Here is a 112,927-nt window from a genome sequence, read left to right as displayed (position 1 = left end):
CTCCGTCGAGACCGGCAAGCTCGCCGACCTTGTGCTGTGGGAGCCCGCGTTCTTCGGGGTCAAGCCGCACCTCGTCATCAAGGGCGGACAGATCGCGTACGCGCAGATGGGCGACGCCAACGCGTCCATCCCGACGCCGCAGCCGATCCTGCCCCGGCCGATGTTCGGTGCGATCGGACGGGCGCCCGCCTCGAACTCGTTCAACTTCGTGGCGCCGCTCGCCATCGAGGACGGGCTGCCGGAGCGGCTCTCGCTGGGGAAGAAGTTCGTGGCGATCGACTCGACCCGGGCGGTGACCAAGGCCGACATGCGGGAGAACGACGCCCGGCCGCGCGTGCGGGTCGATCCCGACAGTTTCGCCGTGCACATCGACGGGGAGCTGGTCGAGGCCACACCGGCCGCCGAACTGCCCATGGCCCAGCGCTACTTCCTCTTCTGATGTCCCGCGCAGCACTGCTCGTCCTGGCCGACGGCCGCTTCCCCGCCGGAGGGCACGCCCACTCCGGCGGGGCCGAGGCGGCCGTCAAGGCCGGGCGGATCAGCGGGGCGGCGAGCCTGGAGGACTTCTGCCGGGGGCGGCTGCACACGACGGGGCTGGTGTCGGCCGCCCTGGCCGCGGCGGCCGCGCTCGGAGTCGATCCCGTGACGCTGGACTCGGCCGCGGACGCGCGTACTCCGTCGCCCGCCCTGCGGGTCGCCGCGCGGCGCCTCGGGCGGCAGTTGATGCGGGCGGCTCGGGCGACCTGGCCGTCCGGGGAACTCGACGCGCTGGCACGGGCGTTTCCCAAGGGAGCGCATCAGCCGGTCGTACTGGGGCTGGCGGCGCGGGCTGCCGGGCTCGGGCCGGAGGACGCCGCGTACTGCTCCGCGTACGAGAGCGTCAGTGGGCCGGCGACCGCGACCGTGCGGTTGCTGAGCCTTGATCCGTTCGATGCCACGGGGGCGCTGGCGCGGCTGGCGCCGGAGCTGGATCTTGTGGCTCACCAGGCCGCCGATGCGGCTCGGCGTGCCGTCGAGGACGGGGCCGACACGTTGCCTGCGGCGTCCGCTCCGCTGTTGGAGATCGGGGCGGAGGCGCATGCCGCTTGGGCTGTACGGCTCTTCGCGTCGTAGACCCCCCCCGGCGGAGCCGCTGATGGATGCAGCGCCCCCGCCGCCCCACCCGTCCCATCCCTGGGGGCTCCGCCCCCAGACCCCCGTATCGGCCTGAACGGCCTCGTCCTCGAACGCCGGACGGGCTGGGGGTGCCTGACCGGGCTGAAAGAACAATTGGAGCCGTACCGTGCATCTTGACCACTCCCACGACGGGCCCTCAGCCGTCAGCGCCGACGCTCATCGGCCCGACGGCTCCCGGCGAGCTCTGCGTATCGGGCTCGGTGGGCCCGTCGGGTCCGGGAAGACCGCGACCGTGGCCGCGCTGTGTCGCGCCCTGCGCGACGAACTGTCGCTCGCGGTCGTCACGAACGACATCTATACGCGGGAGGACGCCGAGTTCCTGTTGCGGGAGGCCGTGCTGCCGCCGGAGCGGATCACCGCCGTGGAGACGGGGGCTTGCCCGCACACCGCGATCCGGGACGACATCTCCGCGAACCTCGAAGCCGTGGAGGATCTGGAGGACGAGGTGGGGCCGTTGGACCTCGTACTCGTGGAGTCCGGAGGTGACAACCTCACCGCCACCTTCTCCAAGGGGCTGGTCGACGCGCAGATCTTCGTGATCGACGTGGCGGGCGGGGACGACATTCCGCGCAAGGGTGGGCCCGGTGTCACCACCGCCGACCTGCTTGTCGTCAACAAGACCGACCTCGCGCCGTACGTGGGGTCCGATCTGGGGCGGATGGCCGCGGACGCCAAGGCGCAGCGGGCCGAACTGCCCGTCGTCTTCCAGTCGCTGCGGACCGAGGGCGGGGTCACGGCCGTCGCCGACTGGGTGCGGGAACGGCTCGCCGCGTGGACGGCATGACCACAGCGGGAGTGCGGGCCACCGCGCGGATCGGGGCACGGGCCGACGGGCGGGGGGGTACCGCGCTGCCCGTGCTGGAGGGTGAGGGGCCGATCGCTCTGCGCCGCACCCGGGCGAGCGGCGACGAGGCGCGGGTCATGCTCGTCGGGGCGATGAGCGGTCCGCTCGGCGGCGACCGGTTCGCGGTGGAGGCGGAGGTCGCCGAGGGGGCCCGGCTACACGTCGGGTCGGCCGCCGCGACCATCGCCCTGCCGGGTCAGGCCAAGGGCGAGGCCCGCTACGACGTACGGCTGAGCGTTGCCGACGGCGGTGAACTGCGCTGGCTGCCCGAGCAGTTGATCTCCGCCCAGGGGAGTGACCTGTATGTGTCGTCGCGTGTCGAGCTCCGGGGAGGCGCTCGGCTCGTCTTCCGGGAGGAGCAGGTGCTCGGGCGCGTCGGCGAGCAACCCGGACGGCTCACCAGTCGTCTTACCGTACGGCTCGACGAACGGCCGTTGCTGGACCAGGAGTTGTCCTGCGGTCCCGGGGCGCCGGGTGGCTGGGACGGGCCGGCGGTTCTTGGGGGGCATCGCGCGCTGGGACAACTCGTCGTCATACGGCCGGAGTTCGCGCGGGAGCTGCCCCAGGCGCGGCTGCTGGGGGAGTACGCGGCCCTCGCGCCGCTTGCCGGTCCCGCGGTTCTGGTGAGCGCGCTGGCGCCGGACGCGCTGCGGCTGCGGCGGGTGTTGGACGAGGCCTTGCGCCTACTGGGCTGAGAACTGCTCTCCGCTCAACGGGACTTCGTACTCCGGTTATCGGAATAGTAAAGAAGCCCGGTCACCCCTGTTCTCAGGGACCTCACAGCCGAAAGGATCCCCGTACCAATCGCAACGATGTACGGGGAGGTCCCACTTGAGGGCTAAGAGACCGAGGAGACGCGTGACCGCGTTCGGTTCGGCCGGAGCGCTCGTCACGGCGACCCTGATTGCCGGAGCTGTCGCGGCGCCGTCGGCCACCGCCGACTCGCGCCACGGTCAGGACCGTGAGGCCCGCGGTGCGGCGATCGCCGCAGTCCGGGCCGAGAAGGCCGGGATCGACTGGCAGGACTGTCCCGCCGACTGGGGCTTCGAGAAGCCGATCCAGTGCGGCTGGGTCTCCGTCCCGCTCGACTACGCCCACCCGTACGGCAAGCAGATCAAGCTCGCCGTCGACCGCATCGGGAACACCGGGACCAAGGAGGAGCGCCAGGGCGCGCTCGTCTACAACCCGGGCGGTCCCGGTGGTTCGGGCATGCGCTTCCCGCGCCGCGTCACCACCAAGAACCCCCTCTGGGTGAACACCTCGAAGGCGTACGACTTCGTGGGCTTCGACCCGCGCGGTGTCGGCCACTCGGCTCCGATCTCCTGCATTGACCCTCAGGAGTTCGTGAAGGCCCCCAAGGCCGACCCGGTTCCGGACACGGAGGCGGACAAGCGCGCCCAGCGCAAGCTCGCCGCCGAGTACGCGGACGGCTGCGCCGAGCGCAGCGGCAAGGCGATGCTGGCGAAGATGACCACGCCCAACACCGCCCGCGACCTCGACGTCATCCGGGCCGCGCTCGGCGAGAAGAAGCTCAACTACCTGGGTGTCTCGTACGGCACGTACCTCGGCGCCGTCTACGGCACCCTGTTCCCGGGCCATGTCCGTCGCATGGTCGTCGACAGTGTCGTCAACCCGGCGAAGGAGAACATCTGGTACCAGGCCAACCTGGAGCAGGACATCGCCTTCGAGGGCCGCTGGAAGGACTGGGAGGACTGGGTCGCCAAGAACGACGCCGCCTTCCACCTCGGCGACACCCGCGCCAAGGTCCAGGACCAGTGGCTGAAGCTGCGCGCCACCGCGAAGAAGAGCCCGCTCGGTGGGGTCGTCGGCCCCGCCGAACTGATCTCCTTCTTCCAGAGCGCCCCGTACTACGACTCGTCGTGGGTGCCGGTCGCGACGGCGTTCAGCAAGTACGTCGCCGGTGACACCCAGGCGCTCGTCGCCGCCGCCGCCCCCGACATGTCCGACACCGCGGGGAACATCACCTCGGAGAACGGCAACGCCGTCTACACGGCCGTCGAGTGCACCGACGCCAAGTGGCCCACCAGCTGGTCGAAGTGGGACAAGGACAACACGCGGCTCAACAAGGACTACCCGTTCATGACCTGGGCCAACGCGTGGATGAACCTGCCCTGCGCGACCTGGCCGGTCAAGCAGCAGACCCCGGTGAACGTCAAGACCGGCAAGGGTCTGCCGGCCGTCCTGATCGTGCAGTCCACGCGTGACGCCGCCACCCCGTACCCCGGCGCCGTCGAACTGCACAAGCGCTTCAAGGGCTCCCGTCTCATCACCGAGAACGGCGCGGGCTCGCACGGAGTGACCGGCCTGGTCAACCCGTGCATCAACACGCGGGTGGACACCTACCTGCTCACCGGCAAGACGGACACGGCCGACGTGACGTGCACCCCGCACGCCACGCCCGTACCGTAACTCGTCCTGCGGGGAGGGGCGGCCGGACATCCGGCCGCCCCTCCCTCATGTCGCGAGCCAGGCGCCGCCGACCACGGGGCGGTAGCCCAACTCCCGTTCCGCCGCGGTCATGTCGCGGATCACGGGCAGCGGAGCCGACCAGGGCGATCGGGCCACGGCGGGGGCGGTGGAGGGCCCGTCCAGCGGCACGTTCCCCCTCTCGCCCCCCATCACCACGGCCGGGCCGACGCGATCGGCCGGGCCGGTCGGCCGACGCCCGTGCCCCCGCCGCGCGAGGCGGCCGTCACCTCCCAGCCGTCCCGTTGGTCAACTCAGCGGCATCCGCGGGAACTTACGGGCGTTCGCGGCCCTCTGGGCGGCCTCCTCGGCCTTGGCGTCGGCCGCGTACCGGTCGACGTACTCCTGCTCGGAGAGGGTGAGGATGGCGTACATGATCTCGTCGGTGACGGCACGCAGAATGGCCTTCTCGTTCTCCATCCCGGCGAAGCGGGAGAAGTCGAGCGGCTTGCCGAAGCGGATCGCCACGGGGTGGATGTTCGGGATCTTCTGGCCCGGCGGCTGTGCCTCGAAGGTACCGATCATCGCGCAGGGGATGACCGGGACCTGGGCCTTCAGGGCCATGACCGCGACGCCGACCTTGCCCTTGTAGAGGCGGCCGTCGTGCGAGCGGGTGCCCTCCGGGTAGATGCCGAGGAGTTCGTTCCTGCGCAGGACGCCCAGGCCCTCGCGGATCGCGGCCTGGCCCGCGTCCTTGCCGGAGCGGTCCACCGGGATCTGCCCGGCGCTGCGGAAGAACGCGGCCGTCAGTCGGCCCTTGATACCGGGGCCCGTGAAGTACTCGGCCTTCGCGAGGAAGGTGATCCGCCGCTTGAGGATCGCGGGCATCAGGAAGTGGTCCGCGAACGACAGATGGTTGCCGGCCACGATGGCCGGGCCCGACGACGGTACGTGCTCAAGGCCCTCGATCCGGGGTCGGAACATCAGCCGCAACAGCGGGCCCAGAAGCACATATTTGAGCACGTAATAGAACATGGGGTCGCTCCTCACTCTTGCGGATCGGCTCAACCGCCGCGTTCTAGCAGGTCAGCGGGTATGCGGTGGGGTGTCAGTGTAGGTCCAGGCGTGGTCCGCCGGAACCGTGTGCGATCGTGCGGGTGAGCCGTACCATCTTTTGCGAAGATTCGCAAGAAATGTGAAGATTGAGGAGGTGGGTGAACCAGTAGGAGAAACAAGTGACATCAGGGCAAGGTGACGCGCCCGAGGAGGAGTTCGTGGAGGCCTTGGCCGAGTTGCGGGCCGACGCATCCGTCCATGACTTGGCCGCGTGGTGCTCGCGTCACGGTATCGACGTGGTGCCCATGGTCGCCGGAACGCTCGTCACCGGATCGGGCCGGCAGTTCACCGAGGCATTCGGCGTGCGTCTGCAGAAGCGCTCAAGGCCCCAGACACTGCCAGTTCCGCACGATCTGAAGGACACCGTGCGGTCCGTCACTGTGCTCCCCACCCCGACGCTCGGCGCTCGTGACCGGATCCCGTGACGTAGGCGCCCGGGCGGTTGCCTCTGGAGGACAGATGACACTCCCGACAGCGCCCAGGCATGGGCAACAGGTACCGGACACCGTATTCGGCTATGTCTCCGCCCGGTCGCAGGGCGAGGTGCCGATGCACGAGGCGGCCGGTTTCGAGTCGGCCAGGCCGTTCCAGGCCGATGGCGACACCCGGGACCGTGCCAAGGAGTACGCGCGGGCCGCGGGGCTGAGTGTGACGGCCGAGAGCCGCCTTGGATTCACCGTGAGCGGTACACCGACGGCGTACGAACAGCTGACCGGCGGACGGGTCGAGACCTACGAAGAGCGTCAGCGGGTCGAGATGAACCAGGTGCGCTCCGTCACGCACCTGGACATCGTGGGCGAGCGACAGCCGGATACCCGCGGGCTGGGCGCCGTGCCGGGCGAGGACGCCATCGAAGCCGTCGCACTGGAACAGCCGCGCATCCCCACGCGCGTTCTCCCGGTGGCCGCCACGCCACCGCGGGTCGACCGATTCCATCTCGCGGTGCCGGACGACGTGGCCAGGCTGCTGGGTGCCACCAAAGCGCACGACCACCGGGAGACGGGGCGGGGCGTCCAGGTGGCCATGGTGGACACGGGTCAGTTCCAGCATCCCTTCTTCGCCGCGAACTCCTGCCGCATCGCCCCGACCGTGGTGCTCGTGCCGGGGACCGACCCCAGGGAAGACCCCGTCGGGCACGGTACCGGCGAATCGGCGAACATCTTCGCCGTGGCGCCCGGCGCGACGCTGCACCCGTACCGGGCGAGCGATCAGCAGGGCCACCTGACCGCTGCCGTGGCGGCTTTCGTCCGCGCGAAGTCGGACCACCCGCAGGTGCTGACGAACTCGTGGAGCGGGGACATCGGGCAGTTCCCTCCGGTGGGACCACCCGCTCAGATCGACGCGATGTGGGCGATGGAGATCCTGGACGCGGTGGAGCAGGGCATCGTCGTCGTCTTCTCCGCGGGCAACGGCCAGTTCTCGATCGAGCCGCAGGTCCCGGGTGTGATCTCGGCCGGCGGCGTCTTCGCGGGACCGGACGGGAAGCTGCAGGCCTCGAACTACGCGAGCGGCTACATCAGCCCCTGGATCCGCGATGTCGTCGTGCCCAAGGTCTGCGGCCTGGTCGGCATGCTGCCCCGGGCGCAGTACCTCCTGCTGCCGGTGCCGCCCGGCTGCGAGATCGACGTCGCGGAGAGCCGGCCGTCCCCCGACGACACGGAGACCGACAGCACGGTGGACAACGACGGCTGGGCCATGTTCTCGGGCACGTCGGCGGCGGCACCACAGCTTGCCGGAGCGGTGGCCGTACTGCTCGGAGCCCGTCCGGGGCTCACCCCGGCCCAGGTGACCGAAGCCTTCACCAGGACGGCGACCGACATCACCACCGGGACGTGTCACCCGAGATTCGGGAACCAGGCCCGTCCCGGCCCCGATGAGGCCACCGGGGCCGGACTGGTGAATGTCAGTGCCGCGCTGGACTTCGTCCTCACGCAGTTCCCGTAGGCGGCGCGGCGTCTGCCCCGGAATCCCGGGGCAGACGCCGGTCGGCGGTGGAGCCGGTCGGCAGGGGCACGACGTGCCTACGCCGATGCGTGCCGGCCCTGGCAGCGGCCGCCGGTGGCGTCGCCGAGGCGTGACCGGGCCCCTGAGGCGCCGCCGTGTGTCAGAACCCGTGTGGCAGAACCCGGGCGTCGGGCCCCGTGCGTCAGACCCCTTGCGTCAGAACCTTCTCCAAGGCACCCAGCGCGGACTGGAGTTCCTCGCCGGTGATGGTCAGTGGCGGGGCCAGTCGGATGGTCGATCCGTGGGTGTCCTTGACCAGGATTCCCTCGCGCATCAGGCCCTCGCTGATCTCGCGCCCCGTGCCGATGGCCGGGTCGATGTCGACGCCCGCCCACAGTCCCCGCGCGCGGAAGCCCTCCACGCCCCGGCCCACGAGCGCCGTCAGGCCGTCCCGCAGGACCGCACCCAACTCGGCCGCCCTGCGCTGGAATTCACCGGTCTCCAGCAGTCCGACGACCGCCGAACCGACCGCCGCGGCGAGCGGGTTGCCGCCGAACGTGGAACCGTGCTCGCCGGGCCGCAGCACTTCGAGCACATCGCGGCGCGCGACCACCGCGGAGACGGGGACGATGCCTCCGCCGAGGGCTTTGCCGAGGAGCAGCATGTCCGGGACGACACCCTCGTGGTCGACGGCGAGGGTGGTACCCGTGCGGCCCAGGCCCGACTGGATCTCGTCCGCGATGAACAGACAGCCGGTGCGCCGGGTCAGTTCGCGGATGCCGGCCAGGTAGCCGTCGTCCGGGATGACCACGCCCGCCTCGCCCTGGATGGGCTCGATCAGCACGGCCGCGGTCGTCTCGTCGACGGCGGCTTCGAGGGCGGCGAGGTCGTTGTACGGGACGACGCGGAAGCCCGGGGTGAAGGGGCCGAAGCCGGCGCGGGCCGTCTCGTCCGTGGAGAAGCTGACGATCGTCGTCGTACGGCCGTGGAAGTTGTCCGCGGCCACGACGATCGTCGCCCGGTCCGGGGCTACGCCCTTCACCTCGTACGCCCATTTGCGGGCCACCTTGATGGCGCTCTCCACCGCCTCCGCACCCGTGTTCATCGGCAGGACCATGTCCAGGCCGGTCAACTCGGCCAGGGATTCCGCGAACTGGGCCAGGCGGTCGTTGTGGAAGGCGCGGGAGGTCAGGGTCAGCTGGTCGAGCTGACGGTGGGCCACGTCGATCAGCACCGGGTTGCGGTGGCCGAAGTTGAGGGCCGAGTAGCCCGCCAGCATGTCGAGGTAGCGGCGCCCCTCGACGTCCTCGACCCAGGTTCCCTCGGCGCGGGCGACGACCACGGGCAGCGGGTGGTAGTTGTGCGCGAGGACCGGCGCCTCGGCGCGGATCAGCTCGGCGGAGGTGCGCGTACCGGCGGTGGAGGACGGGCGGGCGGCGGAGGACGTACGCGTACGGGCGGGAGCGGTCATGAGCGGATCTCCTGGGTGCAGCACTTGATGCCGCCGCCGGCCTTGTGGAACTCGGAGAGGTCGACGGGGACGGGGACGTAGCCGTGGCCTGCGAGCCGGTCGGCCAGGGCCTCGGCGCGAGGCGCGATGAAGACGTGGCGGCCGTCGCAGACGGAGTTCAGGCCGAAGGCGTGCGCATCCTCACGGGTCGCGAGCACCGCGTCCGGGAAGATACGGGCCAGGACCTCGCGGCTGCCGGGGGAGAAGGCCTCCGGGTAGTACGCGATGTTCGCTTCGTGCCTGTCGTCCAGGACGAACAGCGCCGTGTCCAGGTGGTAGAAGTGCGGGTCCACCAGCTGGAGGCTGATCACCGGGACGCCGAAGAACTCCTGCACCTCGCGGTGCGCCTCGGGGGTCGTGCGGAAGCCGGTGCCGGCCAGTACATACCGGCCCACCGGGACGAGATCGCCCTCGCCCTCGCAGATGGTTTCGGGACGGTAGACGTCGAAACCGGCCGTCTTGAACCAGGTCTCGTACGCGGTGGACTCGGGGCGGCGCTGCGGGGCGTGGAAGTACGAGCCGAAGACCCGGCCCGCCAGGACCAGCGCGGAGTTCGCGGCGAACACCATGTCCGGGAGATCCGCGACCGGTTCCACGGTGTCCACGGTGTGGCCGTGGGCGCGATAGGCGCTGATCAGCGCCTTCCACTGGCCGTGGGCCAGATCGACGTCCACTTGGGTGTCGGGACGCATCCAGGGGTTGATCGCGTACTGCACGGCGAAGTGTCTGGGTTCGCAGACGAGAAAGCGCCGAGGTCGCGAAACACGGCTGTCGGGCACAGAGAGGTTCCTCCGCTTCGTGCGGTGTCGACCGGGGATGCCTCCAAGGTAGGAAACGGGGGATACAGGCGACAAGCGACGAGAGCTGCGCGTGTGCGCAGCATCGCTGCGCAATTAAGGAGGTCAGCGCACGGTTGATGCGTCATCCGGGGCGGGGTGGGTCGCACCGGCCTCCGGAGCCTCCGGCAGCAGATGGGACAGCACCAGGTAGCTGATCGTCTTCCGGATGAACGGCTCGGCGCGGATGCGCTCCAGCACCTCCTCGAAGTGCTCCACGTCCGTGGCGCGCACATGGAGCAGCGCGTCCGCGCCGCCGGTCACGGTCATGGCCGCGGTGATCTCCGGATGGTTGCGGACCACCTCGGCGAGCCGTCGGGGCGGCGCCGCGCCCTCGCAGTACACCTCTACGTACGCTTCCGTGCGCCAGCCGAGCGCCGTCGGCTTCACCGTGGCCGTGAACCCGGTGATCACCCCGGTCTCGCGGAGCCGGTCGACGCGGCGCTTGACCGCGGTGGCGGACAGCCCGATCGCCGTGCCGATCTCGGCGAAGCTCGTCCGGGCATTGGCCATCAGGGCCGTGATGATCTTGCGGTCGAGTTCGTCGAACATCGCGGACTTGCTGTTCATGGCGGCACTGTATCCAGCGACAACGTCCACGCAACCAGCGACGATGCCCGCGCATCCAGCGACAACGTCCACGTCCCGCACATGTCCAGGCATACGAATCGCTCTTACACTCCACTCTCATGCTGCGCGCGCTCGCCGTCGACGACGAACAACCGTCCCTCGAGGAACTCCTCTACCTCCTGAATGCCGATCCCCGGATCTCCAGTGCCGAGGGCGCGAGCGACGCGACCGAGGCGCTGCGCCGGATCAACCGGGCCCTGGAGTCCGGACCCGACGGGCCCGAGGCGATCGACGTCGTCTTCCTAGACATCCACATGCCCGGACTCGACGGACTCGACCTGGCCCGGCTGCTCACCGGTTTCGCCACGCCGCCGCTCGTCGTGTTCGTGACCGCCCACGAGGGTTTCGCCGTCCAGGCCTTCGACCTCAAGGCTGTCGACTACGTCCTTAAACCCGTGCGGCGGGAGCGGCTCGCCGAGGCGGTCCGGCGGGCCGCCCAACTCCGGAAAACCGCAGCGCGGATACCCGTCCACGAACCCGACCCGGACCACATGTCCGTCGAGCTCGGCGGGGTCACCCGCTTCGTGGCCGTCGAGGACATCACCCACGTCGAGGCACACGGCGACTACGCGCGCCTGCACACCGCCCAGGGCAGTCACCTCGTCCGCATCCCGCTCTCCACCCTGGAGGAACGCTGGCGCTCGCGCGGCTTCGTCCGCATCCACCGGCGCCATCTCGTCGCGCTGCGCCACATCGGCGAACTCCGCCTGGACGCCGGCACGGTGAGCGTCCTCGTCGACTCCGTCGAACTCCAGGTCAGCCGTCGGCACGCCCGCGAACTGCGCGATCTGCTGATGCGCCGGACCACGAGCTGAGGAGGGAGGACGGCGTGCCACAGGATCCGACCGAACGCCGGGTGGTCGTCACCGGAGTGCCCCGGCGCACCCGCCGGACGTCCGGCTACTACCGGCCCAGGACCGAGATCGACGAACAGACCACGCTCGGCCACACCTACGTCCGCTCCCTGATGCGCAGTCAACTCCGCACTGCGCTGGTGGTGTTAGCCGTCCTCGTACTGCTCGTCGGCCCGCTGCCCCTGGTCTTCGCCGCGATGCCGGACGGCGCGGGCCTGGAGTGGGCCGTGCTCGGCTTCTGCGTCTACCCGCCGCTGGTGCTGCTCGCCCGCTGGTACGTGCGGCGCGCGGAGCGCAACGAGAGGGACTTCGTGCGCCTGGTCGAGGACCGCTGAGCCGTGAACGAGGACCGCCGAGTCATGAACGAGGACCGCCGAGTCATGAACGAGGACCGCTGAACCGTGAATCAGAACTACGCCGTCCCCGCGGTCGCCCTCGTCGTCGTGGCGACCGTGCTGGTCGGCGCGTTCGGCCTGCGCGTCTCCCGGACCACCTCCGACTTCTACGTCGCCTCGCGCACCGTGGGGCCCCGGCTCAACGCGGCCGCGATCAGCGGCGAGTACCTCTCCGCCGCCTCCTTCCTCGGTATCGCCGGCCTCGTCCTCGTCCAGGGCCCCGACATGCTCTGGTACCCGGTCGGGTACACGGCGGGCTATCTCGTGCTGCTCCTCTTCGTCGCGGCCCCGTTGCGCCGCTCCGGCGCGTACACCCTGCCCGACTTCGCCGAGGCGAGGCTCGGCTCGCAGCCGGTGCGGCGCCTCGCCGGTGCCTTCGTCGTCGGGGTCGGCTGGCTGTATCTGCTGCCCCAACTGCAGGGCGCGGGGCTGACGTTGGCCGTGCTGACCGACGCACCCGAGTGGTTCGGCGGAGTGCTCGTCGCGGTCGTCGTGGTCGCCACCGTCGCCGCCGGAGGCATGCGCAGCATCACCTTCGTGCAGGCCTTCCAGTACTGGCTCAAGCTCACCGCCCTGCTGGTGCCCGCGCTCTTCCTGGTCCTCGCCTGGCAGGCCGACGGTGCCGCGCGGGGCGCCTTCGACGAGCCCGCGACCTTCCGCGAGCAGCGGACCGTGCGCGTCGACGACAGCCTCGACCTGAAGCTCTCGGACCCGCTCGGTGTCACCGCGACGGGCACGGTCGACGGCCACCGCTACGACGGCGCGCGGATCCAACTCCCCGCAGGCGTCCACCACATCGAGCGCGGCACCCGGCTGACCTTCACCAAGGGCGACCCGGTTCCGGCCGCCGACCGCGGCAGCAACGGCGGCATGTCGACCTCGCCGGCGGCCGGCCGTGAGGAACGCCCGCTGTACGCCACGTACGGACTGATCCTCGCCACCTTCCTCGGCACGATGGGACTGCCGCACGTGGTCGTCCGCTTCTACACCAGCCCGCATGGCGTCGCGGCTCGCCGCACCACGGTCGCCGTCCTCGGCCTGATCGGCGCCTTCTACCTCCTCCCGCCCGTCTACGGGGCGCTCGGCCGGCTGTACGCCCCCGAGCTGAGCCTGACCGGGAACGCGGACGCGGCCGTCCTGCTGCTTCCGGACCGGGTGATCGGCGGGCTCGGCGCGGATCTGCTGGGCGCGCTGGTGGCGGGCGGGGCCTTCGCGGCGTTCCTGTCGACCGCGTCCGGACTGACCATGGCGGTGGCCGGGGTGCTCACCCAGGACGTACTGCCCTCGCGCGGGGTACGGCACTTCCGGCTCGGCACGCTGCTCGCCATGGCGGTGCCGCTCGCGGCGAGCGTGATCGTCGGCGGGCTGCCGGTCGCCGACGCCGTCGGGCTCGCCTTCGCCGTGTCCGCGTCCTCCTTCTGCCCGCTGCTCGTCCTCGGCATCTGGTGGCGACGGCTGACCCCGCCGGGCGCGGCCGCCGGGATGCTGGTCGGCGGCGGCGCGGCCTTCGTCGCGGTCGCCGCGACCATGGCGGGCTACCCGGGCTCGGGTTCGCTGCACGCCCTCCTCGCCTGGCCCGCGCTCTGGTCGGTGCCGCTCGGGTTCCTCACGATGGTTCTGGTGTCGCTGGTCACGGCCGGGAGGGTGCCGGCAGGGACGGCGGCGATCCTGGCCCGGTTCCATCTGCCGGAGGAGCTGGCCGGGGGAGAGGTACGGGCAGAGACGCGAGGAGACGTACGAGGGGATATACGGGAAGACGTACGGGAAGACACGCGTGGGGAGGCCACGGCATGAACGGGCTCGACTCCCGGGCGGGGCGGTGACGACGTGAGCGGCTTCCTCGCGGGCCTCTGTGTCGCCGTACTCCCGTTGCTCGCGGCCGGATTCTGGCTCGGCCGGCGCACCGCGCGGCCCGAGAGCCTCGGCGGGCTCGGCACCCCCGTCGAGCATGCCACCTTCGAGACCCTGCACACCGCCTCGCTCGCCGCGCCCCCGTTGCGCGCCGGCCTCACCGAGGAGACCGCCCGCAAGTCCGCCCGCAGACTGCGAACCCTGCTCGGCACCGACGCGCTCTGCCTCACCGATCAGGACACGGTCCTCGCCTGGGACGGCGCGGGGGATCACCATCGCACCGAGATCATGGGACGGCTCGGCGGCCCCCTGGAGACCGGCCGCGGCGAGGCCTTCCGGCTCCGGTGCGACGAGCCGGACTGCTCCCTGCGCTGGGCCGTCGTCGCACCGCTCACCGTCGACGACCGCGTGCACGGCGCGCTCGTCGCCTGCGCGCCCCGCGAGTCCGCCGTGCTCGTCCGGGCCGCGGGCGAGGTCGCCCGCTGGGTCTCGGTGCAACTGGAGCTCGCCGACCTCGACCAGTCCCGCACCCGTTTGATCGAGGCCGAGATCAAGGCCCTGCGCGCCCAGATCTCCCCGCACTTCATCTTCAACTCGCTCGCGGTGATCGCCTCGTTCGTCCGCACCGACCCCGAACGCGCCCGCGAACTGCTCCTGGAATTCGCCGACTTCACCCGCTACTCGTTCCGCCGGCACGGCGACTTCACCACCCTCGCCGACGAACTGCACGCCATCGACCACTATCTGGCGCTGGTCAGGGCCCGCTTCGGCGACCGTCTCTCGGTCACCCTGCAGATCGCCCCCGAGGTACTGCCCGTCGCACTGCCCTTCCTCTGTCTGCAGCCCCTGGTGGAGAACGCCGTCAAACACGGCCTGGAGGGCAAGGCGGACAAGTCGAACAAGAGCCACATCAGCATCACCGCGCAGGACGCGGGCGCCGAGGCGCTGGTCGTCATCGAGGACAACGGCACCGGAATGGACCCCGACCGGCTGCGCCGCATCCTCGCCGGGGAGGTCAGCCCCTCGGACGGTATCGGCCTGTCCAACGTCGACGACCGGCTCCGCCAGGTGTACGGGGAGGACTACGGCCTCGTCATCGAGACCGCGGTGGGGGCGGGCATGAAGATCACCGCCCGGCTGCCGAAGTACCAGCCGGGCGTGCACTCGGCGGGACGGCTGCCCAGAGAGTGAGTCCGGAGAGTCCGGAGAGTCCGGAGAGCGAGTTCGGAGAGTGAAAATCCAGTGAGCGAGTGCGGTGCGGGTCAGGTGCCGTGCGAGGCCACCATTCCGATCGTGAGCAGGACGAGCACCACCCAGCCGAACCACAGCCAGCCGTTGCTGCCGAGCGCCACCGTATAGGCCGTCACCGCGATGAGCCCACCGACGGTGAGCACCCCCATCGTCTTCGTCGAACCGGGCATCGCAGCACACCCTTCTCCCGGCGGGGTCCGCGACGCGGGCCGTGACCTGCGCCCATTTTCACCCGACAGGACGCGGTTCGCCAGGGTCGGGAGGGCTACTCGCCCCCGTTCATGAGCGTCTTGTCCATGTGCTCGATGCTGCAGACCACCAGGTAGTACCCCTTCTCCCACAGCCCTTTGCTGCGCAAGCCGTGACTCAGATAGTTGCCGGAGTCGTAGCCGAAGGCCTCCGGCGGTGCGTCGGCCTTGCACTGGGCGTCCGCCGCGGCATCGGCGTCCTTGCGGGGCGCGAGGCTGGTGAGGTGCGTGATCCGCATGACCTTCCCCCCGTGGCGCCGGTCGCAGGCGACGAGCTCGTAGTGGGTGTAGGCGCGCCCGTCCCCGTCGGCATGGCCGAGGCAGTCGCCCAGCTGTATCTGGGCCGCGTCCGCGAACGTCATCCCGTACGGGCGCAGGGCCCCGAGCCTGCCGTACACCGGCCCGTGCTTCCCGACCAGCAGGCAGGCCACGGTGCCGCCGGTCGCTTCGAAGCCCTCACGAATGGGCACCACGGCCAGGCTCTGCACATGCCACGCGAGTTTGCCCGCGATGTCCTTCGTCCGCTCCGCGCACTGGTCCGCCCCGTCGCTGCTCGCGTCCTCGAAGGAGCGGGCCTTGTACAGCTCCATCACCTGCCCGTCCGGGCGCAGGGCTCCGCAGCTCGGATCCAGCTGCAGACGCGGGGTGCCTGTCGCGGGTGCGGGAGACGGGTCGCTGATCACGCAGTCGCCCTTCTTGAGCGGTGCGGAGAGCCCGACCATGGCGCCGTACGGCGGTACGGTCTTGCGTGCCATCGCGTACCAGACCCCGCCTGCGGTCAGCGCCAGCGCGAGGAGCAGCGCCGCGGCGGCTTGGAGCAGGAGCGGGCGCTTGCGGCGCCGCCTGCCGGGACCCCGGGCGGGCGTGGCCGGCCCTCCGTACCACGGCGGCCCGAATCCCGGTGGCGGACCGAAGCCCGGTGCCGGCCGGGGGGCGTACGTGGCCGGGGCGCCGGGGGCCTGCGCCGTAGGCGTATACACCGCCTGGGGCGCGGGCGCGGGCGCGTGCGAGGCGTGCGCCGCGGGGGTGTACGAGCCCGGCGCGGCGAAGCCCTGGTCCCGTGCGGGGGCGGCCAGACCCTGGTCCTGGGCGGCGGACAGGCTCTGATGTGGTGCTGGTGCCGCGTAGCCGTGGTCCTGGGCCTGGCCGCCGGTGCTCCGGCCCGGGGGCGCCGGACCCCCGGGCCCGTCCGAGGTGACGAGCCCCGCCCACGGCGGTTGCGAGCCGGTGTCGACCTGGGTCGGCGGATGGAGCTCGGGCAGGATGATCCGGGCCAGCGCCGCCGCCGTCTCCTCCGCGGAGACCCGCCGACCGGGGTCCTTGACCAGCAGCGCTTCGATGATCGGCCCCAGTGCGCCGGCCCGCAGGGAGGGCGGCGCCTCCTCCGCGACCACCGCGGCGAGCGCCCCGATATGGCTGTCGCGGTCGAAGGGACCGCGGCCCTCCACACCGAAATACAGGGTGCAGCCCAGTGAGAACAGGTCGGCCGCCGGGGTCGGCTGCCCGCCCTGGGCCCGCTCCGGTGCCAGATAGCCGGCCGTGCCGACCACGACGGACGTCCGGGTCCAGCGGGTCTCGGGGGAGTCCGGCTGGACCGAGACGCCGTAGTCGGTGAGCAGGATGCGGGAGCCCGGGGCGCCCGTGCGGTCCGGGGCGAGCAGGATGTTGGCGGGTTTGACGTCCCGGTGCATGATGCCGCGCTCGTGCCCGGCGGTCAGCGCGTCGAGCACCGCGAGGCCGATGCGGGCGCACTCGTCGGGGGCCAGTGGGCCGCGCCGGGCGAGCCGGGCCCGCAGGTCCTCCGCGCCCGCCACGTACTCCATCACGATCCACGGCAGTCCCTCGTGCTCCAGGACGTCGTGCACGGTCACCACGTGCGGGTGGCCGCGCAGCACCGCGGCGTGCCGGGCCTCGGCGCGGGCGCGCGCGATGCGCGACTCGTGCTCCTCGCCGCCCTCCGGGGCATTGCGGAACCTGATCTCCTTGAGTGCGACGTCGCAGTCGAGCCGCTGGTCGTGGGCGAGCCAGACGTGGCCCATCCCGCCGGAGCCGACCTGTTTCAGGAGCAGATACCGGCCGCCGATGATCCGGCCCACTCCTCCCGTCTGCGCTGTTCCTGCTGCCATCCGGTTGCTCCCCGGGTTCTGCGTGGCGTCGTACACGGGTCAGGCCGTGCTCTCGGTGGGCCCACCGGAGACGCTCGCGGGGGGATCACCGGGCGGGGAGTCGCTTGTGCCGGGGTCGACCGGGGCGGGGTCGCTCGACACGGGTCTACTCGCCGGCGGCGCGCTGCTGACGGTGGGTTTGGTCGAGCTCGGCTCCGTCGTCGGCTTGGTAGAGCTCGGCTTGGGCGGCGGCTCGGTCGAGACGGAGGCCGAGGGGGTGATCAGGTCGGTGCTGGTCGGAGAAGCGTGCGACGGGGTTGATGAGCTCGTACCGCCGTCCGTTCCGCCGCTCGTGTCCGTAGGTGTACTCGGCTCCGTAGACGTATGCGAAGGCGTGCTCGACCCGGTGCCGCCGTCGGAGGACGAGGTGCCGCCCGTTGACGTATTGCTGGACGAGGGGCCCGACGAATCGCCGGACGTTCCGGTGGACGGTGTCGACGGAGTCGTCGCAGGTGGCGCAGTTGGCGGAGTCGTCCCGGGACCCGCACTCGTGCCGCCGGAATCCGAAGGCGTCGCCTGGCCACCGCCGGCGTCGGACGGGCTGTCGGACCGTACGGACAGGACCACCGACGTGCCCCATGCGACCTCGCTGCCCTCGGCAGGCTGGGACGCGGTCACCCGGGCGTCGTCGGCAGGCAGGGCGTCGCCGGTGTACGTCATTCCCAGCCCCGCGTCGGTCAGCCGCCGGATCGCCTCGGCGAACGTCAGGCCGGAGACGGCCGGCACGGCGTGTTTCTGCTGTGTGCTGAACGACGTGTCCTGGTTGCCGTCGCTCCCCACCGGGCGGGCGATCCCACGGTCGGGGTGGTGGACGTCGACGAGCTGGAGCTTGAGGATCTCGTGCTCCCCGGGCGGCGGCTTGACCACCACGACGCGGTCCTGCCGGTAGTCGGCCCACTTCTTGTTGCCGTTCTTGAACTGCACGTCGGTCTTCGAGGCCTTTCCCTCGAAGGGGCGCAGTGGATTGCCGCAGGAGCACTTCACCGCGGGCAGGCCGTCCTTGTCGACCATAATCGCGATTCCGGCCTGGAGCAGGGCGGCGTATGGAACTGCCTTGCCGTGCTTGTAGTCGTGATTCGTCACGAGAGTGTCGTGACGCAGTACGACGGGTGTGAGTTGATCGATATAACTCGGTATCTGATCGGTGCTTATCTCCAGCACCCGTGCCCATTCCTGGGCCTTCGCCGAGTTCTTGCGGTCGGTGAGGAATTTCTTCAACTTCGCCACGGCGCAGGTTCCGGGTTGTGTCGAGCCGCCGAAGATGCCGGTGCCGGGTGCCGGCGAGCCGCTGCCGTTGCTGCCGTTCGGGGCGCCGCCGTACAGCCCCGGGCTGTTGCTGGCCTGTACGCCACCGCTCGGCCGGGCTTCGCGTAGATGGATGTCCGTGCCGAGTTGGCCGTCCTCCTTGAAGAAGGGGGAGACCGAGGAAACCTCCGCCGCCACGGCCCGCACTACGAACAACTGATCGGATTTGCTGCACCCGCTGACTATCAGTACCGAAACCAGCAGTAGTGCGAGCCTTCGGGCGGCGGAAATCCCAGCCCTTTGCATGGATACGCCAATTGACATGACCGCTCCCCCTGCGGTTTCCCCCGTTGCCCCCCCATGCTACTGAATGGAAAAGCCTTTCACGCAAGGTGAATTGCAAAGTTAATTCAGCGGCTGCGTGCGTTGAGTGAGGCCAGATAGGCGTTGTAAGCCTCGAGTTCCTTGTCGCCGTCGCGGTCGGCGGCCCGGTCCGTGCGGCGGGCCTGCCGCTTCTCGGAGGCGTACCACTGGAAGAGCAGCGCGATCAGCACGAGGACGGAGGGGATCTCGCTGAACGCCCAGGCGATACCGCCCGCGGCGTTCTGGTCGGCGAGTGCGTCGATACCGAGCGAGGCGGGCGGGTTCTTGTACGTGTCGACCATCGGCGAGGACGCCATCATCAGCGCGATGCCGAAGAACGCGTGGAACGGCATGCCCGCGAACAGTTCCAGCATCCGCATCAGATAGCCCGGCCGGTGCGGACCGGGGTCCACGCCCATGATCGGCCAGAAGAAGACCAGGCCCACGGCGAGGAAGTGGCACATCATCGCGATGTGCCCGGTCCGGGAGCCCATCAGGAAGTCGAAGATCGGGGAGAAGTACAGCGCGTACAGGCTCGCGATGAACAGCGGGATCGTGAACGCCGGATGCGTGATGACGCGCATGTAGCGGCTGTGCAGGAACATCAGCAGCAGTTCACGCGGCCCCCTGTTGCCCCGCGTGGCGGCCACCGGCAGCGCGCGCAGGGCCAGTGTGATCGGCGCCCCGAGCAGGATCAGGATCGGCGACAGCATGCTGATCACCATGTGCTGCACCATGTGCACGCTGAACATGACCATGCCGTAGTCGTTCAGCCTGGTGCACATCATCAGCATCACGGTCAGCACGCCGAGCACGAAGGCGATGGTCCGGCCGACCGACCACTTGTCACCGCGCCGCGCGAGCCGCACGACCCCCCAGCCGTACAGGCCGAGCCCCACCAGGCAGGCGACGAGGAAGAACGGGTCCGCGGACCACTCCAGCCCCCGTCCCAGCGTGAACGGCGGCAGATCCATGGTCATGCCGTGCCCGCTGTGATCCATCCGCCGGCTCCTGATTCGTACTGGTTGTGCGCTGTCTGTCCGAACCAGAGTAGAACTGCCCCCGGCCACTGTTATGACCGGGGTCAGCATCAGCGCCCCTGAAAGGGGCGCGGGGAACTGCGCGACAAGCCACGACGAACCCGCGGCCGAACGGACTCCCCTAAAGCACGCACTCCGCTTCGGCGTACCGCTCCTCAGGAACCGTCTTCAGGTTCTCCACTGCCTCCGCGAGCGACACCATGACGATGTCGGTCCCCCGCAGCGCGGTCATCTTCCCGAAGTCGCCGCGATGCGCGGCCTCCACCGCGTGCCAGCCGAACCTCGTCGCCAGCACCCGGTCGTACGCCGTGGGCGTCCCCCCGCGCTGGACGTGCCCGAGGATCACCGGCCGGGCCTCCTTGCCGAGGCGCTCCTCCAGCTCCAGGGAGAGCTGCCGGGCGATGCCCGCGAACCGCTCGTGGCCGTAGACGTCCTTGCCGCCCTCGTCGAAATTCATGGTGCCCGGGCGAGGCTTCGCCCCCTCCGCGGCGACGACGATCGCGAACCGCTTGCCCGCCTCGAAGCGCTCGCCGACCTTCGCGGCCAACTCCTCGATGTCGAAGGGGCGTTCGGGGACGACGATGGCGTGCGCGCCCGCCGCCATTCCGGAGTGCAGCGCGATCCAGCCGGTGTGGCGGCCCATGACCTCCACGATCAGCACCCGCTGGTGGGACTCGGCGGTGGTCTTCAGCCGGTCCAGGGCCTCGGTCGCGACGCCGACGGCCGTGTCGAAGCCGAAGGTCACATCCGTGACGGCGATGTCGTTGTCGATGGTCTTCGGCACGCCGACGATCGGCAGGCCGCTGTCCGAGAGCAGCCGGGCCGCCTTCAGCGTGCCCTCGCCGCCGATCGGGATGATCACGTCGATGCCGAGCTCCTCGACATGGCCCCTGGCCCGCTCCACGCCGTCACGCAGATGCGCGGGCTGGACCCGGGAGGAGCCGAGCATGGTGCCGCCGCGAGCCAGGATGCCGCTCACCGCGTCGAGGTCGAGCTTCAGGTAGTCGCACTCCAGAAGCCCTTTCCAGCCGTCACGGAAGCCGATGACCTCGTCGCCGTGGTCGACGACGGCGCGGTGCACGACGGACCGGATGACGGCGTTCAGGCCGGGGCAGTCGCCGCCGGACGTGAGGACACCAATGCGCATAGCCCGAAATACCTTCTCAACGTGGGCCGGGGACCGGACCACGCTGTCCGGCTGGAATCCCGGTCACCCTACCGGCGGGATGGGGTGGTGCCGTAGCAGGCGTCCGCCTGGTGGACTCGGCCGCACAAGTGAGCGGGCAGGCCGTCAGTCGGGGCCCCTGTGCACATCGTGCCGAAAACGCCTTGGGCGCGCCTGAGGTATCCCTCAAGCGCGCCCTGTGGCTGTCCCGCGCGGGGTGAGCGGCCCGTCGGCGGGTGTTCAGGCGGGCTGCTGGGCCGCGGTGATGCGCTCGCCGCGAAGGGCCTCGTACCAGCGGTCGTCGATCGGCGGCAGCGCGTTCACGTCGAGCGCCAGCTTGAGCAGCAGGTCCGCGATCTGCGGGTTGCGTGCGAGCACGGGCCCGTGCATGTACGTGCCGAAGACCGTGTCGTTGTACGCGCCCTCGGTGCCGTCGCCCGTGCCGTTGCCCTTGCCGAGCCGCACCTGCGCGAACGGGCGCGCGGTGGGGCCGAGATGGGTGACGCCCTGATGGTTCTCGAAGCCGGTCAGCTGCGGCAGGCCCAGGCGCGGGTCGATGTCCGCGAGTACGTCGCCGACGCACCGCTCGCCCTCGCCGCGCACCGAGACCACGTCGAGCAGGCCGAGGCCGGGCTCGCGCTGCCCGAGGTCGTTGATGAACTCGTGGCCGAGGATCTGGTAACCGGCGCAGACCGAGAACACGATCGCGCCGTTGCCCACCGCGCGGTGCAGACCGCCGTCGCGGCGCAGCCGCTCCGCGGCGAGCCGCTGTGGCCTGTCCTCGCCGCCGCCGATCAGATAGATGTCGCCGGAGGTCGGGATCGGCTGGTCGCTGCGTACGTCGAGACGGGCGACATCGAGACCGCGCTGGCGGGCCCGGCGCTCCACGACGAGGGCGTTGCCCTGATCGCCGTAGGTGCTCAGCAGGTCCGGGTAGATCCACACCAGACGCAGGCTGTTGTCGCTCATTCTCTTGGTCCTCCGTGGCTGCTCAGTTGCCGACACGACGCCTCAAATCCTGGAAAGCGGTGTAGTTCGCGATGACCTCGATGCGACCGGGCGGCGCGAGCTGCACCGCCTGGTCGAGGTTCTCGCAGACCTGGAAGGACTGGTTGGCGACCTCGAGACGAACCGCGAGGTCGAGCTTGCGATCTCCGAGCACGAAGATCGGGTGCCCGGTCAGGCGGGTGTAGTCGACGTCCCACAGCCAGGAGGTGTCGGTGCCGTCGGCGCCACGCGCGTTCACGGAGAGGATGACCGGGGTCGGCGGAGGGTCGATCAGGGAGAACGTCTCCAGCCAGCCCGCGGGGTTCTTGGCGAGCAGCAGCCGCAGGTCGCGCTGCATGAACTGCACCACGTCGTAGCGTCCGGCGACCGCCTGCACCTGGTACATGCGCTCCAGGGCGACCTGCGGAGGCACCCCGAAGACCGCGGCGACGGCGGCCGACGAGGCGGCGTTCGCCTTGTTGGCCCGGCCCGGCAGCTGCAGGTGGATCGGCCACGCGGAGCCGTGCGGGTCGAGGACGTGGTCCCCGGACAGCGCCCAGGTCGGCGTCGGACGGCGGAAGCCGCAGTCGCCGCAGAACCAGTCGTCGCCGGGGCGCTGCATCACGCCGCCGCAGGACGGGCAGGACCAGGCGTCGTCCTTCCACATCTGACCGGCCGCCACCCACATGACGTTCGGCGAGGAGGAAGCGGCCCACACGACGAGCGGGTCGTCGGCGTTGGCGACCACGACGGCCTTGGAACCAGCCAGGCCCTCCCGCCAGTGCTCGGCCATCATCCGGGTCTCGGCGGCCCGGTCGAGCTGGTCGCGGGAGAGGTTGAGCAGGGCGATGCACTTCGGGTCGGTGTCGCGGGCGACACCCGCGAGGTACTTCTCGTCGACCTCGATGACCGCGTACTTCGCGTCCGAACCCCCGGCGAGCGCCGAGGTGATACCGGCCGGCATGTTGGCGCCGAGCGCGTTGGACACGACCGGACCCGCGGCGCGCAGCGCCTCCGCGATCAGCCGGGTGGTCGTGGTCTTGCCGTTGGTCGCCGACACCAGGATCACGTCCAGGTGTGTGGCCAGCCGGGCCAGCAGGTCGGGGTCGAGCTTGAGTGCCACCCGGCCGCCGATCACCGATCCGCTGCCGCGTCCGGCGGCCCGCGAGACGGCCGCCGCCGCCTTGCCCGCCGTCACGGCCAGCTTGGCCCGCGGCGTCAGCGGGTCCGAGTTGCCTGACATCGTTTCTCGATCCTCCTTGCGTACGCGCCGCGCCTCTGCCCCCGGCACCGTGTGGGTCTCAGCCTATCGAGATCCACTCACGTGCCCGAATCGCGGCACCTCCACGGTGCCCGCGCGACATTCGCGCGCCCATGAGGACCGTACCCTTGCCGCCATGCGACACGGCTCCATCCCCGGCACCCGAGGGCGCGTCCGGCCGGTGACTCTGCTCGGCGACCCCGTTCTGCACACACCGTGTGAAGACGTCACGGACTTCGGTCCCGAACTCGCCCGCCTCGTCGAGGACATGTTCGCGACGATGTACGCCGCCCAGGGCGTCGGCCTCGCCGCGAACCAGGTCGGCGTACCGCTGCGGGTCTTCGTGTACGACTGCCCGGACGACGAGGAGGTCCGCCATCTGGGACACGTGGTGAACCCGCGTCTCGTCGAGGCGGACGGCGTTGTCCTGCGCGGCCCGGAGGGCTGCCTGTCCCTGCCGGGCCTGGAAGCGGGCACGGAGCGGTACGACCACGCCGTCGTCGAGGGTTTCACGGTGGACGGGGAGCCGGTGACCGTGCATGGGACCGGCTGGTTCGCCCGGTGCCTGCAGCACGAGTGCGACCATCTCGACGGCGGGGTCTATGTGGACCGGCTGAGCGGGTGGCGCCGCCGCCGGGTGATGAGGCAGGCGGCGCGGGCGTCTTGGGGGCGCTGAGCTTGTCGGTCGGCTGCGGGTTGTTCGTGGCTGAGCGCGCAGTTCCCCGCGCCCCTGAAGGGGCGCCGACCTGAGCGCCCTGCAAGGGGCGCGGGGCTGTGCCACCATGCGGCTTTGCCGCGTGGGCGCGACCAGCCACAGACCGCCCGCAGCCGACATGCGACCTCAGAACCCAGGACCCCCGACACGATCCCCCGCCGCGGCCAGCCGACCCCACAGCAGGTCGGCCAGGCTCCGTACCAACTCGGCCCGGGAGCACGGCCGCTCACCCAGCCACCAGTCCCCGGCGGCATGCATCATGCCGACGATCCCGTGCCCCCACACCCGCGCCAGCTGCTGACTTCCGGGTCCGAGATCGACCCGCTCCTCGATGACCTCGGCCAGTTCCTCGCCCATGCGGCGCAGCAACGGCGCGGAGTGCTTGCCCACGTCGAAGCCCTGGTCGCCGGACGAGCCGCCCTCCGTGGGGTGCATCAGGAATCGGTAGACCTGAGGATGCGCCTCGATGGCCGCGAGATACGTGTCGAGCGTCGCCTCGACCCGCTCCCGGCGCTCGGCGGGTGCGTCCAGCGCGGCCCGCAGCGCTCCGAGGAGGGCGTCCGTGTGCCGCTTGGCGAGCGCGGCGTAGAGTCCGCCCTTGTCGCCGAAGTGGCGGTAGAGGATCGGCTTGGTGATGCCCGCCTCGGCGGCGATGGCGTTCATCGAGGCCCCGGGGCCGTCGCGGAGCACCACTCTGTCGGCGGCCTCCAGCAGCTCGCGCCGTCGGCGGTCGGCGGACCTCTGCTGATCGGTCCGCTGTGTGGTGTCCATGATCTCTCCCCACCCGTGGTGATTCGGTGACGCCTGCGCAAACTAACACTGATCGGCGAATGCGTATCGAACGGGCTACCGAGCGAAACGCGGGAGTTGACTTTCACTACTGGTCAGTAACAGACTCCAGTTACCGCAGGTAACACTTTAGTGCAGTGCTGGAGGGGACATGGCCGAGTTCACCATGGAGCTCAATGACGAACAGAAGGAGGTCCGCGACTGGCTCCACGGATTCGCCGCCGATGTGATCCGCCCCGCGGCCGCCGAATGGGACGAGCGCGAAGAGACTCCTTGGCCGGTCATCCAGGAGGCCGCGAAGGTCGGCATCTATTCCCTGGACTTCTATGCCCAGCAGTACTTCGACCCCACCGGGCTCGGCATACCGATGGCGATGGAGGAGCTGTTCTGGGGTGACGCGGGCATCGCCCTGTCGATCGTCGGCACCGGCCTCGCCGCCGTGGGCGTCCTCGCCAACGGCACCGAGGAGCAGATCGGCACCTGGATTCCCCAGATGTACGGTGACGCGAGCGATGTCAAGGTCGCGGCCTTCTGTTCCTCCGAGCCCGACGCCGGCTCCGACGTCGCCTCCATGCGCACGCGTGCCGTCTACGACGAGGCCAAGGACGAATGGGTCCTCAACGGCACCAAGACCTGGGCGACCAACGGCGGCATCGCAGGCGTCCACGTCGTCGTCGCGGTCGTCGACGCCGAACTGGGCTCCAAGGGCCACGCCTCCTTCATCGTGCCGCCGAACACGCCGGGCCTGTCCCAGGGCCAGAAGTTCAAGAAGCACGGCATCCGTGCCTCGCACACCGCCGAGGTCGTACTCGAAAACGTCCGCATCCCCGGCTCCTGCCTGCTCGGCGGCAAGGAGAAGCTGGACGAGCGCCTTGCCCGTGCGCGGGAGCGTGCGAAGGCGGGCGGCGGTGAGCGGGTGAAGAACGCGGCGATGGCGACGTTCGAGGCGTCGCGTCCGGCCGTCGGGGCCATGGCGGTGGGCACGGCCCGGGCCGCGTACGAGGTTGCCCTCGACTATGCGATGACGCGCGAGCAGTTCGGGCGGCCGATCATCGACAACCAGGGTGTCGCGTTCCAGCTCGCCGACATGCGTACGTCGATCGATGCCGCGCGTCTGCTGGTGTGGCGTGCGTCGTGGATGGCCGTCAGCGGGAAGCCGTTCACCGCGGCCGAGGGCTCTATGTCCAAGTTGTTCGCGAGTGAGACGGCGAAGAAGGTCAGCGGCCAGGCGATTCAGATCCTGGGCGGAAATGGATACACCCGTGAGTATCCGGTGGAGCGGATGCACCGGGATGCGGCCATTTACACCATTTTTGAGGGTACGAGCGAGATTCAGCGACTGGTGATTGCGCGGACGCTCTCCGGGATGCCGATTCGGTAGCGGTGCGGGTGCGGTGCGGTGCGGTGCGGTGGGATGCGGGGCGCGGGCCGTATCGGGCTGGCCGCGCCCACGCGGTGGAGCCGCACAATGTCGGGGCCCCGCGCCCCTGGAAGGGACACTCCGGCTCAGCGGTGTTTCAGGGGTGTGAGTTGTTCGATGTCGTATCTCGCCCTCAGTTCCTCGATCGCCGCGATGTCCGGCGGGCCCCCTGCCCCCAAGATCTCCAGCAGCTCCTCGAAGTAACGCTCGTGGTCCGGGGGCGGTGAGGCCTGGAAGAACATCTTTGCCGGTGTCTCCGTCGGGTTGGAGAAGGCGTGCGGGCAGCCCGGGGGTACGGCGATGACCGTGCCCGGTGTCGCCCGTACCGCCCGGCTGCCCGAACTCGACTCCCACTTCTGCCAGTTGTCGGGAGTACGGATCCGGGGCTCGAAGGCGAGCACGTCCAGTTCGCCTTCGAGCACATAGAACAGCTCCTCGCTGCGCGCGTGCACATGGGCGCCCACGTCGAAGCCGGGCGGTACCAGCACCTCGAAGGTGGACGTCGTGCGCGAGTGCGTGCCGGTCACCTTGAACGTCACGTGCTGGGCGGGTGTCTCCACGACCCGGCCGTGACCCGGTGGCACGAGGAGCCCTTCGGTCGTGGTCATCGGTCGTTCACCACGTCACGGGAAGGGCCTCGGGGCCGCGGATCAACGCGCCCTTCCTGAAGGGGACTTGGTCCGGCGGTACGGCGAGCCGCAGGCCGGGCATGCGGTTCAGGAGCACGTCGACCAGGAGCTCCGACTCCAGCCTGGCCAGCATCCCGCCCGGGCAGTAGTGCGGGCCGAAGCCGAACGCCACATGCGGATTGGGGCAGCGGGAGAAGTCGATCCGTTCCGGGTCGGGGAAGACGTCCGGGTCACGGTTGGCGGCGAGGTACGACACGTAGACCGGGTCGCCCGCGCGGATCCGTACGCCTCTGATGTCCACGTCCTGCAGCGCGATCCGCGACAGGCCGACCGCGCTGCGGTGCGGGATGTAGCGCAGCAGCTCGTCGACGGCCTGGGGGCGGATCTCCGGGTCGGACCGCAGCCGTTCGGCCAGGTCGGGGCGGGTCATGAGCAGGTAGAACATCTGCCCGCTGTTGTTCGTGACCGCCTCGCCGCCGATCTGGAGGAGCACGGCGAGGCCGACGGCCTCCTCCAGTACGATCTCGTCCCGGCTCACGGCGGCGCCCAGCAGCGAGGTGACGTCCTCGTCGGTGCTGCCGTTGCGGGCGCCGATGAGTTTCCTGAAGTACGCGCCCATCTCGTCCTTGGCCTTCTCGCTGACCTCGGCGCCGCGCGAGGAGGACAGGATGAGCTGTGTCCAGGTGTGCATGCCCTGCCGGTCGACGGCCGGGACGCCCATCAGCTCGCAGATCACCGCGATCGGGAAGGGGCTGAGGACCGTCTCGGTGAGGTCGGTGGGCGGACCGTCCTGGATCAGCTCGTCGACGAGTTCGTCCAGCATGCGGCGGGACTTCTCGCGGACCCGCTCCACGCCGCGTGCCGTGAAGGCGGCGGCCACCGAGCGGCGCAGCCGGGTGTGGTTGGGTGGGTCCAGGAAGCCGACCGCGCCGCGGGCCGGGATGAAGTGCGGGGCGAGCCGGGTGACCCGCTGGTCCATGACCGCCTCACGGCCGAACCGGGGGTCGTTGGTGACCATGCGCACATCGTCGTGGCGGGTCACCAGCCACGCCCAGCCCTCGCCGTTGGACAGTTGGATCCGGGTGACCGGGCCCTCGCGCATCAGCTCGGTCAGGACCGGGTCGAAGTCCACGCCCTTCAGGTCGAGGGCCGGCCAGTGCCGGACGGGTGGCATGGGCCCGGCGATCGTCTTCTGCGTCATCGCGGTCACACCTTCCCCTCGTTCTTGTTCTGCCAGCGGCCCAGCGCCATTTCCGCGGTGATGCCGGGGCCGAAGCCCGCGAGCAGTCCGCGCGCGGACTGCTCGGCGCCGCCCTCGTCGAACAGCCGGCGAGCGGCGTCCAGGACGACGGCGCTGGCGATGTTGCCGTACTCGGTGAGGGTGGCCCGGCTGAACCGGAAGGCCTCCGGCGGGACCTGGAGGAACTTGCTGAGGTCGTCGAGGATCCTCGGGCCGCCCGCGTGGATGATGTAGAAGTCCAGCTCGGAGGCGTTCCAGCCGTGCTGCTTCGCCAGCGCCTGGAGCGCCGGGGCGAGCGGTTCCATCGTGGCCGGCACCCGCTTGTCCAGCAGGAAGTGGAAGCCGGTGGCCCGGACGTCGTACATGATCCACTCTTCGGTCTTGGGGATCAGGTACGAGCCGTTGCGTTCCAGCTTGATGCCCGTGCCGCCCTTTCCGCGGACGACGGCGGCGGCGATGCCGTCCCCGAACAGACCGTTGCAGAGCAGCGAGCCGACGCCGAGGTCGGTCGGCTGGTAGCAGAGCGAGCAGAACTCGCAGGCCACGATGAGTGCGTTGGCGTCCGGGTAGGCGGAGCAGAAGTCGTGCGCCCGGTTGATCGCGGCGCCGCCGGCCGCACAGCCCAGCTGGGCTATGGGTATCTGCCGGGTGTCGCTGTTGAAGTCCATCGAGTTGATCAGCCAGGCCGTGAGCGAGGGCATCATGAACCCGGTGCACGACACGTAGATGATCACGTCGATGTCGGTGGTGAGCAGCCCGGCGTCGTCCAGCGCACGCTGTACGACGGCGGGGACGCGGGCCTTGGCCTCACTTTCGTAGACCTTGTTGCGTTCCTCGAAGCCCGGGTGCTTCAGCGTCTCTGCGATGGGCTGCACGATGTGCCGGGTTTGGACGCCGGTGTTCTCGATCAGTCGGAGTGCCAACGGCAGCTGGGGGTGGTCCTCGTGACGGGAGCGAGCCAGCTCCAGCGTCTCCTCCATCGTGATCACGTATTCCGGCACGGAGACCGAAGGTCTGCACAAAGTCGCCATGACGCGCGCCTTCTTTCGCCTTCCGGGGAACTCTCGTCCCCCGGCGGAAGGGTGGTTCACCCACAGGAGTGGTTCACCCTCGGGGGTGGTCCACCCACGATCACCCGGAAGCGTGGGGATATCTCGTCGGGCTACTCCATTCCGGCGAATCCGGTGAGGGCGCGGGACCCTCGGGGAAGGGGCCCCGGGGCAGCCGAACCGAAGGAGTACGCAATGACGTAGACGGCCTGGGAGCTGCGGGAACGCACTATCGGGAAGCTCGCCCCGGACCTCCGTGCGGGCCGGCTGCTGCCCCTGATCGCCCGGGGCGCGGCACAGCGCTCCACGCTCGCCGCCCTTGCCCTCGAACAGCGCCATGTGATCGCCGCGGACCGCCGCGCGTACCTGCATCTGGCCGAGCGGCCGGACATCGCGCCGGAGAGCGCCGCCTTCTTCGCCATGCTCGCGGAGGGTGAGGCCCTGGCCCGGACCGGCTGGGTGCGTAGGCCGCGGCCTACGGGGTGCACGAGCCACGAGCGGCGGCGTACGAGCCGCTGCCGGCGGACTGTCGAACGGTTGTTCGGCGCTCAAGCCTTCGGTGGGGAGAGGCGGGGCATCCTGGCCCGGTGGCCCGGTGGCCCGGTGGCCCGGTGAGGGGTGGTGTCGCTGCTGACGTCGGCTTGTCCGACAATGGAGGTGTCGGGCCTACCGCCGGGCCGGCGGTAGGTGACGCCTGTGGAGGCACCTGTAAGACCAGCTCCCGCAAGGGAGAGGGCGAGGGCGTCAAGAGGCGAAGTGCCGGCAGCCGCACTCGGAACTCGACGACCGACCAGGGGCGGTCGGACTGATGGGGGACCGGCCCTAGTCGGTGGACGCCCCACTGCTGTGCGCGATGCAGGCCACGTCGATGCGGTCGGCGAGCTTGGCGAGTTCGATGGTCAGCGTCGCCACCGTGTCCTCGTCGAGCCCGTCCTGGCCGGCCTCCACCAGATGCAGCCACCGGCCGCCCACCGTGCGCAGCAGCTTGCTGACCTCGGCGGCCGCCACCTGCAACGTGCCTCGGTCGTCGACGATCAGAGGCAGGGTCACTTCGCGGTTCACAGGGGGATCGTAGCTGTGGAACGCTTACGCCCCCTGCCATACCGTGGTGATGTTGCAGAACTCGCGGATTCCGTGCCCGGACAGCTCACGCCCGTAGCCGGACCGCTTGACCCCGCCGAACGGGAACGCGGGGTGGGACGCCGTCATCCCGTTGACGTACACGCCACCCACCTCCAGGTCGCGTACGAACCGGTCCACCTCGGCCTCGTCGCGCGTCCAGACATTCGAACTCAGCCCGAACGGCGTGTCGTTCGCGAGGGCCACCGCCTCGTCCAGATCGGCGGCGCGATAAAGCGTGGCGACCGGCCCGAAGGTCTCCTCCTGGTGGATGCGCATCTCGGGGGTGATGCCGGTGAGGACGGTCGGCGCGTAGTACCAGCCGCGCTCCGTGAAACCTTCGGGGCGCTCGCCGCCGCACAGCACGGTCGCGCCGTTCTCCACCGCGTCGTCGACGAGTTCTTCCAGGTCACCGCGGCCCCGCTCGCTGGAGAGCGGGCCGACGTCGGTGTCCTCGTCCAGCGGGTCGCCGACCTTCAGCGCCTTCATGCCCGCCGTGAAGCGTTCGGCGAAGGCGTCGAACACGTCCGTGTGCACGATGAACCGCTTGGACGCGATGCACGACTGTCCGTTGTTCTGTACGCGCGCCGTCACGGCGATCTTCGCGGCCCGGTCGAGGTCGGCGGACGGCATCACGACGTACGGGTCGCTGCCGCCCAGCTCCAGCACCGTCTTCTTGACCTCGTCCCCGGCGACCGACGCCACGGCGCGCCCCGCCGGTTCACTCCCGGTCAGCGTCGCGGCCTTGACCCGGGGGTCGCGCAGGATGTCCTCGACGGCGCCCGAGCCGATCAGCAGCGTCTGGAAGCAGCCCGCGGGGAAGCCCGCCCGGCGGAACAGGTCCTCCAGGTAGAGGGCGGTCCCCGGCACGTTCGACGCGTGCTTGAGCAGGCCGACATTGCCCGCCATCAGCGCGGGCGCGGCGAACCGGACCACCTGCCAGAGCGGGAAGTTCCACGGCATGACGGCGAGCACCGGGCCCAGCGGCCGGTAGCGCACCAGCACCCGGGAGGCGCCGGAGTCCTTCACGTCGGAGGCGGCGGGTTCCTCGTCGGCGAGCAGTTCTTCGGCATGGTCGGCGTACCAGCGCATCGACTTCGCGCATTTGGCGGCCTCCGCACGGGCCTGCTTGACCGGCTTGCCCATCTCCGTGGTCATCACCCGGCCGATGTCGTCCCGCTCCTCGTCGAGGAGGTCGGCGGCCTTGTGCAGCAGCCGGGCCCGCTCGGCGAAGGACGTGGTGCGATAGACGCGGAACGTGCTCTCGGCCGTGGCGAGCCTGCGTTCGATCTCCTCGGCGCCGAGCGCGTCGTACGTCTTGAGCGTCTCGCCGTTCGCCGGGTTCACCGTGGCGATGGGCATGGCCGACCTCCTGAAGCGGGCGGTTCTCCTGAAACGGACTGTCCTCTTAAAACAGACTGTCCTCTTGAAGTGGGCTGTTTCTCGACCCTCCCGCGCGGCGCGGTGCGGCGCAACGCGGCGCGTTCCTCAGGCCGAGTGCTCCGCCAACCGGTCCAGAAACGCCGCCTGCGCCGGTACGACGACCGCCCGCGCCCGGTCCAGGCCGAACCACTTCACCCGGTCCAGCTCGGGGAACTCCTGCCGTCGCCCCGACTTCGGCGGCCACTCCATCTCGAAGGTGCCCGGGACCACGGTCGCCGGGTCGAGGTCCGCCTCGATCGCCCAGGCCGTGACGACCTTGCCGCCCGTCTGTGTGACCTCGCCGAGCGGGACGGCCTCCCCGTCGGGCGGCGCCAGCCCCAGCTCCTCCCGGAACTCGCGGCGCGCCGCGTCCCAGGCGGGCTCGTCGGGCTCGTACTCGCCCTTGGGCATGGTCCACGCCCCGGCGTCCCGCCGCGCGAAGAACGGGCCGCCCATGTGGCCGAGCAACACCTCCAGGCCGCCGTCGGTGCGCCGGTACAGCAGCAGTCCGGCGCTGCGCTTCCCGCTCATGGGGCCACCTCCGGGTGCGCGGCGCGCAGTGTCTCGACCGTGTCGGCCTCGGCGGGGGACTTGTCGTCTCGGTAGCGCACCACGCGGGCGAAGCGGAGGGTGACGCCGGCCGGGTAACGGGTGGACTTCTGCAGACCGTCGTACGCGATCTCCACGACGAGTTCGGGCCGTACGGTCACCATGTGGCCGTCGTCCTCGACGGCCAGCTCCCGCAGACGCTCGGTCTGCCAGGCCAGCATCGTGTCCGTCATGCCCTTGAAGGTCTTGCCGAGCATCGCGAAGGACCCGTCCGCGGTGCGCGCCCCGAGGTGCAGGTTGGAGAGCTTTCCGGTGCGCCGCCCGTGGCCCCACTCGGCCGCGAGGACCACCAGGTCGAGGGTGTGCACGGGTTTCACCTTCAGCCACGCCGCCCCGCGCCGCCCCGCGCTGTAGGGGGCGTCGAGGGCTTTGACCACGACGCCTTCGTGGCCGCGCCGGAGGGTGTCGGCGAGGAACCGTTCCGCTTCGGGGATGTCCTCGGGGCCGCGGACAAGGGTGCGACGCACCCGCATCGGGTCGGGCACCAGCCGCGCCAGCTCCGCGTGCCGCTCGGCGAACGGCAGATCCAGCAGGTCCCGCCCGTCGACGGACAGCGCGTCGAAGAAGACGGGGGAGACCGGCACGCTCCGTGCGGCCGTGGCCACGTCCACCCGCGAGCCCACCCGTCCGGCTGTCTCCTGGAAGGAACGTGGCCGCCCGTCCTCGTCCAGCGCGATCACCTCGCCGTCCAGGATGAACCGGGTGTCCTTCACCTCCACCGCGGCGGAGGTGAGTTCCGGCAGCCGGTCGGTGATGTCGTCGAGGGTGCGGGTGTAGATCCGTACGTCGTCGCCGTCGCGGTGCAGCTGTACGCGAATGCCGTCGAGCTTCTCCTCGACGGCACACGCGCCCAGCTTCTCGACGGCCTCGGAGACCGACGCGGCGCTGTGCGCCAGCATGGGCAGCACCGGGCGGCCGACGGTGAGCCGGAAGCCGTCCAGGGCCGCCGGGCCGTCGCTGAGCAGCGCCTGCGCCACCGTCTGCAGCGACCCGGCGAGCATCACCGCCCGCCGCACGTCCGCGGAGGGCGCGCCGGTCGCCTCGGCGAGCCCCTCGACGGCCACCGCGTCCAGCGCGCCCTGCCGCACCTCGCCGGTGAGCAGCCCGAACAGGAACCGCTGCTCGTCCTCGGTGGCCGCCGTCCGCACCTCGTCCATCAACCGCTTGCGCTGCGCCTGCGAGCCGGTGCCCGTGACCGTGCCGATCTCCGTCAACCGGGCGTCCACTTCCCGCACCGTGAGCGAGGGCTCGGGCGCGGGCGGGACCGGCCCGCTGAGCAGTTTCCAGCCGATGCCGAGCCGCCCCTGCGGGAGGCGGCCCGCCAGATACGGGATGACGATCGGCACGTCGTCCGCCTCGGCGTCCCGGAACAGCTCGGCGAGCAGGGCGATCTTCCGGGAGCGCGCCGAGGTGGCGGCGACCTCCTGGGACACACGGGCGAGCCGGGCGAACAGCATGGAGCCATGGTGCTACGGAGGGGCGCGGTCCACACCCGGGCGGTTCAGCGCGGGCTTGCGGCGGCGTCCAGGTCGGCGAAGAGCAGTTCCCCGTTGAGGGTGGCCGCCGCGCGATAGCCCGCGCCCGCGGCGTTCACGATCTGCTCGGCGAAGCCGACCGCGTTGCCCGCCGCCCAGACGCCGGGCACCACCTCCATGGAGACGGTCACCCGACCAGTGCCACATTGACAAATGGCATTGCTGAATCTGCAATGTGAGCATGAGCGAGGACGCGCAGACGGACGAGGTGGATGAGGTACTGGCCGAAGTCGGGCCACGGCTGCGACGGATCCGCAAGGAGCGGGGCGCGACGCTCGCCGGGCTGTCCGAGGCGACCGGCATCTCCGTGAGCACGCTGTCGCGCCTGGAGTCGGGGCTGCGTAAGCCCAGCCTGGAGTTGCTGCTGCCGATCGCCCGGGCCCACGAGGTGCCGCTGGACGAGTTGGTCGGCGCGCCGCCGGTGCGCGACCCGCGCGTACGTGCCCGGCCGATCGTGCGCGGCGGCCGCACGCACTGGCCGCTCACCCGCCAGCCCGGCGGACTGCAGGCGTACAAGGTGCTCGAACCGCAGCGCAAGCTCGACCCGGACCCCCGGACCCACGAGGGCTATGAGTGGCTGTACGTGATGTCGGGGCGGCTTCGGCTGGTGCTGGCCGACCACGACGTGGTGCTGGGGCCGGGGGAAGCAGCGGAGTTCGACACGCGCGTACCGCACTGGTTCGGGTCGACGGGGGAGGGGCCCGTGGAGTTCCTGAGCCTGTTCGGGCCACAGGGGGAACGGATGCATGTCAGGGCGCGTCCGGCCCGCTCGTGAGGGGTCTTGGGGCTTCCGGGCGCGCCTCGACTCCTCCGTGACGTACGCGACTGTTCCCTGATCGGCAAGCGACCGCTTAGTATGCGATCGACCCCGGTCAGACAGAGCAGTCCCGTGGAGGCCCCGCATGCAGGCATGGCAAGTGCACCAGCTCGGCGAACCGAGCGAGGTGATGCAGCTCCAGGACGTGGAGCGTCCGGTGCCCGGTGAGGGTCAGGTCCTGCTCAAGGTGCGCGCCGCGAACATCAACTTCCCCGACGCGCTGATGTGCCGCGGGCACTACCAGGTCAGGCCGCCGCTGCCGTTCACGCCCGGCGTGGAGATCTGCGGCGAGACCGAGGACGGGCGCCGGGTGCTCGCGAACCCCGCGCTGCCGTACGGCGGTTTCGCCGAGTACGCCGTCGCGGACGCCGCAGCCCTGCTGCCCGCGCCGGACGCCCTGGACGACGCCGAGGCGGCCGCCCTGCACATCGGCTACCAGACGGGGTGGTTCGGCCTGCACCGCCGGGCTCGTCTCGAAGCAGGCGAGACGCTGCTCGTGCACGCGGCCGCCGGAGGCGTCGGCAGCGCCGCCGTACAGCTCGGCAAGGCGGCCGGGGCCACTGTCATCGGGGTCGTCGGCGGGGCCGACAAGGCCGCCGTGGCACGGGAGCTGGGCTGCGACGTCGTCATCGACCGGCGTACGCAGGACGTCATCGCCGCCGTGAAGGAAGCCACCGGCGGCCGGGGCGCCGATGTGATCTACGACCCGGTGGGCGGTGAGGCCTACGCCCAGTCCGCCAAGGTCGTCGCCTTCGAGGGCCGGATCGTCGTCGTGGGCTTCGCCAGCGGGTCGATCCCCAGCCCGGCCCTGAATCACGCCCTCGTGAAGAACTACGCGATCCTCGGCCTGCACTGGGGCCTGTACGGCACCAAGAACCCCAAGCTGATCCAGCACTGCCACGAGCAGCTCACCGAGCTGGCCGCGCGCGGGGCCATCAAGCCGCTCGTGAGTGAGCGCGTGCCCCTGGGCGGCGCCGCTGCCGCCGTGCAGCGGGTCGCCGACGGTGTCACCACCGGCCGGGTCGCCGTGGTGCCCTCTCTGGAGAATGGAGCCGCCGCATGACCGACGCAGCCGAACTGCGCGACCGTACAAGGGAGTTGCTGGCGGCTCATCCGCCCGCGACCACGGGTCGGGTGGACTTCCTCAAGGCCCGCTTCGACGCCGGACTCGCCTGGGTGCACTACCCCGAGGGCCTCGGTGGCCTCGGTGCCCCGCGCACCCTCCAGGCCGTCGTGGATGCCGAGCTGGAGGCAGCGGGCGCACCCGACAACGACCCGCGGCGCATCGGCATCGGCCTCGGCATGGCCGCGCCGACGATCCTCGGCTTCGGCACGGAGGAGCAGAAGCGGCGCTTCCTCAGGCCCCTGTGGGTCGGCGAGGAGGTCTGGTGCCAGCTCTTCAGCGAGCCGGGCGCCGGGTCCGACCTGGCCGCGCTCGGCACGCGGGCGGTCCGCGAGGGCGACAACTGGGTGGTCAACGGGCAGAAGGTGTGGACCTCCAGCGCCCACCTCGCCCGCTGGGCCATCCTCATCGCCCGCACCGACCCGGACGTGCCCAAGCACCGCGGCATCACGTACTTCATCTGCGACATGACCGACCCGGGCGTCGAGGTGCGGCCGCTGCGCCAGATCACCGGCGAGGCCGAGTTCAACGAGGTCTTCCTCACCGACGTCCGCATCTCCGACGCGCACCGGCTCGGGGAGATCGGCGACGGCTGGCGGGTCGCGCAGACCACGCTCATGAACGAGCGCGTGTCCATCGGCGGTATGCGCATTCCACGCGAGGGCGGCATGATCGGCCCGGTCTCCAAGACCTGGCGTGAGCGTCCCGAACTGCGCACCCACGATCTGCACCAGCGGCTCCTGAAGCTGTGGGTCGAGGCCGAGGTCGCCCGGCTCTCCGGCGAGCGGCTGCGCCAGCAGCTCGTGGCGGGCCAGCCCGGTCACGAGGGCTCCGGGATGAAGCTCGGATTCGCCCGACTCAACCAGGAGATCAGTGGCCTGGAGGTCGAACTCCTTGGCGAGGAAGGCCTGTTGTACGAGGACTGGACGATGCGCCGGCCCGAACTGGTCGACTTCACCGGCCGCGACGCCGGCTACCGCTACCTCCGCTCCAAGGGCAACAGCATCGAGGGCGGGACCAGCGAGGTCCTGCTGAACATCGTCGCCGAACGCGTGCTGGGACTGCCCTCCGAGCCGCGCACCGACAAGGACGTCGCCTGGAAGGACCTCGCGCGATGACTGATCTCCTGTACTCGGAGGAAGAAGAGGCGCTGCGCGCCGCCGTCCGCGGCCTCCTCGCCGACCACTGCGACGCGGCGGGTGTCATCGCCCGCACCGAGTCGGACACACCGTACGACCCCGAGCTGTGGAAGGCGCTCTCGGACGGGATGGGCCTGGCGGGCCTCCTCGTGCCCGAGGCGCAGGGCGGCCAGGGCGCCACGCACCGCGAAGTCGCCGTGGTCCTGGAGGAGCTCGGGCGAGCGGTCGCGCCGGTGCCGTATCTGACGAGCGCCGTCGTCGCGACCGAGGCGCTGCTGGCCTGTACGGGCGAGGACACCGCCGAACTGCTGGCGGGGCTCGCGTCCGGCCGGACGGTCGGCGCGCTGGCGGTCGCGCTGTCCGTGGCGCCGGGCGGTGCCTACAAGACCGTACGGAACGAAGACGGTCTCCTGTACGGAGAGTTGACGGGAGTCGCGGACGCGGCGGTCGCCGACGTACTGCTGGTTCCGGCCGACGACGGCGGGCTGTACGCGGTCGACGGGGACGCCGTCACGGTCACACCCCAGGTGTCCCTGGACCTCACCCGGCCGCTCGCGACGGTCGCCTTCGACGGGGTGCGGGCGCGCCGGCTCGGCGACGCCGAACCCGCCCTACGACGCGCTCTGCGGGCCGGCGCCGGACTGCTCGCCTCCGAGCAACTCGGCATCGCCGACTGGTGCTTGACCGAGACGGTCCGCTACCTGAAGGACCGCAAGCAGTTCAACCGTCCGGTCGGCGGCTTCCAGGCGCTCAAGCACCGGCTCGCGCAGCTGTGGCTGGAGGTCGTCAACACGCGCGCCGCCGCACGCAATGCCGCCGACGCACTCGCCACCGGCAGCGCGGACACCGACGTGGCGGTCGCCGTCGCCCAGGCGTACGCGGCGCCCGTCGCCGTCCACACCGCCGAGGAGGCCCTCCAGCTGCACGGCGGCATCGGGATGACCTGGGAGCACCCGGTTCACCTGTACCTGAAGCGGGCGAAGGCGGACTCGATCGCGTACGGCACGGCGGGGGCGCACCGGGAGGCGCTGGCCGGACTGGTGGATCTCCAGGCGCCCTGACCCGTCTCCGGGAGAAGCCCGCCCCACCTGGGGCGGGCTTCTTGGCGCGCCCTGCTCCGACGAGTGGGGCGAACTGCTGGCCGCCGACGTCGACTACTTCAACACCGACGACCTCGCCGGACTCGAAGCGTTCCTCGACGCACATGAAGGGGTGTAGGGAGGGGCGCACGAACAGGCGCACTATGGGGTGCACGGGTGGGCGTAGACACCACACGTTCGGAGGACACGTCAGCCGCCCGGACGAACCCTCCGCTACGCGACACTTGCGGCCGAAAGCCGCGGTGTCGACGTGGCGGAGGAGGTTGACGATGGCCATTTCCATCTCTGTGGTGGTACTGCTCCTGATCCTCGTGGTGGTTTTTGTGCGCAACAGTGCGCTGAAGCCCTCGCACGCGGTGGTCTGCGTGCTGCTCGGTTTCTATCTGTCGAGCACGCAGATGGCGCCGACCCTTACCAACGGGCTCACGGCGACGGCGGACATTGTGGGCAGCCTGCGCCCCTGACGTCAGCGGTGTGAGAACACGCCGATGCCGTTGGGCACCGGGCGTTCGGCGCCACCGCTGGGGTGGTTGAGGACGCTCACGGCGCCCGCGCCCGGCTGCCGGGCGACCAGGGTCGTGGAACCGCCGCCGTCAAGGCTGAACGCGTCGATGGAGCCCAACTGTCGCATGGCGCGGGCAACTTCGGCGATGGTCAGACCGCTGCGGTACTCGGGCGCGCCGTCCAGGGCGAGGAGCAGCAGACGCCGCCCTCCGTTGGCGATGCCCACGGCGGTCCGTACGGCGGAGGTGGTGTTGTCGAGGCCGGGCAGCGGTCGGCCGTGGGTGAGGACCGGGTAGCCGCCGAGCGCGAAGCGGTACCGGATCCGGCTGGCGGCCGCGACCAGCCAGTGCTGAATCCGGACCACCTGCCCCTTCGTCAGCTTGCGCAGCTGCCGCGCGCCCGCCTCGCGCCCCACCAGGACGGTGGTGCCGGCAGCGATGGTCCCGCTGCCGGGTGTGGTGGCCGACGACACGACCCGGCCGTGCCGGACCGTCACCTCATAGGTGTCCGCGCTGCAGGGCGCGGCCCGGTCGGTGTCGGTGCCACAGGTGGCCCGCACCCGGGAGACGCTGCCCCAGTCCGCGGTGAACGCGCCGATGGAACCCTCCGGCAGCGCGTACTGGTTGAGCCCTCCGAGCGGCCACTTCCCCTCGCGGCTGAGCACGGATCCACCGAGGGCCACGCTGTCCAGCCGGGCCCGGCCGTCCAGGCCCACGCCGAGCACGTTCTCCGTGGTCGTGCCGGGCGGCAGGGCAGGGCCGAAGCGCTGACCGTTCGGAACCGCCGCCTTCAGCGGGCGCCCGCTCGCGATCGCCGGGCCCACGGTCGCGTCGGTGGCCTCGACCCCCGGATGCTGGGTCTCGGTGATGTTGAAGAAGTCGCCGTTGACGCCCGCGACGGCCCCCTGCGCGTCGGCCAGTCGGGAGACGGGCGCGCGCGACGCCACGGCTGCGGGGTGGAGGAGATCGACCCGCACACGCGGGTTGCTCAGATCCACGCTCAGCACATGTGCGTGCGTCACACCCTTGGCGGCCCGGATGTCGAGCTCCGTGTACGCGACGCCAGGGGCGATGGCCTTGGCGGCTGTCTTGGTGGCCCCGGCCGGTGCCGCCCCGACGAGGGCACCGGTCAGCGCACTCCATGCCGCGAGAACCGTCAGTACCGTTCTGAAGCGTCTGCCACGACGTGTCATCGTGCCCCCTGATGTCTCGTCAACTGACTTTGGATTCAGGGGGATTGCACCAGACGGCGGCAGCCCCCGCGGTGCCTGGACGTCGACGACGCGGGAACGGATGAGAAAACGCACTCCTTCGAGTGCTTCCAGCGAGAAGCCGCTGACGCGGCCCGGCACGACGTCGAAGATCAGCCGCGTGTGGCTCCACAACTCGTACTGTCGGAGAGGCCAGGGAGGCGAGGGAGGCCAGGGAGGGGCGGAGATTCTTGGCCCCTGAGGGGGAGGGCGGACGCTCACACTGCCCTCTTCGCGAGGCATCTCGTCCTCCAACTGCTGAGTACCGGCCAGGAACGGCACCCCCTCGCGCGCGAGGGTGATCGGCTCGCCCGACACCGACACCGACACCGACACCGACACCGACACCGACACCGACACCGACACCGCGTCCCGCAGGACACGGCCGCGTACCGGAGCTGAAAGGCGGTGGTGGACTCGCACCGCATCCGGTTCACGTCGACCCTCCTCGCCGCGATGTTGATGCAAAGCGGCATGACGAACACGGCACCGGGCACCCACAGTTCGTCCGTGCATCCGTACAGACGAGCAGCCCGTGTCACGCGCTCTGGAACACCGACGCCGCGAACACCGCCCGGCCCCGGAACCGCGCTCCGCGGAAGCCCGCCCGCCGGGCGAAGTGTGCGTCGGAGACGGCCTGCCCTCGTGGCGGCTAGTCCGGACGGGATCGAATTGCGGAAGGTCAGCGCGATCCCGGTCACCCGGTATCGCTACCGCGGCAACAAGATTTCCACCCTCTGGGCTCCCGTAACCCCCGGCACCGCGCCCGGGCTTACTCGGCGATGAAGGCGGCCGGCATTCCGGTGGTGCGGTGACCGCCGCGGGCACGGCTGATCTGGCGCGCACACATCGACCGCGGTCCCGCAAGGTCCGACGCAAGAGCTTCACCGGGACCGATTACGACCGGCTCCTGGACGCCGCCCACCGGCAACTCGGCGGCCCGACCATCCTGGTCCGGGATTTTGAACACGCATGCCAGCCATGCGATGCGTGAGCTGATCGCCGGCGATTATGGCTGACCGTCCACCAACTGCCGCCGTACGCGCCGGAAAATGACCGGCTCAAGCGGATGCAGTACCGTCCCGGCCTCATCGAGGACCGGTCCCGAGGGCTCGGTCACTTTGTGACGGTGAATTCCATGAAGGGGCCCGGAGATGGATACTGAGCCCGCCAAACGGGGCTCAGCTCGAAGCGCGGCGCCCAGCGGTCGGCGTTGAGGGGCCATATGAGTGCAGCCACTCCGCCGTCTGTGGAGTGCAACGGTGAGTCTGTTTAGCCGGAGACCCCCACGTCTATGGATCTTCATGTATGGATCTTCATAGCTGATTCCGGTCGGTGGCCTTGGTTCCCGATGACTCGTGGCCCAGAAGTCGTTCGAATCGGGAATCGGCAATGTGCATGACCTGGGGCACTGGTAACCGAGGCAAGGACGATCGGCGCGATGTCGGGAGAGGTGATACCGACGGTGGAACAGTCCGCCCACGCCACCATTATTCCTTTGAGCGCACGAACGTGGACCGATTTCACATCGCGCGGAGGCCGGTCGCGATCGTCGGGCTGCCCCCTTACGCCTTGGCCGTATGGATCGGCGCGCGGCCAGGGACTGAAACAGGAATGCCTCACAGCCTGTCCGGCACACGCCGCTCGTATCTTCCCCACACCGACAACAAAGCACCATCACTCACCCAGCACCTTCTGAAGGAGCCGGATCCCTATGCTCAGACGTTCCAGATGGCGTGTCGCCCTGGCCGCCACCACCGTAGGCCTGGTCGCCGCCGCTCCGTTGGTGGCCGCCGAGCCGGCATTCGCCGCGTATCCACCAGCCCCGGGGCTTGAGATCGACGACAACTCCGTGTCCCCCGGTGACCCGATCAACTTCACCGCCACCGGCTACCAGCGGGACGAGCAGGTTGTCGTCAGCCTCGTCCGGCTGGCTGGTGGCGGTGGTGGACGTGCGGCTACGGCGGCCGTACGGAGGACATCACCGGCGTTCGTGCCGTCCGTCATGACGGGCACGCGGTGCGGTGACGAGGAAAGGAAAGGCGGCAAAGGCGGAGGCGAATGTGTGCTCGGCACCTTCATCGCCGATGCCAATGGGATCGTGACGGGAACGGTCACCATCCCCAAGGAGATCCGACGGGGCACCTATCTGTTCAAGGTCGTCGGCCGGTCATCCAGGCTCAAGCTGACCGTACGGGTGACTGTGGAACGTGACGGCCAAGGCAACGACCATGGTGGGTCGGGCAACGACCATGGTGGGTCCGGTAACGACCATGGTGGGTCGGGCAACGACCATGGTGGGTCCGGTAACGACCATGGTGGGTCGGGCAACGACCATGGTGGGTCCGGTAACGGCCACGGTGGGTCGGGCAACGACCATGGTGGGTCCGGTAACGGCCACGGCAACAGCCACAACCGGCCCGGTCATGGCGACAACGGGAGCTACCACGACCCAGCCCGTGGCGACGGCCCCCCAAGGCTCGCGGACACCGGTTCCTCGGACGCACCCGTGGCGCTGCTCACCGCGGCAGGTGGTCTGTTGCTTCTCGGTGGCGGGACATTGGTGATCGCCAAGCGTCGGCGTACTGACGCTGAGCGAGGCTGAGAGGCCGGCGATGCCGTGGACCGTCCGCAACCTCTCGGACAGTGCCGTTCTGTCCTCTTTCAGCGGCCTGGTGGGACGGAATCGCCGTCACGCCAGGCCGCTGATGTGGGCGACCGCAGGCCTTCTCCTCACCGGTCTGGGCTGGGTCATTGTCACGGGCCTGTACGCCCGCAGCGAGCTGCTCGCGGCCCGGGACGACATGGAAACGCTGCGGAACTCGATAACGGTGTCCATCTCACCGGTTTCGTCGGCGGGGGGCGCCACAGCCCGTCCGGCCCGCGCTGAGGCAGTGGCCCGATCCGCCGCGGCACACGCGGCCCGGGCACATTGGCTCACCACCGGCCCCGCATGGTTTATGGCCGCGCATCTGCCAGCCCTGGGGAGCCCCCTCCAGACCGTCCGCGGTATGGCCAAGAGTGCCGACGAGCTCACCGGCGAGGGGCTGCCCGCCGTCGTACGCACCGCCGACAACCTCGCGCGCGGCGCCGGCACCGGTGGCGGGCACCTGAACCTCCCCGAACTGCGCAAGGCGGCCCCGATTCTGGAGCGGGTCTCGCACCAGATGGCCGTGGCTCTTTCGGAGGCCCGTGCGCTGCCCCCCAGCACCTGGCTGCCCGCTGTGGACCGGGCCCGGGACCAACTCCTCAGCGGGCTCGACCGGATGGCACCCGCGGTTCAGGAGGCCGCCATCGGCGCCCGCCTCCTGCCGCTGATGCTGGGGGAGGACAGCCCGCGGCGTTACTTCGTGGTGTTCCAGAACCCCGCGGAGGCGCGTGGAACGGGTGGAATGCCTGGTGCTTATGCCCTGTTGACAGCCCGCAAGGGTGTGCTGGCCTTGGCGGAGTTCGGACGCGACACCGACATGGCGAGCGCTCGTCCCAAGACGGACCTCGGTGCCGAGTTCGCCGCCATGTACGGACGCAACGACGCGGTGAACACATGGCCCAACTCCAATATGAGCCCCCACTTCCCCTACGCCGCGCGCATCTGGTCGGCCGCCTGGCTCGACAAGAGCGGTGAGCGTGTCGACGGCGTACTCTCACTCGATCCGGGCGTACTGGCCCGGCTGCTCGCAGCCTCCGGACCGGCGCGCACAACCGACGGCACAGTTGTCACCGCGGGCAATGTGGTGGATCTCAGCGAGCGCACCAACTACGCGAAGTACCAGGACTCACGCGCGCGCAAGGCTTTCCTGCTGGACGTGGCCCGAGCCTCGGCCGGGCAGCTACTGTTCGCCGCCGGAGATCCCCAGCGGCGGCCCGCGCTGCTCGCCGGGCTGTACGAGGTGCTGGGCAAGGGGCAGATGACCGTCTGGAGCGCCCACCGGGACGAGCAGCGGGAGCTGGAATCACGCCCGTTCGGCGGCTCCTTGCCGCAGAGCGAGGCCCCCTACGCCGGGCTGGTGGTCAACAACGCCGCCGGCACCAAGCTCGACTACTACCTCGACCGCACCCTGGACTGGAATCCCGGCCGCTGCACCGCCACCGGCCGGGAGGTCACCGTCAAGGCGGTCCTCGCCAACCGTGCACCGTCCTCAGGGCTTCCCACCTATGTCACCGACCGTCTGGACAAGCCGCCCTATGTGACCCGTGAGGGTGACAATCGCCTGCTGGTCTCCTACTACGCGACGGCGGGGGCGAAGCTGGTCAAGGCCACCATCGACGGGAAGAAGGCACTCATGTCACCGGGCGTCGAGCGAGGACATCCGGTGTACACGTTCGACGTCGAGGTACCTGCGGGCAGCAGTCGCACGGTGACGCTGCACCTGCTGGAGCCCCCGGCCGACCACGCGCCCACTGTCCTGCAGCAACGGCTGGCGCGCCCGCTGCGGGCCACGATGCATTCTTTGCCGGGGTGCCACGGAGGCTGAGCGGACAACGCCTCGGTTCAGCCGACGAGCAGCACGGTGGCGATCCGTTCCACCGCCGCCTCGATGCGCGCCACGCACTCCCGTACCTCCACCGCGCTCGCACCCAGCGGATCCTGCACGTCGTCATCAACCGCGTCCGAGCCGGCCGCACCGCGCCGAGCCGCCGCACCCTCGACGAGCGCGGCCAACCGTGCAGCGGGATTCACCACCCCTGCCGCGTCCTTGGCCCTCACCAGCCGGGCAAACTCACGCAGGCTGAAGGCCCGGGACAAAGCCCACACAGGGGAGAGACGTACGGCGGCCTCGCGATGCTCCGTCGCGGCCCCGAGCACCAGATCCGAGCTCTCGACCAACTCGGCGGTCAGCCGTCGGGGGACCGACCCGCCGGAACCCACACCCCGTCCGGCAATGACGGATGCAGCCTCGCCCGCCATTGCCGTACCCGAGACGGCTGCTGTGCCCGCGCTGCTCACATGGATCGCGTCCCCCGCAGTGGCGAGCAGCCCTCTCAGGAGGCACTCGGCGAGAGGAGACCGATAGAGATTGCCGGTACACACCGTGAGAACCCGAAATTGAGGCATGCGCGGGGCAACGAGGGAAGGGTTGAAATCGAGCACGGTCCAGTATTACCCCAAAACCCCCTGTATCTTCCGGAACCCGGACGTGACTCCTTCCGGGGGCGTGGGCCCTGCCCCGATGGCGCCGCCGCCCTGCGAGTCGCCTTCTATGTACCGTTTGCATCGGTATGGTGCGGTGGTAGGACGCGATCCCGCGCTCACTGTCACCCGGCGCAGGGAGGTGCCGTGAACCGAGCGCGCAAGCATTCGAGAGGATCTTCCGCATTTCGGCACGGCGGTCCATTCGATTTTCGTGTCGCGAAATACAGGAGGGCTGATGTGCGGCGTAGCGGGCATGGTGTCAACGGCGTCAACCGATCCGGCAACCGTCAGAGAGATGTGCGACATCCTCTCTCACCGTGGACCGGACGGTGAAGGGTTCTACACCGATGACCAAGTCGCACTCGGCATGCGGCGACTGGCTATTATCGACGTCAGCGGAGGAAACCAGCCCGTCTTCAATGAGGACCGCAGTGTGGTCGCAGTCTTCAACGGTGAGATCTACAACTTCTCGGAACTGCGCAGTGACCTGCTGAGTCGAGGCCACAAATTCCGCACGAACAGTGACAGTGAATGCATCGTCCACCTGTACGAAGAACATGGTGAAGACCTGGTTCACCGTCTGCGCGGCATGTTCGCTTTCGCCTTGTGGGATGCGAACGAAAGGCGGCTGTTGCTGGCGCGTGACCGAGTCGGCAAGAAGCCGTTGTACTACCAGGACGCCGCGGGTTCGCTTTTTTTTGCCTCCGAGCTCAAGGCGTTGAGCGCCGTGTCTCCGAGCCGCCGCGAGGTGGATCTGGTCGCCCTCCACCACTACCTGACATACCAATACGTACCCGCACCGTGGTCGATCTTCGATGGAGTCCGTAAACTGCCACCCGGACATCTTCTGACTTGGCAAGGTGGCCGGGTAAATGTGCGGCGCTACTGGTCACTTGATTTCTCCCCGGCCGCCATCACCAGTGAGCAGGAGGCAGTCGAACGGACCCGTGAACTCCTGCTTGAGGCCACGCGAATCCGCATGGTGGCGGAGCGGCCCCTGGGCGCTTTTCTGTCCGGCGGCATCGACTCCTCCGCCGTCGTCGCCGCCATGGCGCGGATTTCCGCGGACCCCGTGAAGACATTCTCTGTGGGTTTCGACGACGCTCAATTCGACGAGCGGGCGCATGCTCGGGCGGTGGCGCAGCGGTATGGGACCGATCATCATGAGTTCGTCGTGGGGACATCCGCGTTGGACATCTTGCCCACCCTTGCGTGGTATTTTGACGAGCCGTTCGCTGATTCGTCCGCCATTCCCTCTTTCTATGTTGCCAAGCTGAGCCGCCAGCATGTGACGGTTGCCCTGAACGGTGACGGTGGTGACGAGTCCTTTGGCGGTTACACCCGCTACGCCCTCATGGCCCGGGTGGGACGGCTCCGGGTCCACAGGGCTGCACAGCCGGGCCTCGGACGCCTGGGACGCTCACTCCTCGAGAGCAGCCCTGCCTGCTCGCACCGGCGGAGAGCCGGTCACGCCCTCACCATGCTGGGCGAGACTCCGCAGCGTCGCTACGCCCGGCTGATGTCGTACTTCACGCCGGAGCAGAAACACAACCTCTACAGTGACTGGCTGCGCGCGGAGTTGTTCGGAATCGACAGCTACGACCTGATGACCCAGGCATTCTCTGCCTCGCGTGCGGACAGTCAGCTGAACCAGCTGATGGATGTGGACGTGAACAGCTACCTTCCAGGAGATCTCCTGGTGAAGGTGGACATTACGACCATGGCCAACTCGCTGGAGGCGCGGTCGCCTTTCCTGGATCATCACCTGATGGAGTGGGCGGCGCGGCTGCCCTCGGAGCTCAAGGTGCGGCGGGGTACAACCAAGTACCTGCTCAAGAAAGCACTGCAGGGCTGGCTTCCCCATGAGGTGTTGCACCGTCCGAAACAGGGGTTCGGAGTACCGCTGGGCCACTGGCTGCGTACCGAACTGAGGGACCTTGCATGGGACGTCCTGACCGACCGGACGGCGAGGTCTCGAGGATTCTTTCGGCCTGAAGCGGTGAAAGCCCTGCTGGAGGAACACGAGGCCGGCCAGAATCATGCAAGGCAGCTGTGGGCACTGATGCAGTTCGAACTCTGGCACCGTAGGTTTGTCGACCATCCGTTGTCCGGTCCGCCGTCGGTCGACGGAGAGCCTCTGCGACACATCGGCTGATCCCGGCCGCAGCGGATAATTCCTCGGGCGCAATCAGCTTCATCGTTCAGCGCTGGGCTCGGTCCGTCCGGATCAGAGGTCGGCCAGGTTGGACATTCTCGATCCATTTATCCGGTATTGATGGGGTACTTGGCTTGAGGTGTCTCCTTGTCGACGGTTCCACGGAAGATGAGTGATGGTCAATCTGGTAGGCGGAAAATGAGATCGCTCTCCACTGTCGTCACCAGCTGGGTATGTATTGCGGCCGCGGGGCCGGTCACCGTGTACCTGGTGCTCTTTCACGACGCAGCAGCCGCCGCGGCGGCGGCGGTGTGCTTCGCCCTGCTGGTCTGGCCGCGCCCGGACCTGGCCTTGCTGATGCTGCTCGGGCTGATCCCGGTAGTCGCCGTCGTCGATCCTGGCGGCACCACGCTGCCGGCAATGGTTATGGGTGCCGTCGCTCTCTTGCTGTTCCGAATCGCGCTGAACGGGTTGCACCTGCGCGTCGATCTCGCTCTGATCATGCTCACCGCCTTCGCGGTCACGGCGAGTTACCTGCTGCCGCAGGAGCAGTTGTCCATTGAACAGCCGTGGAAGGCCTGTGCTCTCCTGCTGGTGGGGCTCGGCCTTCTCGTGGCTTCTATCCTGGCGCCTCCTGATCCTCGACACATTGTGCGGGTCGTTGCCGGTTCGGGAGCGGGTGTCGCGGTGTCTCTGATCGTTCAGGGGGAGTATGCGGCCGACCGTCTGACGGGTCTTGGTCTGAACCCCAACTATGTGGGTGCCATGCTGGCGCTCTCCCTTGTTGCGGCAGTCGGTCTGGTGCGGCTCAACCGCTCCTGGGTGTGGCTCCTGCCCGCACTGGTCTGCGCAGCCGCACTCCTGGAGACGCGATCCCGAGGGGCCTTTCTGGCGGCCGCGGCGGGGCTGGCCAGTGTTCTTCTCGCCGGCCGTCTGCTGCGGCACAAAGTACTCATCGCGCTGGCGATCCTTGTCGCTGCCCTGGTGCTCCCGGGAACCCTGGACTCGGTGGAAAACGATCTGACAGGAAGTCGGACGTCAACCGAACTCACCGCGAACACCGAGGTGCGGAAGCAGGCTGCTCTGCTGGCCGTGCGTGTGGCGCTCGACCATCCGTTCCGCGGCATCGGGTATGGAATGTTCCCCGATTACGCCCGGACCTCGTCCATCTTGGGTATTTACATCAACACCCACAACGACTACTTGAGGCTGGCAGCCGAGGCCGGAATTGTGGCGCTCGTCCTCTTCGTGGCTTTGCTGTGGCTTGGACTCGCTCGGCGGTACGCTGCAGACCACGCGATTCTCCAATCGCTGGGAGTGGCCTATTCGGTCGGCCTGCTTTTCGCCAACACCCTTACCGACCTCCTTGTTTCCGCTCCCTTCTGGGTCTCCCTGGGGTGCCTGCTCGCCCATTCTTCGCACAGGAAAACAGTACCTTCACCCGTCGCCCTTCCCCACGTAAGGAAAGCTGAATGATCGACTGCACGGCCGAGATTAGCCAAGGCCGACGATTTGCCTTCGGCCAGAACTGGCGTCAATTCGGTCAGCTGATCGACGAGGAACGCATCACCATCGCCAGGAGATCGCTGGAGTCGGCTCTCGGAACCACCGATCTCACCGGGCGGACCTTTCTGGACATCGGCTGTGGGAGCGGTCTCTTCTCCCTGGCGGCCCTGCGCATGGGGGCGAGGGTACGGTCATTCGACTACGACCCCGACTCGGTGAGGGCAACTGAGAAGGTGCGTGAGGAATTCGCACCGGACAGCGACTGGACCATCTGCTGCGCTTCCATCCTGGACGCGGAGTTCGTGAAGCAGGTGGATCAGGCCGACATCGTCTACTCCTGGGGAGTGCTGCATCACACCGGCGCTCTCTGGGAGGCCATGGAGGCCGCATGCGGGCTGGTCGCGCCTGGTGGAACCCTGTACGTGTCGATCTACAACGACCAAGGAGCGGAGAGCCGGATCTGGACTTCGGTGAAACGGCGCTACAACATGTCGGGGGCCGTCGCCCGCCGTCTGCTGCTCACCGGCAGTCTGTTCTATCTGGGCAGGAACTATCCGCTGCGTGCCATGCTGCGGCTGACCCGGACCATGAGGGACCCCGCAAGGGGGACCGTTCGCCGAGCCCGGGGCATGTCCCGCAAGCACGACCTCGTCGACTGGGTGGGAGGGTATCCCTTTGAGGTCGCCACACCCGAGGAAGTCTTCTCCTTCTGCCGGGAGCGTGGCTTCGAGATGCGTCACTTGAAGACATGCAGAGGCGGGATCGGCTGCAACGAGTTCGTGTTCACCCTTGGTGACAGCACCGGCGGGTGAACCGATCGGCCCAGAGCTCCGCGGCTTGTCAGGCGCACCCCTTCGGTCATGGAACCTGGCCGATGCGCAATTCTTTGCGACGACGTTTCACCCCCGTCGTGAACTGCCTTGCCTCGGAGCTCGTCGGAAGCAGCTGCCGCCACGGGATTCCGCTCATCCGGATGAAGCACGTCACCTGGAAAGCGACCAGTGCTGCGTATGCCACCGTGGAGGCGATCGCGCAGCCGACCGCACCCCGCGCGGGAATCAGTACAGCGTTCAGCCCGACGTTCACCATCAGGGCGGTCAGCGACGGCAGTACGACGATGCGCGACGACCGGAGGCGCAGCAGGAAGGTGGCCACGGGCCGGCTGGCCGACAGCAGCAGAACTCCGGGGATCAGCCAGGCGACGAGCGGGGCCGTTTCCGCGTACGCATGACCGTACAGGGGCGTGATCAGAGCTGACACTGCGGCCACCGTCGTCACCGCGGACGCAACGGCCAGCAGAACCATGAGCCGGACGATCCTCGCCGTGACCACCGCGGAACTACTTACGTCGTCGTCGAATTGGCGGGACATCGTGACCTGTGCGAATACGTCGACAGCCAAGCGACTGAGTTCCGCGAGGGTCACCGCGAGCGTGTAGATCCCGACTTCGCGGGGGCCACCCAAGGCGTTGAGCAAGAACACGTCCGATCTGAGCAGCAGGTACGACGCCGCCGAACCGGCATGAATCCGCAATCCCTTGGCACATGTCACCCCGGCGAGACCCAGGTTCGGCCGGCCAACGGTGACTCCGCCCGCACCGACCAGTACGGCCAGGGACACCGCCATCGATACGACCCAGATGACAACCACCGCGTGAACCGTGAGGCGTCCGGTCACGCCGAAAGAGACCAGGCACGTGCACTGAACGCCCGCACTTGCCAGCATCGCCCATCCCGCCACTTGAGTACGGTCGCGCAGGATGGTGATGTTGGTCGCGTACAGCACACCCATACCCAGAGGCACGCCCGCGCAGGCCGTGGCCAGTAGCCAGGCATCGGGAATGTTGCCGCGCCCCTGGAACACAAGGCCCACCCCGATCGCCACGACGGCGGCACCGGCACCGACGAACAGACCCAACGGAACACTGTTGGCGTTCAGGGACGCTCGTCTCGCTCTGTCCGACCACATGGCTGTCTGTGCCTGCTCAACGGACAGATGGCCCAGTGACATAGCGGCGCTGGCGAAAGTGACTGCCATGTAATAGATCCCGCGCCCCTCGGGGGGCAACGCCCTGGCCACGATGACACTGGCGAGAATGCCCATGACGAGGGAGCCCGTGCGGGCTACCAGCATCCAGACGAATTGCGGCCTGCGGTCAGCCACTGTGTTGAAGAACCTCTCGGGCGGCGCCGCGCAGCCCCACAGGGGGCCGGTCGGCAAAAGTGCGGTGCCACGGTTCGCACCACGCCGGTGCCCGTAGCTGGGACGTCATTCCCACTACGCCGAAGATCGGCCCTCCAGCAGCTTTCGGTAGAGAGAAACGTATCGGTCCACCATGACGTCGGCCGTGAGGTTGGCCATGGCCCACTCGCGTCCCCGCCGTCCCAGGGCAGCGGCTGCTTCCTGGTCGCCGAGTACCTGGTGAAGTCCGTTGGCGAGGGAGGTCGCGTCAGCGGGCGCGACCAGCACCCCGCGTCCCTCAAGAAGTTCTGGGGTGCCGCCCACCGCTGTGGCCACGACCGGCAGGCCGACTGCCATGGCCTCCATGACCGCATTGCTTGATCCCTCGAAGAGAGAGGGCAGAACGACCACGTCAGCCCGGGCGAGAAACCCAGCCACGTCGGTACGGGCGCCGAGGAAACGAGCGTCGATTTCCAGACGGTCGGCCATCTGCTGCAGCCGGGAGCGCTCGGGACCGTCGCCGATGAGGACAAGTGTGCAGGGGTTTTGAGTGCGCCGCAGTGTCGCGCAGGCTTCCAGGAGGTATCGATGCCCTTTGTGCGGAGCGAGATTGGCCACGCACAGCACGACGGGCAGCAAGGTGTCGACTTCGGCCGGGTCGACGGGTTCGAATTCGTTCTGAGGCATCCCATTGTGAATGACGGCGATTTTCGCCTCGGGTACACCCTCGTCACTGCGGACGTCATCAGCGACTGCCTGGGCGTTGGCGACCAAGAAGTCGGTCCATCGTGTGGCTACCCGCTCCAGCGCAAGCGCCAGGCGGTGTCCCTGTTTGAAGAAGCCGAGACTTCGTCGCCCGGCCACCAGCACGGGTACGCGCGCCAGCCGGGCGGCGGGAGCAGCCATCAAGTAGGCATGCATCAGGAAGGCTTGCAGAACCTGAGGTCTTTCTTTCCTCAGGAAGGCCACGAAGCGCGCGAAGGCGCGGGCGTTGCCGACGAATGACTTCCACAGGGGGGACCGGCGCCCGAACCCGAGTTCCACTACGGACACGCCGGAGTCTCGGAGTTCCTCCTCCCGTGGTCCTTTCTCAAACATGACCAGTAGATGTGTCCGGATGCCTCGGGCGCTCAACCCGCGGGCGAGCAGGACGAGTTGTTTCTCTGCGCCGCCAAGGCCGAGCTGGCCGATCAACAGGCAAACACGCGAAGGATATTGGCTCGGCCCGGGTCCCCTGGCTGTCGGAGGCAGGGGTGCCGGCGTTTCGTCAGTCAATGGCATGTGCGGTACAACCCATTTATTCTGCGCATCGTGGATGTGGTGGCACAGCGTATGCCATGTATTGGCCAGTGCCGTGACTTTGAAGGCATCGCATCCGCGTGTCAGAGTCGAGGTGAGTCGTTCCCGGTACATGCCGACATCGTCGTGGAAGAGGACGTCTTTCTAGGAGTCCGGGTGACGGTGCTGCCGGGGGTGACCATCGGCCGTGGCGCTGCCGTCGGGGCCGGAAGCGTGGTGACCAAGGACGTTTCTGCAGAAACGGTCGTGGCGGGAAATCCGGCCAGGGTGATCCGCGCTCGCGCGCAGGCGTGAAGCATCAGTCGTGGGCAGGCGCGCGCCGCCCGAACGGGAAGAAGTCCAAAGATTCCCACCAACGCGCCGACGAACTCGGCGAAGCGGCCCAGGACGGCTGCTTCGGTCTGCGCGGGGTGAACGAGCCGATCTTTCGGTATTCGTGTCCAGCGAGCGAGCTTCCGAATGCCTACCTCCGCATCCTTCCCGCGGCCTATCAATGTCTTCGGGAGTGTCACCCGAAACGACGGGCATATGTGCCGCGCCTTGACGGATACTGAAGAGGGCTCCGCTTAATATCTGGCATATGTCGACCGCCACGCACCGAACCCCGGGTTCCGGCATTCCCCGCCTGCGCGTGATGAGAGTCATCACAAGAATGAATATCGGTGGTCCGGCCGTCCAAGTCTCGGCTCTCATGCGAGGGCTGGATGTCGAACGATTCGACCATCGCCTCATCACCGGATGTGTGGGACCGGGTGAGGCCGACTATCTGGATCAGCGGGCACCGGACCTGCCGGTCCATCGGCTCAACTGGCTCGGCCGGGCCGTGCGGCCCACGGATGATGTGCGCTGCATTCCCGAACTGGTGTCAGCCATACGGCGATTTCGGCCCCATATCGTCCATACGCACACGGCGAAGGCCGGCGCACTGGGGCGGACCGCGGCTGTGCTGGCGCGTGTCCCTTCAAGGGTGCACACCTTTCACGGCCATCTCCTGCACGGGTATTTCTCCCCCGCGAAGACCAGAGTCGTGGTGCAGACCGAACGCGCTCTGGCAGGCCTCACCGATCGGTTGGTGGCCGTGGGCAGCCAGGTACGGGACGACCTACTCGCCGCCGGTGTCGGCAAGGCCGGGCAGTACGCCGTCGTGCCGCCCGGCACCAGACTCGCGGCGGCGCCCGGGCGCTCGGAAGCCCGGCGCCTGCTGGGACTGCCACGGGACTGCCCTGTGGTGGCCTATGTGGGGCGCGTTACCGGAATCAAGCGGCCCGACCGCTTTCTCGCCGTGGCCCGGGAGGTACGCCGTGCCGTACCCGAGACGCATTTCGTGGTGTGTGGAGAAGGCGACCTGCGGCCGGATCCGGCGGCGGTCACCGAGCTCGGTGCTTCGCTGCATCTGCTGGGCTGGCGCGCGGACGTGGAGACCGTGTACGCGGCGTCCGACCTGGTGCTGCTCACCTCCGACAACGAAGGCATGCCGGTCAGCCTGATCGAGGCCGGACTGGCGGGGCTGCCGGCGGTGGCAACGAACGTGGGCAGCGTCGGCGAGGTCGTGGACGACGGAAAGACGGGGCTCCTGGCGGGGCCTTCGACCGCGGAACTCGCCCAGCACACAGTGCGCCTGCTCGGTGACGAGCGACTGCGCCGGGAGATGGGCGCTCGGGCCCGTGCGTCGACCGCTCAGCGCTTCGGCGCGGAGCGTCTGGTGGCCGACACGGAAGCTCTCTACACCTCCATCGCCGTGGCCCGGGGCTGGTGGCCCGCACCCCTATCCGAAAGGTGAGCACATTGAACGTTCTTGTGACCGGAGGCGCCGGATTCATCGGGGCCAACCTGTGCCGAGAATTGGCCTCGCGTCCGTCCGTGGGGAAGGTCGTTGCTCTTGATGATCTGAGCACAGGGTTCGCGGACAACCTGACAGGAGTCGACGCGGAACTCGTCCAGGGCAGCATTCTCGACGCCGATCTTCTCGACGGCCTGGTGTCCGGAGCCGACGCCGTCGTCCACCTCGCGGCCCGGCCGTCCGTACCACGCTCGCTGGCCGACCCCGTCGCCAGTCACCATGTCAACGCGACCGGGACGGTGAACGTCCTTGAGGCATGCCGGCGTGCACGCATCCCGGTGGTCGCCGCCTCGTCCTCCTCGGTCTACGGAGCTGTCCCCGCGCTTCCGAAGCACGAGGATCTGCCGACCCGGCCACTGAGCCCGTACGCCGCGAGCAAACTCGCCACCGAGGCCTATGTCCTTGCATACGGTGCCTCGTTCGATCTCCCGGTTCTGGCGTTCCGGTTCTTCAATGTCTACGGGCCGTTGCAGCCGGCCGGCCATGCCTATGCCGCCGTGATCCCGGCCTTCGTCGATGCCCTGTTGCGCGGCAGACCCGTGCGGATCTTCGGCGACGGCCTGCAGACGCGGGACTTCACCTATGTCGGGACCGTCGTCAAGGTGCTGGCCGACGCGGTCCTGCGCAAGGTCACGTGCCCCGGTCCGGTGAACCTGGCCTTCGGTACGCGCGTGCCCGTCACCGACCTCTCCCAGCAGCTCGCGGACATCGTCGGGGTGCCCGCCGACATCCGGTACGAGGCGGCGCGGGCGGGAGACGTTCGCCACTCCCAGGCCGCGGACGGTCTGCTGCGCAGTCTCTTCCCCGATGTCGCCCAAGTGCCGCTGGCCCGAGGACTGGCCGAGACGGTGGGCTGGTTCCGTACCCTGCCCGAGTACGCGGCGGCGCCGGCGGGCTGGCCCCTGCCGGTGGAAGTGGGCTGAAGGAAACAGGTGAGGGGAGCCGCGGTGTCTCACCGCGGCTCCCCTCAGTTCTGTCCCTCTCTCAGTTCTGTCCCTCCCCTCCTGCAACGGAGTACACGGGGACTCTCAGGAGCAGGCCCCACACCACGGCGGTCACCGCGACCACCGTGATCAGCACGGTGGTCTGCGGGAAGGCCTCAAGCATGACGAGCACCGCTGTCAGGCACGTCATGGCCGCGAAGGCGCCGATCACAAGGGCAACCTGACGGACAGTCAATCCGAGGCGCCGGAGCCGGTGGGCGATGTGATCCCTGCCGCCCTGCAGCACCGGTCTGCCGGCCCTGCGTCGCGCGACCATGACCAGGCCGGTGTCCGCGGTGACCACCAGGGTGATCAACAGCAGGCTGGTGTACCCGGAATGGGCCGCGTCGCCCTGGTGCAGAGTCACGGTGAAGGACGACACCAGAAAGCCCACAAAGAGCGAGCCCGCGTCACCGAGGAAGATCCGCGCGGGATGCCAGTTGTGGAAGAGGAAGCCCGCGCAGGCCCCGGCGAGGGCGGCCATGACCGGGGCGGTGCCGGCCAGACCGGCGGAGAGGGCGGCACAGCAGAGGAATCCCGCGGTGATCGCGGTCACCGTGGATACCACCCCGTCCATGTTGTCCAGCAGGTTGAACGCGTTGGTGGTGAAGAGGATCCAACCGACGGCGAGTACGACGTCGAGCCAGGTGCCGAAGGCATCGGGATGACCACACCACAGGACCACCATCAAGGCCGCCGCCGCCTCGACGCAGAGACGGAAGCGAATACTCAGCTGACGCAGGTCGTCGGTGAGGCCGAGAACGGCGATGAGCGCGGCACTGATGAGCATGACGCCGACCGCGGCGTCGAACTCCTTCATCGCGAGTGCCGCAAGACCGGCGGAGCCCAGGGTGGCGACCGCGACCGCGACGCCGCCGAGATAAGGCGTGGGATGTACATGGGCTTTACGTGCGTTCGGCTGGTCGGTGTATCCGCGGCGCAGGGCCAGGCGCCGCAGGGGCTCGGTCAGCAGTGCGGCGATGAGAAGAGCCCCGAGTCCCACGATCGCCGACGCCAGCCACGGACTCAGACCGAACATGGACCCGCCAGCACGGTCCGACCGGCGGGGGTGTCCCTCTTTCTCTGGGCCGGAGTTTCGGCCACAAGCCCGCCCGCCTGCTGTCCCAGCTCACTTTGCGCGTCCGCGACGGCGTCCGCCAGCACGTCGTCGAGGTTCCGCCGCGGCCGCCAGCCTGTGAAGGCCCTGAGTTTCGTGGTGTCGGGGACCCGACGCTCCATGTCTTCGAACTCAGGTCCGTAGGCCTCTCTGTAGGAGAGGCGGCGCACGGACGAAGTGCTCTTGGCGCGGGCGATGGTCCGCTCCGCCAGATCCAGAATGGTGATCTCCTCGTCGCTGCCGATGTTGAAGGTCTCACCTACGGCTTCTGGGAGGTCGATCAGCGGCAAGAGCGCTTCGACCACATCCGCGACATGGAGGAAGCAGCGGCTCTGCAAGCCGGTGCCGTAGACAGTGAGGGGTTCTCCTCGGACCGCCTGACGGGAGAATCTCGGGATGACCATGCCGTACGCGGGGCTCTGCCGTGGACCGACGGTGTTGAAGAACCGCACGATGGTGGAGCGAAGTCCGTACTCCCGGCGGTACAGCTCGGCGAGGATCTCATCGACCGCCTTGGCAGTGCTGTAGGACCACCGGGGGACAGAGGGGCTCCCCAGGATCCGGTCGGCGGTCTCCTTCAGCGGTCCGGACGAGTTCTTGCCATAGATCTCCGACGTGCTGGCGAGGATTACTCTTCGGTCATACCGATGAGCAGACCCGATGACGGTCTCGGCGCCTTTGGTGTTGACGGTGAAGGAATTCAACGGCTGTTCGACGATGAGTTTCACGCCTACGGCCGCCGCCAGGTGCACTACAACACTGCATTCACGCATCAACTTGTCGACGAGCGGCGCGTCCAGCACCGAGCCGTGGACGAATTGGAAGTGGCCCTGCTCGCGTGCCGTTGCAAGGTTCTCCAGGCGTCCGGTGCTGAGGTCGTCGAGCACGACGACTGGCTCACCACGTGCCACCAGCGCATCGACGAGATGGGAGCCGATGAAGCCGGCTCCTCCGGTGATCAGGTACTTCTGACGTTCCATCACGCCCTCACTCCAGGTTTTCGGGTGGGGTGTTACCGGAGGCATGCGCTCCGGCAACGCAAGGCGACGATAGCCGGGAAAGGCGCAATTATAATGAATGAAATCGCGGGTTAGTCCATTCGTACCTCCGTACAGCTGAAATGACTCCATCTGCCTGCCGGTTGTCACTCATGCGAGGGACGGGAAGCGCGCCGACCGAGCGCCCGGCTTATTCCTCCGGGAAATTGCCCTTGGCAAACAGAGAGGAGTCCGATGGTGTCGACGGTAACAATGAAGGTAGTGGTGGTCGGCCAAGGGTATGTGGGCCTGCCACTCGCCGTTCGTGCGGCGGAAGCCGGGCACGACGTCGTGGGTATCGATGTGGACGAGATCCGGGTCAAGCGGCTGGCCGCCGGCGAGTCGTTCGCCGAGGACGTGACGTCCCTTCGCCTGCAGGCGGCCCTCCACTCCGGCCGCTATTTCCCGAGCACCGACTACGCGGATGCCGCGGACTTCGATGTCTGCGTCATCACCGTGCCCACGCCCCTGAAGGACGATGCGCCTGACCTGAGTTTCGTGGAGGACGCCGCGCGGGAAATCGCCCAGCACCTCCGGCCGAAAGCCACGGTGGTCCTTGAGTCGACCACCTATCCGTGCACGACCGAGCATGTCGTGGGGCCGATCCTGGAAGCGGGCAGCGGTCTCCGCGCGGGCCAGGATTTCTTTCTGGGATACAGTCCGGAGCGCATCGATCCGGGAAACGCGACCTGGCGGCTGGAGAACACCCCCAAGGTGGTCTCCGGAGTGAATGATGTCTCCCTGCGGCATGTCGAAGAGTTCTACGACGACATTGTGGAACGTACTGTCCCGGTCAGCTCACCCCGCACGGCCGAGCTGACCAAGCTTCTGGAGAACACGTTCCGCCATGTCAACATCGCGCTCGTCAACGAACTCGCGATGTTCTGCAAGCCGCTCGGCATCGACATCTGGGAAGTGGTCGACGCGGCGGCGACCAAGCCCTTCGGCTTCATGCGATTTCTGCCCGGACCCGGCGTCGGAGGGCACTGCCTGCCCATCGATCCCTCGTACCTCTCGTGGCAGGTCAAGCAGACGCTTCGGCACGACTTCCGCTTCGTGTCGCTGGCCAACGACATCAACAGCCATATGCCCGACCATGTGGTGCTGCGCGTTGCCAGAGGGCTCAACGCGCGCCGCAAGCCGGTCAATGGCAGCCGGGTGCTGGTCCTCGGACTCGCGTACAAGAGGAATGCCGGTGACATCCGGGAGTCCCCTTCGGTCGCCGTGGCTCTCGGACTCCAGCAACTGGGCGCGCATGTCCTCGCGGTGGAGCCGCATGTCGACCCTCTTCGGCTGCCCCAGGACATCCTGTGCGTCGAACTCACCGAGGAACACGTCGCGGCAGCCGATGCCGTCGTCGTGGTCACCGACCACGACGTTTTCGACTACGCGATGGTGGAGAGGGTGGCCGACTATGTGTTCGACGCCTGCAATCGCTGCTCGCGCACGGAGACCGTTGAGCGTCTCTGAGGAAACGCCTGTGCACTCTGCTGGGGTACAAAGAATGCGATGTATGCATTGTTTGGCACAAATGCCCCAGATTGGCCCTAGGGTGACTGTCGCACTCACTCGCTCCGATCGGGGATGACCTTGGATTTTCGCGACTACCTACGAGTCCTTTCCCGCCGATGGCGCGTCATCGCCGTGGTGACTCTGCTGGGGACGGCGGCAGCGACAACGGCCAGTGTCCTCGCCCCTCCCGAGTTCCGGGCAACGGCCACGCTGTTCGTCTCTCTCCAGGACGGTGACAACACCTCCCAGCTCTATCAGGGGAACTCGTTCACCCAGGCGAGGGTCCAGTCCTACGCCGAGGTGGCGGCCAGTCCCAAAGTGACCAAGCCGGTCGTGGAATCCCTCCGGCTCGACATGACACCGGCGCAGTTGGCAGCCCGGATCACGGCCGAGGCGCCGGTCAATACGGTGCTCGTCCGCCTGACCGTCACCGACAACCGGGCGGCACGAGCCGCCCGGATCAGCAACGCCGTCGCTGAACACTTCGCCAAGGTGATCATGGAGCTGGAGCGTCCTGAGGGAAAGAAGTCCTCCTCTCCGGTCCGGCTCACCGTCACGCAGCCCGCCTCCGTCCCTTCCGCGCCCGCGTCCCCGAACATCGTGCTCAATGCCACGCTTGGTCTGGCGGTGAGCCTGATTCTCGGAATGGGGCTGGGTGCCGCGTTGGAGACGTTGGACACCTCGGTGCGTGACTCCAAGGCCCTCTCCGAGTGCCTGGCAGCGGTCGGCGGGCCTCCTGTGCTGTCCAGCATCGTGCAGGACCCGCGAGCCAGCAGGCATGCGGTCGCCTTGCGCGACAACACGCATGGTTCTCGTGCGGAGGGCTTCCGGAAGCTTCGGGTCAATCTGCAGTTCACGGAAGTGGACCAGCGGCCGAAGGTGATCGCCGTCACCAGTCCCCTGCCTCGTGAGGGCAAGAGCAGCGTGTCGGTCAACCTGGCCGCCACCCTGGCCGAAGAGGGGGCAAAGGTATGTCTGATCGACTGCGACCTGCGCCGCCCCTCGATTGCCCAAGCCCTCGGCCTGGTCAGGGACGCGGGACTTACCACGGCCCTGGTGGGCCAGGCCGAACCGCATCAGCTGCTGCAGTCGGCCGGGTCCTTCTCCGTGCTCACCAGTGGGATGATTCCTCCCGACCCGACCCGACTCCTGGGCAGCGCTCAATTCGGCTCCTTGCTGCGCGCTCTCGCCGAGGAATTCGACCATGTCGTGGTGGACACCCCTCCGGTGCTCCCCTTCGCCGACACCGCGGCGATGGCCCCGGCCATTGACGGTTATCTGCTCGTGGCGCGCGCCGGGCGGACCAGCCGGAGTCAGGTCGTCGACGCCCTGCGTGTCCTCGAACGCGTCGACGTCCCTGTGCTGGGTGCCGTCATGAATGCCGCCCCGGCCCGAGGAGAGGCCGACGGCTACGGTTACGCCTACACGTACCGGCCGAAGCAGAACAGGTCGGCGCGGCTCACCGCACGCGTGCCGTCGCGCTTGGCGACAGCGGCTCCCGGCGAAGGGCGGACCGCCGAAGCGAACGGGACGCTGGTGTCGGCCAAGACGCGACCGTAGAACCAAGTGTGGGGCCTGCGTTCTGCGTCGGCAGCCCTGCTGCGGTCATGGCCCGGGTCGTGGCCGGTGGCGTTCTCGTCGCTTCGCGCGGGACGAGTGGCGTCGCCGGGAACCACGGCCCGGGCCTGCATGAGCGGACCGCTGCGGGGGCCGAGCATGTGACGGTCAAGGTCGTAGAGACCCTGCCTCATGACCCGAAGACCTCCACCCAGGGCCTGGAGTTGGCCGGCTACGACGCGCTCTACGAGAAAACGGGCGCGGACTGACACCACCCGCGGCCACCTCGTGCTGCGCGTCCGCGACCACATCGACCAGTACCCCTCTTGGGGTCTGGTCGCCACGGCCGACCACACCATCAACCCCGATGCGGAGCGTTACGGCTACCAGCGGGCCGGCATGAAGACCGTCGAGGTCGACTCCTCTCACCTGGTGATGCTCGCCCACCCCGAGCGCGTCGCCCAGCTGATCGAGGAGGCAGTCCGGGCCACCGCCCACTGACCCGGCCTGCCTTGCTCACGTGGTGATCGATGATGCTCATGCGAACTGACCCCTTCCGGGAGCTGGACCGATGGGCAGTCGGCATCAACGGGCGTCCAGGAGATTGCGCGGTACTCGGACGGGTTCGGGCGGATCGTTTCCTTCGGCCGTACGGGCTGCCCAGGGGCCGGTGGTCAGGATGCCCAGGGCGAGGATGGCCAGTCCGCAGCCGGCGATGATCCACCAGGCGGCCGGGCGTGCCCCGGCGGCGATCGCTGCCCCGGTCACCGCGATGCCGAGCGCGGCGCCGACCTGGCGGCTGGTCGCGGCGATCGCGGCGGCCACCCCGGCCTGGGCGCGCGGCAGGCCAGAGACCGCTGTGTGGGTGATGGGCGCGTTGACGAATCCGAAGCCCAGTCCGAACAGTGCGTACGCCGCGTAGAGCAGGATGTCCGAGCGGTCGGCGGGTCGGGTGGCGGGGATGGCCAGCAGGCCGCCGGCGGTGATGCCGGCCCCGGCGAGCAGCAGCGGGATGCGTGGACCGCTGCTGCCCACGATCCGCCCCGCCAGTGGCGGGCACACCAGGGACAGCACCGCCATCGGCAGCAGGTGCACCCCGGTGTTCAGGGCGCTGAGCCCCAACACTTTTTGCAGGTAGAGGGTGTTGGCGAAGAGGAAGCCGCCGAGTGCGGTGAAGGCGCACACCGCCATCACCGTCGCCCCGCTGAAGGGCGCGCTGCGGAAGAGACGCGGGTCGACCAGCGGTTCGTTGCGCCTCTTCTCGTAGGGGATGAAGGCGGCCAGCGCGCCGGCCGCGGTGATCAGACAGGTCACGATGACGGGCGAGGTCCAGCCCCGGCCCGGCGCCTCGATGACGGCGTACGTCAGTGTGCCGAGCACGGTGATCACCAGTAGTTGGCCCACCGGGTCCACCCTGCGGGGGCGTGGCGCGCGGGACTCCGGGACGAAGAGGGCGGCGAGCAGGAGCGCGGCCAGCCCGATCGGCACGTTCAGCCAGAACACCGACCGCCACCCGGCCGTCTGCACCAGTGCGCCGCCGAGGATCGGCCCGGCCGCCATGCTGATGCCCACCACCCCGCCCCACACGCCGATGGCCCTTGCCCGCTCCCGCGGTTGCGGGAAGGCATGGGCGAGGATGGCCATGGCGACCGGGGTGAGCATGCAGCCGCCCACCGCCTGCGCCATGCGGAAGACGATCAGCCAGTCCAGGGATGGTGCCAGGCTGCACAGCGCCGATCCGCCGGTGAACAGCACGAGCCCGAGGAGGAAGACGCGCCGTCGCCCGACGCGGTCGGCCGTGGAACCGGCCAGTATGAGCAGCGAGGCCAGCACGATGGTGTACGCGTCGAGGGTCCACTGCAGGCCGGACACGGAGCTGTCCAGGTCCTCCTGTATCGAGGGCAGGGCGACGTTGAGGATGGTGGTGTCGAGGCTGACCAGCAGCACGCTCAGGCAGCAGACGGCCAGGACCAACGAGGGTCTGTTGCGGTCGGGTTGAGACATGTCGGCCCCCATTCCGGGGTCAGTGCCGCGGCCGGTCGGTGGTGTGGGCCTCGGCGAAGTCCCAGAGCGCCGGGAGGAACTGCTCGGGCGTCTCGGTCTGGGGCATGTGGCCGGTGCCTTCCAGCAGACGGAACTCCGCGTCGGGGATGGCCTGGGCGTACGCGCGGCCGTAGTCGGCGTCCACGACCTGGTCGCTTGCGCCCCACGCGACCAGGGTCGGGTGGGTGACCTTGGCGAGACGCTCGGGCAGGGTGGGGTCGGCCATGGCGTGCGCGCCCGAATAGAGCTGCAGGGTGGCACGGTTGGCGGCCATGACCGCGCGCTGCGCCTCGGTCAGCTTGCTGGGGTCGAAGCGGAACTTCGAGGGGTCGTGGAAGGAGAGGCGGGACAGCTCGACGGGCGTCAGGGAGAAGGTGTCGGCTATCGGGTGGCCGGGGACGGGGATGCCGACGGCGTTGACGAGGGTGACACTGCTGATCCGGTCGCTGCCCAGGGCCGCCAGTTCGGCGGCGATCCAGCCGCCGATCGAGTTGCCGACGACGGCGACGTCGCGCAGGTCGAGTGCGTCGAGCAGCTGGGCGTAGACCTGCGCCAGGGTCGTGACCTCGGTCAGCCACTCGGGGCGGTCGGTGCCGTCGAAGCCGGGGTGGACGGGGGCGAACACCCTGGCCGGCCGCTGCTCGGCCAGGAGGCCGGCGAACGGGGCGACGGTCTGCGGTCCGCCGCCTCCGTGCAGGAGGAGGAAGGGGCGGCCCTCCCGCCCGTGGAGATCGACGGTGACGTCGAGGGTGCCCTGGTCGAGCGTGAGGGTGTGGGTGCTGCGGGTCATTCGGTGCTCCTCAAGTGGGCCGTGTCCAAGGGAAAAGGGGAAAGGGAGTCGCCGTCACGCGAAGTCGGTCGCGGGGATCGTGGCGTAGCGGCTCATCACCGCGACGGTCGACTCCGGGGTCAGTTCCCGGCCGCCCGCGATCATGTTCCGCAGGTCGCGGAAGTACTGCACGTACAGGTCGGGCGTGAAGGTGTTGAGCATCACCGCGGGCGTGTCGCCGAGGTTGGCGAAGGTGTGCGGGGCGCCGGGCGGGATCATCGCGAGCGTGCCGGCCGGGGCCACGTGGGTCGTCTCCCCGATGGTGAAGTGCACGGTGCCGGAGACGACGTAGAAGCCCTCGTCGTGTTGGGCGTGGCGGTGCTGCGGCGGGCCTTGGGTGTGCGGGGCGATGGTGATCTCTCCGATTCCGAGGCGGTGCCCGGTGGTGCTGCCGTCCTCGAGGATGCGCATCTGTGTGGGGCCCAGCTGGATCGTCTCGCCGTCGTCCGGGCCGACCACGGAAACCGTGCTCATTGCTTCTCCTTCGTGAGAGCCGACTCTCATGAGATTAGAGAAGTTGAGTGCCGTAATGCAAGTCAACTCTCATGACGAGGGGTGACTGTTAAGATGTGGGTGAGTCAACAGGAGGAGTGCCACGATGACGGCGCAGGCGGGCACCGGCCGCACCAACCAGAAGCAGCGCACTCGGACGGCGATCGTGGCGGCCGCCCGAGACCTCACTGGCACGGGCGCCGAGGTGACCATGCCCGCGATCGCCCGCGCGGCCCTGGTCTCCGAGGCCACCGCCTATCGGTACTTCCCCGACCTGCCGTCGCTGATCAGCGAGGCCCTGGCCGGCGTCTGGCCGCCCCCCGTCGAGGCACTCGCGCCGGTCGCGGACTCCGCCGACCCCGTCGAACGCGTCGCCTTCGCCTGCGAGTTCCTCCTCCGCGGCATCCTCGCCCGCCAGGGCTCGGTACGCGCGATGATCGCCGCCACCATCACCCGGCCCGAGACGGTAACCATGCGACCGGGCATTCGCTTCGGGCTCATCGACCATGCGCTTCTCCCTCTGAAGGACGCGCTCGGCGCGAGGGACCCGGACGCGTTCGCCCAACTCGAGCGGGACCTCGCGGTGGTCGTGAGCGCCGAGGCGCTCTTCACCCTCACCGATCTGTGCGGGCTCGACCCCGACGAGGCCATCACCAGCGCCGTACGGACCGCGGCCACCCTGACCGAGGCCGCAGTACGCGCGATCGTGTAGCGGCTGGGGCGCCGTCAGGACCGTGTGTGGCGAGCGCCGCCACTCGCCCAAGGACCGGGTGCCGCAGGATTCCAACGCCATCGGGCACCTGGAAGCCATCGCCGCAAGCCTGCGCGACGACCTCATCAAGCAGGTCCTGAGCGACGCCTGGACCCGAAAGATCGGACCGGTGCGCAAGCGGCGCCCTCGCGTCACGACAGCGATCGGGCCCCAGGGCGATATGCCCACTTCCTGGGTTCCGAGCACGGTCCAACCAGCCCTGGTTCCACGCAGGAAGCACCGGCTGAGCCGCGGTCACCGCCGTCGCTGTCGGCAAGGGCGCCCCCGCCCGGCCCGGGGCGTCGCGGAGCACTGCGCGCACATGGACACCATGGCCGGATTCTGATCTCGTATGACACGTCCTGTACCGACGACGCACTCGCCCGAGGTGTCTCTCAACAGCAGATCGACACGACGCTGATCGGCAAGCCGAGACAGATCTTCCGAGAGCGTTCGAGCTGTTGAAGCCCCCGGAGGATCACACGATGTTGCTTGGGCGCCGGAGCGAAGAGGCGACCGTCCGCGGGCTGGTCGACGGGCTGCGTGACGGGGAGGGCGGGGTCCTGCTGGTGGTCGGGGACCCTGGAATCGGCAAGTCGACCCTGATCGACCTGGCACGCCGGGAGGCTACGCGCGGTGGCTTGCGGGTCCTTTCGACGACGGGGGTACCGGCCGAGTCCCGTCTGCCCTACGCCGGCCTGCACCAGCTTCTGCTGCCGCTGCGCGGCTGCCTGGACCGCCTCCCCGCTCCGCAGCGTGATGTGATCCGGACCGCGTTCGGACGACGTTCGGAGCCCGTCCCGGACCGCTTCCTGGTCCCGTGGACCGTCACCGAACTGCTCGGCGAGGCCGCCGCGCAGGAGCCGCTGCTGGTCGTCGCGGACGACGCGCACTGGCTGGACCCGGCGACCTGTGACGTCCTGGCCTTCGCCGCCCGACGGGTCGGCCTGGGACCGATCGGCATGCTGGTCGCGCTCCGCGACGGCTACGACCTGCCGCTGCTGTCGGCGGGACTGCCCGAGCTGCGGCTTCGGGGACTGGACGAGGAGTCCGCGTGCGCCCTGGTCGAGTCCCATGCTCCTGGCCTTCCCGCGGAGTCGAGACAGAGGATCCTCACGGCCGCACTCGGCAACCCGCTGGCTCTCACGGAACTGGCGCTGGGCACAGCAGCCCAGGAGGGAAGCGCCGCGGCGCTCGCCGGCGGGGCGCTGACCCTGTCGACCCGCATCGAGAAGGCGTTCGCCGCGCGTTGGTCGGAACTGCCCGATCGGACACGGACGGTCCTGCTGGTGGCGGCCCTCAACGAGGGGGGCGCGCTGGCAGAGACACTGGACGCGACGTCCAGGGTCCTCGGCGTCGACATCGGGGCGGACGCGCTGCGGGAGGCGGTCGCGGCGCGTCTGGTGGAGGCCGGTGTCGGCGGGCTGCGCTTCCGGCATCCGCTGGTCCGCTCGGCGATCGAACAGAGCGCCGACCTGTGCGATGTGCTCGCGGCCCACTCGGCACTGGCCGAGGTGCTGACCGACCAGCCGGACCGGCGAGCCTGGCACAGGGCCGCGGCCACCATGGGACCGGATGAGGACGTCGCCGCGGAGCTTGACGAGGCGGCGTCCCGCGCGGTCGGCCGGTCCGCGCTGGCCCTGGCCGTCGCGGCCGAGGAGCGGGCCGCCGAGCTGAGCCGGAATTCCCTCGCGCGCGACACCCGGCTCCTGCGCGCCGCGCAGCTCTCCTTCGAACTCGGCCAGTCCGCCATGGTGGAGCGCTTGGTGGGCCGGATCTCCCGTACCGGGCTGGGGGTTGTGGCCAGGGGACGGCTGGCACTGCTGCAGGAGAGCGTCGAGGAGAGTCCGACCGAGAGCACGGAGCGGGTGCTGCACCTGGTCGAGCTGGCCCGGGAGGTCGCCGCCGCGGGCGAGCGTGATCTGGCCATGGAGGTGCTGCTGGGGGCCGCGCGCCGGTGCTGGTGGGTCGATCCCGGCCGCAGCGTACGGCTGTTGGTGGCCGACACCGCCCATGAGGCGGCGGACTCTCCCACGCACCCGACACTGCAGTCGGTCCTTGCCCTGGCCGCACCCGACGAGTACGGCGGTGCGGTCCGGGAACGGCTCGACATACTGGCGCGGCACCGAGGCCTGGAACCGGTCCAGCACGCCCACCTCGGCATCGCCGGGACGACCGTCGGGGCATGGGAGCGATCGCGGGTCTTCTTCGCCGCGGCGATCCCGCGGCTCCGCACCGAGCGGCGTCTCGGCCCACTGGTGCGCGCCCTCAACCACGAGGCGTACTGCGCGATCCACACCTGCGACTGGGCCGCCGCGCAGGCCGCCGCCGAAGAGTCCGAGGCGGTCGCTGTCGAGGCCGGGCAGCATCGCTGGGTGGCGCTGGCCAAGGTGCCCCAGGCCGTCGTGGCAGGACTGCGCGGTGACGCCGAGACGGTGGGGCGGCTCGCGAGCGAGGCCGAGCGGGTACTCGTGGCCGCAGGGACGAGTTGTGCCATGGCCTATCTGCAGATCGCCCGCGGCCAGGCAGCTCTGGGGACGGGGAACTACCACGAGGCGTATGCACACCTCGTGCGCGTCTTCGACCCGACCGACAAGGCGTCCCACCACCTGCTGCGCTTCTACGCGCCCGCCGACCTCGCTGACGCCGCTGTGCGCAGCGGCCACCAGGAGGAGGCGAAAGCAGTACTGGCCGAGTTGGAGGGCGCGGCCGGGGAGTTCGCACCCGTCGTCGCGGTCAACCTGGCCTTCGCCCGTGCGGTGCTGGCCGACGACGATGATGCCGACGCGCTGCTGGAGGAGGCCCTCACCAGGGACTTGCGCCGCTGGCCGTTCCACTACGCGCGGCTGAAGCTGGAGTACGGCGCCTGGCTGCGCCGCCATCGCCGGGCGGTCGAATCCCGTCCGCATCTGCGGACGGCGCGGGACATGCTGGAAGCCATCGGTGCGCTGGGATGGCGGGAACGGGCAGAACAGGAGCTGCGCGCCTCCGGCATTCGGCCGCAGCCCCGGTCCGACTCCCGATTCGAGGAACTCACCGCCCGGGAACAGCAGATCGCGCGCATGGTGGTGGAAGGACTGTCCAACCGGGAGATCGCCGAGCGGCTCTCCCTGTCCCACCGCACAGTCGGATACCACCTCTACCGCATGTTCCCCAAGCTGGGGATCACCTCACGAGCCGAGCTGCACGCCGTCGTGGCCGACGCCTGACGACCGCCCCGGTGACCTCGCCGAGGCCGGGAACAGCTGCTGAACCGGACGACCAGTCATCGTACTGACGAACCCGTCGACCTCCCCTGCGTACGTTCGCTGACGAACCACGAGTTCTACCGACGGGTGTCGAGATGATCAGCAAGCCATTAGCGGGCAGGGAACGGGAGTTCGCGGAGCTGCGTGCGCTGCTCGACCACCGCGACTACGGAGACCGCGCCCTGGTGCTGCTCGGCGAGGCGGGCATCGGCAAGACCGTACTGCTGAACGCACTGAGCCAGCATGCCGCGGGCCTCGGCTTCCGGGTGCTCACCGTGGTGGGCCGTGCCGCCGAGTGCGATCTGCCGCTGGCGGGGCTGCACCGGCTCCTCCTGCCGGTGCGCGTCGACGCCGGGCTCCCGGCGGACCTGAGCGAGGCACCTGGCGGCCCACAGGCGGCAGAGGCGCTGGTGCCCGTCCTGACCGGGCTCTCGGAGCGTGCGCCTGTACTGCTGACCGTGGACGACGCCGGACAGATGGACACCGCGTCGCTGGAAAGCCTCGCCTTCGCCGCCCACCGCCTCACCGCGCGGCGGATCGCGATGGTCATCGCCGCGCGCGGACCGGCGGCACCGCCGGGGTTCGAGGCGTGCTTCCCCGAACTGAGGCTGCTGCGGCTCCCGTACGCGGCGGCCGCAACGCTCCTCGACCGGATACCGGCCGTACCGCGAGGCCACGCGCGGGAACGGGTGCTGGCCGGGGCCGAGGGCAATCCGCAGGCGCTCGTGGAACTGGCCGACGCCGCCACGCGTGATCGGCAGGCGCACCGCCACAGTGCCGTAGGGCCCCTGGCGCCGACCGGCCGGCTCGTCGCCGAAACCGTGGCCAAGCTGGCGCATCTGCCACCGGACACCCTGGCGGCTCTGCTGATCGCCGCGGTCGCGGAGGACGACGACCAGGCACCAGTCCCGGCCGACCCACGGGCGCTGCTCCCCGCCGAGGAGATCGGCCTGGTCCGGGTCGACGAGACGGGCCTTCGCTTCACCCACCCGCTGGTTCGCCCCGCCGTCTACCACGCCGCCCCGTTCACCGCCCGGGCCGCCGCGCACCGGGAGCTCGCGGGAGCGCTCTTCGAACGTGCCGACCGCCGCGCCTGGCACCTGGCCGCGGCGAGCGTACGGTCCGACGAGGACGCCGCCGCATTGCTGGAAGCAACGGCAGGCCGCCCCGGAACATCCGACGCCGCGGCCCGCGCTCGCGCGCTGCAGCGGGCCGCCGACCTCAGCACCACCCGCCACGACCGCGCCCGACGGCTGGTCGCCGCCGCCGAGAACGCTCGCGACACCGGCCAGGCCGACTGGGTCGCCGACCTGGCCACAGCGGCCCTCGGTCTCGCCGATGCCCCCGGCCTCAGCACCGCCGTGCGAGAGGCGGCCGGATGGGCGCAGGCATGGACCTCCCGGCAGACCGCCGCGTTCGCCGCCCTGGTCTCCGTCGCCCGTGAGGCCGCTCCCGACCACCCTGCACTCGCCTGGCGGGCACTCGCCTCGGCCGCGCTGGTCGCCCACCACACCGGCCACCCGGAACACCGTGCCGAGGTGCGCAGGCGCCTGACCCGGATGCCGGAGCATCCCTGTGCGGGCACATGGAGAAGCTGGATCCGCGTGTGTGTGGACTCGTTCGACGACGCGCGCGAAGCGCTCACCCACCTGCACGGCTCGTCCGCCCGGATCACGCCCGGACTCACCCCCGACCCCGGCCTTTCCGACGGCGGCCTCAGCGGCTTGGAACCGGGCGCCGTCGCCTGCCTGCTGGACGAATCCGAACTCGCTGTCACTCTGCTCCGCGATGCCGAGCACGGACAGGGGACGCAGGCCTCGCGCGAAGTGAGCCCAGCGGCGCTGGCCACGCTCGGCCGCGCCCTCCTCGACACCGGCCGCTGGGACCAGGCACTGGCCGTTGCATCGAACGCACAAGCCCACGGCGAGCGCTACGGCATGGACCTGCTGACCGCTTCGGCCGCTCTGGTATCGGCTACCGTGCACGCCCTGCGCGGTGACTCGGCGGCGGCGCGTGCCGCCGCCGAACAGACCAGAGGCAGGATTGACCCTGCCGAGAGCCGCCTGGTGGCAGCCGAGGCACTCCGTGCCCTGGCGCTCGCGGCCGACGCCGACGAGGAGCATCTCGTCGCCTACCTCCGTCATCGCCGACTGCTGCCGGACGGCAGACCGCTGCACGCCCGAGTCTCCCTGCTCGACCTGGCCGATCTCGCGGCCGCCGCGGTCCGGGCCAACGAGATCCCCGACGCACGGCAGTTGATCGAGGGCGCCGTGGGCCGGCTGACCGGGCCGCCTTCGCCCCGGCTGGCCCAGATCATCGCCCGGGCGCGTGCGCTGCTCGCCGACCCCGGTGACGCCGAGGCCCACTTCGAGGAAGGCATGGCGATCTCGACAGGAGATCAATGGCCCTTCGAACGGGCACAGCTCATGTACGACTACGGCGCCTGGCTGCGGCGCTCACGCCGCATCAACGACGCCAAGCCCTACTTCGCCGCCGCCCTGGACACATTTCAGCAACTTGGCGCGGAGCCCTGGGCCCGGCGCGTCGGATCCGAGCTGCGCGCCAGCGGGATCAACCCTTCCGGCGCGGCCCCGTCACCGGAGGCGATCACGGGCCTCAGCCCACAGCAGCGCGAGGTCGTCGTCATGGCCGGCATGGGCCTGACCAATCGGGAGATCGCGGACCGGTTGGTCCTGTCCCCTCGTACGGTGGCCGCCCATCTTTACCGCTCCTACCCCAAACTCGGGGTCTCCCGCCGCCATCAACTGCATGGGCTCATCGGTGACCTCTGACCGTTCGCGTCCACGACGTATCCCCGCAGGCCAGGAGGTTCCGATGGGCACAGACTCAACCGACCCGGGAGACGCTGTTCCTGGAGCGTCCGCGGAGCGTCCCGCCGGGACGGACGGTCGCCTGCTCTCGCATCCGGGGCGTTCTCCTGTCCTGGACGTGGCCCAACTCGACGTGTTGCGCGGGTACGGCAGCGAACGCGACGTGTCCGACGGCGATGTACTGTTCGCCGACGGCGACGAGAACTACGACCTGATCGTGCCGCTCGTCGGCACGGCCGACATCATGGAGGGTCACGGCCGGCAAGGGGCCAGTGTCGTAGCAAGCTACGGTCCGTCCGAGTTTCTCGGCGAGTTCGGCATGCTCACCGGGCAGCGCGCGTTCCTCAGCGCCGTCGCCACCTCCGCAGGACGGGTCCTCCACGTTCCGTTGACGCAACTGCGCCGGGTCATGGCGCAGGAGCCGGGCCTGAGCGACCTCATCCTGCGGACCTTCCTGCTCCGGCACTCCATCCTGATGAGCCGCAGCACAGGCCTGACCCTGGTCGGATCGCGCTTCGCCCGTGACACGCGGCGGCTGCTGGAGGTCTTGGCGCGCAACCGGCTGGTCTGGAACTGGGTCGACCTGGAGGCGTCGGCCGAGGCCGAACAGATCCTGCAGGGTCTGGATGTCCCGGTCACCGATCTGCCGATCATCATCGTGCCGGGCGGGAAGGTGCTGAAGAATCCCGGCTCCCGCGCGCTGCTGGACGCCTTGGCCATCGTCGGCGACACCGGCTCGTATCCGCCGGGCGTGTGCGACTTGCTCGTCGTGGGCGCAGGCCCGGCCGGGCTCGCGGCCTCGGTCTTCGGCGCGTCCGAGGGTATGGCGACCACACTGGCGGAAGACACCGCGCTCGGCGGCCAGGCGGGAACCTCGTCACGTATCGAGAACTACCTCGGTTTTCCCGCGGGCTTGTCCGGGGAGGAACTCGCGGCCCGGGGGACGCTGCAGGCACAGAAGTTCGGCGTCCGCATCAAGCTGGCCGCACGAGCTGCCTCACTGTCGTCGCAGGACGGCGTGCACCAGGTCACCTTCGATGACGGCGAGGCCATTCAGGCCCGGTCGGTCATCATCGCAACAGGCGCACGATACAACCGGCTTCCCCTCGACGACCCGGCTGAGTTTGCGGGCGTCGGGGTGTACTACGCGGCGACTCAGGCGGAGGTCCGGGCCTGCGGAACCGGGCCGGTCGCCATCGTCGGAGGCGGCAACTCCGCGGGGCAGGCTGCTCTGTTCCTCAGCCGCACGTGCGACGTGGTACACATGATCATCAGGGGGGACGCACTGGACGCCACCATGTCGCGCTATCTGGTCGACCGGATCGAGCGCGATCCTCGCATCGTCGTCTGGCCTTCCACCCAGGTCACCGCTCTGATCGGGACCGACCGGCTCGAGGCCGTTCGGCTCTGCCGCGAGGGCCGGCCGGAAGCGTCAGTGCCGGCTGTGACGGGGCTGTTTGTCTTCATCGGCGCGAAACCGGGAACCGGGTGGCTGGCGGGCCGGCTCGCCGAGGACAGGCATGGTTTCCTCCTGACCGGCAGCGACATCCCAGCCGCCCGGCTGGAGGACGAGAACCTGACACCGTTGTTCCTGGAGACGAGCAGGCCCGGCATATTCGCCGTCGGCGACGTGCGCAGCGGCTCCGTCAAGCGCGTCGCAGCCGCCATCGGCGAGGGCTCAGTGGCCGTCCGCCTGGCCTACGAACGCCTCCAGTCGGCAGGTCAGGCCGACCCGATCGGTCTGGCCGCCCGCTAGGTGTATTGATCACGAGCGTTGTTGACAGCTACGGGGCTTGATCATGGCGAAGACCTCCGGTGTGGTGGAGCTGTCTAGGACCGCACCGCACGGAGGCCTTCGTGTCCCACCGTAATGCCCGGCTGACCGTTCACGGCAGGCGGCTGCTGATCGAGCGTTTTGTCGGCGATGTGTCGCAGGGTCTCCTGCAAGCCGGCGACCTCACCGAGCCACTGCATCCGCTGGGCCTCTCCCAGGCACTGGCGGGTGTTGGTCTCGATCTCCAGCAGCCGGGGCTCCTGGGCCAGGTCAAGGCGGAGCATGGGGCACCTGACACAGGCTTCTCTGAACTGGCGATAGCCCGGGCGAACGGGCGGGAGGGAAGATCGTGATTCTCTCGGCTCGCTTCAGCGCCAGGAACTACTGTCGCGAGCATGGTCGAACACGATGCCCTCAGTGCCACCCGCGAGGCTTACGACGCTGCTGCCCCCACCTATGCGGAACTGTTCCGCGACACGCTGCGTGACAGTCCCCTGGACCGCGCGATCTTGGGTGCCTTCGCCGAGGTCGTAAGTGCGAGTGGGGACGGTCAGGTCGCGGACCTGGGGTGTGGGCCTGGCCATATCACCGCTTATCTGGACGAGCTGGGGCTGGCCGCGTTTGGCGTTGATGCCTCTCCTGCGATGATCAAGTTGGCTCGACAGGCCTATCCGGGCCTGCGGTTCGACGTGGGCTCGATGGCCGCGTTGGACATCGCTGACGGCGCGCTGGGCGGCGCACTCTCACGTTGGTCCATCATCCACACTCCGCCGCAGGAACTCCCTGTCATCCTGGCGGAGTTCCATCGTGTGCTGGCACCTGGCGGCCACCTTCTGGTCGGCTTTTCGGCAAGCGATGATCCGACTCACCCGACGCAGGTCTTCGATCACACAGTCGCGCCGGCCTATCGGTGGTGGCCTGATCACCTCGCCGCGATGCTGCGCAAGTCCGGGTTGGCCGAGGTAGCCCGGATGGTTCGCGAGCCTCAGCCCACCGACCGACGGCAGTTCCAGGAGATTCACCTGCTCGCCCGCAAAGCCTAGGCAGGGACTGTCTAATCGAACACATGACCGCATCCAACCTGCCGGACGGGAAGCCGTCAGGCTCCAGGCGTCGACTCGTGATCAGGGCTCACCGCCCGTTCGAGCTCCGATTTGGTCGAACAAGGGGACTCCGAGGAACACCCTCGAAGACCTGCGCTCCTGGCGGGCATCAAGCTGGGCGATCTTCTCTTCTGCCCCAGCGAGGCTGACCTTGAGCCCTTCGACCTCGCCGAGCCAGCCTTCGCGTTCGGCCTCGGCAATGCGAGCGATCAGGTTGTCGCGGATGTCGGCAAGTCGTGTCCGCTGGACCGGGTCCGGTCGAAGGTGAGGTGACCCTTGGTCACCTCACCCGTCCCACACCCCGCCACGACGTGCACACACCCCGCAAAACACAACCAGCGAAACGACAGACGAAGAAGTCAACAGCCCCGAAGCCCCGCCGCACAGGTTAGAGATCAAGCTAGTGTCCCGAGCCAGGGACTCCTGCCCGGCGTAGCGACCGATCAGCAGCTTCGCCGAGCCGTATCCCGTCTCCGTCCTCCGTCTCACCGGGAACCTGGAAACCATCGCCGGACTGTGCACCGGCGAGTAGTCAACGTGCGGATACCCGCCGCCATAGGTCCCGCCCGAGGATGAACGGGCCCAATCCTGGCACTGGTCCCAGAGTCGATTCCGCTCCCAAATCTCGCTTGTCGGAGTCATCGGAGCACGCGGCACTGGACCCCAGGTCTCTTACTACGCGCAAACGCCCTGCCGCCCGGCCGGGCGACGCGCGTACGGGCCGACGCCGGCGGCGAGCAGCTTGCCAACAACGTCCCCCCGGAAACCCGAACGAAGGTCTAGGAGCAGCAATGTCCACAGTGACCATCCAGCCACAGACCCGTCTCGTCGACGGCCTCACGATCCGCTACGCCGAGGCCGGCAGGGACGGCGCACCCACTGTTCTGCTCACCAACCCCTGGCCCGAGAGCCTGTACGCCTTTGCCGCCCTCTGGGACACCCTGGCCGCCGACTTCCACATCACCGCCATCGACCTGCCGGGCTTCGGCCACTCACAGGGCCGCCCAGAGCTGTACTCGCCGCTCGCGATGGCCGGCTTCCTCGCCCGCCTCGTCGACGAGTGGGAACTCGGCGCTCCGCACCTGGTCAGCCCTGACGTCGGCTGCTCGGCCGCCCTGCTGCTCGCCGCCGAGCACCCCGGCATGGTCGCGAGCCTGACCGTCGGCAGCGGTGGCACGGCGTTCCCGCTGCAGGTCTCCGGCGCGCTCAAGGACATCATCGAGGCTTCCGACCCGGCCGTGTTCGGCCAGGCCGACGGCCGTGATGTCGTCGCCGGTGTCGTCGACGCCATCCCCGGCCACCCGCTCCCGGCCGAGGTGCGTGAGGACTATCTGAGCGCGTACGAGGGCGACCGCTTCGTCCGCTCCACCGCCTACGTGCGCAACTACCCGCACGACCTGCCGATCCTCGCCGAACGGCTCGGCTCCATCACCGCCCCCGTCCAGATCATCACCGGCGGCCGCGACCCGCTGGTTCCCACCGCCAACGCCGAGTACCTGCGCGACCGCCTGCCGGGCAGCCGGCTTCACATCCTCGACGCCGGGCACTTCGTCTGGGAGGAGGCAGCGAAGGAGTACACGGACCTGGTAGCCGCCTGGCTCCACGAGCGGAGCCGCTGACGAGACCGCCGTGCCCGTGGCCGACGCCCGGGGCGCGCCGGTCCCCTCACCGACCGGCGGGACCCCGGCCACGGTCCGCGGGCTCACCCGTCGAGGACCGCCCTACGTTCCCCGGGAGATTTCTTGAAAGCCATCGGCCTGACCGAGTTCGGCGGCCCGGAGGTGCTCCACGTGGTCGAGGTGCCCGAACCGGAGCCCGGGCTGGGAGAGGTACGCATCCGGGTCCACACCGCGGGGGTCAACCCGGCCGACATCACCTTTCGTTCCGGCGGCTGCACCACCCAACTCGCCACCGGCACACCGCCGTACATCCCGGGTATCGATGCCTGCGGAACTGTGGACGCCCTCGGCACAGGCCTCGACGGCCGGCTCGCGATCGGCGACCGTGTCGTCGCCGTCGTGATCCCGACGGGACCGTACGGTGGGGCGTATGCCGAATGGATCGTGGCCGACGCCCGCAGCGTCGTCCACGCGCCGGCCGGCGTCGGCGATGCCGAGGCCGCCACCTTGCTGCTCAACGCGCTCACCGCGCAACTCGCCCTCGACGCCCTCGAACTGGAGCAGGGCCGGCCGGTCGCCATCACCGGCGGGACCGGCGCGGTCGGCGGTTACGCCATCCAGATAGCGGCCCTGCGCGGGTTGACGACGATCACCGATGCCGCCTCGGGAGACGAGTCGCTGCTGAGACACCTGGGTGCCGACTACGTCGTCGCACGAGGAGCGACCATGACAGACCGGATCCGCGGGACCGTGCCGGGCGGTGTACCCGGCCTGGTCGACGGAGCCGACCTGCGCGACGCTGTGCTGCCCGCCGTGGCCGACCACGGAACGATCGCGTCACTCAAGGGCTGGTCCGGACCCGCCGAACGCGGCATCCGCGTGGCGGCCGTGTCGTCGTTGGACGCCTTCACCGACACCGGACTGCTCAGCACACTCGTGAGCCTCGCCACCGCCCACCGGCTCACGCTCAGGGTGGCGGACGTACTGCCCGCCGCGCGGGCCGGCGAAGCGCATCGGCGCCTTGCCGCGGGCCGCGTCCAGGGCCGGCTGGTCCTGGACTTCCTGCTGGGGCCACTGTCCTGACGAGCTGGTCGCGGTCATCGCCTCACGGCCTCGTCAACTGCCCTGTGGCCTACGTACGGTTCGGGGCCGGAGGGAGCTGTGCCTCCCCGCCGGCCCCGAATCCTACTTGCCGCTACGTGGTCCTCGAACATGGAGCGTGCAACATGTCGTGCGCCAGGGCCGGCGTCTCGCGGGGCGAGCCGTCCCTGAACGCCCGCGCCCACCCGGACCTGGCTGGAGGACCATCCCCGTATCCACCACACCTTCATCCCCGTCGGCGCGTGCTGGCTCAACCTGCAGGAAGGCTGGTGGCGCATCTTCCGCAAAGCCGCCCTCGCCGGCCGGTCATTCGCCAACCGCGACGACAGCGAACACGCCACCACCCTGGCAACCAGCCAGCTCAACTCCCGTGCCGGCCCCTGGGTCTGGGGCAGACCCGCACCGCCAACCCGCCGACTACGGCGCCGATACGTGTACACCGTTTGAGGAATCCAGCAGTAGTCAACCTACTGACGCGCCATTCCTGGGGTGTTGCCTACGCTTCCCGTGCCAGAGAAACCTCACCAAGGGAGGAACGTCATGCTGAATCAAAGCCTCTACGGACGTTCCGAGCCGATGAGCCACGGGCTCGCCATACTCAGGCGGACTGAGCGATCCGGCCGCAGCGCCATCATCCACATCACCGGGGAATCCGGCATCGGCAAGAGCGCGCTCCTCAGCGCGCTCTGCGCGGAGGCACGCACGCTGGGCTTCGCGGTCGCCACGGGTAGAGCTGCCGAGGTACACCTCTCGCCCGCTGCCACGTTGCTGCTCGCGCTGCGCTCGGGTGACCGACCTCTGCTGGACCCTGGAGAACTCGCCGACCTCGCCCGGCTGTCCGACCAGCCGGTAGTTCTGCTGGACCGGATCGGCGAACTCCTGGAAGGTGTCGCCGGCCCCACGTTGATCGCCATCGACGACATCGAGATGGCAGACGAGCTCAGTCGCGCCGCGCTGGCGGCGGTGCCCCCTCGGCTTGTCGGATCGCCGATTGTGTGGCTCGTCACCAGCCGAGACGATCGTCTCTTTCTCGGGCGGTCGGACGTGGACATCCGGCTCGACGGCCTGGTGGCAGCGGACATCCTCCAATGTGCGAAGGAGCACCTGAGCGAGCCGCCCACCGAGGCACAGCAGAGCATGCTGCTGAGGGTCGACGGCAATCCCGAGTTGGCCACGCAGCTGATCAAGGGCTTTTCACGGGGCGTAGCGGATCGGATCCCGGAAGAGTTCATCGAGAGTGTCCGTCGCCGCGTCAACGCCCTGAGGCCGGCCGCCGCCGATCTGGTGCGGATCGCCGCGGTCCTGAACCGGCCCTTCGCCGTCGACGAGGTATCTGAACTCCTGCCTGGCAGTCAGGGGATCCACGTGGAGGCGGCGCTCGCCTCGGGGCTGTTCGCAGAGCGGAGCCACCAGATCAGCTTCCGACACGACCTTGTCCGCGAGACGGTCTACGCCGGTCTCTCCGCAACCGCACTGCACCGGCTGCACCGGGCCTGCGCCGACTTCCTGCTCTCAACGGGACACAGCGCGCTCACCGTTGCCCCCCATGTCCGGCACGCCGTGGGCCTGGACACCGTTATACGAGTGGAGATCCTGCGACGCGCGGCCGACGAGGCCGTAATCAGCCAGCCGCGCCTCGCAGCCGAGCTCGCCCGCGAGGCATTCGGCCTTCTGACCCCGGACTCACAACTGTGGCGCGAGGCCGGCGAGCACTGTCTGGACGTGCTGAGCAAGGCTGACCACGCTGCCGCAGCGGCAGCAACCGGCGACGCGCTGTTGGCCGGAACCGGCGATCCGGAGGATGCCGCTCGCCTGCACACCCTCCTGGGGCCGGTCCGCCTGGTCGCGGGGCAGGCCGCGCAACACACCACCGCCGTGGAGGAGATGCTCGCCTCGCCAAAGGTGACACCGGCGACCCGGGTCCAGCTGCACGCCTCGCACGCATGGGCGCTCGCTGGAATCGACACCCAAGCAGCCCGCGGTGCCCTCCCGCCGGAGGACACCGCACTGGCCCGGCGGGCAGCAGCCGAGATCGCACGCCACTCCGGCCATCACACCCAGGCGCTGGCCGCCTATCGCGCCGTATGCCTCGAAGACGGCCCGCTTCCCGAGGAGATCCTCGCGCTGCAGATGGTCGACCGGTTCGACGAGGCTGCGACATTGATCGCCGAGTCTCGCCGCGACCATGAAGCCCCCTCGCTGATGCACGCGCGGCTCTGGCACGCCTTCGCGCTGGGGCGACTCAGCGATGCCGAAGCCCAGGCGCAGAGCCTGATCTCCGCCTCGCGGGAGTACGGGACCGCCGCCTACGGAGACGACGCCACCGCGTTGTACGCCGCCATCGCTCTGCTCCACGGCGACGTCCATGCCGCCAGGCTTCGCCTCGGCAGCACAGTTTCGGTCGTCCACGGATGGATCGCCGCGCAGGAGGGGAACGCGGCGGAGGCGGTCGAACTCCTCTCACCGCTCGCGCACACCGGTCACTGGGCATGGCTGCCCGAGGCACTGCGCGACCACGTTGGGATCGGTTTGGCAGCAGGGGACGCCGACTTCCTGGGGAGCGCGCTGAAGCGCGCTGAGGAAGCGGCAGCGCGAAACGCCGGAGTCGCCAGCTACGAAGGGGTCGCTCTTCAGGCCATCGGACTCGCACGCGGCGAAGGAAGTCTGCTGCTGCGTGCCGCGGAGACCATCGAGTACAGCCCACGCGCTGAACTGCGAGCACGTGCCTGGGCTGATTACGGAACCCACCTGCTGCGGGACGGGGCCCGCAGTGAAGGCGCGGACTGTCTGGAGCGGGCCTGGAAGATCTACGAAGAGATGGGTGCGCGGCAGGGATTGCGGAGGCTGCAGCGTACGGTGCGAGAAGCCGGGCTTCGCGGTCACTGCAGACAGTGGACGGCCAGTCGGGCTCGCTCCGCCCATGGCTGGGCGGCCGTCACTGAAGCTGAGATGAAGGTGGCTGAGTGGATCAGCGCCGGCTACACCAACAAATCTGTCGCTCGCAAGCTCGGCATCTCACCGAACACAGTGGGAACCCACGTGCGGTCAGTCTTCGCGAAGCTCCAGGTCCAGTCACGCGTGCAACTGGCCAACGTCCTCCGTGCCCGCCAGAGCGAACACTCCCTCAGTGGGGCAGTGGGCGTAGAGCGGTAGAGCGACCGGTCGGTGGCGCGGTCCCGGGCCGCCGCGAAAGCCGACCGGCCTCCTCACCTGTTCATGCGATACAGCGCAGTCACGCGTCCTGGTCGACTGGCAGTCGCCATCGACGGGGTCACGTTCTGTAGTCGTCGAGAACTGCGATTACTGACTGCTACCGGATCTCTTCCACACTTGCCCGTGAGGCAGGGACGCAACCCAGGTGGTGATCACAACCTCGTATCAGGCGTTGAGCTGTTGGATCGCCGTCGCCCAATTCTCAATGTGGTAGCCCTTCGCCAGCTTTCCGTCACGGACGGTGAACACATCAATCGCCATCGTCCTGAAGGACTTGCCGGTCGGAGCGGCGCCCCAAAATTCTTTGACCGGCGTCCCCGTCGCTTCTCCACGCACGATCATCATGTCGTCGACCACATGGATGTCGACCACCTCCCACGCCAGATCGGGCACGGTCTCTCCCATGGCCTTGAACACGTCGGCCAACTGGTCACGCGTCAGGAATTCCTGATTTGTGTGGTACGAGTGATAGTCCTCGTTGCACGCCTGGGCCAGAAGTTCCGACACATTCTTCTCACTCGGTTTGTTCAGCGCCTCGTAGAGCGGGGCAGAGATCCTGCGCGCCTCTTCGACAGTCATGAACGATTCGTCACTCTTGGTCATCTGGCCTTGTCCCTTGTCCCTTGTCGCAGACGGTGTCGCACCGAGCCAATCGGCACCGGGCAACCCGAAGTTATCTCGGGCGTCGATTCCGGTCTCTCACCTAAATACGTGAGGGGTATACCGGGCGAGGACGTCCAACAGAGTCGGGCCGGAGCAACCAGCGGCCGGCTCGGGCTTGGCTGCGGCGTCGGTTGTGTGACCAGTGCAGACGACGGGCGCTGGTAAGGCAGTAGGGCCTGGCAGCGACATGTCCCATCAGGCGACGGATCTCGGGGACGCTGAGAGGTGTGAGCTCGTGATCGCCGTGTGGGCTGCCCCTTTTGCGGCTTCTTCGGCCCGGAGAGCGGTCAGGTGGGCGAACGCGGCCATGGACAGGGTGATGTGGCGGTACCAGGCCCGGTGGAGGCGGACTTGGTAGTGGTCCAGGCCGCACTCACCCTTCGCGGTCTGGAAGCACTTCTCAATCTGCCAGCCAGAATGCACACATGACGGTGTATCAGGCAGTAGACGAGCCGATAATTGCACGTGAGGGGCTTTTGCGGTTGGTCGCGGTGATCGAGCATCTGCAGGCCCGTGCGAGCGATCAAGCGGAGGCGTCGTCATGGACGACGGAGGGGGCAGCTGCCCCAGATACCGGTCCCACGGCGGGCGGACGACCGTGTGTGGGCGGCACTGCCGCCGGTGAACCGACAGGCCGCGCTGTACCGGCTGGCGGCGCTGGTCGGCCGGGCTCTTCCGGCGGACACGACTCCCGCGGCCGGGGACCTGGCCGTCCCGAGGGATGAGGGGCCGGCCTCGTGACGGTGTTGATGCCGTGGGAGCGGTTGGACGGGAAGGTGACCGGGCGGCATCGCGACGCACTCGCGGTCGTGTACGTGCGTCAGTCCACCCGCCGGCAGGTTCTTGATCACGGTGAGTCCACGCGGCTGCAGTACGCGCTGGTCGACCGGGCTGTCGCGTTGGGCCGGCAGGCGGGCAGGGTGCTGGTGATCGACGATGACCTGGGCAGGTCCGGGACCAGCGCGATAGCGCGGCCGGGCTTCCAACGCCTGGTCAGCGAGGTCTCCTTGGGGCATGTCGGGCTGGTACTGGGCATCGAGATGTCCCGTCTGGCACGCTCGGGTAAGGACTTCCGCCAGCTGCTGGAGCTGCTCGCCGAACTCGGAATGCCGCTCTACCTGTGCCCGAGCCCCGGTAGCCCCGGAATCCATCACTCCTACCCACCGCGGCCACTCAGGGCTCTCCGGCCCGCGATGGGCGTTCGGGCCGGATACGGCCGCCCATGCACTACGGCTGATCTACAGCGGGGTGTTCGACCGCTACCCGGCCGCTCAGCTGATCCTCGGCCACATGGGCGAGATGATCCCGCACTTCGCCGGAGGCGTTCAGCGGATATCGTCGAATCCTTATTCGTCATGCAGACATACGCACCGGCGCGATGCCTACAGCGTGCCGAACGGTACGACCAGGGGCGAGCACAGAGATCACGCCTCCGCGTCGACCACCTCGATGTCGGTGAAGGTCATACCAATCAGCACGGGCTCCTCGGCCGAGGTGTGATCCTGGTTGCGGGGAACGATCTCCCTGCGGGTCGGGAAGGGGATTCCGCTGACGGTTTCGTAGCCCGACAGCAGGTGTGCCGTCGCCTGCCCACCGAAGATCTCCGAGTTGTAGTCCAAGCGCTGCAGAATGGAGCGCTCGTCGAAGTACATCGCTTGCAGCCTGTTGTGGGTGGCTATTCCTTCCGGGAAGGAATAGCCGACGCGCTGCCACGTTCCGGTCGAAGATGGGAACGGTGTCACGTCTTCGACGACGAATCCCGGCCACGCGATCAGGAAGGGCAGGTTCAGGTAGTTCCAGAAGGCGAAGCCGGTGAAGTAGGCCAGTTTGAGCTCGTCCCAGGCCGTGTCGTCGGTGTCGGTCGCGAATGCGGCTCGTGGCTGGGCGCGCGCCTTCTCGACGCGACCATCGGCGAGTACCACCGCAGCGAGGTCTGGGCTGTACGAGCTGCGACGGCCAGCGCCGAGGAACGGCGTCAGAATCGTCCGCTGCTCGCCGGTCTCGACGGTCACCCGCGCACGCGTCAGTGGGTGTTCACGGGTTTTCGCGTCCCATGCCACGCCGTCGAAGGCGACGTTCGCCGTGATGTACGCGACTTTGAGCCAGCGGTCCAAGCCGCCGTGGGCCTCGAGTGCTGCCCGGATAACTTCGTTAGAAGGTTTAGCCACTGGTGGTGTCATTCCGGCTCCAAGTGCTGCGTGTCTGGCCGACATCCCGACGGGGACCTGTTTGTCGGATCAAGGGGAAGGAAGCGTGGTTGGGCCGATCGTCTGGCCCGGGACTAGGTGACCGCTCGTAGCCCGCGATTCACCTAAATACGTGATCGGGCGGGTGTACGGTCTCACCAGTTCTGCGCTCCGGCGCGGACGAGCATCTCGTTGACGGCCACGCGGCGTTCGCGGGTGACGATGATGTCGGCGTCGAGCGCCAAGGACTGTCCCGCCACGTCCCTGCACCTCGTCGGCCTGGATGCGCCCCGGGCTGCCCATGCCGGCAGCCCGAAACCGGCGGACAACGGGCCGTTGCTCTTAGCGCAGGTGGGCGATGATCAGGTTCGGGTCCTTGCGCAAGGCCCACGTGGCGGACGGGATGTAGACCGTATGACCGCGTATGGCGATCGACGTCGGATTCTCAAGTCCGTCCTTGCCGGTGAGTGCGATGGCGTGGCTGCCGTCGGGCTCGACGATTGCGACCTCGTTCTGCCCGTCGACCGCTGCGATGATCCGATCGCTGTGGCCGATGAACTCGAAGTCGTCGATGCCGGCCAGCCCGGTCGCCTTGATCTCGAACGTCCCGGCGGATCCGTCGCGGCGGATCGGGATCCTGACCATGGTGCCGAGTGACGTATTCGTCACCCATACCGCCCCTTGGTGGACTTTCAGGCCGTTCGCGCCCAGGGTGCCATGGGGAGCCAGCTCCGGGCCGGTGGCCCAGGCAGTGGCCGCGCCGCCGCCGATCGGCATCCGCCAGACGGTGCTCAGCGCCGAGTCGGCGCTGTAGAACTCGCCAGTGGACGAATCCAGCCCGAGCCCGTTGGGCACGCTGTCGGCCGGCAGTGGGGTGATGCGCTCGGGCACGCCGCCCGGCTTCAACCGCCAGAGCCCGGTCAGATCGCTGGTCCCGGTCACGTACAGGAAGTACAGGGTGCCGTCGTCGTCCCGCACGAGCCCGGTGAGGAGCGCGAAACCGAGCATCGGCGTGTGGACACCGCCATCGGCGGGGGCCGGCAGGGTCGCCAACACCTGCTGGCGGCCGTCGGGATGGAGCCGGACCACTTGGCGCGCGACGGCCTGGTTGAGGTCGATGGCGCCGTGGGGTTCGAGCGCGATGTTCTCCGGCTGCTGGCCGGCGGCGAGGTCGAAGTGGTCGGCGATCCGTACCTTGGTGAACGGGTTGGTTGGGGTGGCGGCGACCGATGGGGCGGTCTGTGTGAGAACCGCGGCGCTCAGGGCTATGCCCACGAGCTTGGCGGCGCGATTGAGGGTCATGAGAGTCGTTCCTTAAATGGTGAACGCACCGGCTGAGGCGCTTTCAGATCCTTGGGGACCTTCCGAAACAGCAGTGCTGCGACTTTCTGTGTCGGCCCTGCTTGTGGCCACTTTGCATGTGGGCGCCGGACGGGCGCCATCGGCATGTTGACTTCATCTTGGTCGTGCGCCGGGTGGCGGGTGGCAGGTGGATGTCCGGCGTGACCGGGCGATGGCCATGTGGGCGGGGCTGCGTCTCGGGGGAGCGCGGGTTCTTCGACCTCGCCGACGCCGTCTCACCCCGCGCAGCCTGGTCTGCCGCGCCTGGACCACCCACCGGTGGGGCAACGGCCCCACCCGCCGCCGATGAAGATCAGCTATCCGCGCGACCTCTGGAACAAAGAACATTCTTGGTCTGCTGGTGGTACCGCGGAGTTGCGCCCTACGACCTGCACGGACAACGTGCGTGGGGGCTCTTCATAACGCCCTGGCCCGTGACTGGTCCGGATCTTGGACTCGGCATGACTATGGAGGGATACCGGCGAGGCCGAGGCCGTCAGGGGCCACGCCGCGGTGCCAGGGCATCCTCGCCGGACGTCCGCAGGCCATGAATGGTCAGGGGCCCCAGGCAGGAGGGGCGCATCAGAGCCAAGAGCTCCCTGCTGCGGAGCCCCTCATGGCGTGTCCGGTAGGTTCGCCCGGCGCGGCCAACCGATGCCGCTGGTCATCGGACGCACCCTCTCGTGGGTACCGGCGCCTCCGGCCGTCGTGATGGAGAGCGCCCCGCAAGCCCTTACCGTGCTGCCACAATCACTTTGGCGGGATGCGAACTCCTGGCACCGGCCACGACGAAGGGTGCGGTGGCAGCCCACCCCGTTCGCGGCCGCCGCCCAGCAATGCTGCCTGCCGACGAAGATCCGGTCGGTCAGCGGGCCGCGCAGACGGTCTCGACGAAATGGTCCACCTGTGCCTCGGGCAGGTGACGTGCGAGGTCCGCCTCGCTGATCATGCCGACGAGGCGATGGTCGTCGATCAGCCCCGTTTTCGAAGTCCGGGTCACAACTGACGGATCCGGCGGTAGCGCGGGGCCCGGCACGCCCGTCCGCACGGATCAACTCTCCGCCAGCACGAGCGTGCACGTCTCCCCGGGCGCGATGGTCACGGCCCGGTCGGCCAGCACCACGCGGATCGGTGTCTCCTCCGAGTCGGGCACACAGATCTCCAACTGCCCGCTGCGACGCCGTATGCCGACACCCCAGTGACCGCGGTAGCGCAGCGAGAACCCGTACTCGGAGAGCGCCGGAAGTGGCACCGGGTCCAGCCACAGGGCGTCCTCGCGCGTCTCCAGTCCCGTCAGGCCGCGCTGGACCAGGTCGAGGGTCCCGGCCATGGCCCCGAGATGGATGCCTTCGCCGGTCGTTCCGCCCTGGATATCAGCGATGTCCGCTTCCAGGGCCTCCTGGACGTACTGCCATGCCTCGGCTCGTCTGGCCCTGGCGAGGACCAGGCCGTGGACGAGTCCGCTGAGAGTGGAGCCGTGGCTGGTGCGCCGCAGGTAGTAGTCGACGGTTCTGCGCCAGACCTCGTCGTCCAGGTCGTACCCGAGACGCAGGAACAGCTGCCGTAGCTCGGTGGGCGAGAAGAGGTAGTCGAGCATGAGGACATCGGCTTGCTTGGACGCTTTGTAGCGGTTGACCGTGTCGCCCTCGGCCTCGAGGATCCGGTCCAGCCGCCGGATGCTGCCGTAGCGCGTGCGGTAGGCGTCCCAGTCGAGCTCGGCGAGGTCGTCGTAGCCCTCGAACTGGCTGATGACGCCCTGGTGGAACGGCACCCGCAACCGACGGGAGATCTCGTCCCACTTGGGGAGCTCGCTGCCATCCAGCCGGACGCGTTCGAACAGTTCCTCGCGGCGCCACGCGGGAAGGCGCCGCAGGACGTCCAAGGTGCGGGTGAGGACCCAGGCGGCGGTGACGTTGGTGTACGCGTTGTCGTCCAGCCCCGGCAGGGCGGCACCCGGGTAGCTGTCGTGGTACTCGTCGGGGCCGACGACACCGCGGATCCGGTAGCGTCCGAGGCCGGGGTCGAAGACGGCGAGGTCCGTCCAGAAGCGGGCGATCTGCACCAGCATCTCCGCGCCCTTGGTGTGCAGGTACTCCGTGTCGCCGGTGGCCTCGCAGTACTGCCACACGTTGTAGGCGATCGCCGAGCCCACGTGGTGCTGGAGCCGGGAGTGGTCGGGCAGCCAGTGCCCCGAGTGGGGGTTGAGATGCCACTCCTGGGTCTCCTCGCGGCCGTCGCTGCCGCTCTGCCAGGGGTACATCGCCCCGGCCCGGCCGATCGCGGCTGCTGCCCGGCAGGCCCGCGGGAGGCGCCGGTAACGGTAGTTCAGCAGCCCAAGGGAGACCTCCGGGAAGTGCAGGTTGAGATACGGCAGGGCGAAGAGCTCGTCCCAGAAGACATGACCGCGATACGCCTCGCCATGCAGCCCCCGCGCGGGGACGCCCACGTCCAGGTCCGCGGTGTGTGGCGACAGCGTCTGCAGGACGTGGAAGAGGTGGAAGCGCAGGATGCGACCGGCTTCGCCGGGTACCTGGATGTCCGCGCGCCGCCACAACCGCTCCCACGCGGCGACATGAGAGTCCAGCAGGCCGGGAAAGTCCGCCGCTGTGGACAGCCGGTCGACTGCTTCGCCGAGCGGGTCGCTGATTGCGGTGTCCCGCGAGGTGTGCAGCGCCACGGTCTTCTCCACGGTGACGGGCTGATGGGGAGCGATCGGGACCACCAGGCGGTGGACGGCGCGGTGGCGGCCCGGACGAAGCTCCGATGAGACCGGGGCCAGGTCGGCTACGACCGTCGTTCGGGCGGCCAGGGCGACAGCGATGTCCGACGTGCTGGTCCGGCAGCTCAGCCAGACCGTGTGGGGCTCGTCTGCCCCAGTCCGCACCTGGGTCACATGGCGGCGATTGAGGGTGCGGTACCGGTGCACATTGCCGTTGATCACCTCTCCGTCGAGACAGGACTCGATCTCGACCTCTCCCGACCAGTCATCGGCAGTGAAGACCGTCCGCAGCGCGGCCAGGTGAGGATCCCCCATGTGCACCAGGCGGGTCTGCTCGACGCCGAGCACGCCTGCCTCGTCGCCCCGGTGACGGAAGGCACGGGTGAGCGTGGCGCGGCGCAGATTCAGGGTGTGCCGGTGGTCCAGGAGAGTGTGTGTGTCCGGGGAGAACCACGGGCCCCACGCTCCCTCGGTGCGGCGCAGACGGAACCGGAGAAGCAGCCAGTTCGGGAGGTTGACCAGGTCCTCGTTCACCACCTGCCGCCCCACCACAGCCGACTCCAGGCGGTTGTAGCACCCGGCCGCGTAGGTTCCCGGGCAGTGGACCAGGCCCGTCCGGCACTCGGGCACCGCGCCCCGCGTGGCGAAGTAGCCGTTTCCGAGCGTGCACAGCGATTCACGCAACCGTTCGGCGGCGGGGTCGTAGCCCGTCCACTCCCATGTCCACTCCGACATCCGTCGCCCTCATCTCTCCTCCGGGGCCGCTGCAGGCCCAGGCCCGCAGCCCGGGCCTCAGACCGGCTGGGGGACGATGGCGACCGGGCACCCAGAGTGGTGCAGCAGGGCGTGGGCGGTCCTGCCGAGCTGCAGCCCGAAGTGGCCGTGTCGGCGCACAGCGCCGACGACGATCAGGTCGGCCTGGGTGGATGCCTCCAACAGGACGCGGTGGGCGGGGCCTTCGACCGGCTGGCGATGGACATCGACCTGGGGGTGTTCCCGCATGGCCTCGCGTAGTGCGTCGTCGAGGCTGGTCGAGGCCCGTTGCTCGCGCAACCGGGCGGCGTCGTCCGCGATCAGCATGTGGTCCACGGGCTCGTGGGACGGGCTGCGCCAGGCCCGTACGGCCGTCAGGGCGCAGCCGCGCACCTCGGCCTCGCGGACGGCGAATTGCACGGCGCCCGCGCCGCCGCTCGGGACCCCGACCCCCACCACGATCCGGCCAGGGGCTTCCTGGCGGTTCCGCTCCGCGCCACGGACCACGATGACCGGGCAGGCGGCGCGCGCCGCCACTGCGAGGCTGACCGACCCCAGGAGCAGCCCGGCGACCTCGCCACGCCCACGAGAGCCGGTGACCAGAGCGAACGCCTCGGGACCCGCACGCAGCAACACGGACACGGCATCGTCGGGGAGTATCTCGCCCGATGCCTTCACCTCGGGATTGCGAAGCCGGGCTCGTTCCACGCAAGAAGCGATGATGTGCTGCGCCATGACCTTCTTAGCAGGACGGTCAGTGGTGAAGGACGGTTGGGCTCCTTCGTAACGTTCCCAGAGAGAGGCGTGCAACAGACGCAGCGGCAGCCTGTGCCGAGCCGCTTCGTCCACCGCCCAGTCGACTGCCAGCAGACTGGAGTCCGATCCGTCGACGCCCACGACCAGCGGGAGTTCCATCGCCGTCACCGCCTTCTTCGTCCGGCTGCCGAAAGCCACCTGTGAATACCGTCGCACCGTCCGAGAGCCGCCGCGACATACCAACCGGGGCCCGGAGCGGGCAGGCAGCCTTGGGCCGGATTGCGGCACACCGGGCTGCGGCGATGCTGGAGGCATACGGCCGAACCAACCCTCCGCCTCGCCCTTCAAGGACTCAGGACATGTCTGACGCTCCGCACATCGTGAGCGATGTGATGACCATGCCCGTGGTGGCCGTCGGGCGCGACGCGCGGTTCAAGGAGATCGTGCGTGCCATGGAGCAGCGGCAGGTCAGTGCCGTTCCGGTCGTGGAGGGCGAGGGGCGGGTGGTCGGCGTCGTCTCCGAGGCCGACTTGCTGCCCAAGGAGGAGTTCCGGGAATGCGGACTCACCCGCCACGATCGGATCCGTCGTCGGTCCGCCCTGGCCAAGGCTGAGGCGCTGACCGCTGAGGAGCTCATGAGCACGCCCGCTGCCACGGTTCGCCCCGACGTCACCTTGGCCCAGGCAGCCCAGATCATGGCCAAGAAGCACGTCAAGCGGCTGCCCGTGGTCGATGACGAGGACAGGCTTTGCGGCATCGTCAGCCGAGGCGACCTGTTGAAGGTCTTCCTGCGCTCGGACGCGGACATCGAGGAGGAAGTCCGCCGCACCGTGGTGTCCTACCTGTTCCCCACGGTCAGTCACGCCATCCACGTGTCCGTGCGGGACGGGGTCGTCACACTCCGCGGACGCGTCCACGACACCTCGCTCATCTGGGTTGCCGAGCGCCTTGTCCGCGCTCTGGAGGGCGTGGTGGGAGTCGAGTGCCGGCTCAGCGGCGGCGCGGATGCCGCCCCGGATGGACCCGAGACCACGCAATGAGTAGCGGCTGCTGTGTGTCGCTGGTGGATCACCGGGTACAGCGTGTCGAGATTGCTGGCGATGTTGCGCCGCCGGCCAACCGCTCGCTCGCGAGCAGCGCCTGGCCAGCAGGGCCGGACAGCGGCCGGGATTCCGGGTGCCGGCCTTCGTGGACCACGGCGATCCTCAGGTTCAACGGGGGCTGCGGTCGAGGTGAAGGCTGCGGATGTTGGGGTCGGAGTGCGGTAGGGCGCGCTCGAAGTCAGCGCGCAGCACGACAGCGGGGCTGCGGCGGAAATACCGGAGGCGCAAAGGCTGCGCGTTGTGCATCGATGGGCGGGGAGGCCCCTGGGCCGTTGATCAGGGCCGCACCCGTTCGTCGGATTGGGTGTGCCGGCTTACCGGAGCCTCCCCTCCAGGGTCGGTGGAGGGGCCAGCCTTCACCAGCGCATCGGCGTCTACTGATCGGCTGGAGTGATGCGACGGCCCGTGAGGCTCGTGGGCCGGATCGACACCCACATCTCGCGTTCGCCACCGGGCCATGGCGTGGTGTGGGCGCGTCGGGTGAGCCCGCGCACGGCGTCGGGCTCCGTCACGACGCTCGCGGGGCCGACGGCGAGCACGCTCCAGCCCTGGCTCAGAGCCTCGTCCACGTGGTCGACCTCGAAGGCGACTTCCGTTTCCACGGCCGCTGCGGCCACGGAGTCGGGCGAGGTCCGGAAGATTATGGCTTCATCGACGACCTCGTAGTTGACCGGTACGATCGCCGGGCGGCCGTCGGACGCCGACACTGCGACGCGCCCGACGCCGTGCGTGGAGAGCAGAGTGCGGCATTCGTCCGGGCCGAGGTCCAGCAGCTGAGGGTGCAGCAGTGCGTGGCCTTGTCCGGGCGGGAGATCGATGCCTCCGCCGAGCAGAGCGGTGACCGTGGTGCCCAGCGCGTCGGCCAGCCTGATGAGAGCCGCCATCGTGGGGTTGGAGGGCCGTTCCTCCAGGTACGCCAGGTAGAGGGGCGACATTCGGGCGCGGCGGGCTGTTTCCTCCCGGCTGAGCCCCTGTCTCCGGCGTTCGACGCCCACACGCCGGCCAATGTCGCCAGGATGGGTGGCACCGGTTGGTGGGGCAGCCGCGGGCACGGCCTCCGCCTCACCCGTGCCCGACTGCGACTCGTGGGTGGTCCCGGGCTGTCCGTGCTCGAGATGGCGGATGTGGGCGTCGGGCCCGGGGAAGACGAGCGTCACGTCGTCCGTGTCCGACCAGTGCACGTCGTAGGGAGGTGTTCCGTCCTCGTGGTGGAGCCCGACGATCTCGCCGTCGCGCTTGGCGCCGCCAGTGGTCGGACTTTCGATGACGAGTTGGTCGCCGAGGTGAGCTCGCATGATTGCCGCCCTCTGCTCAGAATGGTGCTGTATCCAACCTGCCACGCGGGACACGCCGCCGCATGGGGCGCATTCCCTGCTGTCCGCGAGGTGGGCGGCCCGTATCCGGGAGGCGACATGCACCACCGAACGGTCGAAGAGCTCATGACCCGGGGCGTCGTCCGGGCACGGCGTGACACGCCGTTCAAAGAGCTCGCCAGGCTGCTGGCGGAGAACGACGTCACCGCCGTGCCCGTGGTGGACGATCTGGACCGCCCCATGGGCGTGGTGTCCGAGGCCGACCTGTTGCGCAAGAGCGCCGACCAGGCCGATCCATCAGGCAGGGTGCCCGTTCCGCATTTGGAGGCCTGGGAGCGGGCCAAGGCCGAGGGGTCCCGCGCCGAGGAACTGATGTCGGCTCCCGTGGTGTGTGCACGTCCAGAGTGGAGTGTGGTCGAGGCCGCGCGCCTCATGGAGGCCCAGCACGTCAAGCGGCTGCCGGTCGTGGACGAGGCGGACCGGCTTCTGGGCATCGTCAGCCGTGGTGATCTGCTGCGGATCTTCCTGCGCCGTGACGACGCCATCCGCGACGAGATCGCGGCGGACGTGCTGCGGCGCACGATGGGGCTCGGTCCCTCGGAGGTGACGGTCGAGGTGCGCGACGGGAGGGTCACCCTTGGAGGGTCCGTGGAGTTCCGGAGTCTGATCCCTGTCATCGAGCAGTTGTGCCGCGGCGTCGACGGCGTTGTCTCGGTCGCCGGCCACATCGCGTACCGGACGGATGACGCCGGCCCTTCCCCCACCGGCACCTGACGAGGGCCGGCCGGCACGGTGGCTGGAAGCCGGCCTCCGACGTTGTACATGGGATCTGTCATGGGTGATCCCTCTGGAATCCGCCGGGTTTCACATGGGCCATCCAGTGGGCTGACGGGTGCTCGCCGGGGCCGCACCCATGCCCTGGATGTCGTGTCCGGCGGCGTTCAGCAGCTGGTGGGCGAGGTCGTGCATGGCCCGGCCTGCCGCCAGTTCGTCACCGATCTCCGGCACGTTCGTGTCCGCCGGATGGCAGTGTGCGGCTCCGCGCGTTGCTGGTCCGTTCCCCCACCTCGTCCCACAATCGACCGACAGTGGGCTTCGGTCACGGGGCCGAAAGTCCCTTCGGGGACGGCGTCCGGCCCGGAAGGGACCGCCGTCGGCACGGTCCATCTCAGCCGGTGGCGGTCATATTTGTGGTACGACCGCAGTGGGACACGGCGCGTGATGCAGTACCGCATGATTGATCAGTCCCAGTTGCAGGCCCCGATGCACCAGCCGCGGGCGGGCGCCGACGATCAGAAGGTCCGCTCCTGACGCCGCTTCCAGCAGTGCCTGGCGTGTCGGTGCCTCGATCAGCCGCCGCTCGACCAGGACGCCGCGATGCCGCTCCGCCGGCCCGCGCAGGGCGTCGTCGAGCACCTGCGCCGGCGAGCGGAGGTGCGCCTCCAGGGGCCACGACGAGGCCTGAGGTGTGCTGAAAGCTCCGACCGGTGCGCTCCAGGCGTGCACTGCCACCAGCCGACAGCGCCGCACCTGGGCCTCGCGGAACGCGAACCGCAGGGCCGTGCCGCTGCTCTTTTCGTCCTCGACTCCGACGACGATGCTCCCGAACCGGGCCTCCCGGTGGGTCACCGCGCCGCGGACCACGACGACCGGGCAGTCGGCTCGCGCAGCCACGGCGAGGCTGACCGAGCCCAGGAGCAGGGCGTCGAGGTCTCCAAGCCCTCTGGACCCGAGCACCAATGCGAAGGCGTTGCGCCCCTTGTCGATCAGGGCGGAGGCCGCGTCCTCATGCGACACCTCGCTCGACAGCCGCACCGTGGGAGTGCCCTGCCTGGCCCGTTCCGAGGCAGTGGTGATCAGGCCCGACGCTTCGTGGCCCCCAGTCGCGGCGTGCAGGATGTGGAGCGGCACCCCGTGCCGGACTGCCTCGTCGGCGGCCCAATCGACCGCCTCCAGGCTCGCCTCGGATCCGTCGACGCCGACCACCACGGGAATCGTCACCGCCCCTGTCTCCTCTCGTGCCGGATTCCACGCCTCCGGCCCCTCCTCCACACATCCACGTGCGCCGAGGAATGGATCGGGGTGATCCTCGAATGGGAGAACGCACCGCGCTCGGCATGCAGGCGAGGTCCGGACCCTCCACCCGATCGGACTCGTCCACGGTCATTTCCAGCTTCTTACGAGACGGAGGCCGCCGCCATGCAACCAGCCGTCACCGTGGGCCTCGACGGCTCGCCCGAGAGCCTTGCCGCTGCCCGCTGGGCCGACATCGTCCTGGTCTGGCGCCCCACTTGGGTTCCGTGGCGCAGGCCGCCGTTCATCACGGGCGCTGCCCCGTCGCCGTCGTTCCTCATGACTGAATCCGGCCTCCGCAGGACACCGGGGCGGTCGATGCTGTGCCTCACCCTCGTCGGCGGACTTCCGGGCAGCGGGAAGTCCACCCTCTCCGGAGCGCCGGCGGACCGGCTTGGGATCACTCTGCTCAGCAGCGACCGCCTCCGCAAGGAGCGGGCCGGGATCCCCGCGGAGCAGTCCGCGGCGGCCGGCTACGGCGAGGGCTTGTACACGCCCGAGTGGACGGCCAGGACCTACGCCGCCCTGCTCGATCGTGCAGCCGCCCTGCTGCTGTACGGAGAGTCCGTCGTCCTGGACGCCACGTGGTCCGATGCGGCACAGCGCGATGCGGCCCTGGCCGTGGCCGAACGCACTGGCGCCGACCTGGTGGCCCTGCACTGCCACGTGCCGGAGGACGTGTCGGCGGCCCGCCTGAGGACGCGCGCCCCCGGCATGTCCGATGCCGGCCCCGAGATCGCTGCCGCCATGGCGTCCGGGGAACCGCCATGGCCCGAAGCCGTCCCGGTCGACACCAGTGGCCCGTTGGAATCCGCGGTCGCGCAGGCGCTGACGGCCGTCCGCCCGTGGGGCACCGGCCAGGCCGCGGTCTTCCGCCGCGCCTACATGGAGCCGGACTGACACGCATGGAGCCGGACTGACACGCACGGGTGGCCCTGTTGCCCGGCAGTCCAACGGGGGTGACCGTGAAGGTGGGGGAGCGAGGGAGTGAGTACCGTGCGAGCGCTCGTCTACCACGGCCCGGCACAGACCTCCTGGGACACCGTCCCGGACCCTGCGATCGAGGAGGCGACCGACGCGATCGTGCGCGTCGACGCCACCACCGTCTGCGGCAGTGATCTGCACATCCTGCGGGGAGACCTCCCCGAGGTGAAGCCGGGGACCGTCCTCGGCCACGAGGCCGTCGGCGAGGTCCTGGAGGTCGGTCACGAAGTCCACCTCCTGCGCCCCGGCGACCAGGTGATCGTGTCGTCCGTCTCGGCATGCGGCCATTGCAGGGCGTGCCGTGACGCCATGTACGGACAGTGTGGCGGGGGTGGCGGGTGGATACTTGGGAGCCTGATCAACGGGACCCAGGCCGAGTTGGTACGGGTCCCCTTCGCCGACTACTCCACCACCCGACGCCCCTCCGACCTCCCGCTCAACGACGCGGTCCTCCTCGCCGAGCTTCTCCCGACCGCCTACGAGGTTGGGGTCCGGAACGGACATGTGGGCCCGGGAGACACCGTCGTCGTGGTGGGCGCGGGTCCCGTCGGTCTTGCCACGGTGGTCGTCGCTCGGCTCTACTCGCCCCGCCGGATCATTGTGGCGGACCTGGCCGGCGCCCGGCTGGAGACCGCCGCCCGGGTGGGGGCCGATGTTGCCGAATCGCCAGGGAAGATGATCGCCGACCTGTCCGACGGACCGGGCGCCGACGTGGTCGTCGAGGCGTCAGGGGATCCGGACGGCTTCGTACTGTGCACGCGTGCCGTCCGCGCGGGAGGGCACATCGCCAACATCGGCGCGCACGGCAAACCGGTCACGCTGCATCTCGAATCCCTGTGGCGCAAGAACGTGACGATCAGCACCGGCCAGGTGGACACGTCCTCCACACCATGGCTGCTCGATCTGATGAGGTTCGGACGCCTGCCCGTCTCTCCGCTGGTCACCCACACCTTCGGGCTCGACCGGATGGAAGAGGCCTACGAGGTGTTCGCACGCGGCACCACCACGGGAGCCCTCAAAGTCGTGCTGCGCCGTGAGTGATCCCGCCCGATCGACGGGAGTCCGAACGGGTCTGCCCGGTGTCGGGGCTCACGACGTCGGGCTGGTCCTGTTCTGCCGAGGCCCTGGGCGAGCCGCCGGGCGTACGGGGTGGCCCGCCCCCTTGGCGCAGGGGTGGGCGAAGCGCGCTCCACGTCGGCACGGGTGATCCGTCCGCCGCGTCCGGTGCCGTGCACAGCGGTCAGATCGATGCCCCGCCGTAGCGCGAGGTGCCGTACCAACGGTCCCGCCCCGATGGCCGATGTGGCCTCGGCACTGTCCGCGCCTTCCGGTACGCACTGGGCCGAACGGCCCTGGTGCATGGCCGTCGAGCCCTATAACAACCGCTCCGACCGCGGATGCGCGAGCGACGAACGGACCCGGGCCCATGGCCCGCATGGCCCTACCCGAGTGGTGGCGGACCAGAAATCCTGCGTTCGTGGACGGTGTGAGGCACCCGCGATGTCCCACTTGCCAGACGCGGTGCTGAAGGAGAACGGCCATGACTACGGACCCCGACGTGAACGCCTGCTCCCCTCCTGCGTCCGGCGGGTCGACTATGGGGAAGGAGGGCATGGTCGCGCTGGTGGAGGTGTTGACCGGGCGCGGTTTCACCGTGATCGGGCCCACCGTGCAGGACGGTGCGATCGTGCTGGCCGAGCTGGAGTCGGCCGACGAGCTGCCGTACGGGTGGGGTGTGGAACTTGAAGCCGGGCGCTACCGGCTGCGGGAGCGGGCCGACGGTGCCGCCTTCGCGAACGCGGCGGGCCCCCAGTCGTGGAAGCAGTTCCTGCATCCGGCGAAGGTGCGGCAGTGGCGTGCCGACCGGGTGGGCGAGGAGATCGTATTCACGGCCGAGGAGCCCCCGGCACCGCGGTACGCCTTCCTCGGGGTGCGTCCCTGCGACGCACGGGCCATCGCCGTCCAGGACCGGGTACTCACCGGGGGGACCCACCGCGACCCCGCCTACCAGGGGCGGCGCGCAGGAGCGCTGCTCATCGCGGTCGAGTGCACGGAGCCCGGCGGCACCTGCTTCTGTGTCTCGATGGGCACGGGACCCGCGGCCCCGCCCGGCTGTGACCTGGTGATCACCGAGGTGGTCGATGACGACGGCCACCGCTTCTGGATCCGCGGCGGCAGCCGGGAAGGCGACGAGATCCTGGCCGAACTGCCCGTCCGCCCGGCTGACCCCGCCACCCGTGAGGCGGCCCGCGCAGGGGTCGCGGCCGCCGCGGACCGGATGGGACGGACCATGCCCGAGGCCGACCTGCGGGAGCTGATGGCCGGCACGCTCGACGCCCCCCGCTGGGACGACGTTGCCGGGCGCTGCCTGACATGCGGCAACTGCACCATGGTGTGTCCCACCTGCTTCTGCACCACCACCGAGGACGTCACCGACCTCACCGGTGACCACGCGGAGCGGTGGCGGCTGTGGGACTCCTGCTTCGACCTGGACTTCTCCCAGTTGCACGGCGGCCCCGTCCGTACGTCCCCGCGCAGCCGCTACCGGCAGTGGATGACCCACAAACTCGGCACCTGGTACGACCAGTTCGGCTCCTCCGGCTGTGTGGGCTGCGGCCGCTGCATCGTGTGGTGCCCGGTGGGCATCGACATCACCGAGGAGGCCGCCGCCCTGCACGACTGGACGCGGTCCGAGGCATCGGGGCAGGCACCGTGACCGAGCTGCCGTCGCCCCTGGACTTCCTCCCACTCGCACAGCGCGAGCGGCTGATGGCTGTCGGGCTCGACGTGGCGTTCCCGGCCGACGCTCGCCTGTTCGACGAGGGTGGGGAAGCCGACCGCTTCTGGCTACTGCGCGGCGGCAGGGTCGCCCTCGACATCTGCGTTCCCGGCAGGCAGCCGGAGGCCCTGGTGGAAACGCTCGGTCCGGGTCAACTACTGGGCTGGTCGTGGATCTGCCCGCCGTACCGCTGGCACCTCGGTGCACGAGCGGTGACCGCGGTGGAAGCCACGGAGTTCCCCGCCACCGACGTCCTCGCCCTCTGCGCCGCCGACCCAGAACTCGGCTACGCCCTGATGCGCCGCTTCACCGAGGTGGTCGTCGAGCGCCTGCAGGCCACCCGCATCAGGCTGCTGGACCTGTACGCACCCCACGGAAGCGGCCCGCCATGAGCACCGTGACGCCGCCGCTGCCGTACCGGGTCGCCGAAACCCGGGCGGAGACCGCCGACACCCGTTCGGTGGAACTGGTTCCTGTCGGCAGGGAACTCCCGCCCTTCTCACCGGGCCAGTTCGCGATGATCTACGCGTTCGGGGTCGGTGAGGTGCCGGTCTCGGTCAGCGCCCTGCGCGGCTCGCACGGGGGCCTCGTGCACACCGTACGCGCGGTGGGCGCGGTCTCGACCGCCCTGTACGACCTGCGCCCGGGGGACACCGTCGGACTGCGCGGGCCGTTCGGCACCAGTTGGGACCTGGAGGCGGCAGCCGGCCAGGACGTGCTGGTGATCGCCGGCGGCATCGGGCTGGCGCCACTGCGACCGGTGGTGCACGCGGCCCTGGACCGGTCGGCCGCCTACGGTCGGCTGGGGATCCTGGTGGGCACCCGTACCCCTGGCGATCTGATCTACCAGGAGGACATCGAAAGCTGGCGCGGCAGGGCCGAGGTGGAGGTGACCGTCGACCGCCCCGGCCCGGGCTGGCAAGGCTCGGTGGGGGTCGTCACCACCCTCCTCGACGCGTTCGCACTCCGGCCGGACCGGACCCACGCGCTGCTGTGCGGGCCCGAGGTGATGATGCGCCACACCGCGCGAGCCCTGATGGGCCGAGGCCTCGCCGCGCACCGCGTTCAGGTGTCGCTGGAACGCAACATGCGCTGCGCCACCGGCCACTGCGGCCACTGCCAGCTCGGCCCGCTACTGCTGTGCCGGGACGGACCTGTGGTCGGTTACGACCGCGTGGAACGCCTGCTGTCCGTACGGGAGCTGTGAGATGGAAACCGACCGAGGACTGGCCGGCGCCCCAGGACGGTCCATCGCCCGAGCGGCGGACACCGATCTGGGACACGCTGCCCGCCGACGAGCGAACCCGGACCCCCGGCCCACGCTCGCCGTATGGAAGTTCGCCTCCTGTGACGGCTGCCAGCTGACCCTGCTCGACTGCGAGGACGAACTGCTCGGCCTCACCGAGCAGGTACGCATCGAGCACTTCCTGGAGATGTCCGCCGCCGAGGGCCCCGGCGGGGGGCGTGCGGAGCTGGCCGGACGGGGTCCGTACGACCTCTCCCTGGTCGAGGGCTCGATCACCACGGCCGAGGACGCCGAGCGAATCCAACACATCCGGCGCATCTCCCGGCGCCTGGTCACCATCGGAGCCTGCGCCACCGCGGGCGGCATCCAGGCACTGCGCAACTTCGGGGACGTCGACGCATTCCGCGCGGCGGTCTATGCCCGCCCGGACTACATCGCCACCCTGGAGACCTCGACCCCGATCTCGGCACACGTACCGGTCGACTTCGAACTCCGGGGCTGCCCCATCGACCGTCGCCAGCTCCTCGAAGTCATCACCGCCCACCTGGCCGGACGCAAACCTCAGATCCCCAGCCACAGTGTCTGCTTCGAGTGCAAGAGGCGCGGCACCACCTGCGTCACGGTGGCCCATGGCACCCCCTGCCTGGGGCCGGTCACCCACGCCGGGTGCGGTGCCATCTGCCCCGCCTACGGACGCGGGTGCTACGGCTGCTTCGGACCGGCCGAGCGGCCCAACCTGCGCTCCATGGTCGCGCAGCTGCGCCGCGACGGAATGAGCGAGGCGGACATCCTGCGTGTCTTCCGCACCTTCAACGCAGCGTCGCCGGAATATGCCCTCGTAGCCGATCTCGCCGCCGAGGAGCAAAACACCCCTCGGGCAGGAACAGAAACCGACCCGGAAAGGCCCGCATGAGCCATCGCGGAACCCGCGTCCTGCGGCTGGACGCACTGGCCCGGGTGGAAGGCGAAGCCGCCCTGCACCTGCGCGTACAGGAGGAGACGGTCACCGAGGCGCGGCTGCGCATCTACGAACCACCCCGGTTCTTCGAGGCCTTTCTGATCGGCCGGGGCCACACCGAGCCGCCGGACATCACCGCCCGCATCTGCGGAATCTGCCCGGTCGCCTACCAGATGAGCGCCTGCCAGGCGATCGAGAACGCCTGCGGTGTCACCGTGGACGGGCCTCTCGCGGAGCTGCGCCGCCTGCTGTACTGCGGCGAATGGATCGAGAGCCACACCCTGCACATCTACCTGCTGCACGCCCCCGACTTCCTCGGCCGGGCCGATGCCGTCGAACTCGCCCGCGACCAGCGGGCGGCCGTCGAGCGCGGCCTGCGGATCAAACAGACCGGCAACGCGATCATCGAACAGCTGGGCGGACGCCCCATCCACCCGGTCAACGTCCGCGTCGGCGGGTTCTACCGGACACCGGCGCCCGAGGAACTCCGTCCGTTGGCCGAACGGCTGCGACGGGCCCGCGACGACGCGCTGGAGACCGTCCGCTGGGTGGCGGCGTTCGACTTCCCCGACGCGGCCAGCGAGCATGACCTGCTCGCACTGCGCGACCCGGGCCGCTACGCCATCGACTCCGGCACACCGACGGTCATCGCCGCCCACGGCAGAACCCCTGCGCTGCGCGAGTTCCCCGTGTCCGACCTCGAACAGCACGTTCACGAAGAGCAGGTGCCGCACAGCACCGCTCTGACCGCCGCGCTCGACGGCCGCCGCTACCTGACCGGCCCACTGGCCCGGTACGCGATCAACGGCCGGTGGCTCCACCCGGTTGCGGCCGAGGCCGCCAGGGACGCCGGGCTGGGCGATCCCGCGGCCGGGGCCATCTGCGACAACCCCTTCCGAAGCATCGTCGTACGCGCCGTGGAGGTGGTGCAGGCCGTCGAGGAAGCCCTGAGGATCATCGAGGGCTACGAACAGCCATCGCGGTCGGCTCTCGACGTCCTCCCGCGGAAGGCGGTGGGCGCCGGAGCGACCGAGGCACCCCGCGGACTGCTGTACCACCGCTACGCCCTCGCCGAGGACGGCACGCTCACCGCGGCCCGCATCATCCCGCCCACAGCACAGAACCAGACGGCCATCGAGGAGGACGTACGCCGGGCCGTCCAGACACGCCTGGACCGGATCGGAGCCGCGGCCGACGACGAGGAGCTCATTCGCTTGTGCGAGCGGGCCATCCGCAATCACGACCCCTGCATCTCCTGCGCCGCCCACTTCCTCGATCTGACCGTGGAACGCGCATGACCGGCCGGGTCGTGGTGATCGGCGTGGGCAACCCCCTCCGCGGTGACGACGGGGCGGGTCCGGCGGTGGTGGAGGCCTTGCGAGGCAGGGTCCCCGACGACATCGTGCTGGCGGTCAGCGACGGCGAACCCGGCCGGATGCTCGAACTGTGGCGCGGAGCGGACACCGCGGTCGTGGTGGAAGCCCTCCGCCTGCGTCCGGCCAGGCCGGGCGAGCTGCACACCCTGACAGCGACGGAGGCGGCCGGCCGCGGGACTGGTACGGCGAGCACGCACGCCCTGGGCCTGGGGGAGTGCCTCGCCCTGGCGGAGGCCCTCGACCTGCTTCCGCGGAAGGTCGTCGTGCACGCCGTGGAGGTGGCCGATGTCGAACTCGGCACGGGACTGAGCGACCCGGTGCGGTCGGCCCTCCCTGAATTGATCGAGCGCACCTCCGCCTCCGTACTGCAGGCCCGCGAAAGGAACCACCAGCGGCAGACGTCTGGCGGCGCGCCTCTACCGTGAGCGGCCGCGGCGGGGATGGACGAGCCATGGCATCGACGGATCGGACTCGAGTCTGCTTGCCCTCGACTGGGCCGTGGACGAAGCAGTCCGCCACGGTGTTCCCCTCAGGCTCGTCTACGCCTCCCTCTGGGAGCGATACGCGGGTGCCCTGCCGTCCACCGGCCTGGCGCGCCCTTCCGAGCAGGTGTTGGCGGAGCACATCGTGGCTTCCGGGGCGGAGCGCGCCGAGCGGCGCAACCCTGATGTGAAGGTCACCACCGACATCCTCGCGGAGGAAAACACTCCCGAGGAGGAGGCCTCCGCACTGCTCGACGCCGTGCTCGGAGAAGCGATCGCCGAGCATCCCCGGGTACGGATGCACCGTACGACGATCGAGGGGCCGGCCGGCAAGATCCTCGTGGACCGATCGGCAGCCGCTGACCTCGTGGTCATCGGGGCTCGGCCCAGGACAGGCCGCTTCGGGCTCCAGCTCGGACGCGTCAGTCACACACTTCTGCACCACGCCCAGTGCCCGGTCGCGGTCGTGCCGCAGAGGCCGTGACGGTGGTGAGGCTCCCTGCGGGGAGGTGAGCGGGGACAGCGAGTTCCACAGAGACGATGAGGATGCTGGCGGCGATGTAGCGGGGCCAGTCAGGGGTATCGCGTATTCAACTGGAGCCAGTTCCCCGAGGAGCCGAGCCCGCCGCGACCGTGCGTGGCCCCCGGGGGCGCATCGACTCCAGGTTCCGCATCAGGGCCGTCACCCAGAAGGCGGATCGCGCAACCCCGGTTTGTCCTGGCGCAGGTATGCCGAGTGACTTGGGAAAACAGCTCGATCGGGGCCATGAGTGAGCTGCATCCGGGTGATCGGAGCGGATCAGTGCGCGTCGCGATACACGTCAGTACGACGCTTTGATCTCTATATGCCGGATCCCCCTAACGCGGTCAGCGAGGCCGCGGCCGGCTGAGGAGAGAACCATGTGCCCTCGTCGCATAGCCGCCGCTGCCCTCGTCGCCGCCACGATCTCCCTGACCGTTCTCGCCGCGCCGGCGAACGCGAGGCCGGGCCCGACGGGCGCATCCAGCATGTCACCGAGCTGCACCATGCAGCGGTCGTCCGCCACCACGATGTCGATGACTTGCACCATGACGATGCCGCCCGGCATGACGATGCCGTCCCACATGACGATGACTTGCACCATGACGATGCCGCCCGGCATGACGATGACTTGCCCCATGACGATGCCGTCCGGCATGGCGACGATGCAGGTTTCGCCCACCCCTCATCCGATGGTCAGTGGGGCCCTCAGGACCGGCGCAGGTGGCAGCGTCAGGAGCTTGGAGCCCATGCGGATCGCGGCCGGGGCCATGTTGGTGGCCCTCGCGGGCAGCGGCAGTGCGTTCGTGATGATGCGCCGCCGCAGCAGCAGTCGGAAGGTCTGACCGTATCGAGTGATCACAGGGAGCGTGGCGGACCGACACCCCGCAGTCTCGCTGGCGGTACGACCTCCGGTGTTCCTTGGCGAGTGAGGGCTTGTGTCACCCTGTGTGGTCGCCGGGGGCGTAGTGGAGCCAGGTCCCACCGGCTTCAGCGGCGAGCTGGGCGGTGGTGTTGTCGTGGTAGCCGTTCCCGCGCCTCCTGCTCGCCCGGGACTCCTCATGTCGGCCTCGACGGAACGGCGATGACCGGGCAGCGGGCATGGTGCAGCACACCCTGGCTGACCGAGCCCAGCAGCATGCCGGTGAATCCTCCGTGACCCCGGGTTCCCACCACCAGGCCCAGCGCGTGGGCCGAGGCGTCGGTGAGCACCTGCACGGGATGCCCGACGACCAGTTCGTGGCGCAGGTCCACCTCTGGGTAGCGGGCGTGGCGGCCGGCCACGGTCTCGGAGAGCAACCGGCGGGCCTCCTGTTGCGGGGCGTACTCGTCGAAGATCCTGAGCGGACCTGGCTCCCAGACGTACAGGGCCCGCAGCCCGGCGCCACGCAGGGCTGCCTCCTCGAATGCCACGTCGACCGCGGCGGCCGAGTGCTCGCTGCCGTCGACGCCGACGACGTAGTACGCGGGCTCCTGGGTGATGTGCTCCGGCTCGGGCACGACGATCACGGGGCAGTGCGCGTGGGCCATGACCGGCAGGGCGACCGAGGCGGAGCCGAACACCTCCTGGGTCCGGCTCAGATGTCGCGAGCCCAGTACGACAGCCGTGGCGTCGTGGCTCTGCTCACGCAGCACCCACACGGGGTCGCCCTCCGCGAGCACAGTGTCCACCTCGACCTGCGGGTGCCGTGCCGTGACGAAGTCCGCGGCTTCTTCGAGTACCTGCTTCCCGGCCTTGTGCAGAGCCTCGTTCCACTCCTCCCAGGACGGCGGGATCTCTTGCCCTCGATAGCCCCTGGTCGGCACGCCCTCGACGTGGACCGGACGCAACGGCAGCCGACGGCGGGCGGCCTCGTCGGCTGCCCAGGCCAGCGCCATCTGCCGGCTGGGGTCGGGATCGACACCCACCACGATCGGCCGACGGTCACCGGGCCGGGCCATGACCGCCTCCAGCCACCAGTTCGTCGGCCACGACCCCGGCGGTAGTGCCGCGTACGACGATCTCGTCGCCCACGCGGGCGCGCATCGAGGCGCCGGTCGCCTCGGGTCCGGTACTCGGCACGGCGCGTTCCTTCTTCCTTGTTGGTGCGGGAGCGGACATCTCACTCGCCTCCTCACTGTGCGGCGCGGAGCGGCGCCGCCGATCTCATGGAAGACCTGGCGCGGTCAGGGTTCGAGGGGCCATTGGTCCTCGCCTCGGCCCCGTCGGCCCCACCGCCGGACCCCTCATGGTGCGCCGGCTGACAACGTCGCGCAGTCGGAGGCAGCCGTGACGGAGGGAGCGGCGAGGTGGTCCGGGCGGAACCGTGCTTCGATGCTCGCACGTACCGTGGCCGTCAGCTTCTGCAGAGCCCGGGACCAAACCGGTCGGACCGGTTCGGGGTCCTCGATCCGGAGCGTCGGGCCGGGCAGATCGGCGATGTCCCCGCGGAACCGGTCGCGGGCGTCCTGCCGGCGGTCCGGCGGCCCCGTCCGACGGCCGCCGCGCATCACCGGCGCAGCAGCGGCCGTGCCGAGTCCGGCGGTTCCTCTCGCCACAGGGCGATGACGTCGGGCTGCCCGGCGCGGCGGAAGACCTGCTTGCGGCCCGGGGCCGTTACCTTCGCCGAGGACAGCTTCATGACCGGGCGGCCGTCGTACTCGACGAGCTTGTACGCGGCGTCCAGGTACGCGGCGTCCAGGTACGGGGCGTCCAGGTACGGGCGTCCGCGGCCACTGCCACCAGACGGTGGTGGCGTCCAAGGCGGCACGCTGCGTCCCGGCTCCCCGGCGAACACCGCACGGCCCTCCGGCACGGCGCGCACTTCGCCTTCGAAGGCGGGGCCGAGGAGCGGTTCGAGGTCCCGCACCGGACGGTGCAGCGCGGCCGCGAACTCCTCGACGTCCTCCCGTTCCACGCGGTAGTCGGCCAGAAAGTCCAGGGCGGGCTCCAGTCCTGCGGTGACCAGGAAGCCCCGGCCGGGCGGGAGGTCGCGGACGAAGAGGCTGAAGGTGGCCGGGGCCCACATGTCCTCCCGGAGGTAGGACAGGGCCATGGTCACTTCGTAGAGATCGGTGGTCGTGACGTCGGACATGATGATCGCCGCCGAATGTGTTCGTCCCCTCTTAGAGGAAAGGGACTTCTGGGACCCCTGGCATGGGCTGTTCGGCCTTAGCGGTACGGGCCCGTGAGTGCTGGACTGGAAGTGCCGGCAGGCTGGACAACAGCGGAGGAGGTACGGCGATGGGCACACTGACACGCAGGCAGAGGTTCGCGTTTCCGGAGGTGCCGGACTGGTTCGAGAACCTTCCGGCCCGGTTCGCGATGCCCACGATGGGTGACCTGTACACGGTCCGCATCGAGGAATACACGGAGGACGGCCGCTACGTGATGCGAGCGGAGCTTCCGGGCATGTCCCCCGAGGACATCGACGTCTTCATCAGTGACGGGGTGCTGACCGTCCAGGCCGAACGCACCGAGAAGGACGTCACGAAGAGTCACAGCGAGATCCGGTACGGCGTGATGAGCCGCAGCGTGACGCTGCCGCCGGGCGCCGACGAGGACGACGTCACGGCCGACTACACCGACGGCATGCTCACCGTCAGCGTCGGCCTGGGCGCCGAGAAGGCGGAGGCCAAGCACGTCGAGATCCAGCACGGCAGCTGACGGCAGCTGACGGCAACTGACGGCAGCTGACGGCATGTGGCGGGCCCCGGCGTGGGCCCGCCAACGCCGTGCTCTTCTCGCGGCGCCATCACCGGACCCCCTGCGAGGCGGCCCAGCGGCGTCGCACCGCCTCCTCGTGTTCGGCCTCCTCCAACGCCAGCTCCACCGCGGACAGTTCACGTTGCAACCGGGGGATCCAGTGTCGGTGCAGGGCGCGGGCTCGTTGCCGCGTCCGTTCGGCTTCGGCGGCGAGCAGTTCGGCCGCTGTCCGGTGGGCGGCGTGTTCCGCCGCTGCGCGGACCGCCGCGCGGTAGGCCGTCTCGGCGTGCGCCAGCGCGGTGTTGGGCGGCATCTGTTCCGCCGGGGAGCGGACGGGGGCGGTCCAGGCCAGGGCCGCGGGATGGCGTACGCCCATCAGCGCTGCCCACTCGACGTCGATGCAGGCTCGGTCCACGGGCACCGCCTGGGCCAGTGCTCGTTCGCCGCCGAGCAGCACCCCGCGCAGCAGCCAGGTGTCGGCGGCGGCCAGTTCTTCCCGCCACACCGAACCCGCATCCTCCGCGGCCCGTCGTTGCGCGCGCTCCCGGTCCAGCAGGAGCCGGAGTTTGCGTTCCAGCAGGTCAGCTCCGCGCTGCGCGGTGGCGAGGTTGCGGCGAAGCCGCAACCGCCCGGCCCGTCCCACCGGCACTCGGCGCCCGTGCGTGCTCACGGCGGCCCCTCGACCTGCGGCGGGGCGTGGGCGTCGAGCAGGTCCGCCGGGATCATGCCGAGCTGGCTGCGCGGCAGGGTCAGCAGCACCTCCCAGGCCCGGTCCAGGGACTCGTCCAATGACCGGTTCTCGTTCGTTCCCTGGGCCAGGAACCGGTGCCGGACAGCGTTCTCCAGGTCGAGGTGGCGCAGGTCGGTCGGGCTGAGTGCCGACCGTCCGATCAGGTCGGCGAGTTCCCGCACCTGCCGGGACCGGGCCAGCGCGGCGATCAGCTGCGCGGCGACGGCCGGATGGTCCGCGCGGGTCCGTCCCGCTCCGGTTCCCTTGCGCATCAGGCGCGACAGCGAGGCCAGCGGATCCACGGGCGGATACGTGCCGGCCGCGTGCACCTCGGCGGACAGCACGATCTGACCCTCCGTGATGTAACCGGTGAGGTCCGGAACGGGGTGGGTGATGTCGCCCGCCGGCATGGTGAGCACCGGCAGGACGGTCACCGACCCTGGGCGGCCCCTGATCCTGCCGCAGCGTTCGTAAAGGGACGCGAGGTCGCTGTAGAGGTAGCCCGGGTACGCCCGGCGGGCCGGAATCTCGCCCCGTGCAGCGGACACCTCGCGCAGCGCCTCCGAATAGGCCGTCATATCTGTCATCACCACCAGGACGTGACGGCCCTCGGTGAACGCCAGGTGCTCGGCGACGGTCAGCGCGAGACGCGGCGTCAGCAACCGTTCGATCACCGGGTCGTCCGCGGTGTTGAGGAACAGGACCAGTTCTCGTGCGGCGGAGCGGGCGGCCAGTCCGTCACGGACGAACGCCGTGTCGGCATGGGTGAGCCCCATACCGGCGAACACGACGGCGAACGCCTCGCCGCCGCACGTCGCCTGGGCCGCGATCTGCACCGCCAGCTCCAGGTGCGGCAGCCCGGCCACCGAGAACACCGGCAGTTTCTGTCCCCGCACCAGCGTGGTGAGCACGTCCACGGCGCCCACGCCGGTGAGCACCGGCTCGTTCGGGGGTTCCCGCCGTACCGGATTGATCGGCGCGCCGCCCACCGCCACGGACGCGCTGCCCAGCACCGGCGGCCCGCCGTCGGCCGGTTCGCCCCGCCCGTTGCACACCCTCCCCAGCCATCCGCTTCCGGCCGGGATCCGCAGTGGCGTGCCCGAGAACGCGACGCGGGTGCCTGTGCGGTTCATGCCGGCCGTGTCCTCCAGGACCTGTACCACCGCAAGGTCGCGGTCCACCTCCAGGACCAGCCCGTGCCGTCGTTCTCCGAAGTCGAGGACGATCGTGGCGAACTCGTCCCAGCCCACCCCGCTCACGCCTTCGACGACCACGAGCGGGCCGCGCAGTTCCCGCACGCCCGTGTACTCGATGTCCGCGCTGTTCATGCCGCTTCCTTGAGCCGGGCCAGCACGGTGTCGCGGGCCGCCGCCACGGGAGTGGTCTCCGCGGGGCCCGCGGTCTCACGGGCCCGCAGCAGCGGGGTGAAGTCGACCGCCTCGACCGCGTCCGCCGGGGCACCGGAGTCCACCAGCTCCAGACAGCGGTCGATCACTGCCAGCACGGCCTCCACGAGGGCCGCGGTCTTCTCGGGGGCGCTGTAGGCGTCCGCCGGCGACAGCGCGCTCTGCTGGATCACGGCTTCGCGCAGCAGCCGTCCCGCGAGCACGCTGATCCGCTCCCGCGGCGGCAGGGCCGTGACGCCGACCAGTTCGACAAGATCGGCCAGCCGGTCGGCCTCGGCCAGCAGCCGCGTCACTCGCCCGTGCCGCTCGGTCCACTCGGGGTCGCCGGCCCGCGCGTGCGCGGCGGCCAGCGCGGCGGTGTCCCGCGAGAAGGAGTCCGCCCAGGAGACGGCCGGATAGTGCCGTGCGTAGGCGAGGTCGCGGTCCAGGCTCCACAGGCACCGCACGAACCGTTCGGTGTGCGCGGTGACCGGCTCGGTGCGGTCGCCACCCGGCGGGGACACGGCGCCGATCACCGTGACGGAGCCACGGGCGTTGCCGAGGGTGCGCACCGCGGCGGCCCGTTCATAGAACGCGGCCAGTTGGGAGGCGAGTCCCGCCGGATAGCCTTCCTCGGCAGGGAGTTCGCCCATGCGGGAGGCGAACTCGCGCAGTGCCTCCGCCCAGCGGGAGGTCGAGTCGGCGATCAGGACGACGTCGAGGCCCATGTCGCGGAAGTACTCGGCGACCGTCGCACCCGTGTGCACGCTCGATTCGCGGGCCATCATCGGCATGTTGGAGGTGTTCGCGATCGTCACGGTCCGATCCGCCAGACGGCCTCCGGTACGGGGATCAGTCAGCTCTGCAAGCTCCTCGATGACGTCCGCCATCTCGTTGCCGCGCTCGCCGCAGCCGACGTAGACGATCACGTCGGTGTCGCACCATTTGGCGATCTGTTGCAGCAGCATGGTCTTGCCGGTCCCGAAGCCGCCCGGTACGGCGACCGTGCTGCCGCGGGCCACCGGGAAAAGCAGGTCGACGGCCCGCTGCCCGGTGTTCAGTGGCATGTCGGACGCCAGCCGCCGCGCGACCGGTCGCGGCCTGCGCACGGGCCAGGACTGCGCCATCCGCACCTCGTGTCCGCCCACCACGGCGAGCACCGCGTCGGCGGAGTGCTCGCCCGCCGCCGCGACCCGGGTCACCTCGCCCGAGCGGTCCGGAGGCACCAGGAGCCGCATGGGCACGCTCGCGGCGATCTCCCCGAGGACGTCTCCGCCCGCGACCCGCGCTCCCTCGGCCACCCCTGGTGTGAACGACCAACTGCGCGCTTCCGGTGCTTCGCTCGGCTCGCCTGTCGTGAGAAGGTCGCCGGCGCCGGCCAGCGGGCGCAGCAGACCGTCGTACACGCCGCCGAGCAGATCCGGGGCCAGGCGTACCGACAGCGGTCGGCCTTGGGGCTCCGCCGGATGTCCCGGGCTCAGTCCACCTGTGTACTCGTACGCCTGGACGGTGGCCGTGTCGCCGTGGATGGCGACCACCTCGCCCGGCAGCCGGGCGGCGCCGAGCACGACCATGTCGTGCATGGCGACCGAAGGGGGGCAGACGATCTCCACCAGGGGGCCGGTGACCCGGAGAATCCGTGAGCGGGACGCGTCGTCCGCCTGGGGGCGTGCCGGACCGGCGTACGTGGCCCGCCGGCCTGCTCCCGAACTGCTGGGTGTGGTCACTGCGGCCTCCACAGCGTCTCGGCCTGCGCACCCAGCCGTTCCAGGGCGCGGTCGGCGAGGGCGTCCGCCGACAGATCGACCCGTCGGCCGGGCACCTCGGCCGTCACTCCACCCTCCGCTGCAGCGGTGACCCGCGCCTGCGTTCCCAGCAGCGCCCGCGCAGCCTCGGCGAGTCGGGCCTGCGGTACGGCACCCTCCGTCATCGCTCGGCGCACGCCCGTGCGGACCGCGGCCCTGAGTTCGGCGTAGACCTCGGAGCGAGCCGCGAGTTCCGCCGCCCAGGCGTCCTGCACCGCTCGCACTCGTTCCCGGGCAGCCTCGGCGGCACCGTCGGCCTCGCCGAGGTCCCGGGCTTGCGCGAGCACCTCGTCAGCAGTACCGCGTGCCGCGCGCAGGGTTTCCGCCGCGTCGGCCCGCGCTCGTTCCCGGACGGCGTCGGCCGAGGTCCGTGCCGCGCGCAGCAACTCGGCGCGCACGGGGTCCAGTGCGTCCATGGACGCGGTCATGAGGGCATCACCACGGTCAGCGGCCGGGAAGGGCCGGGCGCCATTGTCTCGGCTCCCAGCGCTTCGGCGGCCTCGGCCGTGAGGATCACGAGGCCGACCGTGCCCGGGAGCGTCCGCCAGGTGCGGCGGACGGCGTCCGGATCCTCCGCGACACGCACGTCGACCCCTGCCAGGGCCAGACCGCACACGCTGGTCCGTGCCCCGATGGCGGCCACGGTGCCCATCGTCATGCCTTTCCGATCAGCAGGATCGCGACCACCAGCCCGTACACGGCGATGCCCTCCGCCAGACCGACGATCACCATCGCCCGGCCGAACATCTCCGGTCGCTCGCTCAGTGCTGCCAGCGCTGCGGCGCCGGTGTAGGCGACGGCGATCGCTGCCCCGATCGAGGCTCCCGCCACCGCGATGGCGGCTCCGATCAGAGCAGATCCGTTGACTCCGCCGGACGTGGCGGGTGCCGACGCCTGTGCGGGGCCCGCGAGTGCCGTGGCCAGTACGACACAGGCGCCGCCCAGGAGGGCCAGGTTCGTGGCCAGGAGCCAGCGGAAGGCGTGTCTGGCCCGGCGCCGCCGCAGCAGCCGCACGGCGCCGAGCACCGCGGCCAGGACCGGCAGGATGATCAGCCAGGTGAGCATGGGATCACCTTCGTAGTGCTGTCGGCAGGTTCCGCCGAGGGAACGTGCCACGGACGGAACGGACGGCCCTCCGCCTCGAAGAGCCGGGAGAACAGTTCGTAGAACTCCAGCCGCAGGGCCTGCACACCAGCCACCAGGGCCTCCAGGCCGAACGAGAGGGCCGTGCCCGCGGTGAACAGCAGCACTGCCCCCGCGACTCCGGCGCCACCGTGCCCGGCCAGGCCGGTGGTGCCGCGCCACACCAGGTCGGCGAGCGCGGCGTGGGTAAGGCCGAAGGCCGCGAGCCGGGCGAACGACAGGGTGTTGCTGCCCGTGCGCACGACCACGTCGAACAACTGTACGACTGTCTCGGCGTATCCGGCGACGCCGCCCGCCGTGGCCCGGAACAGGCCGAGGGCCACCAGCGCCAGCCCGACGACGGCGAGCGTGGCCCCGGCGACGGCCGCGGGCGGCCGGTGCAGGAGCAGGCCCGCCACTGCCAGAGCGAGCCCCAGGTAGAACAGCAGCCCGGCACAGCCCGACGCCGCGTACAGCGCTGTGCCCCAGCCGCCCTCACGAACGCGGTTGACCGCGCCGGCGGCATGCGCGACGGCCAGCAGTCCCGCCCCGAAGACCACGGCGGCGGCCAGCAGGCGGGCAGGACTGTCCAACGGGCTCAGCCACAGCACCGGCAGCAGACCGGTCGGACCGAAGAACTCCCCGTAGGCGGCGCCCGCGAGCATGGAGGCGACTCCCGCGCCCGCCAGGAACGGCCACAGCCGGCCCAACCGGGCGAACCGGCGAGGCCGCCCGAGGCGGAGCGCGAGCGCGCCGAGCACCAGCAGCGCCCCGTGCCCCACGTCACCGAACATGATCCCGAACATCGCCACGTAGGCGAGGCCCGCCGGCCACGAGAGGTCGAGGTCCGCATAGGCCGGTGTGCCGTACGTCATCACCAGCGGCGCGAAGGAGACGGCCCCGCCCGGCCGAAGCAGCGTCGGTGGATCGGTGCCGCGTGGGGACGGCAGCGGCACCAGTGCGCCGCCTGCGGCGGCCAGCCGGCCCGCGACGCGGGGCATCTCGGCGGCCGGGCACCACCCGGCCAGCGCGGCCACCTCACCATGCCGTACAGCGCCTTCCGCGCGCTCCTGCAACTGAGCCTCGCCCGCCAACAATTCGACATCGCGACGCTCTTCGAGCAGGTCGAGATCGGGCGCGGCGGTGGCCAGGACGGCCGAAGCGGTACTCTCGGGCCCGGCCGTCGTGACACGCCCCTGCAGCCGCCGCAGCCGCACCGCCGCCGCGCCCGGAGCTGCCTCCTCGGCACGGTCCAGCTCCACGCACCCCTCCTCGGCGATCCGCACCAGAGCGTCCCGCAGGGCCACCTGCGGCACGATCACCGCCACACGGCGCATCCGGACCGGTGTCCATACCTCAGACCAGGGCATCGAACACCTCCCCGGACCGTCCGCCACGCGCCGCCGACTCCAGCGCCGCCCGTACCCGCCAGGCGTCCACGGACAGCACCGCGACCGCACCCACGACCACGCGGGGCCCGTACCGGCCCTCGCGCAGCATCGCCGCGCCGTCGGCCTGAACCGTCCGCCACCAGCGGGCCTCGGCCTTCCACAGCGCGCCCGCTTCCTCGATGTCCGCCAGGACCCAACCGGCCGTCGCCGGAAGACGCTCGCGAAACTCCTGGTACGAGGTGGCGGCCGACGCCCGCGCCCCGAGCAGTCGTGCCGCGTCACGCCGCGCGGGCCCCGGCAGAGAGCGCTGATACACGAACAGTTCACGAGCCGTCAGCAGGACAGCGCGGCCCTGGGCCCAACGACGCGCGGGCGGTACCGCGACGGCGGTGCGCCGCGCGGCGGCCATCCTCATGCCCGTGATCAGGGCCCACGGCGTGTCGCCACCCGGATCACCCCAGGGCGAGGCGATGAGCGCCGCCCGCAGTTCCGCAGGTGTCCCGGCACGCTCCAGCGTCCGCCAGGCAGTCTCCAGCGCGCCGAGCCGGTACGGTTCCGGGGCCTCCGCGCGGCGACCGTCCGGCGCGGGCAGCCGGGAGGCCACGTTGGCGATCTCGAACCCCGCAACCAGCGGAACGAGCAGGCGGGCACCGCCCCGGGGCAGCCAGCCGGCCAGCACCCGCAGATGCCACAGCAGCGTGGCGGTCACCGCCCGCTGAGCCTCAGGCAGGCCGACCGCCGACCGCGCATATCTCGAGTACGGGGTCGCCGCCAGGCACCGCAGGGCGTCGTCGAACGTGCCACACCCGGCGATCTCCCGGGCCCCACCGGCACCCGGGTAGCGGCCGACGAGGGCCTTGGCCCGTACGGCCCCGGCGACCCAACCGGCACTCATGGCGCTTCGCCTTCGCCCGGGCCCCCTGCCAGGCGCAGCGCGTCGGCCACCGTACGGTCCACCAGATCCGGCATGCGCTCCCCGGCCCGCTCCCGGACGGCCGAAGTGGCGCGGCCCCCGGCGGCGCGCAGGGCCTCCGCCTCCCGCCGCGCCTCCCGGAGGACGGGTTCCGCGGCCTGTCGGCGGATCTCGGGAGCACGCTCGCGGGCGGCCGCCACGAGCTCGGCCGCCTGCCGCACGGCGTCCTGCCGCACGGCCGCAGCCGCCTCGTCCGCCGCGGCCCGGATCCGTTCCGCCTCCTGCTGCACATCCGTCAGCTGTGCGAGGGCGGGCTCCAGTTCCGCGGCCCGTTCCGCCGTACGGTCGGCGGGCACGCCAGTGGCGGACGCTCCCGGCGTCCCCACCGGACGGAACCGCTCCAGGAAGTCCCGCAGGCTCATCGGCGGCCTCCTGCCGGTCGGCTGTTCTCTCAGTCTCACCGTTCCCCTTCCGCCCCGCACCGGATAGGGCCGTAACGCCGTCGATCAGGGCCGTTCGGCTCTTGGTGACGGCGGTCAGAGCGAAAGACTGGGACGGTAGGCAACTCGACGGAGTCGGGAGGCGGCCGTGAACGACCACGAGAACCTCTCCGCGGAGGCCGAGGTCCGGCAGGACCTGCCCTCCCAACCCTGGAGCCCCGGCGAGGCGGGCCGACAGGACATGCTGATTCGCTACCTGGGAGCCGTGGCCACAGCTGCGGCCGAACACGTACACACCGAAGAGCAGGCTCCTGCACGCGGCACCGCCCGCCCGGCACCGGCGGCCGCCTCGCCCTCGCGACAACCTTCGCCGCCCGAAGCCGGGGTCCCGCTGGTGAGGGACGTCATGGACGTACCCGCCGCCTCCCTGCGCGACGACCTGCCGTACCGCGACATCGCCCGTCTGCCGGCGCGTGACCGCATCGACGGGCTGATCGGTTACGAGGGTGTGGTGGCGCGCACCCTGACCGCGAAGGCCTGGCTTTCAAGTTGGCTCACCTGCACTTGGCCCGGAAGCACCGGGGTGACAGGCGGGCTGTTGTCTGTCATCACGTCTCCTTCGGTTGTGCGGGTCAGTCGCGGTGCGGCCCGTCAGGGCCGGGCGCGGCCGGCCAGGTCAGGGCACGGGTGATGTCGGCGATGGTGAGGATGCCGACGAGGCGGCCCTCGTCGAGGATCAGCGCCCGGCGCACTGGGCTCGCCTGCAGGCGGGGGAGCAGGTCGAGCACGAGTTCCTCGGGGGCGGCCGTGACGATGTCGCCGAGGGGACGCATCACCTCGTGGACCATCGTGCTCGCCCGGGCCCGGGGCGGGGTCGCGTCGACGCGCCGAAGGGTGATCACACCGGTCACCGAGCCATCGGCTGCAAGTACCGGGAACGCGGAGTGGCGGTATTGGCCGAAGGGCCCCTCGGCCAGGAAGTCGGCGAGGTTCGCCGTGGCCGGCACGGTCACCGGGTCCGGAGTCATGACCCGGCTGACCGGGACACCGCCCAGCAGGCTGCGCATCTCGGCCTGACGAGCCTCGGCGGTGGCCGCACCTATGAGGAACCA

Annotated in this window: 105 protein-coding genes and 7 pseudogenes (2 of these 112 cut by a window edge); 54 read left to right on the top strand and 58 right to left on the bottom strand. The window is 69.7% G+C overall.

Going from position 1 to position 112,927, the window contains the following annotated elements:
* From OG747_RS05210 to OG747_RS05190, 5 genes are all read left to right on the top strand, one after another.
* A protein-coding gene (locus tag OG747_RS05210; protein WP_405878109.1) for an urease subunit alpha crosses the window boundary here: on the top strand, positions 1-439 show its final stretch. 1,283 nt of this gene lie to the left of the window's left edge; the window shows 439 of its 1,722 coding nt (coding positions 1,284-1,722); its start codon lies beyond the left edge, outside the window; it ends in the stop codon at positions 437-439.
* On the top strand, positions 439-1,113 hold the full coding sequence (locus OG747_RS05205; protein ID WP_405878108.1) for an urease accessory protein UreF: 675 nt from the start codon (positions 439-441) through the stop codon (positions 1,111-1,113). The genes OG747_RS05210 and OG747_RS05205 overlap by 1 nt, the downstream gene beginning before the upstream one ends.
* A gap of 169 nt (positions 1,114-1,282) precedes the next feature.
* Complete coding sequence (ureG, locus tag OG747_RS05200; protein ID WP_405878107.1) at positions 1,283-1,960, top strand: urease accessory protein UreG; 678 nt, start codon at positions 1,283-1,285, stop codon at positions 1,958-1,960.
* Entirely contained in the window at positions 1,957-2,715 is a 759-nt protein-coding gene (locus OG747_RS05195; RefSeq protein WP_405878106.1) for an urease accessory protein UreD, read from the top strand. Before ureG ends, OG747_RS05195 begins: the two co-directional genes overlap by 4 nt.
* 136 nt (positions 2,716-2,851) lie before the next feature.
* Positions 2,852-4,450, top strand: coding sequence for an alpha/beta hydrolase (locus OG747_RS05190; RefSeq protein ID WP_405878105.1), 1,599 nt, complete (start codon positions 2,852-2,854; stop codon positions 4,448-4,450).
* Positions 4,451-4,495: 45 nt separating this feature from the next.
* Here OG747_RS05190 and OG747_RS05185 read toward each other — a convergent pair whose 3' ends face one another.
* Positions 4,496-4,639, bottom strand: a complete 144-nt coding sequence (locus OG747_RS05185; protein WP_405878104.1) for a hypothetical protein — start codon at positions 4,637-4,639, stop codon at positions 4,496-4,498.
* Positions 4,640-4,756: 117 nt separating this feature from the next.
* On the bottom strand, positions 4,757-5,482 hold the full coding sequence (locus OG747_RS05180) for a lysophospholipid acyltransferase family protein (protein WP_405878103.1): 726 nt from the start codon (positions 5,480-5,482) through the stop codon (positions 4,757-4,759).
* A 200-nt stretch (positions 5,483-5,682) separates the two neighbouring features.
* Between OG747_RS05180 and OG747_RS05175 the strand changes: the two genes are divergently transcribed.
* Together OG747_RS05175 and OG747_RS05170 are read left to right on the top strand one after the other, a co-directional pair.
* Complete coding sequence (locus OG747_RS05175) at positions 5,683-5,988, top strand: hypothetical protein (protein WP_405878102.1); 306 nt, start codon at positions 5,683-5,685, stop codon at positions 5,986-5,988.
* Between the two features lie 34 nt (positions 5,989-6,022).
* Entirely contained in the window at positions 6,023-7,507 is a 1,485-nt protein-coding gene (locus OG747_RS05170; protein WP_405878101.1) for a S8 family serine peptidase, read from the top strand.
* A gap of 202 nt (positions 7,508-7,709) precedes the next feature.
* Here OG747_RS05170 and rocD read toward each other — a convergent pair whose 3' ends face one another.
* The 3 genes from rocD to OG747_RS05155 all read right to left on the bottom strand — a co-directional run bounded on the left by rocD (position 7,710) and on the right by OG747_RS05155 (position 10,423).
* The gene (gene rocD, locus OG747_RS05165; protein WP_405878100.1) at positions 7,710-8,978 is read right to left on the bottom strand and encodes an ornithine--oxo-acid transaminase; all 1,269 of its coding nucleotides are present in this window, start codon (positions 8,976-8,978) and stop codon (positions 7,710-7,712) included.
* Positions 8,975-9,796 (bottom strand): dimethylargininase, encoded by an 822-nt coding sequence (gene ddaH / locus OG747_RS05160; protein WP_405878099.1) that lies wholly within the window; start codon positions 9,794-9,796, stop codon positions 8,975-8,977. The genes rocD and ddaH overlap by 4 nt, the downstream gene beginning before the upstream one ends.
* A gap of 123 nt (positions 9,797-9,919) precedes the next feature.
* Positions 9,920-10,423 carry an Lrp/AsnC family transcriptional regulator gene (locus OG747_RS05155; RefSeq protein ID WP_405878098.1) on the bottom strand — a complete coding sequence of 168 codons (504 nt, stop codon included), beginning with the start codon at positions 10,421-10,423 and terminating at the stop codon, positions 9,920-9,922.
* A gap of 119 nt (positions 10,424-10,542) precedes the next feature.
* Here OG747_RS05155 and OG747_RS05150 point away from each other — a divergent pair, with 119 nt between their 5' ends.
* The 4 genes from OG747_RS05150 to OG747_RS05135 all read left to right on the top strand — a co-directional run bounded on the left by OG747_RS05150 (position 10,543) and on the right by OG747_RS05135 (position 14,774).
* Entirely contained in the window at positions 10,543-11,298 is a 756-nt protein-coding gene (locus OG747_RS05150) for a LytR/AlgR family response regulator transcription factor (RefSeq protein ID WP_405878097.1), read from the top strand.
* Between the two features lie 14 nt (positions 11,299-11,312).
* Positions 11,313-11,672, top strand: a complete 360-nt coding sequence (locus tag OG747_RS05145; RefSeq protein ID WP_405878096.1) for a hypothetical protein — start codon at positions 11,313-11,315, stop codon at positions 11,670-11,672.
* A 66-nt stretch (positions 11,673-11,738) separates the two neighbouring features.
* A complete protein-coding gene (locus tag OG747_RS05140) occupies positions 11,739-13,526 on the top strand; it encodes a cation acetate symporter (RefSeq protein WP_405878095.1) in 1,788 nt (595 codons plus the stop codon).
* Between the two features lie 33 nt (positions 13,527-13,559).
* Positions 13,560-14,774, top strand: a complete 1,215-nt coding sequence (locus OG747_RS05135) for a sensor histidine kinase (protein WP_405878094.1) — start codon at positions 13,560-13,562, stop codon at positions 14,772-14,774.
* A 71-nt stretch (positions 14,775-14,845) separates the two neighbouring features.
* On the opposite strand, the gene OG747_RS05130 is transcribed toward OG747_RS05135, so the two are convergent.
* From OG747_RS05130 to OG747_RS05100, 7 genes are all read right to left on the bottom strand, one after another.
* Positions 14,846-15,004 carry a hypothetical protein gene (locus tag OG747_RS05130; RefSeq protein WP_405878093.1) on the bottom strand — a complete coding sequence of 53 codons (159 nt, stop codon included), beginning with the start codon at positions 15,002-15,004 and terminating at the stop codon, positions 14,846-14,848.
* 95 nt (positions 15,005-15,099) lie between these two features.
* Entirely contained in the window at positions 15,100-17,208 is a 2,109-nt protein-coding gene (locus tag OG747_RS05125; RefSeq protein ID WP_405878092.1) for a serine/threonine-protein kinase, read from the bottom strand.
* A 39-nt stretch (positions 17,209-17,247) separates the two neighbouring features.
* Positions 17,248-18,690 (bottom strand): DUF6777 domain-containing protein, encoded by a 1,443-nt coding sequence (locus OG747_RS05120; protein WP_405878091.1) that lies wholly within the window; start codon positions 18,688-18,690, stop codon positions 17,248-17,250.
* 212 nt (positions 18,691-18,902) lie between these two features.
* Complete coding sequence (locus OG747_RS05115) at positions 18,903-19,856, bottom strand: cytochrome c oxidase assembly protein (protein ID WP_405878090.1); 954 nt, start codon at positions 19,854-19,856, stop codon at positions 18,903-18,905.
* Positions 19,857-20,016: 160 nt separating this feature from the next.
* Positions 20,017-21,042, bottom strand: coding sequence for a 6-phosphofructokinase (locus OG747_RS05110; protein ID WP_405878089.1), 1,026 nt, complete (start codon positions 21,040-21,042; stop codon positions 20,017-20,019).
* A 258-nt stretch (positions 21,043-21,300) separates the two neighbouring features.
* On the bottom strand, positions 21,301-22,029 hold the full coding sequence (locus OG747_RS05105) for a type 1 glutamine amidotransferase (RefSeq protein WP_405878088.1): 729 nt from the start codon (positions 22,027-22,029) through the stop codon (positions 21,301-21,303).
* A gap of 22 nt (positions 22,030-22,051) precedes the next feature.
* Positions 22,052-23,290 carry a MurT ligase domain-containing protein gene (locus OG747_RS05100; RefSeq protein ID WP_405878087.1) on the bottom strand — a complete coding sequence of 413 codons (1,239 nt, stop codon included), beginning with the start codon at positions 23,288-23,290 and terminating at the stop codon, positions 22,052-22,054.
* A gap of 154 nt (positions 23,291-23,444) precedes the next feature.
* Between OG747_RS05100 and def the strand changes: the two genes are divergently transcribed.
* Positions 23,445-23,984 (top strand): peptide deformylase, encoded by a 540-nt coding sequence (gene def, locus OG747_RS05095; protein ID WP_405878086.1) that lies wholly within the window; start codon positions 23,445-23,447, stop codon positions 23,982-23,984.
* Positions 23,985-24,149: 165 nt separating this feature from the next.
* On the opposite strand, the gene OG747_RS05090 is transcribed toward def, so the two are convergent.
* Positions 24,150-24,794: a TetR family transcriptional regulator gene (locus OG747_RS05090; RefSeq protein WP_405878085.1), complete on the bottom strand. Its 645-nt coding sequence runs from the start codon at positions 24,792-24,794 to the stop codon at positions 24,150-24,152.
* Positions 24,795-24,963: 169 nt separating this feature from the next.
* On the opposite strand from OG747_RS05090, the gene OG747_RS05085 reads away from it, so the two are divergent.
* Positions 24,964-26,193, top strand: a complete 1,230-nt coding sequence (locus tag OG747_RS05085; RefSeq protein ID WP_405878084.1) for an acyl-CoA dehydrogenase family protein — start codon at positions 24,964-24,966, stop codon at positions 26,191-26,193.
* Between the two features lie 125 nt (positions 26,194-26,318).
* On the opposite strand, the gene OG747_RS05080 is transcribed toward OG747_RS05085, so the two are convergent.
* From OG747_RS05080 to OG747_RS05045, 8 genes and pseudogenes are all read right to left on the bottom strand, one after another.
* Positions 26,319-26,840, bottom strand: a complete 522-nt coding sequence (locus tag OG747_RS05080) for a cupin domain-containing protein (protein ID WP_405878083.1) — start codon at positions 26,838-26,840, stop codon at positions 26,319-26,321.
* A gap of 7 nt (positions 26,841-26,847) precedes the next feature.
* Positions 26,848-28,062, bottom strand: a complete 1,215-nt coding sequence (locus OG747_RS05075; protein WP_405878082.1) for a cytochrome P450 — start codon at positions 28,060-28,062, stop codon at positions 26,848-26,850.
* A 5-nt stretch (positions 28,063-28,067) separates the two neighbouring features.
* Entirely contained in the window at positions 28,068-29,132 is a 1,065-nt protein-coding gene (locus OG747_RS05070; RefSeq protein WP_405878081.1) for a type III polyketide synthase, read from the bottom strand.
* A gap of 840 nt (positions 29,133-29,972) precedes the next feature.
* Positions 29,973-30,212: a DUF6213 family protein gene (locus OG747_RS05065; RefSeq protein ID WP_405878080.1), complete on the bottom strand. Its 240-nt coding sequence runs from the start codon at positions 30,210-30,212 to the stop codon at positions 29,973-29,975.
* A 24-nt stretch (positions 30,213-30,236) separates the two neighbouring features.
* Positions 30,237-31,631, bottom strand: a complete 1,395-nt coding sequence (locus tag OG747_RS05060) for an NADP-dependent succinic semialdehyde dehydrogenase (RefSeq protein WP_405878079.1) — start codon at positions 31,629-31,631, stop codon at positions 30,237-30,239.
* A 126-nt stretch (positions 31,632-31,757) separates the two neighbouring features.
* A complete protein-coding gene (locus tag OG747_RS05055; protein ID WP_405878078.1) occupies positions 31,758-32,222 on the bottom strand; it encodes an NUDIX domain-containing protein in 465 nt (154 codons plus the stop codon).
* Entirely contained in the window at positions 32,219-33,757 is a 1,539-nt protein-coding gene (locus OG747_RS05050; protein WP_405878077.1) for an ATP-dependent DNA ligase, read from the bottom strand. The genes OG747_RS05055 and OG747_RS05050 overlap by 4 nt, the downstream gene beginning before the upstream one ends.
* 44 nt (positions 33,758-33,801) lie before the next feature.
* Positions 33,802-33,948 (bottom strand): annotated as a pseudogene (locus tag OG747_RS05045) (thioredoxin reductase); the annotation flags it as partial.
* 68 nt (positions 33,949-34,016) lie between these two features.
* Here OG747_RS05045 and OG747_RS05040 point away from each other — a divergent pair.
* The 5 genes from OG747_RS05040 (at position 34,017) to OG747_RS05020 (ending at position 38,478) form a co-directional block, all read left to right on the top strand.
* A complete protein-coding gene (locus OG747_RS05040; RefSeq protein WP_405878076.1) occupies positions 34,017-34,610 on the top strand; it encodes a helix-turn-helix domain-containing protein in 594 nt (197 codons plus the stop codon).
* 127 nt (positions 34,611-34,737) lie between these two features.
* Complete coding sequence (locus OG747_RS05035) at positions 34,738-35,715, top strand: NADPH:quinone oxidoreductase family protein (protein WP_405878075.1); 978 nt, start codon at positions 34,738-34,740, stop codon at positions 35,713-35,715.
* Positions 35,712-36,893 carry an acyl-CoA dehydrogenase family protein gene (locus tag OG747_RS05030; protein WP_405878074.1) on the top strand — a complete coding sequence of 394 codons (1,182 nt, stop codon included), beginning with the start codon at positions 35,712-35,714 and terminating at the stop codon, positions 36,891-36,893. The genes OG747_RS05035 and OG747_RS05030 overlap by 4 nt, the downstream gene beginning before the upstream one ends.
* Complete coding sequence (locus tag OG747_RS05025; protein WP_405878073.1) at positions 36,890-37,975, top strand: acyl-CoA dehydrogenase family protein; 1,086 nt, start codon at positions 36,890-36,892, stop codon at positions 37,973-37,975. Before OG747_RS05030 ends, OG747_RS05025 begins: the two co-directional genes overlap by 4 nt.
* 308 nt (positions 37,976-38,283) lie before the next feature.
* A complete protein-coding gene (locus tag OG747_RS05020) occupies positions 38,284-38,478 on the top strand; it encodes a hypothetical protein (RefSeq protein ID WP_405878072.1) in 195 nt (64 codons plus the stop codon).
* Positions 38,479-38,480: 2 nt separating this feature from the next.
* Here OG747_RS05020 and OG747_RS05015 read toward each other — a convergent pair whose 3' ends face one another.
* Together OG747_RS05015 and OG747_RS05010 are read right to left on the bottom strand one after the other, a co-directional pair.
* Complete coding sequence (locus tag OG747_RS05015) at positions 38,481-39,710, bottom strand: phosphodiester glycosidase family protein (protein WP_405885452.1); 1,230 nt, start codon at positions 39,708-39,710, stop codon at positions 38,481-38,483.
* Between the two features lie 99 nt (positions 39,711-39,809).
* Positions 39,810-40,010 (bottom strand): annotated as a pseudogene (locus OG747_RS05010) (DUF779 domain-containing protein); the annotation flags it as partial.
* 1,471 nt (positions 40,011-41,481) lie between these two features.
* Here OG747_RS05010 and OG747_RS05005 point away from each other — a divergent pair.
* Both OG747_RS05005 and OG747_RS05000 read left to right on the top strand, forming a co-directional pair.
* Positions 41,482-42,372 (top strand): LPXTG cell wall anchor domain-containing protein, encoded by an 891-nt coding sequence (locus OG747_RS05005; protein ID WP_405878071.1) that lies wholly within the window; start codon positions 41,482-41,484, stop codon positions 42,370-42,372.
* A 406-nt stretch (positions 42,373-42,778) separates the two neighbouring features.
* Positions 42,779-44,242, top strand: coding sequence for a DUF4012 domain-containing protein (locus OG747_RS05000; RefSeq protein ID WP_405878070.1), 1,464 nt, complete (start codon positions 42,779-42,781; stop codon positions 44,240-44,242).
* A gap of 17 nt (positions 44,243-44,259) precedes the next feature.
* Here the strand turns inward: OG747_RS05000 and OG747_RS04995 are convergent, their stop codons facing one another.
* Positions 44,260-44,859 carry a low molecular weight phosphatase family protein gene (locus OG747_RS04995; RefSeq protein ID WP_405878069.1) on the bottom strand — a complete coding sequence of 200 codons (600 nt, stop codon included), beginning with the start codon at positions 44,857-44,859 and terminating at the stop codon, positions 44,260-44,262.
* A 277-nt stretch (positions 44,860-45,136) separates the two neighbouring features.
* On the opposite strand from OG747_RS04995, the gene asnB reads away from it, so the two are divergent.
* The 3 genes from asnB (at position 45,137) to OG747_RS04980 (ending at position 49,374) form a co-directional block, all read left to right on the top strand.
* The gene (gene asnB, locus OG747_RS04990; RefSeq protein WP_405878068.1) at positions 45,137-47,056 is read left to right on the top strand and encodes an asparagine synthase (glutamine-hydrolyzing); all 1,920 of its coding nucleotides are present in this window, start codon (positions 45,137-45,139) and stop codon (positions 47,054-47,056) included.
* A 198-nt stretch (positions 47,057-47,254) separates the two neighbouring features.
* Positions 47,255-48,532 carry an O-antigen ligase family protein gene (locus tag OG747_RS04985; protein WP_405878067.1) on the top strand — a complete coding sequence of 426 codons (1,278 nt, stop codon included), beginning with the start codon at positions 47,255-47,257 and terminating at the stop codon, positions 48,530-48,532.
* Positions 48,529-49,374, top strand: a complete 846-nt coding sequence (locus OG747_RS04980) for a class I SAM-dependent methyltransferase (RefSeq protein ID WP_405878066.1) — start codon at positions 48,529-48,531, stop codon at positions 49,372-49,374. The genes OG747_RS04985 and OG747_RS04980 overlap by 4 nt, the downstream gene beginning before the upstream one ends.
* Before the next feature lie 46 nt (positions 49,375-49,420).
* Here OG747_RS04980 and OG747_RS04975 read toward each other — a convergent pair whose 3' ends face one another.
* Positions 49,421-50,725, bottom strand: coding sequence for a lipopolysaccharide biosynthesis protein (locus OG747_RS04975; RefSeq protein ID WP_405878065.1), 1,305 nt, complete (start codon positions 50,723-50,725; stop codon positions 49,421-49,423).
* Between the two features lie 114 nt (positions 50,726-50,839).
* Positions 50,840-52,156, bottom strand: coding sequence for a glycosyltransferase (locus tag OG747_RS04970; protein WP_405878064.1), 1,317 nt, complete (start codon positions 52,154-52,156; stop codon positions 50,840-50,842).
* On the opposite strand from OG747_RS04970, the gene OG747_RS04965 reads away from it, so the two are divergent.
* The 3 genes from OG747_RS04965 to OG747_RS04955 all read left to right on the top strand — a co-directional run bounded on the left by OG747_RS04965 (position 52,076) and on the right by OG747_RS04955 (position 54,805).
* A complete protein-coding gene (locus tag OG747_RS04965; RefSeq protein WP_405878063.1) occupies positions 52,076-52,336 on the top strand; it encodes a DapH/DapD/GlmU-related protein in 261 nt (86 codons plus the stop codon). The two genes, OG747_RS04970 and OG747_RS04965, sit on opposite strands and share 81 nt — an antisense overlap.
* A 286-nt stretch (positions 52,337-52,622) precedes the next feature.
* On the top strand, positions 52,623-53,822 hold the full coding sequence (locus OG747_RS04960) for a glycosyltransferase (protein ID WP_405878062.1): 1,200 nt from the start codon (positions 52,623-52,625) through the stop codon (positions 53,820-53,822).
* Positions 53,795-54,805 carry an NAD-dependent epimerase/dehydratase family protein gene (locus OG747_RS04955; RefSeq protein ID WP_405878061.1) on the top strand — a complete coding sequence of 337 codons (1,011 nt, stop codon included), beginning with the start codon at positions 53,795-53,797 and terminating at the stop codon, positions 54,803-54,805. The genes OG747_RS04960 and OG747_RS04955 overlap by 28 nt, the downstream gene beginning before the upstream one ends.
* 61 nt (positions 54,806-54,866) lie before the next feature.
* On the opposite strand, the gene OG747_RS04950 is transcribed toward OG747_RS04955, so the two are convergent.
* Entirely contained in the window at positions 54,867-55,904 is a 1,038-nt protein-coding gene (locus OG747_RS04950; RefSeq protein WP_405878060.1) for an MraY family glycosyltransferase, read from the bottom strand.
* Positions 55,892-56,962, bottom strand: coding sequence for an NAD-dependent epimerase/dehydratase family protein (locus OG747_RS04945; RefSeq protein WP_405878059.1), 1,071 nt, complete (start codon positions 56,960-56,962; stop codon positions 55,892-55,894). The genes OG747_RS04950 and OG747_RS04945 overlap by 13 nt, the downstream gene beginning before the upstream one ends.
* 252 nt (positions 56,963-57,214) lie before the next feature.
* On the opposite strand from OG747_RS04945, the gene OG747_RS04940 reads away from it, so the two are divergent.
* The 4 genes from OG747_RS04940 to OG747_RS04925 all read left to right on the top strand — a co-directional run bounded on the left by OG747_RS04940 (position 57,215) and on the right by OG747_RS04925 (position 60,589).
* Positions 57,215-58,489, top strand: coding sequence for a nucleotide sugar dehydrogenase (locus OG747_RS04940; RefSeq protein WP_405878058.1), 1,275 nt, complete (start codon positions 57,215-57,217; stop codon positions 58,487-58,489).
* A gap of 114 nt (positions 58,490-58,603) precedes the next feature.
* Positions 58,604-60,091: a polysaccharide biosynthesis tyrosine autokinase gene (locus tag OG747_RS04935; RefSeq protein ID WP_405878057.1), complete on the top strand. Its 1,488-nt coding sequence runs from the start codon at positions 58,604-58,606 to the stop codon at positions 60,089-60,091.
* A gap of 47 nt (positions 60,092-60,138) precedes the next feature.
* Positions 60,139-60,357, top strand: a complete 219-nt coding sequence (locus OG747_RS04930) for a glutaminyl-peptide cyclotransferase (RefSeq protein ID WP_405878056.1) — start codon at positions 60,139-60,141, stop codon at positions 60,355-60,357.
* Complete coding sequence (locus OG747_RS04925; RefSeq protein WP_405878055.1) at positions 60,281-60,589, top strand: alpha/beta fold hydrolase; 309 nt, start codon at positions 60,281-60,283, stop codon at positions 60,587-60,589. The genes OG747_RS04930 and OG747_RS04925 overlap by 77 nt, the downstream gene beginning before the upstream one ends.
* 84 nt (positions 60,590-60,673) lie before the next feature.
* Here the strand turns inward: OG747_RS04925 and OG747_RS04920 are convergent, their stop codons facing one another.
* The 3 genes from OG747_RS04920 to OG747_RS04910 are packed head-to-tail and all read right to left on the bottom strand — an operon-like array spanning position 60,674 to position 63,434.
* Positions 60,674-62,092 (bottom strand): DHA2 family efflux MFS transporter permease subunit, encoded by a 1,419-nt coding sequence (locus tag OG747_RS04920; protein ID WP_405878054.1) that lies wholly within the window; start codon positions 62,090-62,092, stop codon positions 60,674-60,676.
* 19 nt (positions 62,093-62,111) lie between these two features.
* Entirely contained in the window at positions 62,112-62,921 is an 810-nt protein-coding gene (locus OG747_RS04915) for an alpha/beta fold hydrolase (RefSeq protein ID WP_405878053.1), read from the bottom strand.
* A gap of 54 nt (positions 62,922-62,975) precedes the next feature.
* A complete protein-coding gene (locus tag OG747_RS04910; RefSeq protein WP_405878052.1) occupies positions 62,976-63,434 on the bottom strand; it encodes a cupin domain-containing protein in 459 nt (152 codons plus the stop codon).
* 124 nt (positions 63,435-63,558) lie between these two features.
* Between OG747_RS04910 and OG747_RS04905 the strand changes: the two genes are divergently transcribed.
* The 5 genes from OG747_RS04905 to OG747_RS04885 all read left to right on the top strand — a co-directional run bounded on the left by OG747_RS04905 (position 63,559) and on the right by OG747_RS04885 (position 72,038).
* Positions 63,559-64,164, top strand: coding sequence for a TetR/AcrR family transcriptional regulator (locus OG747_RS04905; protein ID WP_405878051.1), 606 nt, complete (start codon positions 63,559-63,561; stop codon positions 64,162-64,164).
* A gap of 58 nt (positions 64,165-64,222) precedes the next feature.
* The gene (locus OG747_RS04900; protein WP_405878050.1) at positions 64,223-64,549 is read left to right on the top strand and encodes a hypothetical protein; all 327 of its coding nucleotides are present in this window, start codon (positions 64,223-64,225) and stop codon (positions 64,547-64,549) included.
* 139 nt (positions 64,550-64,688) lie between these two features.
* Entirely contained in the window at positions 64,689-67,412 is a 2,724-nt protein-coding gene (locus OG747_RS04895) for an ATP-binding protein (RefSeq protein WP_405878049.1), read from the top strand.
* A 134-nt stretch (positions 67,413-67,546) separates the two neighbouring features.
* Positions 67,547-70,243, top strand: coding sequence for an AAA family ATPase (locus tag OG747_RS04890; RefSeq protein ID WP_405878048.1), 2,697 nt, complete (start codon positions 67,547-67,549; stop codon positions 70,241-70,243).
* On the top strand, positions 70,221-72,038 hold the full coding sequence (locus OG747_RS04885) for an FAD-dependent oxidoreductase (RefSeq protein WP_405878047.1): 1,818 nt from the start codon (positions 70,221-70,223) through the stop codon (positions 72,036-72,038). The genes OG747_RS04890 and OG747_RS04885 overlap by 23 nt, the downstream gene beginning before the upstream one ends.
* Before the next feature lie 74 nt (positions 72,039-72,112).
* Here OG747_RS04885 and OG747_RS04880 read toward each other — a convergent pair whose 3' ends face one another.
* Entirely contained in the window at positions 72,113-72,340 is a 228-nt protein-coding gene (locus OG747_RS04880; RefSeq protein ID WP_405886080.1) for a hypothetical protein, read from the bottom strand.
* 111 nt (positions 72,341-72,451) lie between these two features.
* Between OG747_RS04880 and OG747_RS04875 the strand changes: the two genes are divergently transcribed.
* From OG747_RS04875 to OG747_RS04860, 4 genes are all read left to right on the top strand, one after another.
* Complete coding sequence (locus OG747_RS04875) at positions 72,452-73,099, top strand: class I SAM-dependent methyltransferase (protein ID WP_405878046.1); 648 nt, start codon at positions 72,452-72,454, stop codon at positions 73,097-73,099.
* An 851-nt stretch (positions 73,100-73,950) separates the two neighbouring features.
* Positions 73,951-74,778, top strand: a complete 828-nt coding sequence (locus OG747_RS04870; RefSeq protein WP_405878045.1) for an alpha/beta fold hydrolase — start codon at positions 73,951-73,953, stop codon at positions 74,776-74,778.
* Positions 74,779-74,901: 123 nt separating this feature from the next.
* The gene (locus OG747_RS04865; protein ID WP_405878044.1) at positions 74,902-75,861 is read left to right on the top strand and encodes an NADP-dependent oxidoreductase; all 960 of its coding nucleotides are present in this window, start codon (positions 74,902-74,904) and stop codon (positions 75,859-75,861) included.
* Positions 75,862-76,419: 558 nt separating this feature from the next.
* Positions 76,420-79,032: a LuxR C-terminal-related transcriptional regulator gene (locus OG747_RS04860; protein ID WP_405878043.1), complete on the top strand. Its 2,613-nt coding sequence runs from the start codon at positions 76,420-76,422 to the stop codon at positions 79,030-79,032.
* Between the two features lie 225 nt (positions 79,033-79,257).
* Here OG747_RS04860 and OG747_RS04855 read toward each other — a convergent pair whose 3' ends face one another.
* Both OG747_RS04855 and OG747_RS04850 read right to left on the bottom strand, forming a co-directional pair.
* Positions 79,258-79,695, bottom strand: coding sequence for an ester cyclase (locus tag OG747_RS04855; RefSeq protein WP_405878042.1), 438 nt, complete (start codon positions 79,693-79,695; stop codon positions 79,258-79,260).
* A gap of 255 nt (positions 79,696-79,950) precedes the next feature.
* Positions 79,951-80,172: pseudogene (locus tag OG747_RS04850) on the bottom strand (IS701 family transposase); the annotation flags it as partial.
* 332 nt (positions 80,173-80,504) lie between these two features.
* On the opposite strand from OG747_RS04850, the pseudogene OG747_RS04845 reads away from it, so the two are divergent.
* Positions 80,505-80,867: pseudogene (locus OG747_RS04845) on the top strand (recombinase family protein); the annotation flags it as partial.
* Positions 80,868-81,179: 312 nt separating this feature from the next.
* Here OG747_RS04845 and OG747_RS04840 read toward each other — a convergent pair.
* Together OG747_RS04840 and OG747_RS04835 are read right to left on the bottom strand one after the other, a co-directional pair.
* Entirely contained in the window at positions 81,180-81,935 is a 756-nt protein-coding gene (locus OG747_RS04840) for a hypothetical protein (protein WP_405886079.1), read from the bottom strand.
* A 348-nt stretch (positions 81,936-82,283) separates the two neighbouring features.
* Positions 82,284-83,243: a hypothetical protein gene (locus OG747_RS04835; RefSeq protein ID WP_405878041.1), complete on the bottom strand. Its 960-nt coding sequence runs from the start codon at positions 83,241-83,243 to the stop codon at positions 82,284-82,286.
* 248 nt (positions 83,244-83,491) lie between these two features.
* On the opposite strand from OG747_RS04835, the pseudogene OG747_RS04830 reads away from it, so the two are divergent.
* Positions 83,492-83,592 (top strand): annotated as a pseudogene (locus OG747_RS04830) (IS5/IS1182 family transposase); the annotation flags it as partial.
* Positions 83,593-84,147: 555 nt separating this feature from the next.
* On the opposite strand, the pseudogene OG747_RS04825 reads toward OG747_RS04830, so the two are convergent.
* The 3 genes and pseudogenes from OG747_RS04825 to OG747_RS04815 form a co-directional block, all read right to left on the bottom strand.
* A pseudogene (locus OG747_RS04825) lies at positions 84,148-84,255 on the bottom strand (CBS domain-containing protein); the annotation flags it as partial.
* 78 nt (positions 84,256-84,333) lie between these two features.
* A complete protein-coding gene (locus tag OG747_RS04820) occupies positions 84,334-86,736 on the bottom strand; it encodes a glycoside hydrolase family 65 protein (protein ID WP_405878040.1) in 2,403 nt (800 codons plus the stop codon).
* Positions 86,737-86,793: 57 nt separating this feature from the next.
* A complete protein-coding gene (locus OG747_RS04815; protein ID WP_405885451.1) occupies positions 86,794-87,669 on the bottom strand; it encodes a universal stress protein in 876 nt (291 codons plus the stop codon).
* Between the two features lie 200 nt (positions 87,670-87,869).
* On the opposite strand from OG747_RS04815, the gene OG747_RS04810 reads away from it, so the two are divergent.
* Positions 87,870-88,550: a CBS domain-containing protein gene (locus OG747_RS04810; protein WP_405878039.1), complete on the top strand. Its 681-nt coding sequence runs from the start codon at positions 87,870-87,872 to the stop codon at positions 88,548-88,550.
* Between the two features lie 437 nt (positions 88,551-88,987).
* Here the strand turns inward: OG747_RS04810 and OG747_RS04805 are convergent, their stop codons facing one another.
* Positions 88,988-89,908: a pyridoxamine 5'-phosphate oxidase family protein gene (locus OG747_RS04805; RefSeq protein ID WP_405878038.1), complete on the bottom strand. Its 921-nt coding sequence runs from the start codon at positions 89,906-89,908 to the stop codon at positions 88,988-88,990.
* Between the two features lie 117 nt (positions 89,909-90,025).
* Here OG747_RS04805 and OG747_RS04800 point away from each other — a divergent pair, with 117 nt between their 5' ends.
* Positions 90,026-90,700 (top strand): CBS domain-containing protein, encoded by a 675-nt coding sequence (locus OG747_RS04800; protein WP_405878037.1) that lies wholly within the window; start codon positions 90,026-90,028, stop codon positions 90,698-90,700.
* Positions 90,701-90,790: 90 nt separating this feature from the next.
* On the opposite strand, the gene OG747_RS04795 is transcribed toward OG747_RS04800, so the two are convergent.
* Together OG747_RS04795 and OG747_RS04790 are read right to left on the bottom strand one after the other, a co-directional pair.
* Positions 90,791-91,015 (bottom strand): dsRBD fold-containing protein, encoded by a 225-nt coding sequence (locus tag OG747_RS04795; protein WP_405885450.1) that lies wholly within the window; start codon positions 91,013-91,015, stop codon positions 90,791-90,793.
* 93 nt (positions 91,016-91,108) lie between these two features.
* A complete protein-coding gene (locus tag OG747_RS04790) occupies positions 91,109-91,927 on the bottom strand; it encodes a universal stress protein (RefSeq protein ID WP_405878036.1) in 819 nt (272 codons plus the stop codon).
* Between the two features lie 198 nt (positions 91,928-92,125).
* Between OG747_RS04790 and OG747_RS04785 the strand changes: the two genes are divergently transcribed.
* Both OG747_RS04785 and OG747_RS04780 read left to right on the top strand, forming a co-directional pair.
* Positions 92,126-92,899 (top strand): AAA family ATPase, encoded by a 774-nt coding sequence (locus OG747_RS04785; protein WP_405878035.1) that lies wholly within the window; start codon positions 92,126-92,128, stop codon positions 92,897-92,899.
* Between the two features lie 96 nt (positions 92,900-92,995).
* Positions 92,996-94,024 carry an alcohol dehydrogenase catalytic domain-containing protein gene (locus tag OG747_RS04780; protein ID WP_405885449.1) on the top strand — a complete coding sequence of 343 codons (1,029 nt, stop codon included), beginning with the start codon at positions 92,996-92,998 and terminating at the stop codon, positions 94,022-94,024.
* Here OG747_RS04780 and OG747_RS04775 read toward each other — a convergent pair.
* Entirely contained in the window at positions 93,961-94,344 is a 384-nt protein-coding gene (locus OG747_RS04775; protein ID WP_405878034.1) for an E3 binding domain-containing protein, read from the bottom strand. The two genes, OG747_RS04780 and OG747_RS04775, sit on opposite strands and share 64 nt — an antisense overlap.
* 179 nt (positions 94,345-94,523) lie before the next feature.
* Between OG747_RS04775 and OG747_RS04770 the strand changes: the two genes are divergently transcribed.
* The 7 genes from OG747_RS04770 to OG747_RS04740 are packed head-to-tail and all read left to right on the top strand — an operon-like array spanning position 94,524 to position 100,308.
* On the top strand, positions 94,524-95,699 hold the full coding sequence (locus tag OG747_RS04770) for a 4Fe-4S dicluster domain-containing protein (RefSeq protein WP_405878033.1): 1,176 nt from the start codon (positions 94,524-94,526) through the stop codon (positions 95,697-95,699).
* Entirely contained in the window at positions 95,696-96,154 is a 459-nt protein-coding gene (locus tag OG747_RS04765; RefSeq protein ID WP_405878032.1) for a Crp/Fnr family transcriptional regulator, read from the top strand. The genes OG747_RS04770 and OG747_RS04765 overlap by 4 nt, the downstream gene beginning before the upstream one ends.
* Positions 96,151-96,969 (top strand): FAD/NAD(P)-binding protein, encoded by an 819-nt coding sequence (locus OG747_RS04760; RefSeq protein ID WP_405878031.1) that lies wholly within the window; start codon positions 96,151-96,153, stop codon positions 96,967-96,969. Before OG747_RS04765 ends, OG747_RS04760 begins: the two co-directional genes overlap by 4 nt.
* A 1-nt stretch (position 96,970) precedes the next feature.
* Positions 96,971-97,921, top strand: a complete 951-nt coding sequence (locus OG747_RS04755) for an oxidoreductase (protein ID WP_405878030.1) — start codon at positions 96,971-96,973, stop codon at positions 97,919-97,921.
* On the top strand, positions 97,918-99,264 hold the full coding sequence (locus OG747_RS04750) for a Ni/Fe hydrogenase subunit alpha (protein WP_405878029.1): 1,347 nt from the start codon (positions 97,918-97,920) through the stop codon (positions 99,262-99,264). The genes OG747_RS04755 and OG747_RS04750 overlap by 4 nt, the downstream gene beginning before the upstream one ends.
* Positions 99,261-99,767: a hydrogenase maturation protease gene (locus OG747_RS04745; RefSeq protein ID WP_405878028.1), complete on the top strand. Its 507-nt coding sequence runs from the start codon at positions 99,261-99,263 to the stop codon at positions 99,765-99,767. The genes OG747_RS04750 and OG747_RS04745 overlap by 4 nt, the downstream gene beginning before the upstream one ends.
* 31 nt (positions 99,768-99,798) lie before the next feature.
* Entirely contained in the window at positions 99,799-100,308 is a 510-nt protein-coding gene (locus OG747_RS04740; RefSeq protein WP_405885448.1) for a universal stress protein, read from the top strand.
* A gap of 337 nt (positions 100,309-100,645) precedes the next feature.
* Here the strand turns inward: OG747_RS04740 and OG747_RS04735 are convergent, their stop codons facing one another.
* The 5 genes and pseudogenes from OG747_RS04735 to OG747_RS04715 all read right to left on the bottom strand — a co-directional run bounded on the left by OG747_RS04735 (position 100,646) and on the right by OG747_RS04715 (position 103,418).
* On the bottom strand, positions 100,646-101,026 hold the full coding sequence (locus tag OG747_RS04735; protein ID WP_405878027.1) for a hypothetical protein: 381 nt from the start codon (positions 101,024-101,026) through the stop codon (positions 100,646-100,648).
* Between the two features lie 3 nt (positions 101,027-101,029).
* Entirely contained in the window at positions 101,030-101,206 is a 177-nt protein-coding gene (locus tag OG747_RS04730; protein ID WP_405878026.1) for a hypothetical protein, read from the bottom strand.
* A 197-nt stretch (positions 101,207-101,403) separates the two neighbouring features.
* The gene (locus OG747_RS04725) at positions 101,404-102,285 is read right to left on the bottom strand and encodes a universal stress protein (RefSeq protein WP_405878025.1); all 882 of its coding nucleotides are present in this window, start codon (positions 102,283-102,285) and stop codon (positions 101,404-101,406) included.
* Positions 102,269-102,406 carry a hypothetical protein gene (locus OG747_RS04720; RefSeq protein ID WP_405878024.1) on the bottom strand — a complete coding sequence of 46 codons (138 nt, stop codon included), beginning with the start codon at positions 102,404-102,406 and terminating at the stop codon, positions 102,269-102,271. The genes OG747_RS04725 and OG747_RS04720 overlap by 17 nt, the downstream gene beginning before the upstream one ends.
* Positions 102,407-102,570: 164 nt before the next feature.
* Positions 102,571-103,418: pseudogene (locus tag OG747_RS04715) on the bottom strand (hypothetical protein).
* A 149-nt stretch (positions 103,419-103,567) separates the two neighbouring features.
* On the opposite strand from OG747_RS04715, the gene OG747_RS04710 reads away from it, so the two are divergent.
* Positions 103,568-103,990 carry an Hsp20/alpha crystallin family protein gene (locus tag OG747_RS04710; protein WP_405878023.1) on the top strand — a complete coding sequence of 141 codons (423 nt, stop codon included), beginning with the start codon at positions 103,568-103,570 and terminating at the stop codon, positions 103,988-103,990.
* A gap of 88 nt (positions 103,991-104,078) precedes the next feature.
* Here the strand turns inward: OG747_RS04710 and OG747_RS04705 are convergent, their stop codons facing one another.
* From OG747_RS04705 to OG747_RS04665, 9 genes are read right to left on the bottom strand one after another with little or no spacing between them, the layout of a single operon-like run.
* Entirely contained in the window at positions 104,079-104,699 is a 621-nt protein-coding gene (locus tag OG747_RS04705; RefSeq protein WP_405878022.1) for a V-type ATP synthase subunit D, read from the bottom strand.
* A complete protein-coding gene (locus tag OG747_RS04700; RefSeq protein ID WP_405878021.1) occupies positions 104,696-106,087 on the bottom strand; it encodes a V-type ATP synthase subunit B in 1,392 nt (463 codons plus the stop codon). The genes OG747_RS04705 and OG747_RS04700 overlap by 4 nt, the downstream gene beginning before the upstream one ends.
* Positions 106,084-107,871, bottom strand: coding sequence for a V-type ATP synthase subunit A (locus tag OG747_RS04695; protein WP_405878020.1), 1,788 nt, complete (start codon positions 107,869-107,871; stop codon positions 106,084-106,086). Before OG747_RS04695 ends, OG747_RS04700 begins: the two co-directional genes overlap by 4 nt.
* Positions 107,868-108,377 (bottom strand): hypothetical protein, encoded by a 510-nt coding sequence (locus OG747_RS04690; RefSeq protein WP_405878019.1) that lies wholly within the window; start codon positions 108,375-108,377, stop codon positions 107,868-107,870. Before OG747_RS04690 ends, OG747_RS04695 begins: the two co-directional genes overlap by 4 nt.
* Positions 108,374-108,601, bottom strand: a complete 228-nt coding sequence (locus OG747_RS04685; RefSeq protein WP_405885447.1) for a V-type ATP synthase subunit F — start codon at positions 108,599-108,601, stop codon at positions 108,374-108,376. Before OG747_RS04685 ends, OG747_RS04690 begins: the two co-directional genes overlap by 4 nt.
* 2 nt (positions 108,602-108,603) lie before the next feature.
* Positions 108,604-109,014, bottom strand: coding sequence for an ATP synthase subunit C (locus OG747_RS04680; RefSeq protein ID WP_181652407.1), 411 nt, complete (start codon positions 109,012-109,014; stop codon positions 108,604-108,606).
* Positions 108,999-110,441: a V-type ATPase 116kDa subunit family protein gene (locus OG747_RS04675; RefSeq protein WP_405878018.1), complete on the bottom strand. Its 1,443-nt coding sequence runs from the start codon at positions 110,439-110,441 to the stop codon at positions 108,999-109,001. Before OG747_RS04675 ends, OG747_RS04680 begins: the two co-directional genes overlap by 16 nt.
* On the bottom strand, positions 110,428-111,357 hold the full coding sequence (locus OG747_RS04670; RefSeq protein ID WP_405878017.1) for a hypothetical protein: 930 nt from the start codon (positions 111,355-111,357) through the stop codon (positions 110,428-110,430). Before OG747_RS04670 ends, OG747_RS04675 begins: the two co-directional genes overlap by 14 nt.
* Positions 111,354-111,797 carry a hypothetical protein gene (locus OG747_RS04665; RefSeq protein ID WP_405878016.1) on the bottom strand — a complete coding sequence of 148 codons (444 nt, stop codon included), beginning with the start codon at positions 111,795-111,797 and terminating at the stop codon, positions 111,354-111,356. Before OG747_RS04665 ends, OG747_RS04670 begins: the two co-directional genes overlap by 4 nt.
* 166 nt (positions 111,798-111,963) lie before the next feature.
* Between OG747_RS04665 and OG747_RS04660 the strand changes: the two genes are divergently transcribed.
* The gene (locus OG747_RS04660; RefSeq protein ID WP_405878015.1) at positions 111,964-112,506 is read left to right on the top strand and encodes a hypothetical protein; all 543 of its coding nucleotides are present in this window, start codon (positions 111,964-111,966) and stop codon (positions 112,504-112,506) included.
* Here the strand turns inward: OG747_RS04660 and OG747_RS04655 are convergent.
* Positions 112,448-112,927, bottom strand: the final stretch of a protein-coding gene (locus OG747_RS04655; RefSeq protein WP_405878014.1) for a site-2 protease family protein. 669 nt of this gene lie beyond the right edge of the window; 480 of the gene's 1,149 nt are visible here — the last part of the coding sequence; its start codon lies beyond the right edge, outside the window; it ends in the stop codon at positions 112,448-112,450. The genes OG747_RS04660 and OG747_RS04655 overlap by 59 nt on opposite strands.

Origin of the sequence: Streptomyces sp. NBC_01384 (assembly GCF_045040035.1) — a bacterium.
GTDB lineage: Bacteria > Actinomycetota > Actinomycetes > Streptomycetales > Streptomycetaceae > Streptomyces.
The sequence above is the reverse complement of the archived record's forward strand: the minus strand, read 5'-3'. Positions and strand labels throughout refer to the sequence as shown.

Excerpts from the sequence above, each read along its gene's own strand:
- OG747_RS05205 (WP_405878108.1), top strand. The coding sequence starts at position 439 with ATGTCCCGCGCAGCACTGCTCGTCCTGGCCGACGGCCGCTTCCCCGCC.
- OG747_RS05195 (WP_405878106.1), top strand. The coding sequence starts at position 1,957 with ATGACCACAGCGGGAGTGCGGGCCACCGCGCGGATCGGGGCACGGGCC.
- OG747_RS05180 (WP_405878103.1), bottom strand. The coding sequence starts at position 5,482 with ATGTTCTATTACGTGCTCAAATATGTGCTTCTGGGCCCGCTGTTGCGG.
- OG747_RS05170 (WP_405878101.1), top strand. The coding sequence starts at position 6,023 with ATGACACTCCCGACAGCGCCCAGGCATGGGCAACAGGTACCGGACACC.
- rocD (WP_405878100.1), bottom strand. The coding sequence starts at position 8,978 with ATGACCGCTCCCGCCCGTACGCGTACGTCCTCCGCCGCCCGCCCGTCC.
- OG747_RS05155 (WP_405878098.1), bottom strand. The coding sequence starts at position 10,423 with ATGAACAGCAAGTCCGCGATGTTCGACGAACTCGACCGCAAGATCATC.
- OG747_RS05150 (WP_405878097.1), top strand. The coding sequence starts at position 10,543 with ATGCTGCGCGCGCTCGCCGTCGACGACGAACAACCGTCCCTCGAGGAA.
- OG747_RS05130 (WP_405878093.1), bottom strand. The coding sequence starts at position 15,004 with ATGCCCGGTTCGACGAAGACGATGGGGGTGCTCACCGTCGGTGGGCTC.
- OG747_RS05125 (WP_405878092.1), bottom strand. The coding sequence starts at position 17,208 with ATGGCAGCAGGAACAGCGCAGACGGGAGGAGTGGGCCGGATCATCGGC.
- OG747_RS05115 (WP_405878090.1), bottom strand. The coding sequence starts at position 19,856 with ATGGATCACAGCGGGCACGGCATGACCATGGATCTGCCGCCGTTCACG.
- OG747_RS05110 (WP_405878089.1), bottom strand. The coding sequence starts at position 21,042 with ATGCGCATTGGTGTCCTCACGTCCGGCGGCGACTGCCCCGGCCTGAAC.
- OG747_RS05105 (WP_405878088.1), bottom strand. The coding sequence starts at position 22,029 with ATGAGCGACAACAGCCTGCGTCTGGTGTGGATCTACCCGGACCTGCTG.
- OG747_RS05100 (WP_405878087.1), bottom strand. The coding sequence starts at position 23,290 with ATGTCAGGCAACTCGGACCCGCTGACGCCGCGGGCCAAGCTGGCCGTG.
- def (WP_405878086.1), top strand. The coding sequence starts at position 23,445 with ATGCGACACGGCTCCATCCCCGGCACCCGAGGGCGCGTCCGGCCGGTG.
- OG747_RS05090 (WP_405878085.1), bottom strand. The coding sequence starts at position 24,794 with ATGGACACCACACAGCGGACCGATCAGCAGAGGTCCGCCGACCGCCGA.
- OG747_RS05085 (WP_405878084.1), top strand. The coding sequence starts at position 24,964 with ATGGCCGAGTTCACCATGGAGCTCAATGACGAACAGAAGGAGGTCCGC.
- OG747_RS05080 (WP_405878083.1), bottom strand. The coding sequence starts at position 26,840 with ATGACCACGACCGAAGGGCTCCTCGTGCCACCGGGTCACGGCCGGGTC.
- OG747_RS05075 (WP_405878082.1), bottom strand. The coding sequence starts at position 28,062 with ATGACGCAGAAGACGATCGCCGGGCCCATGCCACCCGTCCGGCACTGG.
- OG747_RS05070 (WP_405878081.1), bottom strand. The coding sequence starts at position 29,132 with ATGGCGACTTTGTGCAGACCTTCGGTCTCCGTGCCGGAATACGTGATC.
- OG747_RS05060 (WP_405878079.1), bottom strand. The coding sequence starts at position 31,631 with ATGCCCATCGCCACGGTGAACCCGGCGAACGGCGAGACGCTCAAGACG.
- OG747_RS05055 (WP_405878078.1), bottom strand. The coding sequence starts at position 32,222 with ATGAGCGGGAAGCGCAGCGCCGGACTGCTGCTGTACCGGCGCACCGAC.
- OG747_RS05050 (WP_405878077.1), bottom strand. The coding sequence starts at position 33,757 with ATGCTGTTCGCCCGGCTCGCCCGTGTGTCCCAGGAGGTCGCCGCCACC.
- OG747_RS05040 (WP_405878076.1), top strand. The coding sequence starts at position 34,017 with ATGAGCGAGGACGCGCAGACGGACGAGGTGGATGAGGTACTGGCCGAA.
- OG747_RS05035 (WP_405878075.1), top strand. The coding sequence starts at position 34,738 with ATGCAGGCATGGCAAGTGCACCAGCTCGGCGAACCGAGCGAGGTGATG.
- OG747_RS05030 (WP_405878074.1), top strand. The coding sequence starts at position 35,712 with ATGACCGACGCAGCCGAACTGCGCGACCGTACAAGGGAGTTGCTGGCG.
- OG747_RS05025 (WP_405878073.1), top strand. The coding sequence starts at position 36,890 with ATGACTGATCTCCTGTACTCGGAGGAAGAAGAGGCGCTGCGCGCCGCC.
- OG747_RS05020 (WP_405878072.1), top strand. The coding sequence starts at position 38,284 with ATGGCCATTTCCATCTCTGTGGTGGTACTGCTCCTGATCCTCGTGGTG.
- OG747_RS05015 (WP_405885452.1), bottom strand. The coding sequence starts at position 39,710 with ATGACACGTCGTGGCAGACGCTTCAGAACGGTACTGACGGTTCTCGCG.
- OG747_RS05005 (WP_405878071.1), top strand. The coding sequence starts at position 41,482 with ATGCTCAGACGTTCCAGATGGCGTGTCGCCCTGGCCGCCACCACCGTA.
- OG747_RS05000 (WP_405878070.1), top strand. The coding sequence starts at position 42,779 with ATGGCCAAGAGTGCCGACGAGCTCACCGGCGAGGGGCTGCCCGCCGTC.
- asnB (WP_405878068.1), top strand. The coding sequence starts at position 45,137 with ATGTGCGGCGTAGCGGGCATGGTGTCAACGGCGTCAACCGATCCGGCA.
- OG747_RS04985 (WP_405878067.1), top strand. The coding sequence starts at position 47,255 with ATGAGATCGCTCTCCACTGTCGTCACCAGCTGGGTATGTATTGCGGCC.
- OG747_RS04980 (WP_405878066.1), top strand. The coding sequence starts at position 48,529 with ATGATCGACTGCACGGCCGAGATTAGCCAAGGCCGACGATTTGCCTTC.
- OG747_RS04965 (WP_405878063.1), top strand. The coding sequence starts at position 52,076 with ATGCCATGTATTGGCCAGTGCCGTGACTTTGAAGGCATCGCATCCGCG.
- OG747_RS04970 (WP_405878064.1), bottom strand. The coding sequence starts at position 52,156 with ATGTACCGGGAACGACTCACCTCGACTCTGACACGCGGATGCGATGCC.
- OG747_RS04960 (WP_405878062.1), top strand. The coding sequence starts at position 52,623 with ATGTCGACCGCCACGCACCGAACCCCGGGTTCCGGCATTCCCCGCCTG.
- OG747_RS04950 (WP_405878060.1), bottom strand. The coding sequence starts at position 55,904 with ATGTTCGGTCTGAGTCCGTGGCTGGCGTCGGCGATCGTGGGACTCGGG.
- OG747_RS04945 (WP_405878059.1), bottom strand. The coding sequence starts at position 56,962 with ATGGAACGTCAGAAGTACCTGATCACCGGAGGAGCCGGCTTCATCGGC.
- OG747_RS04940 (WP_405878058.1), top strand. The coding sequence starts at position 57,215 with ATGGTGTCGACGGTAACAATGAAGGTAGTGGTGGTCGGCCAAGGGTAT.
- OG747_RS04935 (WP_405878057.1), top strand. The coding sequence starts at position 58,604 with ATGACCTTGGATTTTCGCGACTACCTACGAGTCCTTTCCCGCCGATGG.
- OG747_RS04930 (WP_405878056.1), top strand. The coding sequence starts at position 60,139 with ATGGCCCGGGTCGTGGCCGGTGGCGTTCTCGTCGCTTCGCGCGGGACG.
- OG747_RS04925 (WP_405878055.1), top strand. The coding sequence starts at position 60,281 with ATGACCCGAAGACCTCCACCCAGGGCCTGGAGTTGGCCGGCTACGACG.
- OG747_RS04920 (WP_405878054.1), bottom strand. The coding sequence starts at position 62,092 with ATGTCTCAACCCGACCGCAACAGACCCTCGTTGGTCCTGGCCGTCTGC.
- OG747_RS04915 (WP_405878053.1), bottom strand. The coding sequence starts at position 62,921 with ATGACCCGCAGCACCCACACCCTCACGCTCGACCAGGGCACCCTCGAC.
- OG747_RS04910 (WP_405878052.1), bottom strand. The coding sequence starts at position 63,434 with ATGAGCACGGTTTCCGTGGTCGGCCCGGACGACGGCGAGACGATCCAG.
- OG747_RS04905 (WP_405878051.1), top strand. The coding sequence starts at position 63,559 with ATGACGGCGCAGGCGGGCACCGGCCGCACCAACCAGAAGCAGCGCACT.
- OG747_RS04895 (WP_405878049.1), top strand. The coding sequence starts at position 64,689 with ATGTTGCTTGGGCGCCGGAGCGAAGAGGCGACCGTCCGCGGGCTGGTC.
- OG747_RS04890 (WP_405878048.1), top strand. The coding sequence starts at position 67,547 with ATGATCAGCAAGCCATTAGCGGGCAGGGAACGGGAGTTCGCGGAGCTG.
- OG747_RS04885 (WP_405878047.1), top strand. The coding sequence starts at position 70,221 with ATGGGCTCATCGGTGACCTCTGACCGTTCGCGTCCACGACGTATCCCC.
- OG747_RS04880 (WP_405886080.1), bottom strand. The coding sequence starts at position 72,340 with ATGCTCCGCCTTGACCTGGCCCAGGAGCCCCGGCTGCTGGAGATCGAG.
- OG747_RS04875 (WP_405878046.1), top strand. The coding sequence starts at position 72,452 with ATGGTCGAACACGATGCCCTCAGTGCCACCCGCGAGGCTTACGACGCT.
- OG747_RS04870 (WP_405878045.1), top strand. The coding sequence starts at position 73,951 with ATGTCCACAGTGACCATCCAGCCACAGACCCGTCTCGTCGACGGCCTC.
- OG747_RS04860 (WP_405878043.1), top strand. The coding sequence starts at position 76,420 with ATGCTGAATCAAAGCCTCTACGGACGTTCCGAGCCGATGAGCCACGGG.
- OG747_RS04855 (WP_405878042.1), bottom strand. The coding sequence starts at position 79,695 with ATGACCAAGAGTGACGAATCGTTCATGACTGTCGAAGAGGCGCGCAGG.
- OG747_RS04840 (WP_405886079.1), bottom strand. The coding sequence starts at position 81,935 with ATGACACCACCAGTGGCTAAACCTTCTAACGAAGTTATCCGGGCAGCA.
- OG747_RS04835 (WP_405878041.1), bottom strand. The coding sequence starts at position 83,243 with ATGACCCTCAATCGCGCCGCCAAGCTCGTGGGCATAGCCCTGAGCGCC.
- OG747_RS04820 (WP_405878040.1), bottom strand. The coding sequence starts at position 86,736 with ATGTCGGAGTGGACATGGGAGTGGACGGGCTACGACCCCGCCGCCGAA.
- OG747_RS04815 (WP_405885451.1), bottom strand. The coding sequence starts at position 87,669 with ATGGAACTCCCGCTGGTCGTGGGCGTCGACGGATCGGACTCCAGTCTG.
- OG747_RS04810 (WP_405878039.1), top strand. The coding sequence starts at position 87,870 with ATGTCTGACGCTCCGCACATCGTGAGCGATGTGATGACCATGCCCGTG.
- OG747_RS04805 (WP_405878038.1), bottom strand. The coding sequence starts at position 89,908 with ATGCGAGCTCACCTCGGCGACCAACTCGTCATCGAAAGTCCGACCACT.
- OG747_RS04800 (WP_405878037.1), top strand. The coding sequence starts at position 90,026 with ATGCACCACCGAACGGTCGAAGAGCTCATGACCCGGGGCGTCGTCCGG.
- OG747_RS04785 (WP_405878035.1), top strand. The coding sequence starts at position 92,126 with ATGCAACCAGCCGTCACCGTGGGCCTCGACGGCTCGCCCGAGAGCCTT.
- OG747_RS04775 (WP_405878034.1), bottom strand. The coding sequence starts at position 94,344 with ATGCACCAGGGCCGTTCGGCCCAGTGCGTACCGGAAGGCGCGGACAGT.
- OG747_RS04770 (WP_405878033.1), top strand. The coding sequence starts at position 94,524 with ATGACTACGGACCCCGACGTGAACGCCTGCTCCCCTCCTGCGTCCGGC.
- OG747_RS04760 (WP_405878031.1), top strand. The coding sequence starts at position 96,151 with ATGAGCACCGTGACGCCGCCGCTGCCGTACCGGGTCGCCGAAACCCGG.
- OG747_RS04755 (WP_405878030.1), top strand. The coding sequence starts at position 96,971 with ATGGAAACCGACCGAGGACTGGCCGGCGCCCCAGGACGGTCCATCGCC.
- OG747_RS04750 (WP_405878029.1), top strand. The coding sequence starts at position 97,918 with ATGAGCCATCGCGGAACCCGCGTCCTGCGGCTGGACGCACTGGCCCGG.
- OG747_RS04745 (WP_405878028.1), top strand. The coding sequence starts at position 99,261 with ATGACCGGCCGGGTCGTGGTGATCGGCGTGGGCAACCCCCTCCGCGGT.
- OG747_RS04725 (WP_405878025.1), bottom strand. The coding sequence starts at position 102,285 with ATGGCCCGGCCCGGTGACCGTCGGCCGATCGTGGTGGGTGTCGATCCC.
- OG747_RS04710 (WP_405878023.1), top strand. The coding sequence starts at position 103,568 with ATGGGCACACTGACACGCAGGCAGAGGTTCGCGTTTCCGGAGGTGCCG.
- OG747_RS04700 (WP_405878021.1), bottom strand. The coding sequence starts at position 106,087 with ATGAACAGCGCGGACATCGAGTACACGGGCGTGCGGGAACTGCGCGGC.
- OG747_RS04690 (WP_405878019.1), bottom strand. The coding sequence starts at position 108,377 with ATGACCGCGTCCATGGACGCACTGGACCCCGTGCGCGCCGAGTTGCTG.
- OG747_RS04685 (WP_405885447.1), bottom strand. The coding sequence starts at position 108,601 with ATGGGCACCGTGGCCGCCATCGGGGCACGGACCAGCGTGTGCGGTCTG.
- OG747_RS04680 (WP_181652407.1), bottom strand. The coding sequence starts at position 109,014 with ATGCTCACCTGGCTGATCATCCTGCCGGTCCTGGCCGCGGTGCTCGGC.
- OG747_RS04675 (WP_405878018.1), bottom strand. The coding sequence starts at position 110,441 with ATGCCCTGGTCTGAGGTATGGACACCGGTCCGGATGCGCCGTGTGGCG.
- OG747_RS04670 (WP_405878017.1), bottom strand. The coding sequence starts at position 111,357 with ATGAGTGCCGGTTGGGTCGCCGGGGCCGTACGGGCCAAGGCCCTCGTC.
- OG747_RS04665 (WP_405878016.1), bottom strand. The coding sequence starts at position 111,797 with ATGAGCCTGCGGGACTTCCTGGAGCGGTTCCGTCCGGTGGGGACGCCG.